The following is an 88,528-nucleotide window of genomic DNA, read 5'->3' as shown; positions in this document are numbered from 1 at the left end:
GTGCGTGGGCGGCCGCCGGGCAGGTCACCGCCGGTGCGGGGCCGTCCGGGGGCGTCGACGTGCGCGCCCGGGGTGCCGGGGGTACCGGTCCAGCCACCGCCGGTGCGCGGGGAGCCGCCGAGGCCGCCACCACCGGCTCCGCCCCCGGGCGGCATGCCGCTGCCACCCATCATCGGAGCACCCCCCTGCGGCGGCAGGCCGGGTGCGGAGGCGCCATCCCCGCCTCTCGGCGACGGGACGGTGCCGGGCTCACCCGTGCGCGGAGCGGTGGGCGCAGTGCCGCTGGCGGAGGTCGAGCCATCGGCACGCGCAGGTGCGGCGCTGCTCGGGGTATCGCCACCCGAGTGCGAGCCGGGACCATCGGACCGCGCGGGACTTCCACCATCGGCGCGACTCGGCGACCCGCTGTGCGACGACGGCGCCGGACCACCATCACCGGCGCGGGTGGGTGAAGGGCTGGAGTCGCCTGCGTGCGAAGGGGTGTTGTCTCCGGCGCGGGTCGGCGAAGGGCTGGAGTCGCCTGCGTGTGAGGGGGTGTTGTCGCCTGCGCGGGTGGACGAAGGGCTGGAGTCTCCGGCGCGGGTGGGTGCGGGACCGTTGTCCCCCGCGTGCGAGGGGGTGTTGTCCCCGGCGCGGGTGGGTGCGGGGCTGGAGTCGCCTGCGTGGGAAGGGCTGTTGTCCCCGGCGCGAGTCGCCGAGGGACTGTTGCCGCCCGCGTGGGAAGGGCTGTTGTCGCCAGCGCGGGTCGGCGAGGGGCTGGCGTCTCCGGCACGGGTGGGTGAGGGACTGTGGTCGCCCGCGTGTGAGGGGGTGTTGTCCCCAGCGCGGGTCGGCGACGGGCCGGATTCGCCAGAGCGCGTCGGCCGGGGGCTGTTGTCGCCCGCGTGCGAAGGCGTGTCGTCCCCCGCGCGAGTCCCCGAAGGGCTGGATTCGCCGGTGTGCGCAGGAGAACCGTCCCCGGCTCGGGAAGGTGAGTCTTCTCCGGTGCGGGTGTTCGGCGTGCCGTCACCCGAGCGCGCCGCCGACGGGCTGCTGTCCGGCGACCCGTCCCCATCCCGGCCCGATCCGGAACTCGGCGCGTCCCCGTCAGCGCCGTCGGAGCCATGCGGACTGTCCCCGTCGGAGCCGTGCGAACCCTCGCCGTCTCCGCCGTGGGCGCGGGTGTGGACTCCGCCGCCCTCGCCCTTGGGGATCTTCCGGACGAAGCCGCCTTCCTTGACCTTCAGCCCGTCGAGCCCGCTGACCTTGCCCAGCACCTTCCCGAAGACCTTGGCGATCTTCTCGAAGATGTCCACCAGCTTCGACAGCAGCGGCGACACGCGGCGGATCGAGTCGGTCAGCTTCTTGAGCAGCCCGGCGATCTTCTTGCCCCACTCGGCGATCGCGGCCGACGCCTGCGCGACGACGACCGGCGTGCCGAAGCCGAGGGAGAAGACCTCCTCCATCACCCACGAGATCAGCTTGCCGACCAGGTCGGCGATCAGCTGCCGCACGGTTTCCCGCACGAACGAGACGATCTGGCCCATGATCATCGTGACCGTGCTGATCGCGCCGGCCACCGTCGCCGCGCCCGACAGCGCGTCCGAATGCTCGGCGGCGAAGGCGCGGTACGCGTCCGCGCCCGCCCCTGTCCAGCCCGTTGTGCCGTTCTTGACCGCGTTGTCGAAGTCCGTCTTGCGCTCGCCGAGCGCCTTCGAGACGTTGCCCCAAGTGTCCGCATAGGACTGGATCACCGGCGGGTTGCCCGCGACCGAATCCAGCATGTCCTTCAACGGCTGCACGTGCTCCATCAGGAACGACGCCACCGACGACATCAGGTACCCGAACGGGTCGATCGCCGCCCCGGCGATCTCGCCGGCCAGCGACAGCATGCCGAGGCCGCCGGAAACCCAGTCGCCGTCCTTGATCCCGTTGAACGCGTCCATCGACGACTCGGCGATGCCGATGCCGCCGGCCCAGCCGTAGTCGCCGTTGCCCGCGGTGAACGCGCCCGGACCGTCCGGGTCCTTCTTGGCGTCGGCGACGAGCGGGTTGCCCTCCGGCATCACGCACCGCCCGCGGACTTGTTCAGGTCGTCGGCGACCCCGGTTTCGTAGCTGCGGTAGGCCGCCGCGGCCTCGCGCACCTTGCCCGACACCGCGGTCATCGCCTGCACGGCGTCCTTCAGCGCGTCGATCCCGTACTGCTCCACCGGGTCGAGCAGCATCCGGAACGGCTGGCAGAGGATGCCGTACGCGTCGGTCGGCATGCTCACCTGGTTCGCCGCGTCGACGGCCTGCTGCAGCCCGTCACCGATGGCGTCGAGCTGCTTCGCGTGCGCCGTGAGGTCGGTGCTGAGTTCCACGTCCGTCATCGGTTTCCCCCTCAGGAAAGAATCGGCCCGCCGAAGTCGTCGTCGTCATCGTCGGCCGGACGGCGGCGCCGCGGTGGCTGCGGCTGCTGCGGTGGCGCAGGTGGTGCAGGCGGCGGGGTGCGCGGTGGCTCCTCGGTGTCCTCCGGCAGGAACCGGCGGACGCGGTCGGGCTCCGGGAACGCCGGCTCGGGCTCCGGCGGCGGCTCCGGGAACGTGCTCTGCGCCTCGCGGACGATCTCCGCCGCGGCCTGGTCGCCGGTGCCGGTCGTCTCGGTCATCGCCTGCTGCAGCAACTCGGGAATCCGCGCCTGCGCGCGCTGGACCAGCTGCATCACCTGCGCCGACACCTCCGCCATCCGCTTACCCGCCGCGGTTTCGGCGATGACGAGGTTCTTCAGCAGCCCGCGCGAATCGACGGTCACCTGGACGGTGCCGTCCTTCGACCGCTCGGTGACCGTCTGGCCCTGCATGCGATCGGCCAGCGCCTGGTACCGGGCGGCGTTCTCCTCGAGCCGCTTGGTCCAGTTGTCGATCATCGCGTCGCTGGCGTCGATGCTGTCCGGCATCCGGCCCCCTTCCCTCCACTCACACAGACGGAGCCGGGACGCCGTCGGTTCCCGGTTCACGGCAAAGGCCACGATAGGGGACCCCGGGGTCCCCTATCGTGGCCTCCGCCGAAATGTGTCAGAGGTTGCCTCGGCGCTCCTGTTCGCGCTCGATCGCTTCGAACAGGGCCTTGAAGTTGCCCTTGCCGAAGCCGAGCGAGCCGTGGCGCTCGATCAGCTCGTAGAACACCGTCGGGCGGTCGCCGATCGGCTTCGTGAAGATCTGCAGCAGGTAGCCGTCCTCGTCGCGGTCGACCAGGATGCTGTGCTCCTTGAGCGTCTCGATCGGCACGCGGACGTTGCCGATCCGGGCGCGCAGCTCGGGGTCGTCGTAGTAGGAGTCCGGGGTGTCGAGGAACTCGACGCCCGCGGCGCGCATCGCGGTGACCGTGGCGATGATGTCGTTGGTGGCCAGCGCGATGTGCTGGCAGCCGGCACCGTCGTAGAACTCGAGGTACTCGTCGATCTGCGACTTCTTCTTCGCCACGGCCGGCTCGTTCAGCGGGAACTTGACCCGGTGGTTGCCGTTCGAGACGACCTTGCTCATCAGCGCCGAGTACTCGGTCGCGATGTCGTCGCCGACGAACTCCGCCATGTTCACGAAGCCCATGACGCGGTGGTACCAGTCGACCCAGTAGTCCATCTTGCCGAGCTCGACGTTGCCGACGCAGTGGTCGACGGCCTGGAACAGCCGCTTCGGCGCGCCCTCGGGCCGCTTGATCGTGCTCTCGCGCGGCTCGTAGCCGGGCAGGTAGACACCGTTGTAGCGCGACCGGTCGACCAGGGAGTGGCGGGTTTCGCCGTAGGTCGCGATCGCGGCGACGCGGACCGTGCCGTGCTCGTCGGAGACGTCGTGCGGCTCCTCGAGGATGGTCGCGCCCTGGGCGCGCGCGTGCTCGATGCACTTGTCGACGTCGGTGGTCTCCAGCGCCAGGTCGATGACGCCGTCGCCGTGCTTGCGGTGGTGGTCCAGCAGCGGCGAGTCAGGCTTCACGCCGCCGGTGATGACGAACCGGGCCGAGCCGGACTTGAGGACGTAGCTCTTGCGGTCGTAGACGCCGGTCTCGGGACCGGAGTAGGCGACGAGCTGCATCCCGAACGCGATCTGGTAGTACCAGGCGGTCTGGGTGGCGTTGCCGGCGATGAACACCACCGCGTCCATGGCCTTGACCGGGAACGGGTCGGTCGAGGCGTCGTGGTCGACGAGCCCGACCAGCTGACGCAGCTGGTCGTAGCTGACGTCGTCGAGGGCACCCTGGGGTTCGGCAGTCTGGGTCATACCTCGAAGGATCATCCTTGCGAGGCAAGATGCGCAATGGTCTCTGATTTCGCTGGACAATCTGACCGGTGCGTGCCGGAGATCGGCGGTCATGATGGACAATCTGCGCATGGCGGAGAACCTCGATGCGCTGGATGCGCGACTGCTGTTGCTGCTCACGGACTCCCCGCGCCTGGGGGTGCTGGAGTGCGCGCGCCGCCTCGGGGTGGCGCGCGGAACGGTCCAGGCGCGCCTCGACCGCCTGACCGAGCGCGGCATCCTCGGCGGCTTCCCGCCGGAGCTCGACCTCGCGGCGATGGGCTACGGCCTCACGGCGTTCGCGGTGCTCGAGATCGCGCAGGGCCGCCGCGCCGAGGTGGCGGAGGCTCTCGCCGCGATCGACGAGGTGTGCGAGGTCCACGCGACCACCGGCCAGGGCGACCTGTTCGTCCGCATGGTGGCCCGGGGCAACGACGACCTGCAGCGGGTGATCGACAAGGTGGTCGGCGTTCCGGACGTGCTGCGGACGTCGACGTCGATCGCGTTGTCGACGCCGGTGCCGCCGCGGGTCCGCCCCCTGCTGGAGCGGACCGCCCGAACGCAGTGAATGACTCATTCCTGGCATCGGACGCCAGGAATGAGTCATTCACCGCATCGCAGGTGCGCCCTCAGCTCAGGCCTGGTCGAGCGCGTGGGCCAGGTAGCGCTTGGCCGAGCGCTGGACGACCTCGAAGCCGTCGGTGCGCACGATCGCGTCCCACCAGGCGCCGTAGATCGCCTCGAACCGGTACCCCGCCAGCAGCTCCGCCGCGCGGCGGACGACGCTCGGCCGCTCCGGGATCAGGTTCGGGTAGCTGTACATGAAGCCCACGTGCGTGCGGTCCGGGATCACCTGCACGATGTCGCCGGACAGCAGGGCGCCCTGCCCGTTTTCGCCGTCCGGCCAGTGCAGCACCGTGCCGCCGTCGAAGTGCACCCCGAGGTTGATCAGCCGCAGGTCGTCCGCGACGTCGAGGGTGGTGCCGGACCACAGCTTCACCGCCGGGTCGGGCCTGCCGATCCACTGCTGGTCGGCTTCGTGCAGGTAGACCGGCACGTCGAAGGCGTGCGCCCACTCCACCATCGTCGTGTAGTAGTGCGGGTGGCTGATCGCGATGCCGGTGATCCCGCCCAGCTCCTCGACCTGCGCCACCAGCGCGTCGTCGAGGTAGGCCGCGCAGTCCCAGAGGAAGTTGCCCGAGCGGGCCCGCACCAGCAGGGCCCGCTGGCCGATCGCGAACCCCGGGTTCGAGCCGACCCCGGTCAGTCCGGGGCCCTGCTCTTCGACGCGCGGGGTGTACGTGCCACTCGAGCGGAGCGCGGAAAGGTTCGTCCACTGCTGCCCGGACTGCGGGACGTACTGGCGTTCGTCCTCGCAGATCGGGCAGTCCTCGCGGGCCGCGGCGTACTGCATGCCGCAGGCCTGGCACATCGGTTCGGTGCTCACGGTCCGTCCTCCCAGAATGTGGATCCTGGGAGGACACGCTAGCCGCGTTGTCAGGCTTCGGTGTACGGAACCGCCTTGACGAGCGTCACCTTCTGGACCTTGCCGTTGGGCAGCTCGTATTCGCGGGACTCGCCCTCCTTGGCGCCGAGCAGGGCCTTGCCCAGCGGCGACTCCGGGGAGTAGACGTCGAGTTCGCCCTCGGCGCCCTCTTCGCGGGTGGCGAGCAGGAACTTCTCGTCCTCGTCGTCGCCCTCGTACCGGACGGTGAGCACCTTGCCGGGGCCGGCGGTGCCGTCGTTGGCGGGCGCCTCGCCGACCTTGGCCGAGCGCAGCAGCTCCTGCAGGTGCCGGATGCGCGCTTCGGCCTGGCCCTGCTCTTCGCGAGCCGCGTGGTAACCGCCGTTTTCCTTGAGGTCACCCTCTTCGCGGCTGTCGTTGATGCGCGCGGCGATGACCGGCCGATTCTCGATCATTTCGTCGAGCTCGTGCTTGAGCCGGTCGTAGGCATCCTGGGTGAGCCAGGTCACCTTGGTGTCGCTCACGGTCACCATCTCCTCGTCGGGCCTGCCAGGCTTGCGTGTTCAAGCCGGCCCACGCGGGCGTAGGTGCCCGCGTGGCTGAGATAAAGGAAAAACACGGCCCGTCGCGGACCGTGCTGAGGGGTCAGAGTATCACGGCGCGAGAGGTCGACGCCCGTTATTTCCCCGCACCCTGGGCGTTGGGCGCGCGGTTCACCCCGTTGGCCGCTATGGGGTTGACAGATAGCGTGGTATGTCGTACGAGCAGCCGAAGACGTCTGCAGTAACCGGTTCCCCGATGCTCTTGATCGTCGTGCTCATCCTGCTGTACTTCGCGCCGGCGGGGATCAGGAGCTCTTTGCGGCCGCTCTCGGCGCCGGTCTTGTCGCGGACCCGGACGACGCACACGCCGGGCCGGTTGTCGTCGTCCCGGGTGACGTTGATGGTGATTTCCATCGCGTTGCCCGGTTTCGCGCTGAACGCGATGCGCTCGGCGTCGATCGGCGCCGACCCGAGGTTGACGTACGCGATCCAGGCGATCAGGCCGCTGACCAGCAGGGCGACGGCCAGGAACAGCCAGCGCCGCCAGCGCCGGGACGTCGTGGCGCGCCCGGTGCCGTACCGGCCTTCGGGCAGCGCGGGGGCGCTGGCCGTTTCCGCCGGTCCGCCTGCCAACCCGGGCCTCCTGCTCGTTCTTGTCGTACCCCTGGGGACAATGGGGGTGCGGGTACGCGTCGAGTATCCGCCCGCTGGGTGGGCGGCCCGCACGTGGGTCGCGGAATAAGGGCAGAAGGGGAGTCGTTCCGAGCATGGTGGACGCCGACGAGTTGAGGAACACCGCCAAACCGCGCCTGCGCCTGATGGCCGTGCACGCGCACCCGGACGACGAGTCGAGCAAGGGCGCCGCCACGATGGCGCGCTACGCCGCCGAGGGGCACGAGGTGCTGGTCGTCACGTGCACCGGGGGTGAGGCCGGCAGTATCCTGAACCCGGCCATGGACCGGCCCGAGGTGCTGGCGAACATGGCTGAGATCCGCCGCGAGGAGATGGCCCGTGCGGCCAAGATCCTCGGCGTGAACCAGCGCTGGCTCGGCTTCGTCGACTCCGGCCTGCCGGAGGGCGACCCGCTGCCGCCGGTGCCGGAGGGCTCGTTCGCCGTCGTGCCGCTGGAGGAGTCCGCCGAGGCGCTGGTGCGCGTGATCCGGGAGTTCCGCCCGCACGTGATCACCACCTACGACGAGAACGGTGGCTACCCGCACCCCGACCACATCCGCACCCACGAGGTGTCGATGGCGGCGTGGGACGCGGCCCCGGACCCGGATCGCTTCCCCGACGCCGGCGAGCCGTGGCAGCCGCTGAAGCTGTACTACATGCACGGCTTCTCGAAGGCCCGGATGGTGGCCTTCGACGCCGCGCTGAAGGAGGCCGGGCTCGAGTCGCCGTACACCGAGTGGCTGGCGAAGTGGGACCCCGACCGCGCCGATGTGATGGAGCGGGTGACGACCCGCGTCGAGTGCGGTGAATACTTCGAGGTGCGGGACGAAGCGCTGAAGGCGCACGCGACCCAGATCGACCCGAACAGCCGCTGGTTCTTCGTCCCGTTGGAGATCCAGCGCGAGGTCTGGCCGACCGAAGAGTACGAGCTGGTGAAGTCGCTGGTCGACAGCACGTTGCCGGAGGACGACCTGTTCGCAGGCATCGAGGAGAAGGTGAACACATGAGTCTGACGCTGCCGGCCGGCGTGGCCCTTCCGGTGACCGCGTCGGCCCTGGTCTTGACGCAGCAGCCGGGCAACGGCGACAACGGCGGGCAGGGGGAGGACTTCGGCAAGTCCTCCCCGGTCGGCTTCCTGGTGCTGATCCTCTTCCTCATCGCGGTGGCCTTCCTGGTCCGCTCGATGACGAAGCACCTCAAGCGCGTCCCGGCCAGCTTCGACGACCCGCCGGCCGAAGAGGCCGCGGTGGAGCAACCCGCCGAGAAGACCGAGCCGGAGGTGACCGAGAAGCCCGCGAAGGACCTCCCGGTCACCAAGGCCGATTAGGGCGTGTTCCGAAAGCGGTGAACCCACCGTCCGCGCCCGTCACCGTTCCGAGTCATTCGGGCGTGCCGGGCATCGCCGACGCGTCGTACGAGAGCAGTTCCCAGCTGTGGCCGTCCGGGTCGTCCACGGCACGGTTGTACAGCCAGCCCATGTCCTGGGCCGGGCGCGGCTCGGACCCGCCCGCCTTCACCGCGGCCTCGACCAGCCGGTCGACGTCCTCCTTCGACTCGGCGGACAGCGCCAGGATCGACTCGATCGCCCCGGAGGCGACCGGCCGCGAGGTGAACAGGCCGAACTGCTCGTGCGTCATCACCTGCACGGTCACCGCCTCGCCGAGGACGACCTGCGCGGACGTCTCGCCGGTGAACTGCGGGTTGAGCACCCCACCCAGCGCCGTGTAGAACGCCGTGCTCGCGTCCAGGTCGGCGACCGGCAGGTTGACGTAGATCTGGGTGAAAGCCACTGGTGCTCCTCGGTTCTTGTGGCCGGCTCTTCCGGCTGACTTCGAACCTACGGCCGTACCTGGACCTCGGTCTTGTACAGCAGCGACACCACCTCGCCGGTGGTGGGCCGCCGCAGCTGGGTCGCCGTCCGGCCGACGAACCGGGTCAGCGACCGCGCCAGATGTGGCTGGTCGTGATACCCGACCAGATGCACGACCTCGGCCGCGGCCACGCCCTGCCGCAGCAGCATCGTGGCCTGCCGCGCCCGCTCGATCTGGCGGATCATGCCCTGCGTCAGGCCCGTGGCCGCTGCGACCCGGCGCTGCACCGAGCGCGGTGTGACCAGCACCGGCCGGTCCCCGGCGACGACGTCGGTCACCAACGGGTCCCGCACCAGCAACCCCGCCCGGACCAAGCGCTCCACGAACGTCTCCGCGTTCTCGTAGGTGGGGATCTCCCACTCGCTGCCCTGCAGCACGAAGGAGCGCGGCGTCGTGTACGGGCTCGACACGCTGCTGTCCACAAGCCCGCCCACGGGCAGCATCCGCAGGAAGGCACCGTGCCGGAAGATCACGCCGAAGGTGCTGCCCAGCCCGCCGCCCAACGGGACCACGGTGGGCCGGGTCTCGGGACCGCGGACCGACACGGTGGTGACGCCGTCCGACGCCCACACCAGCAGCTCCCAGTTCGAGTTCACGACCGACACCATGCGCTCCGGCGCGAAACTGCCGTGCCCGCCATTCGGCGCCACCCGGTATACGCCCTCGACGTAGGGCGAGTCCGACAATCGGTACTCAAGTCCTGAAAAGTTCTCGAACCGGTCGAGCGCCACGTCCGGCATGGTAGCGGGAGCGACAGGCTCACAGCCGCGGGTCCACCGGGTCGGACTCCAGCGCGAGCACCGCGAACACGCACTCGTGCACCCGCCACAGCGGCTCACCCCGCGCCACGCGCTCCAGGGCCTCCAGGCCCAGCGCGTACTCGCGCAGCGCCAGCACCCGCTTGCGGTTCAGCCCGCGCTTGCGCAGCCGCTCCAGGTTCTCCGGCAGCGTGTAGTCCGGGCCGTAGATGATCCGCAGGTACTCGCGCCCGCGCACCTTCACCCCGGGCTGGACCAGCCCGCGCGGCCCGCGGGCCAGGTTCGCCGCCGGCTTGACGACCATGCCCTCGCCGCCGGCCGCCGTCAGCTCCTCCCACCACGAGACGCCCCGGGCGACCGACGCCTCGTCCAGCAGGTCCACCTCCAGCGTCCGGGTGCGCTGGAAGCGCGAGCCGGGCAACTGATCCAGCAAAGCGAGGTGCCAGGCGTGCGGCCGGTCGTGGTAGGCCTTCCCTTCGGACGCCAGCAGCTGGAACGGCGCCAGCCGCACGCCGTCGAGGCCGGACGTCGGCCAGCAGTAACGCCGGTACGCCGTCCGGTAGGAGTCCACTGTGGAGGAACGGGACGCCGTCCGCGCCAGGAGGTCGCCGACGTCGATGCCGCGCGCGGCGGCCGTGGCCATCGCCGAGACCGCCGCGGGCAGCACGGCCTGGGCCGCCGCCCCCACCGACGCGTACTGGGAGGCGATCAGCGAACCGGCCTTCGCGTTCCACGGCAGCAGTTCCGCGTCGAGCAGCAGCCAGCCCGAGCCGAGCTCCTCGAACAGCCCGGCCGCCGCCGTGCGCACGTCGGCCAGGAGGGCAGCGTTCTGCGCAGTGGAGAAGAATGGGCGTCCGGTCCGCGTGTACACCGCGCCGCCACCGCGGATGCCGAAGCGTCGGTACGCCACTTCGTCGTCCTGGCAGACGAGCACGACGGCCCGCGAGCCCATGTGCTTCTCTTCGCACAGCACCGCCTCGACCCCGGCCGCCCGGTACTCGGCGAACGCCTCCTCCGGGTGCTCGAGGTAACCCTCCCGGGCCGAGGTCGAACACGGCGCCATCGTCGGCGGCAGGTACGCGAGCCACCGCGGGTCGACCGCGAACCGGCTCATCACCTCCAGCGCCGCCGCCGACTGCTCCGCCGAGACGCCGACCCGGCCGTGGTGGGCGGTCTGCACGATCCGCTTCCCGGTGACGTCGGTCAGCTCCAGCACCGCCGGCTCGCGCCCGCCCAGCGGCCGGGAAGCATCGAGCGGGCGGGCCGGCTCGTACCAGACCCGGCGCGCCTTGACCGAGACGACTTCGCGCTCCGGGTACCGCAGCGCGGTCAGCTTCCCGCCGAAGACGGCGCCGGTGTCGAGGCACATGGTGTTGTTGACCCATTCCGCCTCGAGCGTCGGCGTGTGCCCGTAGAGGACCATCGCGGTGCCGCGGTAGTCGCGCGCCCACGGCAGCCGCACCGGCAGGCCGTACTCGTCGGTCTCGCCGGTCGTGTCGCCGTAGAGCGCCATGCTGCGCACCCGCCCGGACGCGCGCCCGTGGTACCGCTCCGGCAGCCCGGCGTGCGCGACGACGAGCTTCCCGCCGTCGAGGACGTAGTGCGCGATGAGCCCGTCGCAGAACTCGTGGACCTGACGGCGGAACTCCTCGCTCTCCGCGCCCAGCTGCTCCAGCGACTCGGCGAGCCCGTGCGCGACGTTGACCTTCCGCCCGTGCAGGGCGCGCACCAGCTTCTGCTCGTGGTTGCCGCACACGACCAGTGCGTTCCCGGACGACGCCATCGCCATCACGCGCCGCAGCACGCCCGGGGTGTCGGGGCCGCGGTCGACGAGGTCGCCGACGAACACCGCGGTCCGCCCGTCCGGGTGCACGCCGTCGACGTACCCCAGCTCGGCGAGCAGCTCCTCGAGCTCGGCCGCGCACCCGTGGACGTCGCCGATCACGTCGAACGGCCCGGTCAGCTCCCGCTTGTCGTTGCGCAGCGGCTCGACGACGATTTCGGCCTCGGCCACCTCGGCCTCGGACCGCAGCACGTGCACGCGCCGGAACCCCTCGCGCTCCAGCGACTTCAGCGATCGTTGCAGCTCACCGCGCTGCCGCCGGATCACGTGGTCGCCGAAGTCGCGGTCGGGCCGCCCGGCGTTGCGCGCGGCGCAGACGCCGAGCGGCAGGTCGAGCACGATCGCCGTCGGGAGCACGTCGTGCTCCTTCGCGAGCTTCACCAGGCTCGCCCGGGAAGCGCGCTGGACATTAGTCGCGTCGATGACGGTCGTCCGGCCGGCCGCGAGCCGCTTCGCCGCGACGTAGTGCAGCGCGTCGAAGGCGTCGGCCGAGGCCGACTGGTCGTTCTCGTCGTCGGCGACGAGCCCGCGGAAGAAGTCGCTGGAGAGCACCTGCGTCGGCGCGAAGTGCGTGCGCGCGAACGTCGACTTGCCGGAGCCGGAAGCGCCGACGAGCACGACGAGCGCCATGTCGGGAACGGTCAGCTTCACGCGGCCACCTCCTTTTGGGTGGTGAAGACCGCCATCTGGGTCGGCGGTCCCGATTCCTGGTCCTCCGGTCCGATCGGCAGGTATCGGACGTCGTAGCCGCGCCGGGTCGCGACGCCGTCCGCCCAGGCGCGGAACTCGGCTCGGGTCCATTCGAACCGGTGGTCGGCGTGCCGGAAATGCCCCATCGGCAGGAACTCGAACAGCCGGTTGTACTCCGCGTTGGGGGTCGTGACGAGCACCGTGCGCGGCGCCGCGACCTCGAACACCGCGTGTTCCAGCGCGGGGAGCCGGTCGGCGTCGACGTGTTCGACGACCTCCATGAGCACGGCGGCGTCGAACCCGGCCAGCGCCGGGTCGGCGTAGGTCAGCGCGGACTGCCGCAGCGTGACGCGGGTGCTGCCCTTCAGCCGCTTCTCGGCGATGTCCAGCGCACTGCTCGACACGTCGACACCGACGATTTCGGTGAACGACCGCTCCTTTTCGAGGACGCGCAGCAGCGCGCCGGAGCCGCAGCCGAGGTCCAGCACGCGCCGGGCGCCCGCGGCCCGCAGCGCGGCGAGCACGCTGCCGTGACGCTGCGACGCGAGGCTCTCCGGCTTGTCCGGCACCTCCGTGACCAGCGCTTCGGCCTCCGCCGGGACGTCGTCCGCCTCGGCCAGCCGCGAAAGCGCGTACGTGACGACCGGGCGGCGCCGCTCCAGGTAGCGGTTCGTGATGAGCGTCCGTTCGGGGTGCCCGGCGAGCCAGCCGTCGCCGGCGCGCAGCAGCTTGTCGGCCTCGTCCTGGCCGACCCAGTAGTGCTTGTCGCCGTCGAGCGCCGGCAGCAGGACGTACAGGTGCCGCAGCGCGTCGGCAACGCGCTGCGTGCCGGCGAGCCGCAAATCGACATAGCGGCTGTCCCCCCACTGCGGGAACTGCGGGTCGAGCGGGATCGGCGTCGCCGAAACGCGCCAGCCGAGCGGCTCGAACAGCTTGTGCACGACCTCCGGACCACCGCGAGCCGACAGCGACGGCAGGTGGATCTCCAGGTCGAAGGCCTCCTCGACCAGGTCGGGCCGCGCGGCGCACCGGCCCGCGAGCGCCGTCGTGAACGCGGCCCGCAGCGCGACCGCGAGGTACGAGCCCCCGGCGTACGGGCGGTCGTTGACGTACTGCGTCAGCGACGTCCCGCCCCCGCGGACGAGCCCGACGGGATCGATTTCGACGAACAACGCGGCGGTGCAGCGGTCCGGGGTCGCCACCGGGTAGAAGACGTGCGCGGTGCCGGCGGACAGCGCGACCGACTGCGCCCTCTCCGGATGCTTGTGCAGGAGAAAGCCCAGGTCGGTGGCGGGGTTCCGGGTCGTCGTGATGGTCAGCAGCACCGGATCAGTGTGGCCGAGGAGCCGGTGACCGCGCGCCCGGTTTTCCCGGGTGCGACCCTGGAACCATGAACCGCCTCGCCAGCGCGACCAGCCCCTACCTGCTCCAGCACGCGGACAACCCGGTCGACTGGTGGCCGTGGGGACCCGAGGCGCTCGCCGAAGCGAAACGGCGGAACGTGCCGATCCTGCTTTCCGTTGGGTACGCCGCCTGCCACTGGTGCCACGTCATGGCGCACGAGTCGTTCGAGGACGCCGGGACCGCGGCCCTGATGAACGGGAACTTCGTCAACATCAAGGTCGACCGCGAGGAGCGGCCGGACATCGACGCGGTGTACATGGCCGCCACCCAGGCGATGACCGGCCAGGGCGGCTGGCCGATGACCTGTTTCCTGACCCCGGACGGCGAGCCGTTCCACTGCGGCACCTACTACCCGCCGTCGCCGCGGCCGGGGATGCCGTCGTTCCGGCAGTTGCTCGCCGCCGTCGTCCAGGCGTGGCAGGAGCGGCCGGACGAACTGTTGGACGGCGCGAAGCAGATCGTCGCGCACCTCGCCGAGCAGACCGGGCCGCTGCAGGAGTCCGTTGTGGACGAAGCGGTGCTCGCCGGCGCGGTCGGGAAGCTCCAGCAGGAGGCGGATCCGGTCAACGGCGGGTTCGGCCGCGCGCCGAAGTTCCCGCCGTCGATGGTCCTGGAGTTCCTGCTGCGCCACCACGAACGCACGGGTTCTTCGGTTGCGCTGTCCCTGGTGGACAAAACGGCCGAAGCGATGGCCCGCGGCGGCCTGTACGACCAGCTGGCCGGCGGCTTCGCGCGCTACTCCGTCGACGCCGAGTGGATCGTGCCCCACTTCGAGAAGATGTTGTACGACAACGCGCTGCTCCTGCGCTTCTACGCGCACCTCTGGCGGCGCACCGGCTCGGCGACGGCGTTGCGGGTCGCGACCGGAACGGCGGAGTTCCTCTTCGAAAGCCTGCGGACGCCCGAAGGCGGCTTCGCCTCTTCGCTGGACGCCGACACCGAAGGCGTCGAAGGGCTGACGTACGTCTGGACGCCGGAGCAGCTGCGTGAGGTGGTCGGTGACGACTCGGCCGCTGAGCTGTTCGGCGTCACTCCCGAAGGCACCTTCGAGGAGGGTGCGTCGACGTTGCGCCTGTTCGGCGACCTGCCCGAGCCGCTGCGCGTCAAGCTCCTGGAGGCGCGCGCGAAGCGACCCCAGCCGGGCCGGGACGACAAGGTGATCGCGTCCTGGAACGGCCTGGCGATCACGGCGCTGGCCGAGGCAGGGGTGGCCCTGGATCGTCCACAGTGGATCGAGTGGGCGGTCGAGGCGGCCGGGTTGCTGCTGCGGGTGCACGTCGTCGGCGGACGGCTGCGGCGCAGCTCGCGCGACGGCGTCGTCGGCGAGTCCGCCGGGGTGCTGGAGGACTACGCCTGCGTCGCCGACGGGTTCCTCGCCCTGCACCAGGCGACCGGTGAGGCGAAGTGGCTCACCGAAGCGACCCGGCTGCTCGACCTGGCGCTGGCGCACTTCGCGTCCCCGGACGTCCCCGGCGCGTACTTCGACACGGCCGACGACGCCGAGACGCTGGTGCAGCGCCCGGCGGACCCGGGGGACAACGCGAGCCCGTCGGGAGCGTCCGCGCTGGCCGGGGCGCTGCTGACGGCGTCCGCGCTCGCGGGGCACGACAGCGCGGCGCGCTACCGGGAGGCGGCCGAGCAGGCGCTGCGCCGGGCCGGGGTGCTGGCCGGGCGGGTGCCGCGGTTCGCCGGGCACTGGCTGTCGGTCGCCGAAGCGCTGCAGGCCGGCCCGGTGCAGGTCGCGGTGGTGGGTGCGGACCCGGCGTTGCGGCTGGCCGCGGCGCGGGGCGTGCACGGCGGCGGCATCGTGCTGGCCGGCGAGCCGGACGCGCCGGGCGTCCCGTTGCTGGCCGACCGCCCGCTGGTCGGCGGCGCCCCGGCGGCGTACGTGTGCCGGGGGTACGTCTGCGACCGTCCGGTCACCTCCGCCGAGGAGCTCACCGCCCAGCTCTGATCGCCCTGGGAGAACACGGTGCCGGTCCCGGTGTCTTCGGCGTAAGTTCGGTAGCGATGTAATCATGTAATCCCGGAGGTGCGACATGGGACGCGGATGGCGCGGAAGCCGAGGCTGGCAGCAGACCGAGGTACCACCGGCGGACGACGCGGCGGCCTGGTTCGGCGGCCGCCTGCCCGACGGCTGGTTCACGGGCGCACCGGAGGTCACGGTCGACCGCGAAGAGATCATCGTGGTCGGCGAGCTCCCGGCCTTGACGGAGGAGTACCCGGACGACGCCGCCCGCGCGGCGGCCGAGGAGGGCCGGATCAGCCGGTACCGCGAGGAGACGCGCGACGAGCGCATCGAGATCGCGAGGCAGGCCGAGCACCGCTACCAGCGCAAGGTGGCCTGGGGCGCGCGGCTGGGCGGCACGACGGCGCTGTTCACGACGCACTCGGCCCCGGTGATGACGCGCTTGCGCCAGCCGGAGCGCCTGGTGCTGGACACGCTGGTGGACGCGGGCGTGGCCCGGTCGCGCTCGGACGCGCTGGCGTGGGCGGTGCGGCTGGTCGGCCAGCACGCGGACAGCTGGCTGGGAGAGCTGCGGGAGGCGATGACCAAGGTCGACGACCTGCGCGCGAAGGGCCCGGACCTGGGCTGAACTTAGCACCAGGAATGACTCGTTCCTGACATCGGCGGGGCGCCACTCCTGCGAGTGGCGCCCCGCTTCCCCGCCGGAGACCGCGCGGTGCTGCCCCCTCGGCAACACCCCGCGGCCCGGTTCCCTCCCGCGTCAGTCCGCGATCAGCACCGGTTTCCGGAACCCGGCCCCCAGCTCCCGCTGCCGCCGCACGAACCACGCGCCGGGGGCGATCCCGGTCGCCCCGTGCTCCGGGTGGATCAGCCACGCCGGCGCCGTGTTCCGGAACGCCGCGATGGCCAGCCGTTCGGGGTCGTTCAGCCACGTCAAGATGCGGCACGTCCCGCGGTCCGCGACGAGCGTGTGCGGGTTGTTGCCCGCTTCCCCGCGCACCAGTTCGCGCCCTTCCTCCGGCAGGTCCCACCAATAGCCTCGCGTGGGCGCCGAGCCCAGCAACGCCAGCGGCAGCACGATCAGGTCACCCTGGGCCTGGAGCCCGTCGATCACCGGCACGGTGACCTGGCGGTCCAGGTGGTCGAGGACGTCGAGTCCGGTCCGGTCCAGCAATTCCGCAAGAAACATGTGATCACCTCAAGAATCAGGTCCGGCGCTGCAGGCGCGCGTACTGGGCTCCGGTGAGCCCGTACGACCAGCCGGCCGCGTCGAGGGGATGGTCGAATTCGGCGGGCACGCGCAGCCCGTAGCGACGGCGGGTGCCGTCGCGCTCCACCGAGCCGTTCACCGCCAGCAGCAGCCGCGAAGGCGCGTGCCACTTCTGCGGCGGCAGGTCGTAGAGCTGCAGTTCACAACCCGGGTTGCCGGGATCGGGCGCCCGGCTCAGGATCCGCAGCCCGGCCTGCTCGATGTACGCCGTCCAGCCGAGGTGCTCGACCGCGCAGCGGCGCACCTCGACGTTGAACTCGCGGTTGATCCGGTCCGCGGTGGGGTCTTCGATCACCCACGACGGCACCCGCGTGCCGTGCCAGGCGTACACGCCCCAGCCGTCGGGGTAGACCACCGCGGGCCCGGACTCGCTGTGCAGCCGCGAGCCGTCCGTGCGGATCGCCAGTGGCCGTTCGGCGACGACGCAGACGCCGTCCCGCGGCCACCACCAGCCGCAGGAGCGGACGAGGGTCGCCCACAGCTCCAGCTCCGGGTCACCCGAGTCCGGCGTCACCCAGTAGGCGTCCTGCTGGCCGTACCAGTACAGGCCGAGCGACTCCCGGATGCCGGTGCGGATCAGGCCGGCGATGGCGTCCTTGATGGTCTGCCCCGCATCGGGAGACAGCGCGCGACGGCGTTTCCGCAGCGCGGCCACCCAGGTCGCCATGCGGGCTTCCACCGGTTCCGTGCACGGCTCCGGCAACGATCGCAGCTGCGGCACGGCCGCGTTCGGGGAAGCGACCCAGACGAACCGGGGCGGTGGCTCGCCCAGCAGGGCGTAGAGCCGGCTGATGGCGTCTTCGGCCGCGGGACGATCCGCGGGATCCGTGCAGAAGGCGTGGTTCAGCCACTCGGAAAATTCAGGGAATCGGCGGTCCGGCCGCCGCGGGGCGCTCAAAGCGCGAGGGCGCGCACGCCCTTTCGAATCGACATGCCCCGATCATGACAGCCGGTTCGCCGATCGCGCAAGCCTGGACCCGGCGCCTCTTTCCCGCCTAGAGTTCGTCGTGCCCGCGGTCCGTGCCGCGGATCCGCCGTCGCAAAAGTCTTCTCGTGAAGGAAGTGTTCATGGACGGCAGGTTCACCCGGCGGCAGCTGATCAAGGGCGGACTCGCGGTGGCGGCGGTGCCGCTGGTCCCGGCGGTCGCTTCGGCGGCGCCCCGCATCGACGTACCGGCGCTCCCGTGGCCGGCGGCGAACGACATCGTCGCGAACACGACGATTCCCGTGTTCGGAGACCGCAGTTTCCCGATCACCGGTTACGGCGCGAAGAACGACGGCAAGACCGACAACACCGAGGCGATCAGGAAGGCGATCGACGCCTGCGCCGCGGCCGGCGGCGGCCACGTGATCGTGCCCGGCGGCGGCAGTTTCCTGACCGGCGCCGTCCATCTCAAGAGCAACGTCGATCTGCACCTGGAAAAGGGCGCGGTCCTCAAGTTCAGCGGCGACGCCGCGAAGTTCCCGAACGTCCTGACGCGTTACGAAGGCATCGAGTGCGTCAACCGTTCTCCGATGATCTACGCCCACGGGCAGAATAACATCGGCCTCACCGGCAGCGGCACGCTCGACGCGGCGGCCACGTCGTCGTGGAACAAGGGCAGCGACCGCGCGTACCTGGAATCCCTGGTGGCCAAGGGAATCCCGCCGGAGAAGCGGGTGGTGCCGGGTTCGGGCCACACCATGCGCTCGGCGTTCGTCGAGCCGTACGCCTGCGAGAACGTGCTGATCCAGGGCATCACGCTGAGGAACTCGATGTTCTGGCAGCTGCACCCGACACTGTGCCGCAACGTCACGGTCGACGGCGTCAGGACCGACCCGAGCACCGCGCACAGCAACACCGACGGCTGCGACCCGGAGTCGTGCGACCACGTCGTCATCGCCAACTGCACTCTGGGCGCGCACGACGACAACATCGCGATCAAGTCCGGCCGCGACGCGGACGGGCGCCGGGTGAACGTCCCGTGCCAGAACCTCGTGGTCGTGAACTGCGCGATGAACGGCAACTGGGGCGCGATCACCTGCGGCAGCGAGCAGACCGGCGGGATCCGCAACGTCTACGCCTACCGGCTCACCGTGAAGGGTGACACGAAGTTCGCGCTGTACGTGAAGTCCAACACGCTGCGTGGCGGGTTCTCCGAAAACATCAACCTCGACAGCGTGTCCGGCACCTTCGCGCGGAACTTCGTGTTCGTGACGTCCACCTACAACAGCCAGACCGGCAGCTCCGTCCCGTCGTTCGGGCCGTTCACGATCAGCAACTGCTCGAGCACGAAGATCGCCGGAAAGACGTTCGACGTCAGCGGGCTTTCGAACGCCCACGTGCACGGGTTCGCCGTGGCGAACTCCACGTTTGAGGGCGTGGCGGACACTTCGAACACGCTGAAGTACGTGGACAACGCGCGCTTCACGAATGTGACGATCAACGGCGCGCCGATCTGAACCTGCGGGATCGCCCGCGCTGCGGCAGGCTTACTACCAACGAGTAGGAAGCCTGCCGTTCGTCCTTTCCGGAGGTAGCCGTGGACGTCCCCGAAGTGCCCTCGAAGGTGGATCCGGACGCACTGACCGCCGTCCTCGACGGTCGCTGGGCCGAGCTGCGCCGCGGTGTGCGGGCGCAGATGGCCGAGGCGAAGTTCCGGGACCCGGTGGACCTCGGCATCGAGGCGCACCGCGCCCAGGTGCTCGACCAGCTGCGCGCGCTCGCCGCGACCGACCGCCCCGGCCTGGGCTTCGACCCGGCCTACGGCGGCGGTGGCGACGTCGGCGGCTCGGTGACGTCGTTCGAGCTGCTCGGTTACGGCGACCTGTCGCTGATGGTGAAGGCCGGCGTCCAGTGGGGCCTGTTCGGCGGCGCCGTCCAGCTGCTCGGCACCGAGCGCCACCACGAGCGGTACCTGCGCGCGATCATGGACCTCGACGTGCTGGGCTGCTTCGCGATGACCGAGCACGGCCACGGCTCCGACGTCCAGCACCTGCGCACCACGGCGACCTATGTGGACGGCGGGTTCGTCATCAACACGCCGGATGCGATGGCCCGCAAGGAATACATCGGCAACGCCGCCCGCGACGGCCGGTTGGCAGTGGTCTTCGCGCAGCTGATCACCGGCTCCGAGGAGCGCGGCGTGCACGCGTTCCTCGTCCCGATCCGCGACGACGACGGCAAACCGATGCCGGGAGTGTCCATCGAGGACTGCGGGCCGAAGGCCGGGCTCAACGGTGTCGACAATGGACGGCTGGCCTTCGACAACGTCCGCGTGCCGCGCGAAGCCCTGCTGAACCGCTTCGGTGACGTCGCCGAAGACGGGACGTACTCGAGCCCGATCGAGAGCGACAGCCGCCGGTTCTTCACGATGCTGGGCACGCTGATCCGCGGCCGGGTCAGCGTCGGCGGCAGCGCGGGGAGCGCGACCAAGCGTGCGCTGGCCCTGGCCATCCGCTACGCCGAGCACCGGCGCCAGTTCATGAAGCCGGACGGCGACGAGGTCGTCATCCTCGACTACCTCGGGCACCAGCGGAAGCTGCTGCCGGCGCTGGCCAAGACGTACGCGCTGAACTTCGCCCAGGAAGAGCTCGTGTCGAAGCTGCACGACATCGACACGTCGGCGCCGGAGGAGGAGCAGCGCGAGCTGGAGTCGCGCGCGGCCGGGCTGAAGGCCCTCAACACGTGGCACGCGACGGCGACGATCCAGGCCGCGCGCGAGGCCTGCGGCGGCGCGGGCTACCTGGCGGAGAACATCCTGCCGGGCCTGAAGGCCGACACCGACGTCTTCACGACGTTCGAAGGCGACAACACGGTGCTGCTGCAGCTGGTCGCGAAGGGGCTGCTGACCAGCTACAAGCAGGACTTCGAGGACCTCTCGCCGCTGGCGACGGCCCGGTTCTTCACCGATCAGGTGGTCAACACGCTCCTGGAGCGGACGTCGGTGCGCAAGGCGCTCGAGTCGCTCACGGAAGGGTCCGACTCGGACGTCTTCTTCCGCCGCGAGTGGCAGCTGCGGCTGTTCGAGGACCGCGAAGAGCACGTCGTCGAAGGGGTGGCGAAGCGCCTGCGCAAGGCGGCGTCGGACCCGTTCGGGGTGTTCAACGCGGCTCAGGACCACGTGCTGCGCGCGGGCCGCGTCCACGTCGAGCGGCTGGTCCTGGAGGCGTTCGTGGCCGGCATCGAGCGCTGCGAAGACCCCGACGCGCGTTCACTGCTGGAGCGGGTCTGCGACCTGTACGCGTTGTCGGCGATCGAAGAGGACCTGGCCTGGTTCCTCGGCCACGGCCGCCTGACGGCGTCGCGCGCGAAGGCGGTCACGTCGGCGGTGAACCGGCTGTGCTCGGAGCTGCGCCCGCACGCGCGCACGCTGGTGGACGCGTTCGCGATCCCGGAGCAGTTCCTCGCGGCGCCGATGCTGACGTCCTGATCGGCCGGTTTGGGCGTTTTCCTTGGTGGGGTGCGGGAAAGCGGCTCGCGCACGTCGTCTAGCGTGGCGCGTCCGCTTCCCCCTCTCCCCGAAGGAACCCCCATGGGCGCCCGCCGTGAAAGACGCTTGCTCGAAACCGCCGCACCGATGATGCAACCGGGCGAAACGCCCGAAGTGATCGCCATGGCCAAGGTCGGCTCGCTGCGCAAGGTGCTGGGCCGGCACGTCGCGCTCGCCGCCGCGACCGCGGTGCTGAGCGGCGGCACGATGTTCTCGATCACCACCCAGCGCGAGCTCTACCTGCTGCTGACCGACCGGCAGCTGCTGTTCTTCGAAGCCGACGCGTACACCGGCGGCCCGGGCAAGGCGCTGTTCGGCGTGCCGCGGACGCACGTCGCGATCACCGAGCCCAAGCGGGGCTTCCTGGTGAAGTTCGAGCTCTACATCCACGGCTCGGAGCAGGCGATGACGTTGTCGATGCCGCCGTTCCCGCCGTCGCTGCGCAAAAAGGGACTGCAGCTGGTGGGCCTCCTGGCGCGGGTGCAGCCGGCGACCTGGTGACCCAGGCGGGTGGCCGGTATCGGGGACCGGCCACCCGCCCGGGAGCCTTCACGACCGGCGGTGCTTGCGGTCGTCGTCGGTGACTTCGAACTGCTCCTTGCGGACCTTGCCGGACACGGTCTGCTCGTCGCTGACCGTCTCCTTCCGCAGGCGCGCCCGCTCGACGGGCACGGTTTCCTTGCGCACCAAGGGCTTCTCGGCGTGCAGGACGACGTCCTGCTCGGCCTCGCCGATCTCCGCCGGCCCGTCGCCGCGGGTGATCGGCTCCCGTTCGATGCGCACCTCTTCGTGCCGCACCGGCACGGTGACCTGCTGCTCTTCGGTGACGACGTACTTGCGGAGCCGCACGTGCCCGGTCTCGACCTGCTCGGTCCCGACGTTCAGCCGTTCCTCGGAGCGCGTCATGGTGCGGTCGTCGCGCTTCCCGCGCTCGCCCATGGCGGCCTTGTCCCGGCCCATCCGCCCGTCCGGCGACATGCGCGGCACGGGCAGGCCGTAGTGCTGGTAGAGCTGCGTGCTCTCTTCGGGCGAGAGGTGCCCGTCGGCGTCGATGCGGGGCGCGTCCGACACGCTGTCCTTGTCGACCTGGACGTGGACGCCGTCCTTGTCCGTGTGCGCGCCGGAGAGCGGGACGAAGCTCTCCTTGGTGCCGAACAGGCCGGTCTTGACGGTGATCCACTCGGGCTGGTGCGTCGCGTCGGCGAGGTAGACGTTGCCGACCTTCCCGAGCTTGTTGCCTGCCGGGTCGACCACGGCGCTGTCGATGAGTTCCTGGGGCTGCAGGGTCCTGGCCATCGCGGTCGTGCTCCTTCCACACGTCGATTCCTTGGTGAGGTCACCGTCGGCCGCGCCGGCGGCCCCGGCAACCGTCGTGGTGTCCCCGTGGGTGACCCCTGAACGTGATCGTTTGAAGCGCCGCCCGCGGGCCAAGCCGGGCGGTGTCCGCAGGTCGGAGGCGGTGCCGCCGGCGTGATCGGCGGCCGGGGCGGGGACGCAAAGGTGTGGACCTGAATTTCGGCGTGACCGGCGTCACGCGAGGTGCTGTCACAACGCCTTCGCCCGGGTCGTCAAGGGGGTGAAGCAGACGATGGAAGGGGAACGACCATGGAAGCCCGGATCAACATGTTCGAGAACGAGATCACCGGCAAGTTCGTCAAGCGCCTGATCGCGGCGTCCCGCCCGGTCGAGGAGTCCTCGCTGCCGCACGCGACCCAGGAGCTGGTGAAGATCCGCGCCAGCCAGATCAACGGCTGCGGGATGTGCCTCGACATGCACACGAAGGACGCGGCGGCCGCCGGCGAGACGGCGGTCCGCCTGGCGATGGTGGCGGCGTGGCGCGAAGCGGTGGTGTTCACCGAGGCGGAGCGCGCGGCTCTGGCGCTGACGGAGGAGGGCACCCGCCTGGCGGACGCGCACACCGGCGTCAGCGACGAGACGTGGGCCGCGGTGCGCAAGCACTACGACGACGAGCAGATCGGGGCGCTGATCGCGCTGGTGGCGACGATCAACGCGTGGAACCGGCTGAACGTGATCGTCCGCAACCCGGCGGGCGAGTACCAGCCGGGGATGTTCGGCTGAGGACACTCGGGGGCACAGTCCAGCCGCAGCCATCGGTGGTGCCATGCTCGCCGTCGCCGCGCCGGCTTCCGCCGGTGAGGGTCACCACCCGGGTGGCGGTGGTATCAACCAACCACGGCTCATCGGAGCCAGGAGAAAAAGCGCGGCCCCACTCGACTTCGAGCGGGGGCCGCGCTTTTCCGGATCAGGCGTACATGGCCAGCCAGATCGCGATGTAGTGCGAAACCGCGGCCAATACCGTGCAGGCGTGGAAGAACTCGTGGTACCCGAAAGTCTCCGGCCAGTGGTTCGGCCACTTCACGGCGTAGAAAACCGCACCCAGCGTGTAGAACAGCCCGCCCACGCACAACAAGACCAGCGCGGCGATCCCGGCATGCGAAGCGAGCTCAGGGAAGACGAACACCGCAACCCAGCCCAACGCGATGTAGATCGGCACCCCGAGCCACCGCGGCGCGTTCGGCCACAGCATCTTCAGCGCCACCCCGGCGATCGCGCCGCCCCAGACGATCGACAGGATCACGTAGCCCGTCGGCTTCGACATCGCCAGCAGAGTGAAGGGCGTGTACGTCCCCGCGATGAACAAGAAGATCATCGAGTGGTCGGCGCGCTTCATCCACTTGTACGCGCGCGGGCTCCAGAACTTGCGGTGGTACAGCGCGCTCACGCCGAACAGGCCGAGCACCGTCAGCCCGTACACCGACGTCGCCAGCGCGGCGACCGGGGACACTGTGGACGCCGCCAGGCTGATCAGCGTCGCCGCCGCGACCAGGGCACCGAAGAACGTCCAGAAGTGGATGTGCCCGCGCAGCCGGGGGCGGAGGTCCACGACAGGCTCAGGTGGTTCCGTCATCAGGCTCACCCCTCCAGGTTACGGCAGCGTAGGTTCTCCGGCAGTGCTCAAGTCACACGCCTCACACCGGGGTGCGTAGGCTGACTCGACGTGAGTGTTCGCTCCTTCTTGTCCGACGTCGTGTACAGCGCCTACGGCAGGCGCCTCATCCAGCAGGCCGCCGGCCGGCATCCCCGGCACATCGCCATCATGCTCGACGGCAACCGCCGGTGGGCCCGGGAAGCGGGCTTCGCGGACGTTTCGGACGGTCACCGCGCCGGGGCGAAGAAGATCGCGGACTTCCTGAGCTGGTGTCAGGAGGCCGAGGTCGAGGTCGTCACCATGTGGCTGCTGTCCACCGACAACCTCAACCGCGACCCGGACGAGCTCACGCCGCTGCTGAAGATCATCACCGACGTCACCGACGAGCTCGCGGCCCCCGGCACGCCGTGGCGGCTGCGGATCGTCGGCGCGCTCGACCTGCTCCCCGCCGATGTCGCAAAGCGACTGAGCGAGGCCGCCGCCCGGACCGAGGGGCGCAGCGGGATGGAGGTCAACATCGCGGTCGGCTACGGCGGACGCCAGGAAATCGCCGACGCCGTGCGCAAGCTGCTGCGCCAGCACGCCGACGAGGGAACGTCCATTCACGAGCTGGCGAAGATCCTCGACGTCGACCACATCTCCGAGCACCTCTACACCTCGGGCCAGCCGGACCCGGACCTGATCATCCGGACCTCGGGCGAGCAACGGCTTTCCGGGTTCCTGCTGTGGCAGTCCGCGCACTCGGAGTTCTGGTTCACCGAGGCGTACTGGCCCGCGTTCCGCCGGGTCGACTTCCTGCGTGCCATCCGCGACTACGCCTGGCGGCACCGCCGGTTCGGGTCGTGAAACACTCGAAAAGCCGCTGGTCACCGGCCCTGGAGCGCACCGAGAGTTGATTTCGGACGACCGACGGTGAGGTGACGATCTGGCGAATCACCGTGTTGGCTCCCTGCGCGATCCCGCATTCGTGGGTACCTTCCGAGGTGAGGGCGCGCGTTCCGTGCGAGTCCTCGCGGGAGGCCCTGGTCGTGGCGGTGATCGAGGGGGCGGCTCAGCCGCCCACGAGACGCTCGAGGGGGCCGGCACCCGGCCCTCGTGGCCGCGCCACCTGACCCCGGTCAGGAGGAGTGGTCCAGCCAGGGAGGTGCCCGGCCCAGCGAGTGCGGGCGTGAGGTGCACACGCCCTCGAGGGAGATGCCGTCGTGACTGCGCAGCGTTTGCCCCGTAAGGCCTCTGGCCACTCTTCGACCGGTGCCGTTTCCGGCCCGGAGAAAGTCCCGACCTCGCCCGAATCCCAGCAGCACATGTACGTGCTCGACACGTCGGTCCTCCTTTCGGACCCGTGGGCCGTGACTCGGTTCGCCGAGCACGCCGTCGTGCTGCCGCTGGTCGTCATCAGTGAACTGGAGGCGAAGCGCCACCACCCGGAGCTCGGCTGGTTCGCCAGGGAATCCCTGCGCATGCTCGACGACCTGCGCCGGCAGTACGGCAGGCTCGACGCGCCGCTCCCGATCGGGGACCACGGCGGCACGCTGCAGGTGGAGCTGAACCACTCGGACCCGTCGGTGCTCCCGTCCGGGTTCCGGACCGACTCCAACGACCACCGCATCCTCGCCTGCGCGCTCAACCTCGCGGCCGAGAACCAGGCGGTCACGCTGGTGACGAAGGACATCCCGCTGCGGGTCAAGGCCGGGGCCGTGGGTCTCGAGGCGGACGAGTACCGCGCGCAGGAAGTGACGCCGTCCGGCTGGACGGGCATGGCGGACGTCGACGTCCAGCAGGAGGTCATCGACGCGCTCTTCGGCGGCAGCACCGTCGACCCGGTCGAATGGGGCATGGACGAGCTCGCCGGGCTGCCCTGCCACACCGGGCTGCGGCTGCTCGCGGGCAGCTCCAGCGCGCTCGGGCGGATCACGGCGGACAAGCGCATCCGGCTGGTGCGCGGCGACCGCGAGGCGTTCGGCCTGCACGGCCGCAGCGCCGAGCAGCGCGTCGCGCTCGACCTGCTGCTCGACTCCGACGTCGGCATCGTGTCGCTGGGTGGCCGGGCCGGCACCGGCAAGTCGGCGCTCGCGTTGTGCGCGGGTCTCGAGGCGGTGATGGAACGCCGCCAGCACCGCAAGGTGGTGGTGTTCCGGCCGGTCTACGCGGTCGGCGGCCAGGACCTCGGCTACCTGCCCGGGTCCGAGAGCGAGAAGATGCAGCCGTGGGCACAGGCGGTGTTCGACACCCTCGGCGCGCTGGTCAGCCAGGACGTCCTCGACGAGGTCTTCGACCGCGGCATGCTCGAGGTGCTCCCGCTGACCCACATCCGCGGCCGCTCGCTGCACGACACGTTCGTGATCGTCGACGAGGCCCAGTCGCTGGAGCGCAACGTGCTGCTCACGGTGCTTTCGCGGCTCGGCACGGCGTCACGGGTGGTGCTCACGCACGACGTCGCCCAGCGTGACAACCTGCGCGTCGGACGGCACGACGGCGTCTCGGCGGTGATCGAGAAGCTGAAGGGCCACCCGCTGTTCGCGCACGTCACGCTGACGCGCTCGGAGCGGTCGCCGATCGCCGCCCTGGTCACCGAAATGCTGGAGGACCACGGCTGACCGAGGCCGGGGCCCGGCAAGCGTTTCCGCGTTTGCCGGGCTTCCGGTGAAAAACCCGCTCGGCCGCTATGCGGTCGATCCGGCGCTGGGCATAGTGGGCCGGATGGGGCCGGAAAATCTTTCTCGTCGTGAGCTTCTCGTCCGCAGTGGTGCCGCCGCTGCCGCGCTGACCGTGGCCGGGGCGGGGGTGGCCGAGGCCGAACCGGACGCCGGACCGGGCGGGGTGGTGCTGCGGGAGGGCACCAACATGGCCGCCGCGCTGTCACCGGACGGCCGGTGGATCGCGGTCGACCTGGTCACCGGGATCTGGGTCCTGCCCGCGGGCGGCGGCCGCGCCCGGCGGCTCACCGACGACCTGCAGGACGCCACCCTCCCCAGCTGGTCGCCGGACGGCCGCCGGATCGCGTTCCAGTCGTACCGCGACGGCAACTTCCACCTGTACGTCGTCGACGCCGCCGGCGGGACGCCGCGCAAGCTCACCAGCGGGCGGTTCGACCACCGCGAGCCCGCGTTCTCGCCGGACGGCACCAAGCTCGCCTTCAGCAGCGACCGGGACGGCAGCTACGGCATCCACCTGCTCGACGTCGCCTCCGGAGCGATCAGCACGGTGGTCTCCACCGCCGACGAAGAGGCGTCGCCGCGGTGGTCGGCCGACGGCACGAAGCTCGTCTTCACCGTGAACGACACCGCCATCGACGTCGTCACCCCGGCCACGGGCGCCCGCACGCGCCTGGTCACCGCGACCGGCACCGACAAGCTCTACGGCCCCGCCTTCGGCCCCGGCGACCAGCCTAGCTACCTGCGGTTGCGCGGCGCCGAAGCGGACCTCATGCTCGGCGACCGGCAGCTCACGACGGGCGAGGACGTCTTCGGCTTCCCCGCGAACTGGACCGGGTCGGCCGTGCTCTACACCGCCGACGGGCACCTCCGGCGGCGCGAACTTTCCGGCGCGGTCAGAGACATCCCGTTCGAAGCGGGCGTATCCACGGCACCGCGTGACTACGGGCGGCGGATCCGCGACCTGGATTCGGCCGCACCGAAGCCCGTCCGGGGCATCGCCGGTCCGGTGGTGTCCCAGGACGGCAAGCGGATCGCGTTCCGGGCCCTCAACGCGATCTACGTCGTCGCGGCGGCCGGGGGCAGGCCACAGCGGCTGATCGGCGACGGCTACTTCAACTCCGACCCGGACTTCCACCCGGACGGCACGAAGCTGCTCTACACGAGCGACCGGCTCGGCACCGCCGACCTGTGGGTGCGTGACCTCGGCACCGGCCAGGACACCGTCCTCACCCAGCAGGCGGGCGCGCAGGTCGCGCCGCGGTGGTCGCCCGACGGCGGCCGCGTGGCCTACGCCGACCAGGACGGCGCCACGTGGGTTTACGACGTCGCCGCGGCCACGGCCCAGCAGGTGACGCCCCCGCTGTTCATGCCGGGCCGGCCCACCTGGTCGCCCGACGGGTCGGTGCTCGCGCTGGCCGCGGTGAAGCCGTATTCGCGGCGGTACCGCGAAGGCACGAGCCAGATCCTCACGGTCGACCTGAAGACGCACGAACTCCGCTACGCCGAGCCGATGCCGTTCCGGTCGCTCGCCACCCGCGGCGACGACGGTCCACTGTGGTCACCCGACGGGCGGTACCTCGCGTTCACGGTCGAAAGCGTCGCCTGGATCGCCCCGGTCGACGGCACCGGACGGCTGATCGGGGCGCCGCGGCAGGTCACCCACGACGTCACCGACTCACTGGCCTGGCAGGGGAACGACACGCTCGTGTACCTGTCGAAGGGGCAGCTCAAGGCGCAGAAGATCACCGGTGGCGAGCCGCGCACGATCCGGCTCGACTTCACCTGGGCCCGCCCGCGCCCGCCGCGCCGGACCGTCATCCACGTCGGCGCGGCGTGGGACGGCGTCGCCCGGACGCTGCGGCGGGACGTCGACATCGTCGTCGACGGCGGCCGGATCGCCGACGTCCGGCCGCACCGGGACGCGCCCGGTACCGTCGACGCGCGTGACCTGACCGCCATGCCCGGGCTCGTCGACCTCCACAACCACTGGCACCTGCGCGGCCGGCAGTGGGGCGACCGGCAGGGCAGGCTGTGGCTGTCCTACGGCATCACCACGACCCGCTCGCCCGGCGACCCGGTGTACCAGATGCTGGAGACGCGGGAGGCGCTGGAATCCGGAAGCCGGGTCGGGCCGAGGTATTTCGGCACCGGCGAAGCCATCGACGGCTCCCGGATCTACTACAACTTCATGCGGCCGACGCTGTCGCCCGACCAGCTGGATCTGGAGCTGTCCCGCGCGGTCGAGCTGGAGTACGACATGATCAAGACGTACGTCCGGCTTCCCGTGGCGTACCAGCAGGCGGTGGTCCGGGCCGCGCACCGGGCGGGCATCCCGTTGTCGTCGCACTACCTGTACCCGGCGGCGAACATCGGCATGGACGCGATGGAGCACACCGGGGCGACCAACCGGCTCGGCTACTCGCACACGGTCAGCCGGATCGGCCGGTCGTACCAGGACGCGATCGCGCTGTTCGTCCGCTCGGGGATGTCGATCACACCGACGCTGTTCACCTCGAGGGCGTTGTACGCGGACGACAAGTCGCTGGTGACCGACGAGCGCACCGAGGTCCTCTTCCCGCCGTGGGAGTACCAGCAGCTCAAGACCACGGCGGACACCGCGGGCAACCCGGAGAACGCCTACCTCCGCCAGGTCCTCGCCGGGAACGTCGACATGGTGCTGCGGATCCACCGGGCGGGCGGGTTCGTGGTCACCGGCACCGACTCCCCGCTGGACAACGTGGCCGTCTCCACCCACCAGAACCTGCGGGCGATGGTCGCGTTCGGGTTCACGCCGTACGAGGCGCTGACCACCGCCACCCGCAACCCGGCGCGGTGGCTGGGCCTGGAGGACCGGATCGGGGTGCTCAAGCGAGGGGCGTACGCCGATCTGTCGCTGGTCAGCGGCAACCCGTTGCAGGACATCAAGGCGGCCGCGAACGTCCGCAGCGTGCTGGTCGGCGGGGTGCTGCGCACGGTCGGCGAGTTGCTGGCGCCCTACCGGAACCGACCGGAGGCGCGGGCGGCCACCGAGGTGGCGCCCGCGGCCCGATCAGCGGAGAAGCAGCACTGGTGGCACGTGCCGGAGTGGTCCGAGCACGTGTGCTGCGCGGGCTGAGTCACCAGCCGGAGGGGAGGGGGCGGCCTTCGGCGAAGCCGGCGGCCGACTGGACCCCCAGGACAGCGCGCTCGTGGAACTCCTCCAGGGTTCGCGCGCCCGCGTAGGTGCAGGAAGAGCGCACGCCGGAGCCGATCGAGTCCAGCAGGTCCTCGACCCCCGGGCGCTGCGGGTCCAGCGACATCCGTGACGACGAGATGCCCTCTTCGAACAGCGCCTTGCGTGCGCGGTCGAACGAGTTGTCCGTGCGGGTCCGCGCGCCCACCGCGCGCTTCGACGCCATGCCGAACGACTCCTTGTAGGGCCGTCCCTGCTCGTCGAACCGCAGGTCACCGGGGGATTCGTAGGTGCCGGCGAACCACGAGCCGACCATCGCCGCGGACGCGCCGGCGGCCAGCGCCAGCGCGACGTCACGCGGGTGGCGGACCCCGCCGTCGGCCCAGACGTGCTTGCCCAGCTCGCGCGCGGCGGCGGCGCAGTCGGCGACCGCGGAGAACTGCGGGCGGCCCACGCCGGTCATCATCCGGGTGGTGCACATCGCGCCCGGCCCGACGCCGACCTTGACGACGTCGGCGCCCGCCTGGATCAGGTCCCGCGTGCCCTCGGCGGTGACCACGTTCCCGGCGACCACCGGGACCTGCGGCGACACCGACCGGACGGCCTTCAGCGCGGCGATCATCTTCTCCTGGTGCCCGTGCGCGGTGTCCACGACCAGCACGTCGACGCCGGCCGTCAGGACCGCTTCGGCCTTGGCCGCGACGTCGCCGTTGACCCCGACCGCGGCGGCAACCCGCAGCTTGCCCGCGTCGTCGACGGCCGGGGTGTAGATCTCGGCGCGCAGGGCGCCGACGGCGGTGAGGACGCCCGCGAGCCGGCCGTCGGTGTCGAGGCCGAGCGCCAGGGGGGCGCCGTGGCTGTTCAGCAGCTCGAACACCTCGCGCGCCGGCGTGGTGAGCGGAACCGCGACGGTCGGCGGCTGCGCGACGTCGGCGAGCCGCGCGAAGCGGTCGACGCCCGCGCAGGCCGCTTCGTCGACGATGCCGACCGGGCGGCCTTCGCCGTCCACGACGACGACAGCGCCGTGGGCCCGCTTGTGGACCAGGTTGAGGGCGTCGGCGACCGCGTCACCGCCGGTGAGCACCAGTGGCGTGTCCCACACCGTGTGGCGGCTCTTCACCCAGCCGACGATCTCGGCGACGGCGGCGCTGTCGACGTCCTGCGGCAGCACGACCAGCCCGCCGCGGCGGGCGACGGTCTCGGCCATCCGGCGGCCGGCGACCGCGGTCATGTTGGCGACCACGATCGGGATCGTCGCGCCGGTGCCGTCCGCGGTGGCGAGGTCGACGTCGAAGCGGGACTCCACGTCCGAACGGTTCGGCAGCAGGAACACGTCGTCGTAGGTCAGGTCGTGGGCAGGCCGGTGGCCGTCGAGGAAACGCACGAGTCACCAGACTACCTGCCGGGCCCGTGGCAGGATCGGGGGCATGAGCCGCCGCGACCGGGACCCCGAGGGACGGGCACGCAACGCACGGCCGCGCGACGGCCTCGGCCGACCGCTGCCGTACGGCGCGGACGGCGTCGAACGCCAGCCCGAAGGCATCGAGCGCACCCCCGCGCAAACGCTCGCGGAGGCCCAGCGGCTGCTCGACGACGGCAAGCCGTTCCACGCGCACGAGGTCTTCGAAGACGCCTGGAAGACCACCGACGGCCCCGACCGCGAGCTCTGGCGCGGCCTCGCCCAGCTCGCGGTGGGCCTGACGCACGCGGCGCGCGGCAACAACGTCGGCGCGGTGTCCCTGCTGGAGCGCGGGGCGGCGAACATCGAGCCGTTCCGGGACGGCCCACCGCACGGCATCGACGTCGCCGGGCTGCAGGAGTGGGCGCTCGCGCTCGCGGCCGAAGCGAAGTCGCGAGTCCGGGTGTCGCCGAGCGCGCCGCGGCTGACGTGCTGACGGCCCTCGGTGCCGCGGTCATCGCGGCGGTGGCCTCGCTGGTCGGCGTGACGCTGGGCGCGCTGCTCGAGCCGCTGAAGCTGAACGCGGCGCGGCGGGCGAAGCTGCGGCAGGACCGCGCCGACCGCTGTGCCGGGCTGATCGAGGCCGCGACGCGGGCTCGCAAGCACATCGTCGACATCAACGTGATCCACCGTCGCCGGCAGCTGCACGAAGAGGCCGAGACCGATGCGCAGCGCGAGATCGAGTTCGATGACGCGTACTACACGGCTCGCACCGAGATGCGCGCGTTCTACGGGCTGCTCGTGATGAGCGGGCCGGACGAGCTGGTCGAGCAGGCGAACGTGCTCCGCCGGAAGGAGATGGAACTCCACCACACCCGGTGGGAGCTCGACGACGACGGGAAGTTCGACCGGAGATTCCTGCCCACGCCGGTCCGGGAGGCCAGCGCCGCCTTCGACCGGGCGATCGAGGAGTTCGCCCTCGTCGCCCGGAAGCACACTTCCTAGGGCTGCTCCCAGCCGTCCGACGCGGCCTTCTCGGCGCCGATCGTCGTGCCTTCGCCGTGTCCGGTGTGGACCTTCGTCGCCTCCGGGAGCGCGAAGAGCTTTTCCCGGATGGACCGCACGATCGTCGGGTAGTCCGAATAGGACCGGCCGGTGGCGCCCGGACCGCCGTGGAACAGCGTGTCGCCGGTGAACAGGACACCCAGCTCCGCCGCGTACAGGCACACCGCGCCCGGCGCGTGCCCCGGGGTGTGGATGACGCGGAGCTCGGTGCCCGCGATGGTGATCTTCTGGCCGTCGGCCAGTTCGCCGTCCGGGGCGCGGTCCGGGTGCGTGAGGTCCCAGACGACCCGGTCGTCCGGGTGCAGCAGGATCGGCGCGCCGGTCGCGGCCGCCAGTTCCGGGGCGGCGTTGACGTGGTCGTTGTGCGCGTGGGTGCAGACGATCGCGGCCAGCTTCCGCTCGCCCACGACGTTGGCGATGGCCTTCGCGTCGTGCGCCGCGTCGATCACGATCACCTCCGTGTCGTCGCCGAGGAGCCAGACGTTGTTGTCGACGTCCCAGCTGCCCCCGTCGAGCCGGAAGACGCCAGAGGTCACCAGGTTCTGCACGATCGCCGTCATGCGCCCGACCCTAGTGGTCGTTCGCCGGGCAGAGGACATACCGGCGGTATGCTACCGTCGAGTCACCTTACCGAGAGTAAGTTGGAGAGGTGTCGCGATGACGCTCACGGCGGAACCGCTGAAGCTGCGGTGCGGAGCGGTCCTGCCGAACCGCCTGGTGAAGTCGGCGTTGAGCGAGCAGCTCGGCGACCGCCGCAACGCCCCCACCCGCGAACTGTTCGAGCTGTACCGGACCTGGGCCCGCGGCGGGGCGGGCGCGTTGCTCACCGGGAACGTCATGGTCGACCCGGCTGCGCTCGGCGAGCCGCGCAACGTCGCCGCGACCGCGGATCCGCGCGGCTTCCGGCACTGGGCGCGGGCGGTCGAGGGCACGGACGCCCACCTGTGGGTGCAGCTGAACCACCCCGGGCGGCAGAGCCCGCGGTACCTCTCGCGCGAGCCGGTGGCGCCGTCCGCCGTACCGTTCGGCAACCGGGGCATCCGGACCGCCTTCGCGCCGCCGCGCGCGTTGACCGGCGAGGAGATCGAAGCGATCATCGAGCGCTTCGCCGTGGCGGCGCGGACTTTCGCCGACGCGGGGTTTCACGGCGTCCAGATCCACGGCGCGCACGGCTACCTGGTGTCACAGTTCCTTTCGCCGCTGACGAACCTCCGCACGGACGCCTGGGGCGGTGACGCCGTCCGCCGCCGCCGGTTCCTGCTCGAGGTGGTCCGGCGGGTGCGCGCGGCCGTCGGGGACGCCGTACCGGTGTCGGTGAAGCTGAACAGCGCGGACTTCCAGCGCGGCGGCTTCACCGAGGAGGAGTCACTGGAGGTCGTGCGGGAACTCGGCGAAGCCGGCATCGACCTGCTGGAAGTCTCGGGCGGCACCTACGAGAAGGCCGCGATGATGGGCTCCGGACGCGCGAGCAGCCAGGCGCGCGAGGCGTACTTCCTGGACTACGCGGCGAAAGCGCGGGCGATCTCCGACGTCGCTCTGATGGTCACCGGCGGGTTCACCACCGCGGGCGGGATGGAAGCCGCGTTGCGCTCGGGCGAAGTGGACGTGATCGGGCTGGGCCGGCCGCTCGTCGTCGACCCCGGGCTGCCGGCCCGGCTGCTCGACGGTGAGGACGTCCGCGCGGAGCGGCTCTGCCCGAAGACCGGCATCCGGCTGGCCGACAGCTTGCTGGAGATCCAGTGGCACACGCGGCAGATGCACCGGATCGCCGCCGGCAAGCCGGCCGACCGGCGCGGCGCGCTGCCGACGCTGGTGCGGGCCGGGCTGACCGACGGGCTCAACGCGTTCCGCCGCGTCCGCGGTTAGGCAGGTTCGGCCCGCGCGAACCGGCGGTCGTACAGGAAAGCGCCCGCGGCGAGCGCGGTGAAGAAGAGCCCGATGAACACGCAGTTGAGCGTCACCTGGCCGTAGCCGAGTGCGCCCGCGTCGACGAACGGGTACGGGTAGAAGCCGGTGATCGCCCCGCGCGGGAGGGTGAACGCGAGCCAGGCGAGCGGGTACAGCAGTGACCACCAGACCGTGCGCCACGTCAGGGCCCCGCGTGGGCCGGCCAGGAGCCAGCCGAGCACGAACAGGATCGGCGTCACCTTGTGCAGCATCGTGTCCGACACGAGAGAAAGGCCGTGCAGCTCGTACAGGCCGGCCAAGGCGACCTGGTAGACGATGCCGGTCACGATGATGCCGACCAGCGCGTCGAGCCAGAGGACGGTGAACAGCCGGCCGCGGGCCCGGCCCAGCGCGACCAGGGCCGCGGTGATCGTGACCAGCAGGTTCGAATCGATCGTGAAGAAGCAGAGCAGGTTCGCGACCTGCCCGTCGGCGTCGGTGGCCGTCGCGACCACCTGGGTGACCAGTCCGGCCAGTGCGACGACCGCGGTGACCGCGAACCAGGCCCGGGTGAGCTTCTCGCTGCGCATCCGCGGAGCTTAACTCCACTGTGGACCGTCGGGGTGGGTGCGCCCCGGGTGCGCACGCCCGAATGGCCGAAAACCCTCCGGGGTCCGGCTGACGTCCACTTTGGCCGGCGAGCGGGCACCAGCGACTTGCGTCAGCCCCCTTCCGTCCGGTCGCCGTGGAGCAGGCCGCGGACCGTGTCGATCGTGTCCGCCTCGGCGGGGTCCTTGTCCGGGCGGTAGCGCACCACCCGGGCGAACCGCAGCGCCAGGCCACCGGGATAGCGCGTGGAAACCTGCGCGCTGTCCAGCTCGATCTCCACCACGATCTCCGGCCGGACGTACACCGTCCAGTCGTCGCGGTGGGTCTCGATCTCCTGGAACGTCCTCGTCTGCCACGCCAGCAGCTCGTCGGTCATGCCCTTGAACGTCTTGCCCACCATGATCGGCGGGCCGCCGTCCGGATCGCGGGCGCCCAGGTGCAGGTTCGACAGCGTGCCGGTGCGCCGGCCGTGGCCCCACTCCGCCGCCAGCACCACCAGGTCGATCGTGTGCACCGGCTTGACCTTCAGCCACGCCCGCCCGCGCCGCCCGGCCGCGTACGGGGCCGCCAGGTCCTTGACCATCACCCCTTCGTGGCCCGCTTCCATCGCCGCCTCCAGCACGGCGGCGGCCCCCGCGGTGCCGACCTCGCCGGGGATCACGTGCGCCCCGGCGACCTTGCGCAGCGCCGCGTTGCGCTCCGAGAGCGGCGCGTCCAGCAGGTCGACGCCGTCGAGGTGCAGGCAGTCGAAGAAGTACGGCCGCAGCAGCAGCGCCTTGACCTGTTCCTCGCGGGTGCTGCCGAACCGGCTCATCGTGTCCTGGAACGGCCGCGGCCGCCCGGCGTCGGTCAGGGCCAGGGTTTCGCCGTCGAGCACCACCGACTCGCACGGCAGCGCCCGCACGAGCTCCACCAGCTCCTGCACGCTCCCGGTGATCTCGCGCAGCGTCCGCGTCCAGACGTGCACCTCGTCGCCCTGGCGGTGCACCTGGATCCGCGCACCGTCCATTTTGTACTCGACAATCGCCTCGGCGTGCTCGGCGACGGCTTCGTCGAGCGACTCCGCCGGCGAGGCCAGCATCGGCTTGATCGGCGTGCCGAGGGTGAGCCGGAACTCCGCCAGCGCCGCCTGCCCGCCGGTCAGCGCCGCGACCGCGGTGACGCCGAGCTTGCCGGACAGCATGAACGCCCGCCGCACGTCCTCGGCCGGCACCTCGGCCGCGGCCGCGATGGCGTCGACCATCACGCCCTCCAGCGCGCCCTGCCGCAGCTCGCCGGTGACCAGCCGGAACAGGAACTGCTGCTCGTCCTTCGTCAGCCGGGTGAACAGCGCGCGCAGCACCTCCTGCCGCCGCGTGTTCGACCCGGTGCCCGCCGCCACGCCCGCGGCCGCCGTCAGGGCCGCGTCCACTTCGAGCACCGGGATCACCGGCTCCGGTGCGGGATCGGCGCCCAGCGCGGCCAGGGTGCGCCAGCCCGCACCCAGCCTGTCCTGCGCCGTCTGCCCCGTGAGGTAGGCGACCACCGCGGGCAGCTCGGCGATCTCCGCCGCGCGCAGCACGGCGGCCAGGACGGCGATCTTCGCCTTCCTGGACCTGGTCGCCGCCAGTTCGGCGGACGCGCGGACCAACTCGCTCAGCAGCACCCGGACATCATGACCCGGACCACCGACAATTTCAGATCGGCCGGGTGTTTTCCCTGGTCAACGGCGTCTCGGCGACCCAGCTGGCCAGCAGCCGCAACCCGCGTTCGCTCTCCGACCCCGGTTCGGCGTGGTAGATCACCAGGCCCTGGTCCGGGTCGTCGGGCAGCCGCAGCGTCTCGTACCGCAGGCGCAGCTCGCCGACCACGGGGTTCGCCAGCACCTTCCAGCCCTGGGCCTTCTCCACGACCGCGTGCTCGGCCCAGAGCGCGCGGAATTCGGCGCTGCCCCGGGAAAGCTCGTCGACCAGCCGGGCGAACTCCGGGTCGCCGGGGTGCCTGCCGCCTTCGGCCCGCAGGTTGGCGACGACCTCGCGGGACACCGCGTCCCACTCCGGGTACAGCTCCTTCCCGCGGTCGCCGAGGAACGACAGCTTGGCGATGTTGCGCTCGCCGAGGTTCCCGAAATCGAAGGCGACCGCGCCGCCGAGGGCGTTCCAGGCCAGCACGTCCAGGTACCGGCCGAAGACGAACGCGGGCGCCTGGATGGCGTCCAGCAGCTGCTGCAGCTCGGGCCGGACTCCGCGCGGCGCGGGCTTTTCCCGGCGCTGCGGCGCCGCGAGGTTGCGCAGGTAGGCGTGCTCGCCGTCGGTGAGGCGCAGGGCACGGGCCAGCGCGTCGAGGATCGCGTCCGAGACGTTCTTCGCCCGGCCCTGCTCCAGCCGCGTGTAGTAGTCGACGCTGATGCCGGCCAGCTGGGCCAGCTCCTCCCGGCGCAGGCCCTTGACCCGCCGGTGCATGACCCCGGCGGGCAGGCCCAGGTCGGTGGGATCGAGGGCGGCCCGGCGCGCCTTCAGGAAGGCGCCGAGCTCGGCGGCGTCGCTCATCACTTGCCGCCGCGGGCCATGCGCAGCACGTCGAGCGCCTCGTCGAGCTGCTCTTCCGTGAGCTTCCCTTCGCGGACGTACCCGCGCTCGATGACGACCTCGCGAATCGTCTTGAGCTCCTTCAACGCCTGCTTCGCCACCGCGGCCGCTTCTTCGTAGCCGATGTACTTGTTCAACGGAGTCACGATCGACGGCGAGCCCTCGGCGTAGGTCCGCGTCCGTTCGGTGTTCACCGTGATGCCCGCGAACACCTTGTCCGCCAGCAGCCGCGAAACCGCCGCGATCAACCGCGCGGATTCGAGGACGTTCCGGGCGATCACCGGCAGGTTGACGTTCAGCTGGAAGTTGCCCGCCGCGCCCGCGAAAGCGACCGCCGCGTCGTTGCCGATCACCTGCGCGACCACCTGCAGCGTCGCCTCCGGGATCACCGGGTTCACCTTGCCCGGCATGATCGACGAGCCCGGCTGCAGGTCCGGCAGCGCCAGCTCGGCCAGGCCGGTGCGCGGGCCGGAACCCAGCCACCGCAGGTCGTTGGCGATCTTGTTCAGCGACACCGCGACCGTGCGCAGGTGCCCGGACGTCTCGACGACGCTGTCCTGCGTCGCCTGCGCTTCGAAGTGGTCGCGGGCCTCGGTCAGCGGCAGCCCGGTCACCGTGGCGAGTTCCGCGGCCACCGACGAGCCGAAGCCGTCCGGCGCGTTGAGCCCCGACCCGACGGCCGTGCCGCCGATCGGCAGCTCGCCCAGGCGCGGCAGGCCGGACTTCAGCCGTTCGACGCCGAAGCGGACCTGCGACGCCCACGCGCCGGCCTCCTGGCCGAGCGTGATCGGCACCGCGTCCATCAGGTGCGTGCGGCCGGACTTCACCACGTCGGCCCACTCGGCGGCGCGGACCTCGATCGCGCCGGCCAGGTACTCCAGCGCCGGGATGACGTCCTTGAGCACGGCTTCGGTCGCGGCGACGTGGATGGTCGTCGGGAAGGTGTCGTTCGACGACTGCGACGCGTTGACGTGGTCGTTCGGGTGGACGTCCCGGCCGAGGGCCCGCGAAGCCAGCGTCGCGATGACTTCGTTGGCGTTCATGTTCGACGACGTCCCGGACCCGGTCTGGAAGACGTCGATCGGGAAGTGCGCGTCGTGCTTGCCGTCGGCGACCTCGTCGGCGGCGGCCGCGATGGCCTCCGCGACGTCGGCGTCGAGCACGCCCAGCTTGTGGTTCACGCGCGCGGCGGCGGCCTTGAGCAGGCCCAGCGCGCGGATCTGGGCGCGCTCCAGGCCCCGGCCGGAGATGGGGAAGTTCTCCACGGCCCGCTGGGTCTGCGCGCGGTAGAGCGCGTCGGCAGGCACGCGGACCTCGCCCATGGTGTCGTGTTCGATCCGGTATTCCTGATCAGCCATGCTCCCGATTCTGGCCCTCTTCGCCCCGGCCCGCGTGGTGGCGTCGCCCACCCTGGACCGCCCGCGACGCTAGGATCGGGTGTGTTCTCGATCACCGCCATCCACCACTGGCTGGAGCGAGCATGACTGACGTTGCCGGGGATCCGTACGACCTCGTGATCATCGGGGCGGGCCCGACGGGCCTGTTCGCCGCCTACTACGCCGGGTTCCGCGGCCTCTCGATGGCGGTGGTCGATTCGCTGCCCGAGCCCGGCGGCCAGGTGACCGCGATGTACCCGGAGAAGATGATCTACGACGTCGGCGGGTTCGCCGAGGTCCGCGGCCGCGACCTGGTCGAGGGCCTGGTGAAGCAGGCCGCCCCGTTCAAGCCGAAGTACCTGCTGGGGCGCAAGGCCGAGAAGCTGGCGCCGGTCGCGGAGGGCCTCGAGCTGACCCTCGACGGCGGCGAGACGCTGCGCGCCCGCGCCGTGCTGATCACCGCGGGCATCGGCGAGTTCACCCCGCGCCCGCTGCCGGCCGGCGACGGCTGGCTCGGCCGCGGCATGGTCCACTTCGTGCCGTCCCTGCAGGCGCACGCGGGGCAGCACGTCGTGGTCGTCGGCGGCGGCGACTCGGCGTTCGACTGGATCCTCGCACTGCACCCGGTGGCGGCGAGCGTGACGCTGGTGCACCGGCGCGCGAAGTTCCGCGCCGCCGAGTCGATCGTCCGGCAGGCGCGCGAGCTCGGCACCCGGATCATCACCGACGCCGAGGTCACGCGGTTCGTCGAAGCGCCGGACGGCACGCTCGAAGCCGTCGACGTCTCGATCAAGGGCGCGGGCGAGGAACGGCTGCCGGCCAACGCCGTCGTCGCGGCGCTCGGGTTCACCGCCGACCTCGGCCCGATCGAGAGCTGGGGCCTGGAGATCAGCCACCGCGCCATCACCGTCGACTCGACGATGGCGACCGCGCGCGAACGCGTCTACGCCGCGGGCGACGTCGCCGCGTATCCGGGGAAGGTGAAGCTGATCGCGACCGGTTTCGGCGAAGCCGCGACGGCCGTCAACAACATCGCCGTCGCGCTCGACCCGGAGGCCCACCTGTTCCCGGGCCACTCGAGCAACGCCGAATAGGTCAGGCCTTCGTCTTCTCCGCGATCCACGGCGCGTACGCGACCACGGAGGTGTAGATCGACGGCGCCGTCGCGCATTCCGGCTCGTTGTTGCCCGGACGGCTGGTGACGCCGACGAGCAGCCAGCGCTCGCCGTCGCGCACGATTTGCGGACCCCCGGAGTCGCCGAAGCAGGCGCCGGCTTTGCCGCCGGGGTTGTCGGTGCACAGCTCGGCGGTGCCGTCGAACCCCGAGCTGCACTTCGAGCCTTCGACGATCTTCGTGTCGAGCTGCTGCAACGCCGTCGGGAGCCCGCCGCAGTTCAGCTTCGGGCAGGTCTGGCCCCAGCCGACGATCCGGGTCGCGGTGCCCGGCGACGCGGCCGTCCCCAGCCCGATCGGGGGCGTCGTGACCGGCGCCGCCAGCCGCAGCAGCGCGATGTCGCCCGCCGGGCTCTGGGTGTTGAACGCCGGGTTCACGACGATCCCGGCGATCTGGGCGACCTCGCCGCCCTGACCCACGTCGTTCGTGCCCGTCCGCGGCGAGATGTCGGCGGGGGCCTTGCCGTACGCGCAGTGCGCGGCGGTGACCACCCAGGTCGGCGCGATCAGCGCGCCCGCGCAGAAGAGCTTGCCCGACGCGGTGTGCAGCGACACCGTGAACGGGTACGGCTGGTCCGCGACGACGCCCCCGACGATCGCGGGGGCGGCCGCGGCGGTGCCCGGGACCAGTACCGACAGCAGGGCCAGCAGAACCAGCACTCGCCTGGTCACGGAACTCCTTACGGCAGCGGGGGCACGACGTCGTCGTCGGGCGCGTCCAGGTGGCCGTCGAAGTTGACCGAGGAGTACGCCCGCAGCTTGTTCAGCCGGTGGTAGCCGTCGATCATTCTGACGGTCCCGGACTTGGACCGCATCACGATGGACTGCGTCGTCGCCCCGCCCTCGCGGTAGTGGACGCCGCGCAGCAGGTCACCGTCGGTGACCCCGGTGGCGCAGAAGAAGACGTTGTCGCCGCGCACGAGGTCGTCGTTGAGCAGGATCCGGTCGAGGTCGTGGCCGGCGGCGAGGGCCTTCTCGCGCTCGGCGTCGTCCTTCGGCCACAGCCGGCCCTGCAGCTCGCCGCCGAGGCACTTCATCGCGCAGGCGGCGATGATGCCTTCGGGGGTGCCGCCGATGCCGATCAGCATGTCGACGCCGGTGGTCGGGCGGGCCGCGGCGATCGCGCCCGCGACGTCGCCGTCGGAGATGAACCGGATCCGCGCGCCGGCGTCGCGGATCTCCTTGATGATCTGCTCGTGCCGCGGGCGGTCCAGGACGCACACGGTGACGTCGCTGACGCTGCTGTGCTTGGCCTTGGCGACACGGCGGATGTTCTCCGCGATCGGCGCGCCGAGCTCGACCTTGCCCGCCGCGTCCGGCCCGACGGCCAGCTTTTCCATGTAGAACACCGCGGACGGGTCGAACATCGCGCCGCGTTCGGCGACCGCCAGCACGGCGAGGGCGTTCGGCATGCCCTTGGCCATCAGCGTGGTGCCGTCGACCGGGTCGACCGCGACGTCGCAGTCCGGCCCGTCGCCGTTGCCGACCTCTTCGCCGTTGAACAGCATGGGCGCTTCGTCCTTCTCGCCCTCGCCGATCACCACGACCCCGCGCATCGACACCGTCGAGACGAGCTGGCGCATCGCGTCGACGGCCGCGCCGTCCCCGCCGATCTTGTCGCCGCGGCCGACCCAGCGGCCGGCCGCCATCGCGGCGGCTTCGGTGACCCGCACCAGCTCCATCGCGAGGTTGCGGTCGGGCGCTTCACGACGACTGTCTGCGGCGGGCATCTGTGCCTCCCGGATCGTGGAACTGGCGGGTCAACAGTCTGTCAGAAACCCGCGTTGTTTCCAGATACCGACGGCATGGCCTACCTCACTGCTCGGAGTCGTCCTCCACGGACGCCAAAGCAGCCTCGATCCGCTCGCGGGCGCCTTCGAGATGGCGCTCACAGACCTTCGCGAGCTTCTCGCCCTTCTCCCACAACGCGAGCGACTGCTCGAGGGACAGCCCACCCGCCTCGAGCTCGCGAACGACCTCGACGAGCCGGTCGCGAGCCTGCTCGTAGCCGAGTTCCTCGCCGGTTGTTTCACTCACGCTAGGTGTTCTCCGACCTTCCGGGCTTGCACGCTGTTCGCGCACACTACCGCGCTGGCCATGGCGTGGTCGTACCCGACGAACGCCAGCGCGAACTCCTGCCCGTCACCGTCCGCGATCGCCTCTTCGAGGTTCTCCTGCGCGCCCGCCACCCGTTTCCGGTGCCCCGCGCCCTCGGCGAACCACCAGCGCGAGCCGACCTGCATCGACGTCGCCTCGGACAGCCGCCGCAGCTGCGGCCCGAGGTCGCGGCGGGCGGCGGTGCCGCAGCCGGCCAGCAGGGCCGTCCAGCACTCGGCGGCCGCCCGGTCGGTGCGGACCGCCTGGTCCAGCAGCGGACGCGCGCCCAGCCTGCGGGCGGCGTCCACGGTGAGCGGGAGGAACGTCACCTTCACTCCTGCTCTCCTTCCGCCACCGCCTTGATCGCGCCGTCACCCACGCGCACGCGCAGCTGGGCACCGGCCTCGACTTCGGAGACGGAGCGGAGTACCTGGAGGTTGCCTTCGGCGTCGACGAACTGCACGACCGCGTACCCGCGAGCCAGCGTCGCCGCCGGGCCGAGCGCGGTGAGCCGGGCCCGCGCGCTCGCGATCTCGGCCTGGTCCTTGGCCAGCAGCGTCAGCATGGCGCGGCGGGCGCGTTCGCGGTGGACGTCGACGTCGTCCTGCCGGCGCTGGACCGGCCCCAGCGGGTCGGCCAGCGACGGGCGGCTGCGGATCTGGTTGAGCAGCCGCGCCTGCGTGTCGACCCAGCCGTGCAGGGCCCGGCGCCCGCGGTCGCGCATCTGGCGGACCCGCTCGGTCTCCTCGCGGAGGTCCGGCACGATCCGCTTGCCGGCGTCGGTCGGCGTCGAACAGCGCAGGTCGGCGACGTAGTCGAGCAGCGGGGTGTCGGGCTCGTGCCCGATGGCGCTGACCACCGGCGTGCCCGCGGCCGACACCGCGCGGCAGAGCGCTTCGTCGGAGAACGGCAGCAGGTCCTCGACGCTGCCGCCGCCGCGGGCGATGACGATGACGTCGATCTCGGGGTCGGCGTCGAAGATCCGCAGCGCGCGCATGACCTGCGGGACGGCCTGCGAGCCCTGCACGGCCGTGTTGAGCACCTTGATCCGGACGTGCGGCCACCGCCCCTGCGCGTTGGCCAGGACGTCCCGCTCGGCCGCCGACGCGCGGCCGGTGATCAGCCCGACGCCTTTCGGCAGGAACGGGATCGGCCGTTTGCGCTGCGCCGAGAAGAGCCCTTCGGCGGTCAGGAGCTTCTTGAGCCGTTCGATCCGGGCCAGCAGCTCACCGATGCCGACGGCGCGGATCTGGTCGGCGCGCAGGCTGATCGTGCCGCGGCCGAAGAAGTACGACGGCTTCGCGTGCACGACGACGCTCGCGCCCTCCCGCAGCGGCGGCTCCATCTCGCGGATCAGCCAGTTCGGGCAGGTGACGGACATCGAGACGTCCGCCGAAGGGTCGCGCAGGGTCAGGAACGCGGTCTGGGTGTTGGGCCGGGAGTTCACCTGGGTGACCTGACCCTCGACCCAGACCGCGCCGAGCCGGTGGATCCAGTCGCCGATCTTGCGCGCGACGGTCCGGACCGGCCACGGCGCTTCCGCGGTGCTCGCGGGAGCCTGAGCGGACTCGGTGCTCACCGGTCTTCCGCGCCGTCTTCCTTGTCCTGCTCCGTCTTGCGGGCGTTGGCGATCCGGCGGGACAGCATGCCGGTGAACGACGAGCGGTCGGCGTGCGCGCGCTCGTACTCGAGGATCGTCTCGAGCTGCTCGATCGAGAGCTGGCGCAGGCGGGCCCGCAGCTGCGGGAGGGTGAGCTGGTCGTAGCCGGTCAGCCCGGCCGGACCCTCGTACCCCGCGGCGCTGGTCCGCGGCGTCTCGCTCTTGGTCTTCTTGTCGACCTTGGGCGTGCCCGGCTTCGGCTTCTTCGGCGGCTCGTCCTCGCTGTCGTTCTCACCGTCGGCGTGGTCCTCGGCGAGCGCGCGTTCTTCGTCGGCCCACGGATCGCCGAGCTCGGCCTCGAGCTCGGCCGCCGACGGCACGCGGCCGTTGATCTCCGAACGCGGCTCGGGCACGTCGGCGAACTTCGGCCGGGCCGGCGGGACGTCACCCAGTTCGGCGTCCTCGTCGAACGTCGCCCAGCTGGGCGTGTCCTCGATCGGGCGCAGGCTGGACAGGGCGCTGTCGCCCTTGATCGCCAGCTCGGTGACGTGCTGCTGGACCCGCATGGAGGCCTGCAGCACCTGGCTGACCACGGTCACCGGGAGCCCGGCGAGCTGCCGGGGAAGCTCACGAACCCGCTCGGCGGTGGAGACGGCGAGGCCCGCGGCAACCCGGAGGGGGAGCGGGAATGGCTTCATGGGGTCCAGCCTGCCGCATGACCGCCGCTCCTGCCCAACCGAATGGGCGCTGTGCGTGACCGGCGGCACAGCACGGGAGAGGGACGAAGCTCACCCGAAAGGGACTTCGAGGCCGTGTCGGGGCTGCCCGTACCCTGGGGGCATGAGTTCAGCGAGTCCCGGAATCGAGCCAGCGGGTACCCCGACGATCACCGGAACCGCTTCCGGCAAGCGGGTGCTGCTCGCCAAACCCCGTGGTTACTGCGCGGGTGTCGACCGCGCGGTGATCGCCGTCGAGAAGGCCCTCGAGGTCTACGGCGCGCCGGTGTACGTCCGCAAGGAGATCGTGCACAACAAGCACGTGGTCGAGACGCTGCGTGAGCGCGGCGCGATCTTCGTCGACGAGACGTCCGAGGTACCCGAGGGTGCGCTGGTGGTGTTCTCCGCCCACGGCGTCTCGCCGATGGTGCACCAGGAGGCGGCCGAGCGGAACCTGCGCACGATCGACGCGACCTGCCCCCTGGTGACGAAGGTGCACAAGGAGGTCAACCGGTTCGCGAAGGACGACTACGACATCCTGCTGATCGGCCACGAAGGCCATGAAGAGGTCGAGGGCACCGCCGGCGAGGCGCCGGACAAGGTGCAGCTGGTCGACAAGGCCGAGGACGTCGACAAGGTCGAGGTGCGCGACCCGTCGAAGGTGATCTGGCTCTCCCAGACGACGCTGTCGGTCGACGAGACGATGGAGCGTGTGGACCAGCTCCGCGAGCGCTTCCCGAACCTGCTGGACCCGCCGAGCGACGACATCTGCTACGCGACGACGAACCGCCAGGTCGCCGTCAAGGCGATGGCCGCCGAGTGCGACCTGGTGCTGGTGGTCGGCTCGACGAACTCGTCCAACTCGAAGCGCCTGGTCGAGGTGGCCTTGAAGGCGGGCGCCCGGGCTTCGTACCTGGTCGACTTCGCCAGCGAGGTCGACGAGGCGTGGCTCGACGGCGTGACGACGGTGGGCGTCACGTCGGGTGCGTCGGTGCCGGACGAGCTGGTGATGGACCTCCTGGCCTGGCTCGCCGAGCGCGGCTACGGAGACGTCAACGAAGTCACCACGGCCAACGAGAAGATCACCTTCGCCCCGCCCAAGGAACTGCGCAAGGTCTGAGTACGCCGGCGGTGGGTCGCTTCCCCCCGGCTCGCCGCCGTGATGCCCCTCCAATCACGCGTGATGCCCCTCTGATCACGCGTGATGCCTCTCGGCGCACGCGAAACGGCGGCCACCTCGCGAGAGGTGACCGCCGTTCGTCAGCGTTCTTCTTCGTCCCAGGGACGGTTCCGCCGCGGCGGAGCGTTCCGCCCCCCGGACGGGCGACGGGGCGGCGGGGTGTCCCGGCCGTCCTCGGGCGGACGCGGACGCCGCCGCGGGGCGTCACCACGCGGCTCGCGCCGGCGCGGGTCGCCGTCGTCCGGACGCGGTGTCCGGCGGTTCGGCGGGGGCGGCTTGCGCGTGCCACGGGTTCCCGGATCGCGCTCGCGGTCACGCTCGCGCTCGGCGGGCGCGCCGGCGCGGGGAGCCCGGCGTTCGCCCTCCGCCGGCGGACGAGGCCGCCGCGGCGGTTCGCCTTCCCGGCCCCGGCGGGCGCCCGGGGGCAGCGGCGTCTGGCCGGTGCGGTTCGACCCGGCCGGACGGGGGCGGCCACCGGCCGCGGCGCGCGGCTTCTCGTCGTCCTCGTCGGGCAGGCGGTCGGACTTCTTGATCTTCTTCGGGGCGTCCGGGTCGCGCTCGCGGAAGATCCGGACGAAGCCGATCAGCAGCGTGATGCCGGTGGTGATGGCCATCATGGGGAAGCTGTTGATCAGCGGGGTGCCGATGTTCAGGGCCTTCGACAGCATGTCGTCGCCCTGCGCGCCCGAGCCCGAGGTCAGCAGGATCACCCCGGGCACGGTGACGGCCAGCACGAGCGGCGGCATCACCATGGGCCCGAACAGGCCCCGCCGCCGCACCACGCAGACCGCGATCACGGCCCCGGCGATGTAGCAGACGACGAAGACCACCGGGATGTTCGCCTGGTTCGGCTTGCCCAGGAGGGCGCCCACGATGGCCAGGCCGAAGCCGACCAGGACCGCCGCCCACCAGGGCAGTCCGCGCCTCGAACCGACGACGGGACGCTCATCCCACGGAACGGGGACGTCGTCGGCATCTGGATCGCTCTGGCGATCGCGAATCGCGGTCACAGGGCAACACCGTATCTCGTGGTTGTGAAGATCTTGCCAGCACCGCCGCCGACGTGGGCCGACAGCCACCCGACGGGTTGATCCGGTGGCGCCGGGTAGCGGCGGTGGAGCGAGCCGGCGGCCCGCTGAGCCCAGAGTGCCTGGACCGGGGCACCAAGGCCAACCAGTCATCGGCCGGACGCTCACGCCGACCTGCGGCAAGCGCGCCAGCCGGGCCCAATCACCGCAGGTCAGACCCCTCCGCCCGCGCTCCGCTCACGTACCTGGACGGTCGGCCTGCGTACCCGCACAGTCGTCCTGCGTACCTGGACGGTCGGTTCGCCGACCGATCTGCTGAGCACGAAGCCGACTCCCCACGTACGCAAGCCGACCCTCTGGGTACGCAAGCCGACTGCCCAGGTACGCAAGCCGACCCGCTGGGTACGCAGCTTGGCGAACCGCTCAGCTGGCCGCCAGCTCGTCCCCCTTCCGCACCGTCGGCAACGCGGCCGGACTTCCCGACGCCTCCGTCAGCGGGGCCACCGTCGCCCGGAACGTCTCCAGCGCCTCCAGCTCCCGCCGTCGCGCCGACAGGAACCGCTGCAGGTGGGTGCTCGACAGGTTCAGCGCCTCGACCGCGCCACCCGCCGCCCGGTGGGCCGCCGCCGCTCCGGTGCGGACCTGCTCGACGTCCGCCTCCAGCGTCCGGTCGCTCGCCGCGAACAACGCCGCCGAGGCCAGCACCCCGAAGCCCGTCGGGCCGCACAGGAACACCCTCCGGTCGATCAGCCAGCGCAGCAGCTCCGGGTCGGTGTCCATGGCCGCGACCACCGCCGCGTCGGACGGGACGAACATGATCGTGCCGTAGATCGCGTCCGCCCAGCGTTGGTAGCCCTTGCCCGCCAGCTCCGCCGCGCGGGACCGGATCTGCCGCACGTGCGCGCGCAACGCGTCCAGCCGCTCGTCCGGGTCGTCGGTCTCCACCGCCTCGGACCACGTCGCCATGCTCGCCTTCGCGTCCACCGGGACCGTGCGGTCGCCGCCGACCCGCAGCACCATGTCCGGCTTCGCCGAGCCGCCGCCGCCCAGGTCCGTCTGCAGGGTGAAGTGCAGGTCCTCGCGCAGCCCCAGCGCACGGGCCGTCTCGACCAGCACCTGCTCGCCCAGCTCGCCCCGGCCGCTGATCGACGCGAACGCGACCTCGTAGCGCCGCAGCGCCAGCTGCTGCTGGTCCGCCTTGGCCCGCTCGGCCGCCACCAGCCGGGCCGCCGCGTCCGCCCGGCGCATGCCGTCCTGGTACAGCCGCCACAGCACCGCGACGGCGAACAGCAGCAGAACCGCCAGCACGATCGCCGCGGTCGTCAGCACCGTCGCCACTTCGTCGCCTCCCTCCGAGGTCCGGGCTCGCAGACATCATGGCGGACCGCACCGACAAAAATCGCACCCGATCCGTCGCTCTGGGTAGCTGACCTGCGAACACATCGATTCCGCGCAGGGCGTGTCCGATCCTGCACGCTCGTGTTAGTACACACGTTCGAGTGAGACGGCGGCGTGCCTGCGCGATTTCGTCGGAGGCGGGTCGTACCTTGGCCACCGTGAGATTGCTGCACACCTCCGACTGGCACGTCGGCCGCACGTTCCACGGCGCCGACCTGCTCGCGGAACAGGAAGCGGTGCTCGGGCACCTCGCCGACCTCGTGGCCGGCGAGGCGATCGACGCCGTCCTGGTGGCAGGCGACATCTACGACCGCGCGGTCCCCTCGGCGGAGGCCGTGCGGGTGGCGACGAAAGCCGTCGCCCGGATCCGCGCGGCCGGCGCGCAACTCGTGGTCACACCGGGAAACCACGACTCGGCGCCCCGCCTCGGCGCCTTCGCGGAGTTCGCCGCGGCCGGCGGCCTCCACCTGCGCACCACCGTCGCCGGGCTGGCCGAACCCGTGCTCCTCCAAGACACCCACGGCCCGGTCGCCGTCTACGGCATCCCTTACCTGGAACCGGAACCGGCGCGCCACGCACTCGGCGTGCCGGAGGCGCGCGGCCACACCGGCGTGCTCACCGAGGCCATGCGCCGCATCCGCGCGGACCTCGAAACCCGGCCCGGCGTCCGGTCGGCCGTGCTCGCGCACGCCTTCGTCACCGGCGGCGAACCCACCGACAGCGAACGGACCATCGCGGTCGGCGGCGTCGAGCAGGTGCCCGGCTCGGTCTTCGACGGCGTCGACTACGTCGCTCTCGGCCACCTCCACGGCCCGCAGACGCTCGCCGAGCACCTGCGCTACTCCGGCAGCCCGCTGGCGTACTCGTTTTCCGAGGCGCGCCAACGCAAATCCGTCTGGCTGGTCGACCTGGACGAACACGGCCTGCACGAGGTCCGGCGGCACGAACTGCCGGTCCCGCGGAAGCTCGCCACCCTGACCGGCGAGCTCGAAGACCTCATGACAGCCCCGGAGCACGACGCCTACCTCGACCACTTCCTGTCGGTCACGGTCACCGACCGGGTGCGCCCGGTCGACGCGATGCGGCGGCTGCGCAAGCGGTTCCCGTACGCGGTGCACCTGGAGTGGGAGCCCGCGGGCGGGCACGCCGGCGCCCCGCTGCGCTACTCCGAAGCCGTCCGCGGCCGGTCCGACATCGAGGTCTCGCGCAGCTTCCTCGACGACTGCCGGGGCGCCCCGCCGACCGAGCGTGAAGAGCGGCTCCTGTTCCAGGCCCTGGAAGCGGCCGACCGGGGGGCCCTCGCGAAATGAGGCTGCACAGGCTGGAGGTGGAAGCCTTCGGGCCGTACTGCGCACGCGAAGTGGTCGACTTCGACGTGCTCGGCGCCGACGGTCTCTTCCTCCTGCACGGCGAAACCGGCGCGGGCAAGACGACGTTGCTCGACGCGATCGCGTTCGCGCTCTTCGGTGTGGTCCCCGGCGCCCGCAACGAGGCCAAGCGGCTGCGCTGCGACCTCGCCGAGCCCGACCAGGTCACCGAGGTCGCGCTGGAGCTCACCGTGCAGGGGCACCGCCTGAAGATCGTGCGCAACCCGGAGTACCAGCGGCCCAAGCGGCGCGGCGAGGGCACCACCACCCAGCAGGCGCGGGTGTCGCTGAGCTGGATCGGCACCGCGCCCGCCGGGCTGGCGCCGGAGGGCCTGATCCGGATCGAGGAGGTGGCGCGCACCGTCGAGCGGCTGCTCGGGATGACCGCGGCCCAGTTCTTCCAGGTCGTGCTGCTGCCGCAAGGCGAATTCGCCCGCTTCCTGCGTTCGGACACCGCCGAGCGCGAGAAGCTCCTGGAGCGGCTGTTCGGCACCGAGCGCTTCGCCGACGTCGAACGCTGGTTCGCCGACCTGCGTGCCGAGCGCGGCCGCGAACTGGAAGCGCGGCAGCGGGACGTCCGGGAGCTGCTGGCCCGCTACGCGCAGGAGGCCCAGCAGGACCCGCCCGAGACGGACGTGGCCGAGTGGGTCGGCGCCGTGCTCGCCGAGTCGGAAACCCGCGTCGGGCTGGTGACGGCCGAGGAGGAACGGGCCCGGTCGGCCGCGCAGCGGGCGGACGTCCACCTGCAGGAGGAGCGTGCGGGCGCGGAAAAGATCCGCCGCGTCCGCACGGCACACCTGCGGCTGCTCGAGATCACCGAACAGGCGCCGCAGCGGGCCGAATGGGCGCAGGAGGTCGCGGCCGCGCGGCGGGCGGCGGGGGTCGCCGTGGAGGCCGACCTGCTCGACCGGCGGGCCGCCGAACTCGCCGAGGCCGAGCAGGCGGAGAAGGAGCGCGGTGCCCGGCTGCGGGAGTTCGGCACCCGGGCGACCGGCGACCTGAAGGCGCGGGCGGCCACCGCGCGCGAAGAGGCGGGCGCGGTCGCGGAGCTGGTCGCCGAGGCCGAGCAGCAGGAGCTCGACATCATGCGACGGGACGACCGGAAGCTGGCCGCCGTCACGGCCCGGCAGCAGGTCGAGGAGCTGACCGCCGAGCTCGCCGCGATCCCCGGCCAGCTGGCCAAGCTGCGGGCAGACGCCCTCGAAGCCGCCGAAGCCGAGGCGAAGCTCGAGGGCGCGAAGGCGAAGGTGGAGGAGCTGCGCGGCTTCGCTCGCGACGCGGCGGAGCTGCCCGAGGCGCAGGCGAAGGTCCTCCGGGGGGAGGCGAAGCTGCGCGAAGTCGTCGACGCGCACCAAGCGGCCCGGCAGCGCCGCCTCGACCTGCGGGAGCGGCGGCTGGACGGGATGGCAGCCGAACTGGCCGCCGCGCTGGCCGACGGCGAGGCCTGCCCGGTGTGCGGGTCGGCGGAGCACCCGGCGAAGGCGACCCGGGACGTCGAGCTGGTCGATCCGGCCGAGGAACGCGCGGCCGAGGAGGCCGAGCAGGCGGCGGACGTCCTGCGGCAGCGGGTCGTCGTCGCGCTGGAAGAGGCGAAGGCGCGGCTGGCCGGGCTGGGGGAGCGGCTGGCCGGGCGCACCGCCGAGTCGATCACCGCCGAGCTGGGCGAAGCCCGGGCCACCGTCGCTGCGCTTGCCGGGCAGGCCGCCGCCAAGGCGAAGCTGGGGCAACAGGTCGTCCTGCTGGAGCGCGACCTGGAAGCGCGGAGCGAACGGCTGCGCCGGGCCGAACAGGCGGCCACCGAAGCCACGACCGACGTCCGCGCCCTGGAGGAACGGCTGGCCGAGCGCGAACGCCGGCTGGTCGCCGGGCGGGGCGAGTTCGCCGACGTCGGCGCGCGGCGGCAGCACCTGCTCGGCTTGGCGGAGGCCCTGGAGGCGGTCGCGGAGGCGCGCACGGCGGTGGCCGGCGCCCGCGAACGCGTGGCCCAGCAGAAGACGCTGGTCGAGGCGGCGGTGCAGGCGAAGGGGTTCACGTCGCTGAAGAAGGCGCGCGCCGCGATGCTGCCGGACGAGCAGATCGAGAAGCTGGAGCAGGGCATCGCCGAAGCCGAGGCGGCCGCCGCGGGCGCGCGGGCGCTGCTGGCCGAGCCGGACCTGTTCGGGATCTCGCCGGACGACGTCGCCGACGTCGGGCGCGCGGCCGACGCGGCCCAGCTGGCCCGGGCGCGCGCCGATTCCGCGTACGCGGCGCTGCGGGCGGCCACCGCGCAGCACGAGGAGCTGACCCGGCTGGCCGGTCTGCTGCGCACGGCGCTGGCCGGGCTCGCGCCGGCCGAAGCGGAGTACGCCGAGCTGCGGGCGCTCGCGGAGGTCGTCAACGGGCGCGGGCAGAACAGCCGCAAGATGTCGCTGCGGTCGTACGTGCTGGCGGCGCGGCTCGAAGAAGTCGCCGTCGCCGCCACGCACCGGCTGCGCACGATGAGCCAGGGCCGGTATTCGTTCGTGCACTCGGACGCGGCCGGGGCGCGCGGCACCCGCGGCGGGCTCGGCATCGACGTGCTGGACGACTACTCGGGCACCATCCGCCCGGCGAAGACCCTGTCCGGCGGTGAATCGTTCCTCGCGTCGCTGGCCCTCGCGCTGGGGCTGGCCGACGTCGTCGCGGGCGAGGCCGGTGGCGCGCTCTTGGACACGCTGTTCGTCGACGAAGGGTTCGGCACGCTGGACGCCGAAACCCTCGACGTCGTGATGAACATCCTCGACGAGCTGCGGGCTGGCGGCCGGGTGGTCGGGCTCGTGTCGCACGTCGAGGAGCTGCGGCAGCGCATCCCCACCCGGCTGCGCGTCCGCAAGTCCCGCACCGGCTCGACATTGGAGGTGCGCGCGGGCTGATCGTCCGGCCAAGATGAAGCCATGACCGACCAGCCGCCGAACGGCCTGCCCCGCTACCGCATGCTCACCGGCCCGGACGACGCGAAGTTCTGCCACCGGGTCAGCGAGGCGCTGGAAATGGGCTACCGCCTGTACGGCTCGCCGGCGGTGACCTACGACGGTGAACAGGTCATCGCCGCCCAGGCCGTGCTGTGGCGGGGCGAACAGGGCTAAACGGCCGCGCGTCGGAGGTACATCCCGGCGTAGGAGCACCACGGCGTCCACGCGCGGGCCCGCTCGCCCAGTGCATCCGGGGAGAGGCCCAGCGCCTCGGCGCCACGGCGGACTTCCGCGTCGTCGGCGAGCAGCACGTCCGGTGCGCCGAGGACCCGCATCACGACGTAGTCCGCGGTCGACGGGTCGACATACGTCAGCAGCTCCGCCCGCAGCTCCGCGGCGTCCCGGCCGACGTGCACGTCCAGCCGTCCTTCGGCCAGCGCGAGGGCGACGGAGTGTCCGGTGGCCGCGACCTGGGCCGCGGTCGGGAACAGCCGCGTCACGCCCCACTCTCCCGGCACCTTCTCGCCGGGCGGCAGCTCGCTCAGGAGGGCGCGGAGCAGCAGTTCCTCGCCGTCCACCGCACCCGGTACCCGAATCCCCGGCGCGGCCGCGACCACCGGGGCCAACGCCGGGTCGGCGGCGAGCACGCGGGTGACCGCGGCGGGGTCGGCGTCGAGGTCGAGCAGCCGGCGCACCCGGCTGACGGCGCTGCCGAGGTCGCGCAGGTCGGTGAGCATCAGCTCGCAGCGCACGTGGTCCGGCGAAGGCGTCAGCCGCACGACGCCGGTGCCGTGGGCCAGCCGCAGGGTGCGCGCGTAGGCCTCCGAGGTGACGTCCTCGACGCCCGGGATCGCGTGGTCCGCGAAGAAGCGAAGCAATCCCGCAGCGTCGAAGGGCGGCCGGAACGGCAACCGCAGGCTGAGCCGGGTCCCGGTGACGTCGCTCTGCCGGCCGCGTCGGGAAGCCGCGGAGACGCGAAGCTGCGAAGGCGTCGTCGCGAACACCTCGCGGATCGTCTCGTTGAACTGCCGCACGCTGGAGAACCCCGCCGCGAAGGCGACGTCGGTCAGCGGCAGCTCCGACATCTCGATGAGCAGCCGCGCCGAGTGCGCGCGGTGCGCGCGGGCCAGCGCGAGCGGGCCCGCGCCCAGCTCGGCGGTGAGCACCCGGCCGAGCTGGCGTTCGGAGTACCCGAGCCGCCGGGCGAGCCCGGGGACGCCTTCACGCTCGACGGTCCCGTCGGAGATCAGGCGCATCGCCCGCGCGGCCAGGTCGGCGCGCACGTTCCAGTCCGGCGAGCCGGGCACGGCGTCCGGCAGGCAGCGGCGGCAGGCGCGGAAGCCGTTGGCCTGCGCGGCCGCCGACGTCGGGAAGAAGCGGACGTTCTGCACCTTCGGCGTCGACGCGGGGCAGGACGGGCGGCAGTAGATCCCGGTGGTGCGGACCGCCATGATGAACTGGCCGTCGAAGCGCGAGTCGCGGGCGGTGACCACGCGGTAGCAGCGCTCGGCGTCGCGCCAGAGTGAGAGCGTCTCGGTGACCATGGATTCGAGCATGCCAGCAGGTCAGCGCGGTCGCTGGCGGAAATCCGCCACGGCGTTGGGTGCGTGGGGCCCGGCCGGGGCAGCCACGTAGACTGCGGGGTCGTGAGCCTCACCCTCGGTATCGTCGGCCTGCCCAACGTCGGCAAGTCCACCCTGTTCAACGCGCTGACCCGCAACGACGTGCTCGCCGCGAACTACCCGTTCGCGACGATCGAGCCGAACGTCGGTGTCGTGCCGCTGCCGGACCCCCGGCTGGACAAGCTGGCCGAGCTCTACAAGTCGGAGAAGACGGTCCCGGCTGTGGTGTCCTTTGTGGACATCGCGGGCATCGTCAAGGGCGCGTCCGAGGGTGCCGGGCTGGGCAACAAGTTCCTGGCGAACATCCGTGAGGCCAACGCGATCTGCCAGGTCATCCGCGTGTTCGACGACCCGGACGTGGTGCACGTCGACGGCCGGATCGACCCCTCGAGCGACATCGAGACGATCAACACCGAGCTGATCCTCGCCGACCTGCAGACGCTCGACAAGGCGCTGCCGCGGCTGGAGAAGGAAGCGCGGACGAAGAAGGAGAACAAGCCGGCGCTGGACAACGCCCAGAAGGCGAAGGAAATCCTCGACGCCGGCCGCACGCTCTTCCAGGCGCAGAAGGAAGTCGACTTCGAGGCCCTGCGCGAGCTGAGCCTGCTGACGACGAAGCCGTTCCTGTACGTCTTCAACGCCGACGAGTCGGTGCTCACCGACGAAGCCCGCCGTGCGGAGCTGACCAAGCTGGTCGCGCCGGCGGACGCGGTGTTCCTCGACGCGAAGGTCGAGGCGGAGCTGCTCGAGCTGGACGACGAGGAGTCGGTGCGCGAGCTGCTCGAGTCGGTCGGCCAGCCGGAGCCGGGCCTCTACTCGCTGGCCCGCGCGGGCTTCCACACGCTCGGCCTCCAGACGTACCTGACGGCGGGCCCGAAGGAGTCCCGCGCGTGGACGATCCCCCAGGGCGCAACGGCCCCCCAGGCGGCGGGCGTCATCCACACGGACTTCGAGCGCGGCTTCATCAAGGCGGAGATCGTCTCCTACGACGACCTGATGGAGGCAGGCTCGATGGCGGCCGCGAGGGCGGCGGGCAAGGTCCGCATGGAGGGCAAGGACTACGTCATGGCCGACGGCGACGTGGTCGAGTTCCGCTTCAACGTCTGAGTGACCGGCGAACCATGATCGAGCGAGGCCGGTGACCGACTGTGAGCGGCTCGCGCTGATCCGCCGCCGACGATGTGTTCTGTCAGAGGGTTTTGAAGCCTTTCTGTACTGAATCTGACCTGTCGGATCGCTGAAGCACATCGCGACGTCCGGCACTCGGCGACAACGTTGTCAGCGCGCTCACGCTGCCCGCTGGCCTGCCAGGTCACTACAGTCCTTCATGTGGAGCCGTTCGACTCTGACGACGTGCCGCTGGCCTCCATTGCCAAGCAGGTGTGGGCCGGTCGCAGCCACCCTGCTGAGTTCTTCGAGGCCTTCAACCGTGAACGCATCTATGCGCAGCGGCCTGAGCGCCCCGGAATTCTGGTCACCGGGCACCTCTGATCGCGGTCACTGGACACCGGTGTTCTCCAGTCTCGACCGACTTGCCGCGCATGCTGGTGAATGTGACTATCTGTCTACCACGGGTGCGGACTTCATGCAGATGGTGCCGACCGGGGTGGGAGTGATGGTCGATCCGGACGATGACCACCACATCCCGGTATTGATTCGTGTTGCCTCTGTCGCCGAATTGGAGGTGGTCTGGGATCGGTTCGCCCGCGAGCGGGGCGAGCGTTGATCGGCCGTCGTCGATCCCGGTGCAGAGGGGAGTTGCCATGTCGCTGGATGGGCCGGGCTTCCACGTAGAAATCGAACTCTTGGAGGCCGCCTCCAAGAACATGGCTCAGATCGTTCGGGACCAGGACGGTTTTGAACTTCGTGGTCTTTGCGGTGAAGCCGAAATTTACGGTCATCAGGGTGTTCATTCCGGACTCGCTGAGTTCTGTGGAAGGTGGAGTGTCGGGCTGGACGCGCTCGCCGACCGCGCTGAGCGAATGGGCGACACACTGGGCGAGGCCGCCAAGGTCTACCGAGGCGTGGACGAGGCCAACGCCGAGTCGTTGAAGGAGGATCCGGCGGTGGACGCTGTCGATCCGCCGGCCTTCCCCGGGGGAGCGGTATGACCGCTGAGCAGGGCCAGACCGCGGATCCCCGTGCGCTCGTGCCAGGCAATCCGGAGGCGATCTTCGAGAACGTCCGGGTACTGAACGGCCGAGCTGGATCCGCCATTGCGGCGGGCGAGGCGCTCAGGCGGATCGACACCGGTGGATGGTGGGGTAAGGCCTCGGACCGTTTCCACGACATGAACCAGACCGAGGTGCCCCGGTGGCTGAACGGTGGTGACACCCTGCAGAAGGCTGCCGAATCTTTGAACGGTTATGCGGAGTGCATGGTGTGGGCGCAGGGGCAGGCCCGGGAGGCGATTGCCCTGTGGCAGCAGGGCGAAGAGGAGACGAAGCAGGCAAAGGATAAATACAACCGGGCCATCGAACAGGCGAATGCGGAGAACCAAGCCCGAGCCAGCCGGGGTGAAAACAACTTTGTCACTGTTGCGCCGTTTTCCGACCCTGGGGAGGTCAAGCGGCAGGCGGCCCGGGACCAGCTGAACCGGGCTCGAGAACAGCTGGCTCAGGTCGGCGACGGCACGTCTCAGCTGCTGCACGACTCGGCTCAGACGGCTCCGCAGGATTCACAGAAGCAGGCGGACGCCAACTTCTATGGCGGGATCTGGGACAGCGTCAAAGGGTTCGGCGAGAGTCTGTGGACGCTGGTCAGCGACCCCAGCGCGACCGTCTCGGCGATGGCGTACAACGTCACTCACCCGGTGCAGACGCTGAAGGACTTGGTGGCCTGGGACGATTGGGCATCCGGACATGGTGACCGCGCCCTGGAAAAGTCACTGGTGACGTACTGATCGGCGCTGCCACCTTCGGTGCCGGCAAGCTTCTGAAGTCGGCCCTCAGAGGCGCGAAAGGCGCACGGTACCTCCGTGATGGACCGTTGCCGGAGGCCGGTCGTCTGATCGACAACGGCCAGGAGTGGACCGGGGCCGGTCGAGGCGGCGGAAAAATGCCCACGGAGGGCGGTCCGCCGAACGGTGTTTACTACCGCAAGGACCCGCAAACCGGAAACGTCACCAACTATTCCGTTTACGATGAGAACGGAAAGATTATCAAGCGAGTCGACCTCGAGGGGCGTTCGCACGGTGGTGTTGATACGCCTCACGTTGTAGACTACAAGCTGAATCGGAATCCGCGGACCGGACAAGAGTTTCCTGGTGAGGTCTCCAAGTTGCCGCGGCCCGCGAATCCCGATGAAATACCCTGATGAAGGAGCGACCGACTGTGAGCCGGCCACGTGAGTTTCCCCGCTTTCTCGACGAGTGGCGTGAAGCCAACGGTGAGAGCTTCACGCCGTTGAACTATCTCAACCAGCCGGAAGCTGTTCCGTTCGTCATCGCCGCACAATGGTTGTTCGTCCCCGACTTCGCGGAATACCGGGGTGGCATCTTTCGCACCGAACTGCCGCAGGGGCTGACCGAGGACACCACGGCCATCCTCGACCAGTGGTTCGGCAAATTCGGCGGCGACGTCGCGAAGGTGGAGCGGATCGCCAATCAGCTCACCTTGTGGGACCTCTTCGCCGCTGCCGATGTCGAGCCCCACGATGAGGAGCTTCGGCAATTGGCCAGGTCCATCGGTCGGTCTTGGGATGCTCTCCTGAAGGCCGAGTTTCCGGACCGCGGTTTCCTCGTCGACGTGTACGACGAAGATGGTTCTTATGGTCCGCAGGTGACCTTCTCCACTGTTTCGCGTGCTTGACCGATGGACCCCCGCCCCACGATCGACCTCATCGTGTTCGTCGACGGCGGCCGGTTGTCGTGCCTGGAGTACTGGACCGTCGAAGACCGGCCCGCGGCCGAGTTCCCGCCGCCGGGGCAAATCGCCCGGTAGCCTGCCGGACCCGCGGATCCGGCAGGCCGGAGCGAACTCAGCCGAGCAGGCCCAGCAGTGCGATCGCGATCAGCACCACCGCGGGGGCGAGGGCGTTGATCCAAGCGCGCTGGGCGGCGGTGAGAGTGCTGTTCATGGCGATCCCCGAAAGTCGAACCGATGCTTCCGCAGGATCAGCGCGCCGATCATGGCCCCCGTTAACAGCTGTGAGCGAACTCTCAGCCGTCCAGGTGACGGCGGTTGCGGGCGGTGAACCAGAGCACCCCGCCGGCCGCCGCCACCATCGTTGCGAACGCCGCCGTGCCGACCACGATTGCCTGAGTCATCTCTCGTCTCCCTCCCAAAGGTTCCGGTAACCGAGAGACGTCGGAAGCAGGCAAAAGTGCACCCAGAGTAACCAGGATCACACCGAACCCAGGACCTCGTCGATCCGGGCGGCCAGGTCGAAGTCCTTCGCCGTCAAGCCGCCCGCCGAATGCGTGGAGAGCCGGAAGGTCAGCGTGCGCCAGCGGATGTCGATGTCCGGGTGGTGGTCGGCGGCCTCCGCCAGCTCCGCCACCCGGTCGACGACCTCGATCGCCTGGGGGAAGCTCGCCAGCTCCACCTCGCGGGAGATCACCGACCCGGACCGGGTCCAGCCGGTGCGCAGGCGGAGATCGGCCTCGGAGTCGCTCAAGATTTCCGTCATGTCTCCATGGTCGTCCGTCCTGGACTACGCTGCACGGTTGCCACGGGAGTCCGGTGAGCCGGGCTGAGAGGCGGGTCACCCGCGACCGTTCGCACCTGACCGGATCATGCCGGCGACGGGAGGGCTTCCCCTCCGCGTCCGGCGAAGTGCAGGAGGGTAGATGAAGAGCAGGGCTGCGACGGCCATCGCCGTCGTCGGCGTGGTCGCCGCGGGGTGCTCGCTGTCGAGCGGTGACGGTGGCACGCAGCAGACGCCCACCGTCACCCTCGTGACGCACGATTCGTTCCTCGCGCCGCAGGAGGTGCTCGACGCCTTCCAGAAGCAGTCGGGCATCAAGGTCTCCGTGCTCAAGCAGGGCGACGCCGGATCGCTGACCAACAAGCTCGTGCTGACGAAGGCCAACCCGATCGGCGACGTCGCCTTCGGCGTCGACTCCACCTTCGCCTCGCGCGCGCTCAGCGAGGGCGTCTTCGAGCCGTACACCAGCCCGGAAGCCGACCGCGGGCCGCAGCGCTACGCCGTCGACCCCGAGCACCGGCTGTCCGCGGTCGACGTCGGCGACGTCTGCGTCAACGTCGACACGAACTACTTCGCCACCAAGGGCATCCCCGCGCCGGAGACCTACGACGACCTGGCCGACCCGAAGTACAAGGACCTGCTGGTCGCCGAGGACCCGGCGACGGCGTCGCCCGGGCTGGCGTTCCTCCTCGGCACCATCGCCAAGTACGGCGACACCGGCTGGAAGGACTACTGGACGAAGCTGAAGGCCAACGGCGTCCAGGTGGTCAGCGGCTGGGAAGAGGCCTACACCAAGCAGTTCTCGGGCTCCTCCGGCAAGGGGCCGCGGCCGATCGTCGTCTCGTACGCGTCGTCGCCGGCCGCCGAAGTCGGCGACGACGGGAAGCCGCGCACCAAGGCGCTGCTCGACACCTGCTACCGGCAGGTCGAGTACGCCGGTGTGCTGGCCGGCGGCAAGCAGGTGGAGAACGCGCGCAAGGTGGTCGACTTCCTGCTGTCGCAGCAGTTCCAGGCGACGGTCGCGGCCAACATGTACGTCTACCCGGCACGCCAGGGCGTCGACCTGCCGCCGGGCTGGGCGCAGGTCGCGCCGCTGCCGCAGAAGCCGCAGACGCTGCCCGCGGACCAGGTGCAGGCCGGACGCGAGAAGTGGATCGGCGAATGGCGCACGCTCGTGCAGTGACGGCGCCCCCGCGGAGCCCCCGAAAAGCGACAGCCCCACCCCGGACCGCCCGCGGCCTCGGCCTGGCCCTGCTCGGGCTGGCCCCGATCGGCTTCCTGGTGGTGTTCTTCGCCTGGCCGGTGCTGGCGATCATCGGCCGAGGGTTCGCCGCGGGCGGCCTCGACGTCGTCCTCGGCGACCCGCGGACCTGGCAGCTCGCCGGGTTCACCGTCGCCAGCGCGGCCGCCTCGACGGTGGTCGCGATGGTCGCCGGGCTGCCGGTCGCCTTCCTGCTGGCGCGGGTGCGACTGCCTGGTGTCGGCCTCGCGCGGACGCTGGTGCTCGTGCCGTTCGTGCTGCCGACCGTCGTCGTCGGGCTCGCGTTCCGGGCGTTGTGGCCGGACGGCGGCGTGCTGCCGATCGTGCTGGCCAACGCCTTCTTCAACGTCGCCGTCGTCGCGCGGACCGTCGCCGGGCTGTGGGCCCGGCTGGACGCGCGGACGACCGACGCGGCCCGGGCGCTCGGCGCGTCGCCGTGGCGGGCCTTCCGCTCGGTGACGCTGCCCGCGCTCGCGCCGGCGATCGCGTCCGCGGCGGCCGTGGTGTTCCTGTTCTGCGCCACCAGCTTCGGCGTCGTCCTGATCCTCGGCGGTGCCCGCTACCGGACCCTGGAAACCGAGATCTACCTGCGGACCGTCGACCTCCTGGACCTCTCGGGCGCGGCGGCGCTTTCCCTGATCCAGTTCACGGCCGTGGTCGCCGCGCTGGTCGTCGGCGGCCTGGCCCGGCGGCGCCGGGACGGTGCCCGGATCGGCTCGGTCCGGCCCCGGCGGCCGAGGGGCGGCGAATGGTGGGTCGTCGGCGCCGCGGGTGTGGTGCTCGCGCTGCTGGTGACGCCGATCGTCGCGCTCCTCGCCGAATCCGTGTCCATAGAGGACGGCTGGAGCTTCGCCGGGTACCGAGCTTTGACGAGCACCGGCGAAAAGGGCGCGCTCCAGGTGTCCGGCTGGGACGCCGCGGTCAACTCGCTGAAGGTGGCCATCGACGCGACGCTGCTCGCGCTGGTCGTCGGCGTGCTCGCGTCCGTCGTGCTGGTGGCGCTGCGGCGCTCGCCCGCCAGAGCCGCGCGCGGGCTCGGCGAGACGATGGACGCGGTGCTGATGCTGCCCCTCGGGGTGTCCGCGGTGACGGTCGGGTTCGGCTACCTGGTGACGCTCGACGCGCTGCCCGGCGACCTCCGGACGTCGCCCTATCTGGTGCCGCTGGCCCAGGCGCTGGTGATCATCCCGCTGATCGTGCGGATGGTGCTGCCGGTGCTGCGCTCGGTCGACGTCCGGCTCCGGCAGGCCGCGTCGACGCTCGGGGCGAGCCCGCTGCGGGTGTGGCGGGAGATCGACCTGCCGCTGACGCTGCGGCCGCTGGTCGCGGCGGCGGGGTTCGGCTTCGTCGTGGCCCTCGGCGAGTTCGGCGCGACGAGCTTCCTCGCCCGGCCGACGGCGCCGACGCTGCCGGTTGCGGTCGGGACGCTGATGGCGCGCCCGGGCGAGCTGAACAACCAGATGGCGTACGCGGCGTGCGCGCTGCTGATGCTCGTGACGGTGCTGGCGGTCGCGCTGATCGACCGGCTCGGGCGCGGCGGGGTGGGAGAGTTCTGATGGCGTTGTCGGTACGGGACTTGACCGTCCACTACGGAACGTTCGCGGCGGTCCGGGACGCCCGGCTGGACATCGCCGACGGCGAGGTGCTGGCCCTGCTCGGCCCGTCGGGTTCGGGCAAGTCGACGCTGCTGCGCGCGATCACCGGCCTCGAGCCGTCCGCGCGCGGCTCGGTGAGCTGGGACGGCGAGGACCTCGGCGCGGTCCCGGTCCACCGGCGTAGCTTCGGCCTGGTGTTCCAGGACGGCCAGCTGTTCACCCACCGCGACGTCGCCGCGAACATCGCGTTCGGCCTGCGCATGCACGGCGTCCCTCGCACGCAGTGGGCGCCGCGGGTCGCCGAGCTGCTGGAGCTGGTCGGGCTGTCCGGCTTCGAGAAGCGCCGGGTGACGGAGTTGTCGGGCGGGCAGGCGCAGCGGGTCGCGCTGGCCAGGGCCCTGGCGCCGAAGCCGCGATTGCTCCTGCTGGACGAGCCACTGTCCGGTTTGGACGCCGGCCTGCGGGAGCAGCTGGCGATCGACCTGGCGGACCTGTTGCGGCGCAGCAAGATCACGGCCCTGCTGGTGACGCACGACCAGGAAGAGGCGTTCACCCTGGCCGACCGGGTCGCGGTGCTGGACGCGGGCGAGGTCCGCCAGGAGGGCGCGGTCCGGAGGGTCTGGCGGAACCCCGCGGACGACACCGTCGCCCGGTTTCTCGGCGTGACGACGTTCGTGGACGGCACCGCCGCGGACGGGCGCGTGCGCACATCCCTCGGCGAAGTGACCCTCCCGGACGTCGGCGACGGCCCGGTGCGGCTGGGCCTGCGGCCGCACGCGCTGCGCGTCGCGACCGAAGGAGTGCCGGGCGAAGTCGTCGCGGCGGTGCACCGTCGGGAACACGTGCGGCTGGTGGTGAAACTCGCGGAATCCACTGTGGACGCGGTCGCCCCGGCGGCGTCGGACCTGCGCGCCGGGGACGCGGTGAAGCTGCAGTTCGACCCGGACGGCATCGCGCTGATCGGCTAGCCGTCCGGGGAAGAACCTCAGCCGTCCCGAGTGGACAACCTCGCGTAGGCCAGCGACAGCCCGATCACGATGTAGCAAGCCGCGCGCAACGCGCCCTCGCCCAGCATCTGCGTGCCCATCGGGTCCTGCAGCACCTCGGCCGGCGCCATCGACCAGTTCTGCGTCAACAGGAACGGGTGCAGCCAGTCCAGCGACGTCAGGAACCCGAGGATGGTGAACACGATGTCGCCCGCCAGCACCGACGCCACCACCAGCATCGGGTGTTCCGTCCAGCTGGAGATGGCCAGCGCCACCGCGCCGACCGCCCACAGCTGCAGCACCACCCAGCCCGCCACCAGCAGGATCCGCACCAGCGCGCCGCCGAGGGACAACGTCGTGCCCGACAGCGTGAACAGCGAATCCGTGCCGTTGATGATCAGGCCGGTCACCACGCCCGTCACGCACATCGCCAGCACCGAAACCACCGACACCGTCGCGACGCCGAACGCCTTGACCGCCAGCAGGCGCCCCCGGCCGACCGGCGCGATCAGCCAGCCGCGCAACGTTCCGTGGGACGTCTCGCCCGCGATCGCGTCCGCGCCCGCCATCGCCGAGGCCAGCGGCAGCAGCAGCGCCAGCGACATCACGATCGCCGCGATCGGCAGCACGAACGCGTTGTTCACCGCCGACGCCAGCAGCGCTCCGCCGCCGTCGTCCGGGCCGCCACCCTGCGGACCCGTGTCGTCCACCAGCGTCAGCCCGATGCCGATCACCACCGGGATCAGCGCCAGGAGCCCCAGCACGGCCAGCGTGCGCGGGCGCCGGAAGATCCAGCGCAGCTCCGCCGCGAGCAACCGCGGCAACGGCACCGTGTCGTGGCCCGTGCGGACCGCCGGTGCTTCCAAGACGGCAGTCATTCCGCCCCCTCCGTGAGCCGCGCGAACAGGTCTTCCAGGCCGGTGCGGGCCCGCGTCGCCTCGTGGACCGCGACCCCCGCGCCCACCAGGACCTGCAGCACCCGCGGCGCCTCGGCCGCGGTGAGGTCGGCCCGGATGCCGTCCGGCGTCAGCCGGGCGCCGATCCGGTTCTCCCGCAGCACTTCCACCGCCTGTTCCGCGTCCGGCGTGCGGACCAGCAGGGCCGCGTTCCCGGACTCCAGCAGCTCCGCCAGCTCGCCCTGCGCGACGACGTTCCCGGACTGCAGCACGGCGACGTGCGTGCAGGTCGCTTCGACCTCGGCCAGCAGGTGCGACGACACGAGCACGGTGACGCCCTCGGCGTGCAGCTCGGCGACGATCCTGCGGATCTCCCTGGTACCCGCAGGATCGAGGCCGTTGGTCGGCTCGTCGAGCACGACCATCTTCCGTGGCACCAGCAACGCCGAAGCGAGCCCGAGCCGCTGCTTCATGCCGAGCGAATACCCCTTGTACCGCCGCCGCGCCGCCCCGGTCAGCCCGACGCGCTCCAGCGCCGAGTCCACTGCGGACGGAATCCCGGCCGACGACAGCCGCGGTTCCGCCGCGGCGAAGCGCAGCAGGTTGTCGCGCCCGGACAGGAACGGGTGGAAGCCCGGCCCCTCGACCAGCGCGCCGACGTCCGGCAGCGCGTGCGCGGCGGCGTCCGGCATCGGACGGCCGAGCAGCTCGACCTCGCCCTCGGTCGGCCGGACCAGGCCGAGCAGCATCCGGATCGTGGTCGTCTTGCCCGAGCCGTTCGGCCCCAGCATCCCCACGACCGCACCGGCCGGGATGTCGAGGTCGACGTGGTCCACCGCGACGGTGCTGCCGTACACCTTGCGCAGTCCCCGGGTCCGCGCGGCGAGCGGAACCGCCGGGGCGGAGACCTCCGCGGAGATCTCCGCCCCGGACTCGACCGAGGTCGTGCTGGTCACTTCTGACCCAGCGCTTCGTACAGGACCTGCTCCGGCACCGCGCCGGCGGCGAACCGGCCGTCGTCGGTCAGCACCGCGCTGCCCACCTTCGTGGTGAACAGGTAGCCGCTGCCCCAGGCGCCGTTGACCTTCTTGCCGAACCGCTCGAGCAGCGCCTTCGGGTCGGCGTTGGCGCCCCGGCCCTCCCGGCCGGACTGCTGCTTCGGCGCCGCGTTCAGCGCGTCCGCCGGGACCTTGCCGGTGACGACGGTGTCCCAGCCGTCGCCGACGACCTCGACGTCCTGCTTGGCCTGCTCGGCCAGGTCCTTGGCGTGCTGGTCGACCTGCGGCGTCTTCTCCTGCACCTTGGCGCCCTTCGGCGGGGTGAAGGTGAAGAGGTCGGCGGGCTGCTGCTTGAACTCGATCTCGGTGAACGCGACCTCGAGCGCCGGCGTCGCCGTGCCGTTGCTCAGCACCGACACCCGCAGCGGCATCCGCGTCTGCGAGTCGACCGCGACGCGGATCTCGCGCAGCAGCGTCCGCTCGGTCGGCTTCGGCGTCAGGACCAGCTCGTAGGCCGGGCGGCCGGCCACGCTCGCGGTGCCGTCGACCGAGACCGTGCTGCTCTCGCGGACCTTCGCGAGCAGTTCCGTCGACGCCGCCAGCGGGTCGGCGGTCTTGTCGCTGCCCGCGCCCTTCCGCTGGGCGACGTCGGCCGGGATGGTGACCTTGGTCGCGGTGTTGGTCTTGGAGCTGTAGTCCCACACGGTGGTGCCGTCGTGGACCACGGTCTCCTGGCTCGCGCCCTGCGTGACGGCCAGCCGGCTCTTGCCCGCGCCGTCGGTGAAGATGTGCGCCGAGTCCATGTTCAGCGCCTGGGCGCCCGGCACCGCGTTCCCCACCGCGGGCAGGCCCAGGTCGTTGCTCACCTTCAGCGTGCCGTCGAACGCGCCCGGCTTCGCCTTCACCACCGACTGGACCAGGTCCTCGGCGCTCACCTGCGGCAGCGCCGGCTTGTCGTCGGCGCTGGCCGGCATCGCGACGAACGCGAGCCCGCCGGCACCGAGCGCGGTGCCGAGGACCGCGGCGGTGATGCCCTTCGTCTTCGGTTTCATGCGTCTCTCCCTGTGGTGTTCCCGGGCTCGAGTGTGCCCGGCTCCCTGGCACCGACGCTTCCCTCTCGAGGCTGAGATACCCCTGAAGGTTCTCCCTCCCCGGCTGAGATCGCGCTGAGAACCGACGCACGACCTGCGCAAACCGGCCATGATGAGTCTCGTGAAACCTCGGGTGCTGGTGGTCGACGACGAACCGGGCGTGCGCAAGGCCCTGCAACGCGGGCTGCGCGCGGAGGGCATGGACGTGGTCACCGCCGCGGACGGGCCCACCGGCCTGCAGCTGGCGGGCACGGGCTCGTTCGACGTCGTCCTGCTCGACATCATGCTGCCGGGCCTGTCCGGCTACCGCGTGCTGGAGCGGCTGCGCAAGGACGGCGTCACCACGCCGGTGCTGCTCGTCTCGGCCAAGGACGGCGAGATCGACCAGGCTGACGGCCTCGACCTCGGCGCCGACGGGTACCTCGTCAAGCCGTTCTCGTTCGTGGTGCTGGTCGCGCAGGTCCGCGCGGTGCTGCGCCGGGCCGGGCCGGAAGCCGGCCGCGGCACGCTGCGGCTCGGCGCGCTGGCCGTCGACCGCGGGCTGCGGCAGGTGCACTGGCACGACGAAGAGGTGGCGCTGAGCCCACGGGAGTTCGCGCTGCTGGAGGTCCTCGTCGGCCGGGCGGGCACGGTCGTGACGAAGGACGAGCTGCTGCGCGCGGTCTGGGGCGAGGAGCAGGCGGTGACCCGCAACCTCGTCGAGGTCTACGTCGGGTACGTGCGCCGCAAGCTGGACGCGGTCGGGGCCGGCGCGTTGCTGCGGACCGTGCGCGGGCACGGCTACCTGGCCTCCGACGCGCAGCTCGACGAGGTCATCACGCCGTGATCTCCTGGTGGCGGGGCCGGTCCCTGCAGGCCCGGATCACCGTGCTGGCCGCGACGATCACCCTGGCCTGCCTGCTCGGGCTGGCCACACTGGCCGCGTCGAACCTCTCGCCGCTGCTCATCGGCTCGGTCGACCGCGAGCTCTCCTCCGCGCTCGGCCCGGCCGGTGCCGAGGTGAGCGCCGGGCGGCCGCTTTCCGGCGCGGCGCCGGTGACGCTGCGGGTGCTGGACATCGCGGGCACGCCGGTGGACGGCGGCACGCCGACGGGCCTGGCTCCCTCCGACGTCTCGACGCTGAAGGCGGGACAGCCGGTGCAGCGGGACGGCGCCCGGTACCTCGGCACGGTCGTCAGCGCGCCCGACGGGGCACAACGGCTGGTCGTCGCGGGGGCCGGTCTGGTCGGGTTCGCGGCCGCGGTGCACTACGGCGGCGTGTGGCTGGTGGTCGTCGCGGCGATCGGGGCGCTGGTGGCGGGGTTCGCGACCTGGCTGGTGGTGCGCCTGTCGCTGCGGCCGGTCGCACGCATGCGGGGATCGGTGCGGTCGCTGCCGCCGGGAGCGCGGCTGGCGCTGCCGGACTCGCACGACGAGCTACGGGCGCTGGCGGAGGAGTTCAACGCGCTGCTGGAGCGGCAGGAGCAGGCCAGCGACCGGCTCCGGCGCTTCACCGGCGACGCCGCGCACGAGCTGCGGTCGCCGGTCGCGTCGATCCGGGTGCAGGCCGAGGTGGCGGTGACCAACCCGGATCCGGAGCTGGCGCAGGAGACGCTGTCGGACATCTTGACCGAGGCGGAACGGCTGTCGTCGCTGCTGGACGGCCTGCTGTCGCTGGCCCGCTCGGACGCGGGGGAGGTGCCGCCGGCTTCCCCGGTCGAGCTGGTGAGCGAAGTGCGTTCGGCGGTGGCGCGGCTGCCGGCGGGGGCACCGGAGACGCGGGTGAGCACGGCGGTCGCGCAGGCGTGGGCGTCTTCGGCGCACGCGGAGGTGGAGCTGGTGCTGGACAACCTGCTGCGCAACGCGTGCCGCTACGCGCGCGGGCAGATCGTGGTGTCGGTGCTGGCGTCGCGGTCCTCGGTGCGGGTTGTGGTCGACGACGACGGCCCGGGGATCGCGCCGGAGCACCGCGAGAAGGTGTTCGACCGGTTCTACCGGATAGCCGACGACCGGGCCCGGTCGTCGGGTGGGACGGGGCTGGGGCTGGCGATGGTGGCGGAGACGGTGCGCCGCCGGGGAGGGCGGGTCCAGGTGAGCGAATCGCCGGACGGCGGTGCCCGGTTCGTGGTCGTCTGGCGCGCGGCCGCGGGCGGGGAGGCGTGACGGAACGGTCGGCTCGCGTACCCGGAGGGGTCGGTCTGCGTGCCTGGAGGGTCGGTTTGCGTGCCTGGAGGGTCGGATCGCGTGATTGAAGGGGCATCTCGCGTGATTGGAGAGGCATCTCGCGTGATTGGGAGGGCATCTCGCGTGATTGGCGGGGCGACACGGCGTGCGGCCGCGGGTGGGGCTTCCGGGTAAGTTCCGGGACTGTGAACGCTGTGATCGTGGGAGCCGCCCTGGTGCGGGACGGCAAGCTGCTGGCCCAGCAGCGGGCCTGGCCGCCGAAGCACGCGGGGCAGTGGGAACTGCCCGGTGGCCGGGTCGAAGACGGGGAGTCCGAGGCCTTCGCGCTGGCCCGCGAGTGCAGCGAGGAGCTCGACGTCGTCGTCGAGGTCGGCGGCCGGGTCGGGGAGGACATCGCGCTGCCCGGCGGGAAGGTGCTCCGCATCTACGCCGCGACGCTCGTTTCGCCGGGGGAAGAGCCGCGGGCCGTCGAGCACCGAGCCGTGCGCTGGCTCGGGCCCGACGACCTCGACGACGTCGACTGGCTGCCCGCGGACCGGATCCTGCTGCCGGCCTTCCGCGCGCTGCTCAGTTAGCCCCGATCATCCGCAGCGCCGCGTCGAGCCGGTGGGAGCCGCGCTCGCGGGCGCGCTCGGCACCCGCCTTCCGCACGCGGTCCAGCTCGGCGACGTCGTCGAGCAGCGCCGACGCCCGCGCGCGCAACGGCCGCAGCTCCTCGATCACCGCGTCGGCGACGGCGTCCTTCACCGCTCCGTACGAGGTGAACTCCGAGGCCAGGTCCGCGGGCGAGCCACCCCGGCAGGCGGCCAGGATTTCCAGCAGGTTCGCCATGCCCGGCCGGGTCTCCGGGGCGTGGACCGGCACCGAGCCGCCGTCGGTGACCGCGCGGCGGATCTTGCGGCGGATCTGGTCGGGCTCGTCGAGCACGAACACGACGCCCACCTCGTCCCGTGCCGACTTCGACATCTTGCGCGTCGGGTCGGCCAGGTCCTTCACCCGCGCGCCGGCCGGCGGCAGCACCGCGCGCGGGATGGTGAAAACGTCTCCGTACGTGCTGTTGAAGCGCTTGGCCAGCGTCCGCGTCAGCTCGACGTGCTGCCGCTGGTCCTCGCCGACCGGCACCTCGTCGGCGCCCTGCAGCAGGATGTCCGCGGCCATCAGCGCCGGGTACGTCAGCAGCGACAGCCGCACCCCGGCCTGGCCTTTCGATTTCTCCTTGAACTGGATCATCCGCGCCGCTTCGCCGTAGTTGCAGGTGCACTCCAGGACCCAGGTCAGCGCACCCAGCTCGCGGGCCAGGTCGGACTGGACGAACACGTGCTCGGGATCGATGCCGGCGGCGATCAGCACCGCCAGCTGCTCACGGGCCAGAGATCGGAGCTTCGCCGGGTTGTGCGGTGTCGTCATGCCGTGCAGGTCGGCGACGAAGTACAGGTCGTCCGCACCGCCCTCGAGGGCCCAGCGGCGGACCGCCCCGAGGTAGTTGCCGAGGTGGACGTGGCCGGAGGGGGTGATACCGGACAGCTTGCTCATCGTGTCTTCCCTTCGTGGTGGGACCACCCCGGAGAAGGCACGAAAAAGGCCGCCCGTCCGGGGCGGCCGCTGGTGATCAGCGCAGGACTGGAACGGCCGCCGAGGGCGGCCACCAGCTGGAGGTCTGCGCGTGCATGGCGCCGACTATAGCCGGATCCGTCACCACTTCGCATCGCTGCGACGCGGAAGCCCGCGAGCGGCGCTACCGTCATAACCATGTATGTCGTCCTGCTGAACTACACGGCCCCGATCGAGGAAGTCGACTACGCGCTGCCGGACCACGTGGAGTGGCTGCAGAAGCAGTACGAACACGGCCACTTCCTCGCGTCCGGGGCGCGGAAGCCGCGCACCGGCGGCGTGATCATCACGCGGCCGATGGCCCGGGGGAAGCTCGACGCCATCCTGGCGTCCGACCCGTTCTGCGTGAAGCACCTCGCGAAGTACGAGGTCGTCGAGTTCTCGCCGACGAAGACCGCACCCGAACTGCGGCAGATGAACGAGGCCGTCGAGCACTGAGCCACTAGGCGGCCAGGTCCAGCTTCGCCTTCTTCAGAGCCAATACCGGGCACTTCTTGCAGCGCGGCTTCGACCGGCAGCACTTCTTCTTGACCTTGCCGGCCTTCATCAGCTTGCGCACGACCTTCCGCGGGTCCTTCGGCTTCTTGCCCACGCGCACGCACCTTCCGGATCGGCGACGTTCACCGGGTTTCCACGTTAGGTCAGCCTAATCGCCAGGGGGGCGTGGGGCCGCTCACAACGGGGTGCCAGGTATCCTGGGTGAGGTCCGCGTGTGACCAGAGCCGGTCACGGGATGCCTGAACGGTGTGCGCGGCCATCCAACCCTTGAAGTTCAGGAGTTCTCGCGTGCCCGCAGCCAGCGCTACCGTCGAAACCGGCCGGCCGACCGGTAAGACCCGGCCCGACCTGCGCAACGTCGCGATCGTCGCCCACGTCGACCACGGCAAGACCACCCTGGTGGACGCGATGCTCCGCCAGTCCGGCGCCTTCGCCGAGCGCGCCGAGGTCGTCGACCGCGTGATGGACTCGGGGGAGCTGGAGCGCGAAAAGGGCATCACGATCCTCGCGAAGAACACCTCGATCCACCGCCAGACGCCCGAGGGCCAGGTGACGATCAACGTCATCGACACCCCCGGCCACGCCGACTTCGGCGGCGAGGTCGAGCGCGGCCTGGCCATGGTCGACGGCGTCGTCCTGCTGGTCGACGCGTCCGAGGGCCCGCTCCCGCAGACCCGGTTCGTGCTGCGCAAGACCCTCGAGGCCGGCCTGCCGGTGATCCTGCTGGTCAACAAGACCGACCGGCCGGACGCCCGGATCGCCGAGGTCGTCGAGGAGACCCACGACCTGCTGCTCGAGCTGGCCAGCGACATCGAGGACGCCGACCACGACGCCATCCTCGACCTCCCGGTCGTCTACGCCTCCGCGCGCGCCGGCAAGGCCAGCCTGGAGCAGCCCCCCGACGGCGAGATCCCCGAGAGCGAGAACCTCGACCCGCTGTTCGACACGCTGCTCCGGCACGTGCCGCCGCCCGCGGCCGACCTCGACGCGCCGCTGCAGGCGCTGGTCACCAACCTCGACGCGTCCAACTTCCTCGGCCGCATCGCGCTGATCCGCATCCACGCCGGCAAGCTGCGCAAGGGCCAGACCGTGGCCTGGATGCGCGCGGACGGCACGACGCAGAACGTCCGCATCTCCGAGCTGCTGGTCACCGAGGCGCTCACCCGCGTCCCGGCGACCGAGGCCAGCGCGGGCGAGCTCGTCGCCATCGCCGGCATCCCGGACATCACCATCGGCGACACGCTCGCCGACCCGGACAACCCGGTGGCGCTGCCGCGGATCACCGTCGACGAGCCCGCCATCTCGATGACCATCGGCGTCAACACCTCGCCGCTGGCCGGGCGCAACGGCGGCGACAAGGTCACCGCGCGGCTGGTCAAGGCCCGCCTCGACCAGGAGCTCATCGGTAACGTCTCGATCCGCGTCCTGCCGACCGAGCGCCCCGACACCTGGGAGGTCCAGGGCCGCGGCGAGCTGGCGCTGGCCATCCTCGTCGAGCAGATGCGCCGCGAGGGCTTCGAGCTGACCGTCGGCAAGCCGCAGGTGGTGCTGCGCACGATCGACGGCAAGCTCCACGAGCCGTTCGAGCGCCTCTACATCGACTCGCCGGAGGAACACCTCGGCGCGATCACCCAGCTCCTGGCCGCCCGCAAGGGCCGCATGGAGGACATGAGCGGCAACGGCACCGGCCGGATCAAGCTCGAGTACGTGCTCCCGTCGCGCGGCCTGATCAGCTTCCGCACCGACTTCCTCACCGAGACCCGCGGCACCGGCATCGCGAACCACGTGTTCGAGGGCTACTTCCCGTGGGCGGGGGAGATCCGCACCCGGCACAGCGGCTCCCTGGTCGCCGACCGCTCGGGCCCGGTCACCGCGTACGCGATGATCCAGCTGGCCGACCGCGGCACGTTCTTTGTGGAGCCGGGCGCCGACGTCTACGAGGGCATGGTCGTGGGCGAGAACCCGCGCTTCGAGGACCTCGACATCAACATCACCAAGGAGAAGAAGCTGACCAACATGCGTCAGTCCTCCGCCGACGTGATGGAGACGCTGGCCCGCCCGCGCAAGATGGGCCTGGAAGAGGCGCTGGAGTTCTGCTCGGTCGACGAGTGCGTCGAGGTCGCGCCCGAGGTCGTCCGGGTCCGCAAGGTCACCCTGGACGTCAATACCCGCGCGAAGGAGCGTTCGCGCGCCAAGAGCCGCGACAACGGCTGATCCTCCGCTTCGCGAAAACCTCCCGGCGCGGGTCGCCGGGAGGTTTTTTCGTGCCCGGTCCCCTTACGCTGAGTCGGCCGGTGGCGAACCCAGCGTCAGGAATTGCGCCGTTCTTCTCCTTATATCTTTATAGGGGCCGCGACGGCTTCATCGCCTGGCGCCCGCCACCGGTGTGAACCTTTCTCGTGTCCGGCCCGTGTTCGTTCCGCCGTTCCGGAACGGTCCGGGAACCCGGACGGTGTTCCGCGCGTCCTTCCCCGTAGGGCCCACCTTGGGGCGGCGCAGCCGCCCGATCCGGGTGTGGGAATCTCGGTTCCGGCGGCGAAGGCGGTCGTGGGAGCATGACTGACCGATCGGGGAGAAACTGGGAGGAACGGGGCGTGCGGGTGAATCGCAAGGCGGTGCCGGTACTGGCACTCGCGGCCGTGCTGCTCACCGCCTGCTCCAACACCCCGCCACCCCCGGTCGTGTCGTCGTCGGTCGCGCCCGTGTCCACCACCGGCAAGACGCCGTCGCAGATCGTCGTGGGCGTCGACGACGTGCTCGGCGGGTACAACCCGCACAACCTCGCGGACTCGTCCCAGGTCACCTCCGCGCTCTCGCAGCTGCTGCTGCCCTCGGTGTTCCGCCAGAAGGACGACGGCACCACCCAGCTCGACAAGAACCTGATGAAGTCCGCCGAGGTGATCTCGCAGCAGCCGTTCGTGGTGGCCTACGACATCCGGCCGGACGCGTCCTGGTCCGACGGCGCGCCCATCGCCGCCGAGGACTTCGACTACCTGCGCACCCAGATGCGCGACCAGCCCGGCGTGCTCGAGCCCGCCGGCTACCGGCAGATCACCGACCTGCAGTCCCGTGAGGGCGGCAAGCGCGTCGAGGTCACCTTCGCCAAGCCGTACCCGGGCTGGCAGACGCTGTTCTCCGACCTGCTGCCCGCCCACCTGCTCAAGGACGCGCCCGACGGCTGGCGGGGAGCGCTCGCGTCGAACTTCCCGGCCGTCGCCGGCCCGTTCTCGATCAAGAGCCTGGACACCGCCCGCGGCGAGGTGATCCTCGAGCGCAACGAGCGCTACTGGGAGAAGCCCGCGGCGATCGACCGGATCGTGCTCCGCCGCTCGGACCAGAACACGCTGCTGGCCGCGCTGCGCAGCGGCAACGACCAGTTCGCGCTGGCGCGCACGAGCGGCGACGAGCTCAAGCTGCTCGGCGAGCTCGGCCCGGCCGTCAAGCTGCACACGGTGGCCCGCCCGGTGGTGGCCGACGTGCTGCTGCGCCCGGTCAGCGCGACGCTGCAGGACGCCCAGGTCCGTGCGGGGATCGCCGCCTTGATCGACCGCACCAAGCTGATCACCGAAGGCGTCAACGGCGGCCCGTCGTCGACGCTGCACGCCGACGCGCAGGTGACCGCGCCGTCGGTGAAGGGGTACACGGCGACCATCCCGCCCGGTCCGCCCACCGCACCCGACATCGCCAAGGCCGAGCAGTCGCTGCAGGCGGCCGGCTACACGAAGACCGCGGGCACCTGGCGCAAGAACGGCCGGGCGCTCTCGCTGGTCATCGCCTCCCCGGCCGCCCAGGAGCCGTACGCGACGATCGCCAAGGAGCTCACCAGCCAGCTCGCGGCGCAGGGCATCGAGGTGAGCCCGATCACGCCGCAGCCGCGCGACCTGTTCGGCGGCCTGCTGGCGATGCCGGTCGTGAACGGGGTCCAGCAGCCGACCGGCGACTCGGCGGGCAACGTCGGGGTCGACATCGCCGTCGTCCCGCAGGCGGTCGGCGGCGACACCGCGTCGGTCCTCGCGTCGACGTTCGGCTGCCGCCCGGAGCAGACGGCCGCGGGCGCGGACAAGACCAAGCCCGTCGTCCCGGGCAACGCGGCCGGCTTCTGCGACCCGGCGCTGCAGCCGTCGATCGACGCGGCCCTGTCCGGATCGACCCCGCTCACCGAGGCGCTCACCACTCTTGAGCCTGAACTTTGGCGCCAGAACGTGGTGATTCCGTTGTTCCAAATGGCTGACACCCTGGCGATCGGATCGGGCATCTCGGGCGTCACCCCCGGTCCCCCCATGGTGGGCCCGTTCGGGTCGGCGGTGAACTGGACTCGCGGCCCGAAGTAATCGGTTGGCTACGCATTCAGTACTACCGGGTGATCTTTACCAACGCCTTCGAGTGGGACGTTGTGAATCCATGAGGTAACCGCCGTATTTCTGGATGTCGACTGGAAGTCACCCTTTGGTCACGATCGACCCTGAACTGGTGACTGTCGGTGCTTTTCCTTTCTAGCGTGCTCCCGCAGTGCGCCAGTTGAGTGTCGCTTGGCGTGTCGTAGGCTCCGGCCCAACCAAACCGGAGCGGTGTGGGCCCTTGTCCCGATATTCAAGGGCTCAGTGCTAGGAGGGCACACTTCATGAGGAGATCCAAAGCAGTCTCCGCTTTGTCGCTCGTCGCCGGCGCCTCGCTGTTGCTGAGCGCTTGCAGCGGTGGTGATTCGGGTTCGGGCAACACCGATCAGAACGGATCGTCGACCGACGTCAAGGCGATGGCTGTCGGCAAGGCCGAGACCGGCGACCTGTTCAAGCTCGCGGACACCCCGGGGTACGACGGCACGGTCACGATCGGTATCGACGACGGGTACTCGGGGTACAACAACCAGACCCCGGACACCAACAGCTCGTACAACAACTACGTGTTGACCGCGGTGCTCTCCGGCACGTTGAAGCTCGACGGCAACAACAAGGTGCTGCTGAACAGCGACGTCTTCGAGTCGTGGGACATCACGCAGAAGGACCCGCAGCAGGTCACCTACAAGATCAAGCCGAACATCAAGTGGTCGGACGGTCAGCCCTACGACTGCAAGGACATGTACCTGGCGTGGCTGTCGCAGAGCGGCCTGGCCAAGGGCCCGGACGGCAAGAACCCGTTCAACTCGGCGTCGAACACCGGTTACGACCTGATCAAGCAGGCCACCTGCAAGGACCCGCTGACCTTCGTCACCGACTACAGCGAGCCCTACCTCGACTACAAGGGCCTGTTCAACTCGCCGGCGATCATGCCGGCGCACATCCTCGAGGCCAAGACCGGCATCTCGGACATCACCAAGCTGGCCCCGACCGGCGACCCGGCCCAGATCAAGGCCGCCGGTGACTTCTGGACGAACGAGTGGAAGGGCTTCAAGGCGGACATCATGCCCGCTTCCGGCCCGTACAAGATCACCGCGTTCGACGCCAACCAGAAGGCCGTCACCCTCGAGAAGAACCCGCTGTGGGCGGGCGGCAAGGGTGGCCCGTCGAAGATCGTCGTCAAGGCGATGGAAGACACCAAGGCCATGGCGACCGCGCTGCAGAACGGTGAGATCGACGTTGCCGCGTCGACCCAGCCGGACGCCACCGCGGCCCAGACGATGAAGGGCCTCGCGGCCCAGGGCGTCGTCTACGGTTCGGCCCCGCAGCTGACCTACGAGCACCTCGACCTGAACTTCAAGCGCATGTTCGCCGACAAGGACCTCCGCAAGGCGTTCCTCGAGTCGATCAACCGCAAGGAGATCACGGACAAGCTGCTCAAGGAGGTCCAGGCGGACGCGGAGCCGCTGAACAGCGTCGTGTTCTTCCAGGGTGAAGAGGGCTACACCGACCTGTACAGCAGCAAGGCGGGCCTGGGCGCCGAGGCGGCGGCCAAGACGCTGACCGACGCCGGCTGGAAGAAGGGCGCCGACGGCATCTTCGCCAAGGGCACCCAGCGGGCCGAGTTCAAGATCACGCACAACCAGAACGCGCGCCGCAGCCAGACCGTCGAGATCATCATCTCGCAGGCCAAGGCGGCCGGCATCGAGGTCAAGGACGAGACCGACGCCAACTTCCTCAAGGGTGGCCGCGTCTCGACCGGTGACTACGACGTCGCGCTGTTCGGCTGGTCGGCCCAGCCGTTCAAGGCGGAGTCCCGCTCGATCTACATCTGCCCGGACAAGGGCGGCGAGCAGAACTACCAGAACCTCTGCGACCCGAAGATCGACGACGCCTACAACGCTGCGGTGAAGGCGACCGACGAGCAGGTCAAGCTGCAGAAGTACCAGGAGGCCGACAAGGCCATCGCCGACGACTACGCGACCCTGCCGCTGTTCCAGACGCCGAGCATGTGGGCGTTCAAGGGCATCGACCGCGTCTACATGCAGTCGTACGACGGTGTTCTGTGGAACGTCGGCGAGTGGGAGCAGAAGAAGTAGGGCTCGTCCCGCCTCTTCTTTCCCCTCGCTCCAGATGACCTGGGAGGTACCGGGGTCCGGCCACAAGCCGGGCCCCGGTACCCACCGGAAGTAGCTGTTGACCGTAGGGTTACCGCCACTACGGTAGACAACCGGGTAGCGGTCCAGCGCACTTCTGACGACCAGGCCCGGATGAGGAGCAGTTCGTTGAACCTGGTGATCTACATCCTTCGCCGTCTGGCGATATCGATCCCCGTCCTCCTGGTCGGGACTTTCTTGTGTTTCGTGATGGTCGCCGGCACCGGTGACCCGCTCGGCGAGCTGCGGCAGAACCCGACCATCAGCAAGGAAGCGCTGGCCGCCACGGCCGCCAAGCTCGGTCTCGACCAGGGCATCGTGCCCCGCTACTTCACGTGGCTGGGTGACTTCCTGAGCGGGAACTGGGGCATCTCCATCGCGCAGGGCAACGCCCTCGCGCCGGTCGCCCCCAAGGTGATGGCCGCCTTCGGCGTCACCCTCAAGCTGGTCGTTGGCGCCGAGATCCTCGCGCTGATCATCGGCATCATCGTCGGCGTGCTCGCCGCGGTGAAGCAGTACTCGATCATCGACTACCTCGCGACCACCCTCGCCTTCCTGCTCTTTTCGATGCCGATCTTCTGCGTCGCGATCGTGCTGAAGCGCTACGCGATCGAGATCAACGGCTGGGTCCGCGACCTCGGCCTCTCCGACGTCCTCGGCAACCCGTGGCTGCGCACGACCAGCCCGGAGCAGCTGAAGACCGACGGCGTCGGCGACTTCATCACCAGCACCATCGGCGCGTACCTGCTGCCGACCCTGTCGATCATGGCGATCAGCTTCGCCGCGTACAGCCGGTTCCAGCGCGCCTCGATGCTCGAGGTGATGGGCTCGGACTACGTGCGCACCGCGCGCGCCAAGGGCCTGGCCAACGGCCGGGTCATCTTCCGGCACGCGTTCCGCAACGCGCTGATCCCCGTGTCGACGCTGTTCTCGGTCAACTTCGGCTCGGTCCTCGCCGGCGCCATCATCACCGAGACGGTGTTCAACTGGCACGGTATGGGCACATTGCTGGTGGAAGCCGTCACGAAGAACGACACTCAGGTGATGATGGGTTGGCTCGTGGTGATCGCCAGCAGTGTCATCGTCGCCAACCTGATCGCCGACCTGATGTACGGCATCCTGGACCCGAGGATTCGCGTTGGCTGACTTGAACTCTCTTCTCGCGACCGAGACCGCCGCGGCCGAAGGCACGCTGCCGCCGGACGCGCTGCCGGAACCGCGGAGCCAGGGCAAGCTGGTCCTGCGGAAGTTCCTGCACCACAAGCTGGCGATGGCGTCGTCGGCCGTGCTGATCCTGATCGTGCTGATCAGCATCCTGCTGCCGATCTTCTGGAAGCACAGCTACCAGGACAGCTCGTTCCCGTCGTTCGCCAAGCCCAGCGCGGAGTTCCCGCTCGGGACGACGCAGGTCGGCAAGGACATGGTGTCGCAGGTGCTGCGCGGCACGCAGTACTCGCTGCTCATCGCGCTCACGGTGTCGATCCTGGCCACCGTGATCGGCGTCGTGTTCGGCGCGGTCGCCGGCTACCTGCGCGGGTTCTCCGACTCGGCCATCTCCCGGGTGACGGACCTGTTCCTGATCATCCCGCAGATCGCCGCGGCGGCCATCCTCGCCAAGGTGTTCGGCGGCGGTTCCTGGTACATCGTCGCGCTGGTGCTGGCGGCGTTCGGCTGGATGCAGATCGCCCGGATCACCCGCGCCGAGGCGATGTCGCTGTCCCAGCGCGAGTTCGTCGACGCGGCTCGCGCGTCGGGCGCCGGAACGTTCCGGATCATCTTCAAGCACCTGGTGCCGAACATGGTCGGCAGCATCACGGTCAACGCGACCCTCGCGGTCGCGCAGGCCGTGCTGGCGGAAGCCGCGCTGTCGTTCATCGGCCTCGGTGTCCAGCTGCCGGACACCTCGCTCGGCCGCGTCATCCTGGAGAACTACGCCCAGCTGCAGACCCGGCCGGCGCTGTTCTTCGGGCCGTTCATCGTGCTCGTGCTGATTTCACTGACGATCAACTTCATCGGTGACGGTCTTCGCGACGCCTTCGACCCGCGCCAGCGGAGAATGAAGGCCTGAACGCACGACGCGGGGGTGACCGGTTCCGGTCGCCCCCGCGTCCGTTTCCGCGCAGGGTGATCGCCGGACCTGGGGGTTTCGGATGAATCTCGTGCTGTACGTGCTGCGCCGGCTGGCCATCTCCGTCCCGGTCCTGCTGGTGGGCACGTTCCTGTGTTTCGTCATGGTGGCCAACACCGGCGACCCGCTCGGCGAAATCCGCAGCAAGCCGGGGATCAGCGCGGCGGCGATCGCCGAGACCGAGCAGAAGCTCGGCCTGGACCAGAGCGTCGTCGCCCGCTACTTCACCTGGCTGGGGCACTTCCTGACCGGCGACTGGGGCATCTCGATCGCCCAGGGCAACGCGTTCGCCCCGGTGCAGCCGAAGGTGATGGCCGCGTTCAAGGTGACGCTGGAACTGGTGCTGACGGCGTCGGTGCTGGCCCTGGTCTTCGGCGTCCTGGTGGGTGTCCTCGCCGCCGTCAAGCAGTACTCGATCTGGGACTACCTGGCCACGACGCTGGCGTTCCTGATGTTCTCGATGCCCATCTTCTGCGTGGCGATCGTCCTCAAGGGCTACGCGATCCGCGCCAACATCTGGGTCCGGGACCTGGGCCTGTCCGACGTCCTCGGCGACCCGTGGCTGCGGACGACGAGCCCGGAGAGCCTCTCGGCCACCGGAGTCGGCGACGCGCTCGCGAAGTACGTCGGCGCGTTCCTGCTGCCCACGCTGTCGATCATGGCGATCACGTTCGCCGCGTACAGCCGGTTCCAGCGGGCGTCGATGCTGGAGGTCCTCGGGGCCGACTACGTGCGCACAGCGCGCGCCAAGGGCGTCTCGAACAGCCGCGTGATCTGGCGCCACGCGTTCCGCAACGCGCTGATCCCGGTGATGACGCTGTTCTCGGTCAACTTCGGCGCCACGGTGACGGGCGCGATCATCACCGAGACGGTCTTCAACTGGCACGGCATGGGCACGCTGCTGGTGGAGGCGGTCAACAAGAACGACCCCCAGGTCCTGATGGGCTGGCTGGTCGTGATCGCGGCCAGCGTGGTCATCGCCAACCTGGTCGCAGACCTCCTGTACGGCATCCTCGACCCCCGCATCCGCGTCGGCTGAGATGCCCCTCCGATCACGCGTGATGCCCCTCCAGACACGCGTGATGCCCACCTGAGCACACGTAAGACCCCTCCAGACACGTCGAAGGGCCCGCACCCCACCCGGGTGCGGGCCCTTCGCCGGTCAGTCCGTCAGTCGGCAACCGGGGCCAGCCGGCCGGCCTCCCAGGCCGCGCGGCGCTCGGCCTGCAGCACCGGGTCCGCGACCGGGGCCGCCGACAGCAGGCGCTTCGTGTACTCCTGCTGGGGCGAGTGCAGCACCTGGTCACGGGTGCCGACCTCGACCAGCTTGCCGTGCTGCATCACCGCGACGCGGTCGGCCAGCAGGTCGACCACCGCCAGGTCGTGGCTGATGAACAGGCAGGCGAACTGCAGCGACTGCTGCAGGTCGAGGAACAGGTCCAGCACGCGGGCCTGCACCGACACGTCCAGCGCCGACGTCGGCTCGTCCGCGATCAGCAGCGCCGGGTCGAGCGACAGCGCGCGGGCGATCGCCACGCGCTGGCGCTGGCCGCCGGACAGCTCGTGCGGGTAGCGGTTCATGTAGTGCCCGCCCAGCTCGACCTTGTCGAGCAGCGACCGGACCCGCGCCGACAGCTCCTTGCCGGCCAGCACCTTGTGCAGCACCATCGGCTCGGCGATCGACTCGCCGATCGTCATCTTCGGGTCCAGCGTCGACGCCGGGTCCTGGAACACGATCGAGAAGAACCGGCGAAGCGGCCGGATCTCCTTCGCCGACATCGTCGTGATGTCCTTGCCCGCGATCGCGATCGTGCCCTGGGTCGCGCGCAGCAGGCCGACGGCGCAGCGGCCGACCGTCGACTTGCCCGAGCCGGACTCGCCGACCAGGCCGACGATCTCGCCCTTGGCGATGGTCAGCGAGACGTCGTCGACCGCGCGGTTCTTGGCCTGGCCGCGGCGGCCCGGGTACTCGAGCACGAGGTTCTTGATCTCGAGGGCCGGTGCGGCCTCCTCGATGACGGCCTCGAGCTCCTTGTCGGCCAGCCGGATCTCCTCGGCGATCCTGGCCGCCTCGGTGCTGTCGCCGGCGATCCCGGAGTCCTCCAGGAGACGACGGCCCTCGGGGCGCTGGCCGAGCACCGGCACCGCGGCGAGCAGCCGCCGGGTGTAGTCCTCCTTCGGCGACGCGAACAGCTCGCGCACCGGCGCCTCTTCGACGATCTCGCCCTGGTACATCACGATGACGCGGTCGGCCATGTCGGCGACGACGCCCATGTCGTGGGTGATCAGCACGATCGCCGTGTCCAGCGTGTCGCGCAGCTTGCGCAGCAGGCCGAGGATCTCCGCCTGGACCGTGACGTCGAGCGCCGTGGTCGGCTCGTCGGCGATGATGACCTTCGGGTCGCACGCGATCGCCATGGCGATGACGACGCGCTGGCGCAGGCCGCCCGAAAGCTGGTGCGGGTACTGCTTGAACCGCAGCTCGGGGTTCGGGATGCCGACCATGTCGAGCAGCTCGACCGCCCGCTTGTCGGCGGCGTCCTTGGCGATGTCGAGGTGGGACCGCAGGGCCTCGCGCAGCTGCCAGCCGACCGTGTAGACCGGGTTCAGCGCCGTCATCGGCTCCTGGAAGATCATCGCGACCTGGTTGCCGCGGATCTTCTGCATGTCCTTCTCTTTGAGATCCGCCAGGTTGCGCTCGCCGAGGCGCAGTTCACCGGCGATCCGGCTGGTCTTGGGCAGCAGGCCCAGCACCGACATCGACGTGACGGACTTGCCGGACCCGGACTCCCCGACCACGGCCACGATCTCGCCGGGCTGCACGTCGAACCCGATGCCCTTGACGGCGTTCACGACGCCGTCCTCGGTCTGGAACGACACGCTGAGGTCGGAAATGGACAGGACCGATCCTGACACGCCGGCGACGTCCGCCGAAGTTGCTTCAGTGCTCACCAGATGCCCTTCGTGGGGGTACAGACCGTCACGACGCGGCGGTCGCGACTCGCGCGAGGATAACCGAGGGTGTCCCCGACGAAGGTCGGAGCACGGGAATTACGCTCAACCCGTGATCTCCCCGGTATCGCGAAGGCTGCTGTTCGTCCACGCCCATCCCGACGACGAAAGCATCACCACCGGCGCCTCGATCGCACGATACGCCGCGGAAGGCGCCGAGGTGACCGTGGTGACCTGCACGCTGGGTGAGGAAGGCGAGATCATGGCCGGCCTGCCCGAGCTCGCCGGGCTGGGCGCCTGGGCCGCCGACCAGCTGGGCGGCTACCGCGTCGCCGAGCTGAAGGCCGCGTGCGCCGCACTGGGGGTGTCGCGGCACCGTTTCCTGGGCGGCATCGGCCGGTGGCGCGATTCGGGCATGGCGGGTACGCCGTCGGCGTCGCACCCGCGGGCGTTCACCGGGGGCAGCGCCGAGGAGCAGACCGCGCAGCTGGCGGAGCTCCTCGACGAGGTCCGGCCCCAGGTCGTCGTGACTTATGACGCCTTCGGCGGCTACGGCCACCCCGACCACATCCGCGCCCACGAAATCACGATGGCGGCGGCGGCCGGGGCCGGTTCGGTGGCGCGGATGTTCCACACGGTGACGTCGAAGAGCGCGGTGCGTGCCGGGCTGGCCGCGCTGCGTGCGGGCGAGACCCGCTACCGCGTGCCGGAGGACGACGAGCTGCCCGCGACGCCCGACGAGGAGATCACCACGGTGCTCGACGTCGCCGCGTACGTCCCGGCGAAGCTGGCGGCCCTGCGTGCGCACGCGACGCAGCTGGACGTGGTCGAGGGCGACGTCCCGTACTTCGCGCTCACGAACGAGATCGCCCAGCCGATCCCCGCGAAGGACTGCTTCGTGCTGGCCCACGGCCCGGCCGAGGGCGCGGCGGACGACCTGTTCGGCGGGCTGTGACCGTGGACGAGCGGCTGACGCTCGAACAGGGGCTGCTGCTCGCGCTGCTCGCCGTCGACACGGTGCTGCTGGCCCTGCTGGAGCTGTTCTTCCTGCCGCTGCGCATCGGCGTGGTCCCGCTGCCGGTGACGGTGCTCGTGGGCGCCGTCACCACGCCGTGGCTGGTGTGGACCACGGCGAAGCTGGTGCGGCCCGGGCTTTCCTGGGTACCCCTCGCGGTGTGGGTGCTCGTCGTGTTCGGGGTCGGCATGCTGGGCCCGGGCGGTGACCTGGTGCTGATCCAGGACTGGCGGGCGTTGCTGCTGCTCGGCGCGAGCGCGCTGCCGGGCGCGATGGTGCTGGGCGGCGCGCCGCGCCGGTCGGCGGGAAGGGGACCGGGACGTGGGTGAGACGATCTCCGACCGGCAGGTCGTGGCCGTGCTGCGGCCGTTCGTGCGTGCGTGCGGGCCGATGCTGGACGCGCTGCGCGAGTCCGATCCGTTCGGCCTGCAGGCGCGGGCGGCCGAGGACCTGGCCGAGGTCGAGTCCGGGCTGAAGGCGAAGCTGATCCACGGCGTCACGTCGGTGAAGGTGCCGGGCACGGCGGCGTGGGCGCGGATGACGGGCTACGACCGGTCGAGCTGGTGGATGAACCGCGTCGGCCGCTTCACCGCGCTGCTGACGTCGATCCCCGGGCTGGGCGGCGCGCTGGCCGACCGGCTCCCGGTGCAGGACGCCCTCGGCGCGGCGTCCCAGGGCCTGTTGCTGTGCGCGATCGCGGGCGAGTACGGGGTGACCGACGTCGGAACGCGGGTGCGGCTCATCGCGTGGGTGCTCTTCGAGCGCACCATCGATCCCGACCTGGCGGCGGGCAAACACGCGGAGCACGACGAAGCCGCGGAGGCGGACGAAGCGGCGAAGCTGACCGAAGAACTGAGGGCGTCGGAGAAGAAGCACGGCAAGGCCACGGTGAAGGCGGCCGGCCGGACGCTGTGGCGGCTGGGCCGCGGCTTGCTGGGCATCACCGGGGAACTGGAGAAGCGCCCCCGCGGCAACCTGTTCCACCGCGCGCTCGGCATGCTCCCGGTCGTCGGTGCGGCGGGCGACTACCTCGGGGAGCGGTCGGGCCTGCGCGTGGTGTGGAAGCGCGCGCACGGCTGGCTCACCGAGCACGCGCCACCCGCCACGGCACCGCGCTGATCATTCCCGCGCGGCGCCGATCCCCAGCCTCAGCGCCAGAACTGGAAGACCGAGTTGCCGAAGACGGCGAGCCGCCGGGAACCGCCGAACGTGTCGTAGATCCAGTCCGCGCCGGCCCAGAGGGCGTCCCGCGCCGGGTCGAAGAACCACAGGATCGCGAACAGGATGATCGGCGCCCACGGGCGGACCTGCGCGCCCAGTTCGCGGGCCCGCGGCGGCAGGTACGGCTCGAGCGCGCCCCAGCCGTCGAGGCCGGGAATGGGGAGGATGTTCAAGAGGAAGGTCAGGACCTGCAGGAGGGTCAGGTAGGAGATCGCGATGGCGAGGCCGCCCGCCATCGGGACCACCGCGACCACCAGCGCCAGCGCCGCCCCGACCGCGAGGTTGCTCAGCGGCCCGGCCAGCGAAACCCACGAAGACGTCCCGCGCGAGCGCAGCGCGCCCCGGTTGATCCACACCGCGCCGCCCGGCAGCGGGATGCCGCCGATGATGAGGAAGATCAACGGCAGGATGATCGACAGGACGGGATCGGTGTACTTCCGCACGTCCAGCGTCAGGTAACCCTTGTGGGCGACGCTGTAGTCGCCGCCGCGGTAGGCGACCAACGCGTGCCCGAACTCGTGCAGCGACAGCGACGCCACCCAGCCGGCGGCGACGAAGATCACCACGCCGGCGATGAGCAGCGGATCGCGGTCGCGGACGAAAACGGTGTTGACGTCACCGAACGCGGCCATGGCGCCACCGGCGACGGTGAGCGCGAGGATGCCGAGGAAGACCGGGCTGGGGCGCACTGCTGACTTCTGCACGTGCTCCAGTCTTCCGTATGCCCGGTGTGAAGTTACCGGCGTGTCCCCTTGCGCGATCGGGCCGGAACGTCCCCCGAACTCGCTACTCCGCTTGACCTGACCGCACTACACGGGTGTAATCACAGTGATGTCATTCGCCGCCGAGAGGGGACGGCGAGTGTCGTTTCACCACCGCCAGCCTGGGGAGTGCTAGGGAGCGAGGAGGCGGACGTGCGGTTGGAAGCCGATGGGAAGGAATGGGGGCACGTCATGAGTTGGGGCGAGATCCCGGAGCAGGCTCTGGGAGATCTCACCGAGCTCATCGATGCCACCGAAGAAGAGCAGGATTGGCAGGAACGCGCCCTGTGCGCGCAGACGGACCCGGAGGCGTTCTTCCCCGAGAAGGGCGGCTCCACCCGCGAAGCCAAGCGGATCTGCCTGGGCTGCGAGGTCAAGGACGAGTGCCTTGAGTACGCATTGGCCCACGACGAGCGCTTCGGCATCTGGGGCGGTCTGTCCGAGCGGGAGCGCCGCAAGCTGAAGAAACGCGCGATTTAGGGAGAGGTGTGTCCGCGGAACGCGCGGACCATGATCGCTCGTTTCAGTGTCTTCTGGGGGTGCAACCCCCAGACCCCGCCCGGGGGCAAGCCCCCGGACCCCCGCGTTGCCCGGCCCGAGCGTGGATGGGCTCGGCTCCGCGGCGAGATTCATGGCGAATCGCCGGTGATGTTCGCGTCACCGGCGATTTCCCTTGGGTGAAGTCTCGGCGTGGGCTCACCATCGGGTGACGGGCCGGGGCCGTAGGGTGGCCGCACCGACTGCCCGCCTCATCTGGAGCGTTCGTTGCCCCCCGTCTCGCGCACCGCGCCCGTTCTGGCCATTGTGGTCTGTCACAACGGCGAAAACTGGCTGCCGCTGGCGCTTTCCGCGTTGCGCCGCAGCAGCGTCCGGCCCCGGCACGTGCTCGCCGTGGACACCGGCTCCACCGACGCGACCCCGCGGCTGCTCGCCGAGGCTGCCGCGGATCCCGGGCCGGATTCTTCTCCCGTGCTCTCCGGGGTCGTCACGCTCTCGAGTGAGACCGGCTTCGCGGCCGCGGTCGCCGAAGCCGTCGGGCACGCCACCGAACGCTGGGGCGACCCCGGTTCCTGGCTGTGGCTGCTGCACGACGACTGCGCGCCCGAACCCGACTGCCTCGAGCAGCTGCTCCACACCGCCACGAAGGAACCGTCGGCCACCGTGCTCGGCGCGCTCGGCCTCGACTGGACCGATCCGCGGCTGATCGTCGAAGCCGGCCTGTCCACCGACGCCGCCGGGCACCGCCAGCAGGTCGCCACCACCGGCGAGGACCCCCTGGAAGTGCTCGCCGTGCCCAGCGCCGGCTCGCTCGTGCGCCGCGACGCCTGGGACTCCCTCGGCGGCTTCGACCCGGATTTCCCGTTGCTGCGCGAAGATCTCGACTTCGGCTGGCGCGCGAACGCGGCCGGCGGCGTGGTCCTGTCCGTGCCGCTCGCCCGCGTGCGGCACGCCCGGGCCGTCACCACCGGACGGCGGACGGCGGACGCGCTCCCCGGCCCCGTGGCCGCCGCGAACCGCGCCCACGGGCTGCGCGTGTTCCTGGTGAACTGCTCGCCGTTTTCCTTCTGGCTCGGCATGATCCGGCTTCCGCTGCTCGCGGTGCTGCGCGCGCTGGCCTTCGTCCTGCTGCGCCGCACCGGGGAAGCACGGTCCGAGCTGGCCGCCGCCGCGTACCTCCTCAGTGGACGCGGCGGATTGCGCGCCGCGCGTGCCCACCGGCGGCGGAATCCGCGGCCGGGCACGGTCCGCGGGCTCTTCACCGGCCGCTGGACCCGGCTGCGCAACGCCGTCCGCGCCGGAGTCGTCGGCTTGGTGCGCCGCGGCGTCGAGAACGACGTCGCCCTCGGCCGGGTGCCCGAGACCGTCGAGACAGAGTCGGCGTGGGTGACGCCGGAAGCGCTCGACGCCCGCGACCACCGTCCGGTCGGCCCCGACGCGCTGCCCGCGGGCGCGCTGCGCGGAGTCAGCTCGCGCGGGTCCGGGCTGCGTCGTCCGGGCACGCTCGTCGCCGTCGCGTTGCCGGAAACCCCGGCGCCCCGCGCCGAAGACACCGAAGACGCCGAAGACACCGCCGCAGACGCCTCCGAAGCCGAAGAGCCGGAATCCGAACTCGTCTTCGTGGAGGTGAACCGCCGCCGGGTGCTGGCGGCGACGATCTTCGCGCCGCCCGTGGTCCTGCTCGTCGTGCTCACCGCGCTCGGCCTGGTCGTCAACCGCGCCCGGCTCGGCCTCGACCTCTTCGGCGGCAAGCTGCTCCCGGTCGGCGGGCTGGGGGAGCTCTGGACGACGTACCTGACGCCGTGGCACGCGATCGCGGGCGGCACCGGCGCGCCCGCGTCGGCCACCCTGCCGGTGCTCGGCACGCTCGGCGCGGTGTTCGCGCCGATCGGCGGCCCGGCCGCGCTGGTGGCGATCCTCCTCATCGGCGACATCCCGCTCGCGGCACTGAGCGCGTACGCGGCGACGAGGCGGCTTCGCGTGCGCCGCTGGGTCCGCGCGGTCGTCGCGGCGACCTACGCGCTCCTGCCTGCCGCGACCGCCGGCGTGGCGCAGGGCCGGCTCGACGTCGTCGTGGTGCACCTCGTGCTGCCGCTGGTGGCCGCGGGCATCGCCGGGCTGCTCGTGCACGCGGACACGCGCTGGCTGCACGTGTCGGCGCTCTCGGCGTTCGGGGTGGCGCTGCTCGGCGCGTTTTCGCCGCTGGCGCACGGGCTCGCGCTCGCCGGGCTGCTGATCGGGTTCGTCGTGCTGCCCGCGCCGACCGGGCTGGCCCGCCGGATCGCGTCGGTCGGGATCGTGGTGCTGCTGCCGCTGGCGCTGCTGCTGCCGTGGCCGACCGTGCTGCTGAAGCACCCGGAACTGCTCGTGCAGGGGCTCGGCGGGGCCGCTGCGCCCGTTTCCGGCACGGATCTCGCCGGGCTCGACCCGGGCGGGCCGGGCGCCTGGCCGCTCGGCGTCGCGGTGATCGCCGCGGCGCTGGTGGCCGTGGTCGTCCGGCCGACGAAGCTCGCGGCCGGCGGGGTCGCGCTCGCGGCGCTGGGCGCGGCCGGCCTGGTGCTGGTGCGGCTGGTGACGGCGCCCCCGCTGCAGGGCGGCACGCCGTCGCACGGTTACGCGGGCGTGCCGCTGCTGATCGTCGGCGCCGGGCTGCTGTGGGTGGTGCTCGGGTCGTGGCAGCGCGGCGGCACGGCCGGGGTGCCGGCCGCGTGGCTGCCGAAGGTCATGGCGGTGGCCGGGGTGGCGGTGTTCCTGGCCCTGGCGGCGGGCGCGGTGGTCGTCGGGTCGCAGGGCCCGCTGCGGGCCGGTTCGCGGCCTTCGCTGGCTCCGGAGGTGACGGCCGAGCTGGCGGCGTCCGGCCGGTCGGTGCTCGACCTGGCCCCGGACGCGACCCGCCAGCTCGGCGGCCGCCTCCCGCACTACGGCGACGACGAGCTGGCCCCGACACCCGGCACCCCGGCCCGCCTGACGTCGTGGCGCGTCAGCCTCGGCCGCGGCGACGCGGCGGCGGTCCAGGGCGCGCTCGCGGCGGCCGCGGCGGCGGGCGTCCAGTTCGTGGTGCTCCCCCCGGGAGTCGACCCGAAGGCGTACCTCCCGCTGGCGAAGGACCTGCTGTCGGTGGCGGCGCCGACATCCGACGGCCGCGGCGTCCTCCGGCTGGTGCCCCCGGCCGGCCAGGTGATCTTGATCTCGCCGGAGCTGGCCAAAGCGGCGGTCACGGGCGGCGGCGCGCCCGGGAATTCGCCGGGCGTGGCACCGGTCCGGGCGGATCTGCCGGACGTGCGCGTGAGGGTGTCCGACGGCCCGACCGGCCGGCTCCTGGTGCTGGCGGCAGAGCAGGAGCCGGGCTGGAAGGCGACGGTGGCCGGCAAGCCGGTCCCGATCGTCCCGGCGTGGGGCCACCAGGTAGCGGTATCGGTGCCCCCGACATCGGCAGAGGTGACGGTGGAGTACCCGGGAACGGAGCGGAACTTGCTCCTCCTGGCCCAGCTGGCGGCAGTGCTGTTCACGCTCCTCACGGCGGTCCCCGCCCCGCGGGGGCTTGCCCCAAGGAAGGAGCAGGGTGGTCATCCCGTCGCCTGAGGCCGTCAAATCACTTTGAGCCGGGCCCGCAACCGACAGCGCAACGTGAGGTGGCAGCGCAAGCTTGCGGGCCCGGCTCAAAGTGATAGGCCTCGTTCAGGCGACGGGATGACCACCCAGCGGCCCACCTC

83 protein-coding genes and 1 pseudogene are annotated in these 88,528 nt (G+C 71.1%); 46 read left to right on the top strand and 38 right to left on the bottom strand.

Annotation, left to right across the window (positions count from 1 at the left end):
- From IE317_RS31055 to hppD, 4 genes and pseudogenes are all read right to left on the bottom strand, one after another.
- Positions 1 to 2,045: pseudogene (locus IE317_RS31055) on the bottom strand (hypothetical protein); the annotation flags it as partial.
- Complete coding sequence (locus IE317_RS31050) at positions 2,045 to 2,353, bottom strand: type VII secretion target (protein WP_191314907.1); 309 nt, start codon at positions 2,351 to 2,353, stop codon at positions 2,045 to 2,047. The pseudogene IE317_RS31055 and the gene IE317_RS31050, both read right to left, overlap by 1 nt.
- An 11-nt stretch (positions 2,354 to 2,364) precedes the next feature.
- Positions 2,365 to 2,919: a YbaB/EbfC family nucleoid-associated protein gene (locus IE317_RS31045; protein ID WP_191314906.1), complete on the bottom strand. Its 555-nt coding sequence runs from the start codon at positions 2,917 to 2,919 to the stop codon at positions 2,365 to 2,367.
- Between the two features lie 118 nt (positions 2,920 to 3,037).
- Positions 3,038 to 4,237: a 4-hydroxyphenylpyruvate dioxygenase gene (hppD, locus tag IE317_RS31040; RefSeq protein WP_191314905.1), complete on the bottom strand. Its 1,200-nt coding sequence runs from the start codon at positions 4,235 to 4,237 to the stop codon at positions 3,038 to 3,040.
- Positions 4,238 to 4,346: 109 nt separating this feature from the next.
- Between hppD and IE317_RS31035 the strand changes: the two genes are divergently transcribed.
- Positions 4,347 to 4,823: an Lrp/AsnC family transcriptional regulator gene (locus IE317_RS31035; RefSeq protein WP_191314904.1), complete on the top strand. Its 477-nt coding sequence runs from the start codon at positions 4,347 to 4,349 to the stop codon at positions 4,821 to 4,823.
- A gap of 66 nt (positions 4,824 to 4,889) precedes the next feature.
- Here the strand turns inward: IE317_RS31035 and IE317_RS31030 are convergent, their stop codons facing one another.
- The 3 genes from IE317_RS31030 to IE317_RS31020 form a co-directional block, all read right to left on the bottom strand.
- A complete protein-coding gene (locus IE317_RS31030) occupies positions 4,890 to 5,702 on the bottom strand; it encodes an MBL fold metallo-hydrolase (protein WP_191314903.1) in 813 nt (270 codons plus the stop codon).
- Positions 5,703 to 5,752: 50 nt separating this feature from the next.
- Positions 5,753 to 6,253, bottom strand: a complete 501-nt coding sequence (gene greA, locus IE317_RS31025; protein ID WP_191314902.1) for a transcription elongation factor GreA — start codon at positions 6,251 to 6,253, stop codon at positions 5,753 to 5,755.
- 195 nt (positions 6,254 to 6,448) lie between these two features.
- Positions 6,449 to 6,895: a DUF4307 domain-containing protein gene (locus IE317_RS31020; RefSeq protein ID WP_191314901.1), complete on the bottom strand. Its 447-nt coding sequence runs from the start codon at positions 6,893 to 6,895 to the stop codon at positions 6,449 to 6,451.
- Between the two features lie 134 nt (positions 6,896 to 7,029).
- Here IE317_RS31020 and mca point away from each other — a divergent pair, with 134 nt between their 5' ends.
- Positions 7,030 to 7,941 (top strand): mycothiol conjugate amidase Mca, encoded by a 912-nt coding sequence (mca, locus tag IE317_RS31015; protein ID WP_191314900.1) that lies wholly within the window; start codon positions 7,030 to 7,032, stop codon positions 7,939 to 7,941.
- Complete coding sequence (locus tag IE317_RS31010) at positions 7,938 to 8,261, top strand: hypothetical protein (RefSeq protein WP_191314899.1); 324 nt, start codon at positions 7,938 to 7,940, stop codon at positions 8,259 to 8,261. The genes mca and IE317_RS31010 overlap by 4 nt, the downstream gene beginning before the upstream one ends.
- A 52-nt stretch (positions 8,262 to 8,313) precedes the next feature.
- On the opposite strand, the gene IE317_RS31005 is transcribed toward IE317_RS31010, so the two are convergent.
- The 4 genes from IE317_RS31005 to IE317_RS30990 all read right to left on the bottom strand — a co-directional run bounded on the left by IE317_RS31005 (position 8,314) and on the right by IE317_RS30990 (position 13,421).
- Positions 8,314 to 8,724 carry a VOC family protein gene (locus tag IE317_RS31005; protein WP_191314898.1) on the bottom strand — a complete coding sequence of 137 codons (411 nt, stop codon included), beginning with the start codon at positions 8,722 to 8,724 and terminating at the stop codon, positions 8,314 to 8,316.
- 47 nt (positions 8,725 to 8,771) lie between these two features.
- A complete protein-coding gene (locus IE317_RS31000; RefSeq protein ID WP_229903014.1) occupies positions 8,772 to 9,401 on the bottom strand; it encodes a helix-turn-helix domain-containing protein in 630 nt (209 codons plus the stop codon).
- 163 nt (positions 9,402 to 9,564) lie between these two features.
- A complete protein-coding gene (locus IE317_RS30995; RefSeq protein ID WP_191314896.1) occupies positions 9,565 to 12,057 on the bottom strand; it encodes a polynucleotide kinase-phosphatase in 2,493 nt (830 codons plus the stop codon).
- The gene (locus IE317_RS30990; protein ID WP_191314895.1) at positions 12,054 to 13,421 is read right to left on the bottom strand and encodes a 3' terminal RNA ribose 2'-O-methyltransferase Hen1; all 1,368 of its coding nucleotides are present in this window, start codon (positions 13,419 to 13,421) and stop codon (positions 12,054 to 12,056) included. Before IE317_RS30990 ends, IE317_RS30995 begins: the two co-directional genes overlap by 4 nt.
- A 65-nt stretch (positions 13,422 to 13,486) precedes the next feature.
- On the opposite strand from IE317_RS30990, the gene IE317_RS30985 reads away from it, so the two are divergent.
- Together IE317_RS30985 and IE317_RS30980 are read left to right on the top strand one after the other, a co-directional pair.
- A complete protein-coding gene (locus tag IE317_RS30985; protein ID WP_191314894.1) occupies positions 13,487 to 15,454 on the top strand; it encodes a thioredoxin domain-containing protein in 1,968 nt (655 codons plus the stop codon).
- 85 nt (positions 15,455 to 15,539) lie between these two features.
- A complete protein-coding gene (locus IE317_RS30980; RefSeq protein WP_191314893.1) occupies positions 15,540 to 16,097 on the top strand; it encodes a hypothetical protein in 558 nt (185 codons plus the stop codon).
- Positions 16,098 to 16,229: 132 nt separating this feature from the next.
- On the opposite strand, the gene IE317_RS30975 is transcribed toward IE317_RS30980, so the two are convergent.
- Entirely contained in the window at positions 16,230 to 16,658 is a 429-nt protein-coding gene (locus IE317_RS30975) for a hypothetical protein (RefSeq protein ID WP_191314892.1), read from the bottom strand.
- A gap of 16 nt (positions 16,659 to 16,674) precedes the next feature.
- Positions 16,675 to 17,406 (bottom strand): DUF6745 domain-containing protein, encoded by a 732-nt coding sequence (locus IE317_RS30970; protein WP_229903013.1) that lies wholly within the window; start codon positions 17,404 to 17,406, stop codon positions 16,675 to 16,677.
- Positions 17,407 to 17,807: 401 nt separating this feature from the next.
- On the opposite strand from IE317_RS30970, the gene IE317_RS30965 reads away from it, so the two are divergent.
- The 3 genes from IE317_RS30965 (at position 17,808) to IE317_RS30955 (ending at position 21,712) form a co-directional block, all read left to right on the top strand.
- Positions 17,808 to 19,181, top strand: coding sequence for a glycoside hydrolase family 28 protein (locus IE317_RS30965; protein WP_191314890.1), 1,374 nt, complete (start codon positions 17,808 to 17,810; stop codon positions 19,179 to 19,181).
- A gap of 80 nt (positions 19,182 to 19,261) precedes the next feature.
- Positions 19,262 to 21,151 carry an acyl-CoA dehydrogenase family protein gene (locus IE317_RS30960; RefSeq protein WP_191314889.1) on the top strand — a complete coding sequence of 630 codons (1,890 nt, stop codon included), beginning with the start codon at positions 19,262 to 19,264 and terminating at the stop codon, positions 21,149 to 21,151.
- A gap of 102 nt (positions 21,152 to 21,253) precedes the next feature.
- Positions 21,254 to 21,712: a hypothetical protein gene (locus IE317_RS30955; RefSeq protein ID WP_191314888.1), complete on the top strand. Its 459-nt coding sequence runs from the start codon at positions 21,254 to 21,256 to the stop codon at positions 21,710 to 21,712.
- 48 nt (positions 21,713 to 21,760) lie between these two features.
- On the opposite strand, the gene IE317_RS30950 is transcribed toward IE317_RS30955, so the two are convergent.
- The gene (locus tag IE317_RS30950) at positions 21,761 to 22,507 is read right to left on the bottom strand and encodes a DUF2382 domain-containing protein (protein WP_191314887.1); all 747 of its coding nucleotides are present in this window, start codon (positions 22,505 to 22,507) and stop codon (positions 21,761 to 21,763) included.
- Positions 22,508 to 22,816: 309 nt separating this feature from the next.
- Between IE317_RS30950 and IE317_RS30945 the strand changes: the two genes are divergently transcribed.
- Positions 22,817 to 23,290 (top strand): carboxymuconolactone decarboxylase family protein, encoded by a 474-nt coding sequence (locus tag IE317_RS30945; protein WP_191314886.1) that lies wholly within the window; start codon positions 22,817 to 22,819, stop codon positions 23,288 to 23,290.
- Positions 23,291 to 23,474: 184 nt separating this feature from the next.
- Here IE317_RS30945 and trhA read toward each other — a convergent pair whose 3' ends face one another.
- Complete coding sequence (gene trhA / locus IE317_RS30940) at positions 23,475 to 24,140, bottom strand: PAQR family membrane homeostasis protein TrhA (protein ID WP_191314885.1); 666 nt, start codon at positions 24,138 to 24,140, stop codon at positions 23,475 to 23,477.
- Positions 24,141 to 24,230: 90 nt separating this feature from the next.
- Between trhA and IE317_RS30935 the strand changes: the two genes are divergently transcribed.
- The 3 genes from IE317_RS30935 to IE317_RS30925 all read left to right on the top strand — a co-directional run bounded on the left by IE317_RS30935 (position 24,231) and on the right by IE317_RS30925 (position 29,933).
- Positions 24,231 to 25,007: an isoprenyl transferase gene (locus IE317_RS30935; protein ID WP_191314884.1), complete on the top strand. Its 777-nt coding sequence runs from the start codon at positions 24,231 to 24,233 to the stop codon at positions 25,005 to 25,007.
- 458 nt (positions 25,008 to 25,465) lie between these two features.
- Positions 25,466 to 26,758, top strand: a complete 1,293-nt coding sequence (locus IE317_RS30930; protein ID WP_191314883.1) for a PhoH family protein — start codon at positions 25,466 to 25,468, stop codon at positions 26,756 to 26,758.
- Positions 26,759 to 26,861: 103 nt separating this feature from the next.
- Complete coding sequence (locus IE317_RS30925) at positions 26,862 to 29,933, top strand: amidohydrolase family protein (protein WP_229903012.1); 3,072 nt, start codon at positions 26,862 to 26,864, stop codon at positions 29,931 to 29,933.
- 1 nt (position 29,934) lies between these two features.
- On the opposite strand, the gene IE317_RS30920 is transcribed toward IE317_RS30925, so the two are convergent.
- On the bottom strand, positions 29,935 to 31,374 hold the full coding sequence (locus IE317_RS30920) for a GuaB1 family IMP dehydrogenase-related protein (RefSeq protein WP_191314882.1): 1,440 nt from the start codon (positions 31,372 to 31,374) through the stop codon (positions 29,935 to 29,937).
- Positions 31,375 to 31,417: 43 nt separating this feature from the next.
- Between IE317_RS30920 and IE317_RS30915 the strand changes: the two genes are divergently transcribed.
- Together IE317_RS30915 and IE317_RS30910 are read left to right on the top strand one after the other, a co-directional pair.
- Entirely contained in the window at positions 31,418 to 31,885 is a 468-nt protein-coding gene (locus IE317_RS30915; protein WP_191314881.1) for a DUF309 domain-containing protein, read from the top strand.
- The gene (locus IE317_RS30910; RefSeq protein WP_191314880.1) at positions 31,879 to 32,394 is read left to right on the top strand and encodes a hypothetical protein; all 516 of its coding nucleotides are present in this window, start codon (positions 31,879 to 31,881) and stop codon (positions 32,392 to 32,394) included. The genes IE317_RS30915 and IE317_RS30910 overlap by 7 nt, the downstream gene beginning before the upstream one ends.
- Here IE317_RS30910 and IE317_RS30905 read toward each other — a convergent pair.
- Entirely contained in the window at positions 32,391 to 33,014 is a 624-nt protein-coding gene (locus tag IE317_RS30905) for an MBL fold metallo-hydrolase (RefSeq protein ID WP_191314879.1), read from the bottom strand. The genes IE317_RS30910 and IE317_RS30905 overlap by 4 nt on opposite strands.
- Positions 33,015 to 33,111: 97 nt before the next feature.
- Between IE317_RS30905 and IE317_RS30900 the strand changes: the two genes are divergently transcribed.
- Entirely contained in the window at positions 33,112 to 34,320 is a 1,209-nt protein-coding gene (locus IE317_RS30900; RefSeq protein WP_191314878.1) for an NADH:flavin oxidoreductase/NADH oxidase family protein, read from the top strand.
- Here IE317_RS30900 and IE317_RS30895 read toward each other — a convergent pair.
- The 4 genes from IE317_RS30895 to IE317_RS30880 all read right to left on the bottom strand — a co-directional run bounded on the left by IE317_RS30895 (position 34,317) and on the right by IE317_RS30880 (position 38,875).
- Positions 34,317 to 34,931, bottom strand: a complete 615-nt coding sequence (locus IE317_RS30895; RefSeq protein ID WP_191314877.1) for a Pr6Pr family membrane protein — start codon at positions 34,929 to 34,931, stop codon at positions 34,317 to 34,319. The two genes, IE317_RS30900 and IE317_RS30895, sit on opposite strands and share 4 nt — an antisense overlap.
- 131 nt (positions 34,932 to 35,062) lie before the next feature.
- Positions 35,063 to 36,595: an ATP-dependent DNA ligase gene (locus tag IE317_RS30890; protein ID WP_191314876.1), complete on the bottom strand. Its 1,533-nt coding sequence runs from the start codon at positions 36,593 to 36,595 to the stop codon at positions 35,063 to 35,065.
- A 31-nt stretch (positions 36,596 to 36,626) separates the two neighbouring features.
- Entirely contained in the window at positions 36,627 to 37,478 is an 852-nt protein-coding gene (locus IE317_RS30885) for a helix-turn-helix transcriptional regulator (protein ID WP_191314875.1), read from the bottom strand.
- Entirely contained in the window at positions 37,478 to 38,875 is a 1,398-nt protein-coding gene (locus IE317_RS30880; protein ID WP_191314874.1) for a class II fumarate hydratase, read from the bottom strand. Before IE317_RS30880 ends, IE317_RS30885 begins: the two co-directional genes overlap by 1 nt.
- Positions 38,876 to 38,997: 122 nt before the next feature.
- Between IE317_RS30880 and IE317_RS30875 the strand changes: the two genes are divergently transcribed.
- Complete coding sequence (locus IE317_RS30875; RefSeq protein WP_191314873.1) at positions 38,998 to 39,987, top strand: NAD(P)/FAD-dependent oxidoreductase; 990 nt, start codon at positions 38,998 to 39,000, stop codon at positions 39,985 to 39,987.
- 1 nt (position 39,988) lies between these two features.
- Here the strand turns inward: IE317_RS30875 and IE317_RS30870 are convergent, their stop codons facing one another.
- The 6 genes from IE317_RS30870 to IE317_RS30845 all read right to left on the bottom strand — a co-directional run bounded on the left by IE317_RS30870 (position 39,989) and on the right by IE317_RS30845 (position 44,461).
- On the bottom strand, positions 39,989 to 40,738 hold the full coding sequence (locus IE317_RS30870) for a S1 family peptidase (protein ID WP_191314872.1): 750 nt from the start codon (positions 40,736 to 40,738) through the stop codon (positions 39,989 to 39,991).
- Positions 40,739 to 40,746: 8 nt separating this feature from the next.
- A complete protein-coding gene (gene glpX / locus IE317_RS30865) occupies positions 40,747 to 41,796 on the bottom strand; it encodes a class II fructose-bisphosphatase (RefSeq protein ID WP_191314871.1) in 1,050 nt (349 codons plus the stop codon).
- An 85-nt stretch (positions 41,797 to 41,881) separates the two neighbouring features.
- Positions 41,882 to 42,103, bottom strand: coding sequence for an exodeoxyribonuclease VII small subunit (locus tag IE317_RS30860; RefSeq protein WP_043786198.1), 222 nt, complete (start codon positions 42,101 to 42,103; stop codon positions 41,882 to 41,884).
- Positions 42,100 to 42,498 (bottom strand): hypothetical protein, encoded by a 399-nt coding sequence (locus IE317_RS30855; protein WP_191314870.1) that lies wholly within the window; start codon positions 42,496 to 42,498, stop codon positions 42,100 to 42,102. The genes IE317_RS30860 and IE317_RS30855 overlap by 4 nt, the downstream gene beginning before the upstream one ends.
- Positions 42,495 to 43,742: an exodeoxyribonuclease VII large subunit gene (xseA, locus tag IE317_RS30850; protein WP_191314869.1), complete on the bottom strand. Its 1,248-nt coding sequence runs from the start codon at positions 43,740 to 43,742 to the stop codon at positions 42,495 to 42,497. Before xseA ends, IE317_RS30855 begins: the two co-directional genes overlap by 4 nt.
- Entirely contained in the window at positions 43,739 to 44,461 is a 723-nt protein-coding gene (locus IE317_RS30845) for a lipid droplet-associated protein (RefSeq protein ID WP_191314868.1), read from the bottom strand. Before IE317_RS30845 ends, xseA begins: the two co-directional genes overlap by 4 nt.
- 142 nt (positions 44,462 to 44,603) lie before the next feature.
- On the opposite strand from IE317_RS30845, the gene IE317_RS30840 reads away from it, so the two are divergent.
- Positions 44,604 to 45,599 (top strand): 4-hydroxy-3-methylbut-2-enyl diphosphate reductase, encoded by a 996-nt coding sequence (locus tag IE317_RS30840; RefSeq protein ID WP_191314867.1) that lies wholly within the window; start codon positions 44,604 to 44,606, stop codon positions 45,597 to 45,599.
- A 140-nt stretch (positions 45,600 to 45,739) separates the two neighbouring features.
- On the opposite strand, the gene IE317_RS30835 is transcribed toward IE317_RS30840, so the two are convergent.
- Together IE317_RS30835 and rmuC are read right to left on the bottom strand one after the other, a co-directional pair.
- Positions 45,740 to 46,669 carry a DUF6542 domain-containing protein gene (locus IE317_RS30835; protein ID WP_191314866.1) on the bottom strand — a complete coding sequence of 310 codons (930 nt, stop codon included), beginning with the start codon at positions 46,667 to 46,669 and terminating at the stop codon, positions 45,740 to 45,742.
- 441 nt (positions 46,670 to 47,110) lie between these two features.
- Positions 47,111 to 48,025: a DNA recombination protein RmuC gene (rmuC, locus tag IE317_RS30830; RefSeq protein WP_191314865.1), complete on the bottom strand. Its 915-nt coding sequence runs from the start codon at positions 48,023 to 48,025 to the stop codon at positions 47,111 to 47,113.
- A 218-nt stretch (positions 48,026 to 48,243) separates the two neighbouring features.
- On the opposite strand from rmuC, the gene IE317_RS30825 reads away from it, so the two are divergent.
- The 3 genes from IE317_RS30825 to IE317_RS30815 are packed head-to-tail and all read left to right on the top strand — an operon-like array spanning position 48,244 to position 52,556.
- Positions 48,244 to 49,395, top strand: a complete 1,152-nt coding sequence (locus IE317_RS30825; RefSeq protein WP_191314864.1) for an exonuclease SbcCD subunit D — start codon at positions 48,244 to 48,246, stop codon at positions 49,393 to 49,395.
- Complete coding sequence (locus IE317_RS30820) at positions 49,392 to 52,343, top strand: AAA family ATPase (protein ID WP_191314863.1); 2,952 nt, start codon at positions 49,392 to 49,394, stop codon at positions 52,341 to 52,343. The genes IE317_RS30825 and IE317_RS30820 overlap by 4 nt, the downstream gene beginning before the upstream one ends.
- Before the next feature lie 21 nt (positions 52,344 to 52,364).
- Complete coding sequence (locus tag IE317_RS30815) at positions 52,365 to 52,556, top strand: DUF1737 domain-containing protein (protein ID WP_191314862.1); 192 nt, start codon at positions 52,365 to 52,367, stop codon at positions 52,554 to 52,556.
- Here IE317_RS30815 and IE317_RS30810 read toward each other — a convergent pair.
- Positions 52,553 to 53,938 (bottom strand): DNA-3-methyladenine glycosylase 2 family protein, encoded by a 1,386-nt coding sequence (locus IE317_RS30810; protein WP_373309155.1) that lies wholly within the window; start codon positions 53,936 to 53,938, stop codon positions 52,553 to 52,555. The genes IE317_RS30815 and IE317_RS30810 overlap by 4 nt on opposite strands.
- A gap of 90 nt (positions 53,939 to 54,028) precedes the next feature.
- On the opposite strand from IE317_RS30810, the gene ychF reads away from it, so the two are divergent.
- The 8 genes from ychF to IE317_RS45200 all read left to right on the top strand — a co-directional run bounded on the left by ychF (position 54,029) and on the right by IE317_RS45200 (position 57,945).
- A complete protein-coding gene (ychF, locus tag IE317_RS30805; RefSeq protein WP_191314861.1) occupies positions 54,029 to 55,111 on the top strand; it encodes a redox-regulated ATPase YchF in 1,083 nt (360 codons plus the stop codon).
- 222 nt (positions 55,112 to 55,333) lie between these two features.
- Entirely contained in the window at positions 55,334 to 55,495 is a 162-nt protein-coding gene (locus IE317_RS30800; RefSeq protein ID WP_191314860.1) for a hypothetical protein, read from the top strand.
- Between the two features lie 19 nt (positions 55,496 to 55,514).
- The gene (locus IE317_RS30795) at positions 55,515 to 55,730 is read left to right on the top strand and encodes a hypothetical protein (RefSeq protein ID WP_191314859.1); all 216 of its coding nucleotides are present in this window, start codon (positions 55,515 to 55,517) and stop codon (positions 55,728 to 55,730) included.
- A 37-nt stretch (positions 55,731 to 55,767) separates the two neighbouring features.
- Positions 55,768 to 56,115, top strand: coding sequence for a hypothetical protein (locus IE317_RS30790; protein WP_229903011.1), 348 nt, complete (start codon positions 55,768 to 55,770; stop codon positions 56,113 to 56,115).
- The gene (locus tag IE317_RS30785) at positions 56,112 to 56,906 is read left to right on the top strand and encodes a putative T7SS-secreted protein (protein ID WP_191314858.1); all 795 of its coding nucleotides are present in this window, start codon (positions 56,112 to 56,114) and stop codon (positions 56,904 to 56,906) included. The genes IE317_RS30790 and IE317_RS30785 overlap by 4 nt, the downstream gene beginning before the upstream one ends.
- 155 nt (positions 56,907 to 57,061) lie before the next feature.
- Positions 57,062 to 57,319: a polymorphic toxin type 24 domain-containing protein gene (locus IE317_RS45515; protein ID WP_373309157.1), complete on the top strand. Its 258-nt coding sequence runs from the start codon at positions 57,062 to 57,064 to the stop codon at positions 57,317 to 57,319.
- Positions 57,319 to 57,813 carry a hypothetical protein gene (locus IE317_RS30775; RefSeq protein WP_191314856.1) on the top strand — a complete coding sequence of 165 codons (495 nt, stop codon included), beginning with the start codon at positions 57,319 to 57,321 and terminating at the stop codon, positions 57,811 to 57,813. The genes IE317_RS45515 and IE317_RS30775 overlap by 1 nt, the downstream gene beginning before the upstream one ends.
- A 3-nt stretch (positions 57,814 to 57,816) precedes the next feature.
- A complete protein-coding gene (locus IE317_RS45200) occupies positions 57,817 to 57,945 on the top strand; it encodes a hypothetical protein (RefSeq protein ID WP_268246919.1) in 129 nt (42 codons plus the stop codon).
- Between the two features lie 403 nt (positions 57,946 to 58,348).
- On the opposite strand, the gene IE317_RS30770 is transcribed toward IE317_RS45200, so the two are convergent.
- Positions 58,349 to 58,633: a 4a-hydroxytetrahydrobiopterin dehydratase gene (locus tag IE317_RS30770; RefSeq protein WP_191314855.1), complete on the bottom strand. Its 285-nt coding sequence runs from the start codon at positions 58,631 to 58,633 to the stop codon at positions 58,349 to 58,351.
- 160 nt (positions 58,634 to 58,793) lie between these two features.
- Between IE317_RS30770 and IE317_RS30765 the strand changes: the two genes are divergently transcribed.
- The 3 genes from IE317_RS30765 (at position 58,794) to IE317_RS30755 (ending at position 62,475) form a co-directional block, all read left to right on the top strand.
- A complete protein-coding gene (locus tag IE317_RS30765; RefSeq protein WP_191314854.1) occupies positions 58,794 to 59,834 on the top strand; it encodes a thiamine ABC transporter substrate-binding protein in 1,041 nt (346 codons plus the stop codon).
- 77 nt (positions 59,835 to 59,911) lie between these two features.
- Positions 59,912 to 61,468, top strand: a complete 1,557-nt coding sequence (locus IE317_RS30760) for an ABC transporter permease (protein ID WP_191314910.1) — start codon at positions 59,912 to 59,914, stop codon at positions 61,466 to 61,468.
- Complete coding sequence (locus IE317_RS30755; protein ID WP_191314853.1) at positions 61,468 to 62,475, top strand: ABC transporter ATP-binding protein; 1,008 nt, start codon at positions 61,468 to 61,470, stop codon at positions 62,473 to 62,475. Before IE317_RS30760 ends, IE317_RS30755 begins: the two co-directional genes overlap by 1 nt.
- A 17-nt stretch (positions 62,476 to 62,492) precedes the next feature.
- On the opposite strand, the gene IE317_RS30750 is transcribed toward IE317_RS30755, so the two are convergent.
- Genes IE317_RS30750 through IE317_RS30740 form a run of 3 tightly spaced genes read right to left on the bottom strand, consistent with a single transcriptional unit; the run spans position 62,493 to position 65,439 of the window.
- Positions 62,493 to 63,371: an ABC transporter permease gene (locus IE317_RS30750; RefSeq protein ID WP_191314852.1), complete on the bottom strand. Its 879-nt coding sequence runs from the start codon at positions 63,369 to 63,371 to the stop codon at positions 62,493 to 62,495.
- The gene (locus IE317_RS30745; protein WP_191314851.1) at positions 63,368 to 64,345 is read right to left on the bottom strand and encodes an ABC transporter ATP-binding protein; all 978 of its coding nucleotides are present in this window, start codon (positions 64,343 to 64,345) and stop codon (positions 63,368 to 63,370) included. The genes IE317_RS30750 and IE317_RS30745 overlap by 4 nt, the downstream gene beginning before the upstream one ends.
- Entirely contained in the window at positions 64,342 to 65,439 is a 1,098-nt protein-coding gene (locus IE317_RS30740; RefSeq protein ID WP_191314850.1) for a LolA family protein, read from the bottom strand. Before IE317_RS30740 ends, IE317_RS30745 begins: the two co-directional genes overlap by 4 nt.
- A 148-nt stretch (positions 65,440 to 65,587) precedes the next feature.
- Between IE317_RS30740 and IE317_RS30735 the strand changes: the two genes are divergently transcribed.
- The 3 genes from IE317_RS30735 (at position 65,588) to IE317_RS30725 (ending at position 68,216) form a co-directional block, all read left to right on the top strand.
- Positions 65,588 to 66,304 carry a response regulator transcription factor gene (locus IE317_RS30735; RefSeq protein ID WP_191314849.1) on the top strand — a complete coding sequence of 239 codons (717 nt, stop codon included), beginning with the start codon at positions 65,588 to 65,590 and terminating at the stop codon, positions 66,302 to 66,304.
- Entirely contained in the window at positions 66,301 to 67,620 is a 1,320-nt protein-coding gene (locus tag IE317_RS30730; RefSeq protein WP_191314848.1) for a sensor histidine kinase, read from the top strand. Before IE317_RS30735 ends, IE317_RS30730 begins: the two co-directional genes overlap by 4 nt.
- A gap of 206 nt (positions 67,621 to 67,826) precedes the next feature.
- A complete protein-coding gene (locus tag IE317_RS30725) occupies positions 67,827 to 68,216 on the top strand; it encodes an NUDIX domain-containing protein (RefSeq protein WP_191314847.1) in 390 nt (129 codons plus the stop codon).
- On the opposite strand, the gene trpS is transcribed toward IE317_RS30725, so the two are convergent.
- The gene (gene trpS / locus IE317_RS30720; RefSeq protein ID WP_191314846.1) at positions 68,209 to 69,174 is read right to left on the bottom strand and encodes a tryptophan--tRNA ligase; all 966 of its coding nucleotides are present in this window, start codon (positions 69,172 to 69,174) and stop codon (positions 68,209 to 68,211) included. The genes IE317_RS30725 and trpS overlap by 8 nt on opposite strands.
- A 216-nt stretch (positions 69,175 to 69,390) precedes the next feature.
- Here trpS and IE317_RS30715 point away from each other — a divergent pair, with 216 nt between their 5' ends.
- Positions 69,391 to 69,690 carry a YciI family protein gene (locus IE317_RS30715; RefSeq protein ID WP_191314845.1) on the top strand — a complete coding sequence of 100 codons (300 nt, stop codon included), beginning with the start codon at positions 69,391 to 69,393 and terminating at the stop codon, positions 69,688 to 69,690.
- A gap of 4 nt (positions 69,691 to 69,694) precedes the next feature.
- Here IE317_RS30715 and IE317_RS30710 read toward each other — a convergent pair whose 3' ends face one another.
- Positions 69,695 to 69,844 (bottom strand): hypothetical protein, encoded by a 150-nt coding sequence (locus IE317_RS30710; protein ID WP_167455137.1) that lies wholly within the window; start codon positions 69,842 to 69,844, stop codon positions 69,695 to 69,697.
- Positions 69,845 to 70,038: 194 nt separating this feature from the next.
- Here IE317_RS30710 and typA point away from each other — a divergent pair, with 194 nt between their 5' ends.
- From typA to IE317_RS30680, 6 genes are all read left to right on the top strand, one after another.
- Positions 70,039 to 71,964 (top strand): translational GTPase TypA, encoded by a 1,926-nt coding sequence (gene typA, locus IE317_RS30705; protein ID WP_191314844.1) that lies wholly within the window; start codon positions 70,039 to 70,041, stop codon positions 71,962 to 71,964.
- A gap of 380 nt (positions 71,965 to 72,344) precedes the next feature.
- Positions 72,345 to 74,081, top strand: a complete 1,737-nt coding sequence (locus tag IE317_RS30700) for an ABC transporter family substrate-binding protein (protein ID WP_191314843.1) — start codon at positions 72,345 to 72,347, stop codon at positions 74,079 to 74,081.
- Positions 74,082 to 74,371: 290 nt separating this feature from the next.
- Positions 74,372 to 76,183 (top strand): ABC transporter family substrate-binding protein, encoded by a 1,812-nt coding sequence (locus tag IE317_RS30695; RefSeq protein WP_191314842.1) that lies wholly within the window; start codon positions 74,372 to 74,374, stop codon positions 76,181 to 76,183.
- Positions 76,184 to 76,369: 186 nt separating this feature from the next.
- Positions 76,370 to 77,386 carry an ABC transporter permease gene (locus IE317_RS30690; protein ID WP_191314841.1) on the top strand — a complete coding sequence of 339 codons (1,017 nt, stop codon included), beginning with the start codon at positions 76,370 to 76,372 and terminating at the stop codon, positions 77,384 to 77,386.
- Complete coding sequence (locus IE317_RS30685; protein WP_191314840.1) at positions 77,379 to 78,308, top strand: ABC transporter permease; 930 nt, start codon at positions 77,379 to 77,381, stop codon at positions 78,306 to 78,308. Before IE317_RS30690 ends, IE317_RS30685 begins: the two co-directional genes overlap by 8 nt.
- A gap of 82 nt (positions 78,309 to 78,390) precedes the next feature.
- Positions 78,391 to 79,407: an ABC transporter permease gene (locus tag IE317_RS30680; RefSeq protein WP_191314839.1), complete on the top strand. Its 1,017-nt coding sequence runs from the start codon at positions 78,391 to 78,393 to the stop codon at positions 79,405 to 79,407.
- 131 nt (positions 79,408 to 79,538) lie between these two features.
- On the opposite strand, the gene IE317_RS30675 is transcribed toward IE317_RS30680, so the two are convergent.
- Positions 79,539 to 81,320: an ABC transporter ATP-binding protein gene (locus IE317_RS30675; protein ID WP_191314838.1), complete on the bottom strand. Its 1,782-nt coding sequence runs from the start codon at positions 81,318 to 81,320 to the stop codon at positions 79,539 to 79,541.
- Positions 81,321 to 81,432: 112 nt separating this feature from the next.
- Here IE317_RS30675 and mshB point away from each other — a divergent pair, with 112 nt between their 5' ends.
- From mshB to IE317_RS30660, 3 genes are read left to right on the top strand one after another with little or no spacing between them, the layout of a single operon-like run.
- Positions 81,433 to 82,275 carry an N-acetyl-1-D-myo-inositol-2-amino-2-deoxy-alpha-D-glucopyranoside deacetylase gene (gene mshB / locus IE317_RS30670; protein ID WP_191314837.1) on the top strand — a complete coding sequence of 281 codons (843 nt, stop codon included), beginning with the start codon at positions 81,433 to 81,435 and terminating at the stop codon, positions 82,273 to 82,275.
- The gene (locus IE317_RS30665; RefSeq protein ID WP_191314836.1) at positions 82,272 to 82,664 is read left to right on the top strand and encodes a hypothetical protein; all 393 of its coding nucleotides are present in this window, start codon (positions 82,272 to 82,274) and stop codon (positions 82,662 to 82,664) included. The genes mshB and IE317_RS30665 overlap by 4 nt, the downstream gene beginning before the upstream one ends.
- The gene (locus IE317_RS30660; RefSeq protein ID WP_191314835.1) at positions 82,657 to 83,454 is read left to right on the top strand and encodes a hypothetical protein; all 798 of its coding nucleotides are present in this window, start codon (positions 82,657 to 82,659) and stop codon (positions 83,452 to 83,454) included. Before IE317_RS30665 ends, IE317_RS30660 begins: the two co-directional genes overlap by 8 nt.
- Before the next feature lie 29 nt (positions 83,455 to 83,483).
- On the opposite strand, the gene IE317_RS30655 is transcribed toward IE317_RS30660, so the two are convergent.
- The gene (locus IE317_RS30655; protein WP_191314909.1) at positions 83,484 to 84,245 is read right to left on the bottom strand and encodes a site-2 protease family protein; all 762 of its coding nucleotides are present in this window, start codon (positions 84,243 to 84,245) and stop codon (positions 83,484 to 83,486) included.
- Between the two features lie 264 nt (positions 84,246 to 84,509).
- Here IE317_RS30655 and IE317_RS30650 point away from each other — a divergent pair, with 264 nt between their 5' ends.
- Both IE317_RS30650 and IE317_RS30645 read left to right on the top strand, forming a co-directional pair.
- Entirely contained in the window at positions 84,510 to 84,797 is a 288-nt protein-coding gene (locus IE317_RS30650; protein WP_167379630.1) for a WhiB family transcriptional regulator, read from the top strand.
- A 285-nt stretch (positions 84,798 to 85,082) separates the two neighbouring features.
- Positions 85,083 to 88,397 (top strand): glycosyltransferase family 2 protein, encoded by a 3,315-nt coding sequence (locus tag IE317_RS30645; RefSeq protein ID WP_373309154.1) that lies wholly within the window; start codon positions 85,083 to 85,085, stop codon positions 88,395 to 88,397.
- The last annotated feature ends 131 nt before the right edge of the window (positions 88,398 to 88,528 follow it).

Origin of the sequence: Amycolatopsis bullii (genome assembly GCF_014654205.1) — a bacterium.
GTDB classification, from domain to species: domain Bacteria; phylum Actinomycetota; class Actinomycetes; order Mycobacteriales; family Pseudonocardiaceae; genus Amycolatopsis; species Amycolatopsis plumensis.
This window is presented reverse-complemented; position numbering and strand designations above follow the sequence as displayed.

Excerpts from the sequence above, each read along its gene's own strand:
- IE317_RS31050 (WP_191314907.1), bottom strand. The coding sequence starts at position 2,353 with ATGACGGACGTGGAACTCAGCACCGACCTCACGGCGCACGCGAAGCAG.
- IE317_RS31045 (WP_191314906.1), bottom strand. The coding sequence starts at position 2,919 with ATGCCGGACAGCATCGACGCCAGCGACGCGATGATCGACAACTGGACC.
- hppD (WP_191314905.1), bottom strand. The coding sequence starts at position 4,237 with ATGACCCAGACTGCCGAACCCCAGGGTGCCCTCGACGACGTCAGCTAC.
- IE317_RS31035 (WP_191314904.1), top strand. The coding sequence starts at position 4,347 with ATGGCGGAGAACCTCGATGCGCTGGATGCGCGACTGCTGTTGCTGCTC.
- greA (WP_191314902.1), bottom strand. The coding sequence starts at position 6,253 with ATGGTGACCGTGAGCGACACCAAGGTGACCTGGCTCACCCAGGATGCC.
- mca (WP_191314900.1), top strand. The coding sequence starts at position 7,030 with ATGGTGGACGCCGACGAGTTGAGGAACACCGCCAAACCGCGCCTGCGC.
- IE317_RS31010 (WP_191314899.1), top strand. The coding sequence starts at position 7,938 with ATGAGTCTGACGCTGCCGGCCGGCGTGGCCCTTCCGGTGACCGCGTCG.
- IE317_RS30985 (WP_191314894.1), top strand. The coding sequence starts at position 13,487 with ATGAACCGCCTCGCCAGCGCGACCAGCCCCTACCTGCTCCAGCACGCG.
- IE317_RS30980 (WP_191314893.1), top strand. The coding sequence starts at position 15,540 with ATGGGACGCGGATGGCGCGGAAGCCGAGGCTGGCAGCAGACCGAGGTA.
- IE317_RS30975 (WP_191314892.1), bottom strand. The coding sequence starts at position 16,658 with ATGTTTCTTGCGGAATTGCTGGACCGGACCGGACTCGACGTCCTCGAC.
- IE317_RS30970 (WP_229903013.1), bottom strand. The coding sequence starts at position 17,406 with ATGGCGACCTGGGTGGCCGCGCTGCGGAAACGCCGTCGCGCGCTGTCT.
- IE317_RS30965 (WP_191314890.1), top strand. The coding sequence starts at position 17,808 with ATGGACGGCAGGTTCACCCGGCGGCAGCTGATCAAGGGCGGACTCGCG.
- IE317_RS30955 (WP_191314888.1), top strand. The coding sequence starts at position 21,254 with ATGGGCGCCCGCCGTGAAAGACGCTTGCTCGAAACCGCCGCACCGATG.
- IE317_RS30950 (WP_191314887.1), bottom strand. The coding sequence starts at position 22,507 with ATGGCCAGGACCCTGCAGCCCCAGGAACTCATCGACAGCGCCGTGGTC.
- IE317_RS30945 (WP_191314886.1), top strand. The coding sequence starts at position 22,817 with ATGGAAGCCCGGATCAACATGTTCGAGAACGAGATCACCGGCAAGTTC.
- trhA (WP_191314885.1), bottom strand. The coding sequence starts at position 24,140 with ATGACGGAACCACCTGAGCCTGTCGTGGACCTCCGCCCCCGGCTGCGC.
- IE317_RS30930 (WP_191314883.1), top strand. The coding sequence starts at position 25,466 with ATGTACGTGCTCGACACGTCGGTCCTCCTTTCGGACCCGTGGGCCGTG.
- IE317_RS30925 (WP_229903012.1), top strand. The coding sequence starts at position 26,862 with ATGGGGCCGGAAAATCTTTCTCGTCGTGAGCTTCTCGTCCGCAGTGGT.
- IE317_RS30915 (WP_191314881.1), top strand. The coding sequence starts at position 31,418 with ATGAGCCGCCGCGACCGGGACCCCGAGGGACGGGCACGCAACGCACGG.
- IE317_RS30905 (WP_191314879.1), bottom strand. The coding sequence starts at position 33,014 with ATGACGGCGATCGTGCAGAACCTGGTGACCTCTGGCGTCTTCCGGCTC.
- IE317_RS30900 (WP_191314878.1), top strand. The coding sequence starts at position 33,112 with ATGACGCTCACGGCGGAACCGCTGAAGCTGCGGTGCGGAGCGGTCCTG.
- IE317_RS30895 (WP_191314877.1), bottom strand. The coding sequence starts at position 34,931 with ATGCGCAGCGAGAAGCTCACCCGGGCCTGGTTCGCGGTCACCGCGGTC.
- IE317_RS30885 (WP_191314875.1), bottom strand. The coding sequence starts at position 37,478 with ATGAGCGACGCCGCCGAGCTCGGCGCCTTCCTGAAGGCGCGCCGGGCC.
- IE317_RS30880 (WP_191314874.1), bottom strand. The coding sequence starts at position 38,875 with ATGGCTGATCAGGAATACCGGATCGAACACGACACCATGGGCGAGGTC.
- IE317_RS30875 (WP_191314873.1), top strand. The coding sequence starts at position 38,998 with ATGACTGACGTTGCCGGGGATCCGTACGACCTCGTGATCATCGGGGCG.
- glpX (WP_191314871.1), bottom strand. The coding sequence starts at position 41,796 with ATGCCCGCCGCAGACAGTCGTCGTGAAGCGCCCGACCGCAACCTCGCG.
- IE317_RS30845 (WP_191314868.1), bottom strand. The coding sequence starts at position 44,461 with ATGAAGCCATTCCCGCTCCCCCTCCGGGTTGCCGCGGGCCTCGCCGTC.
- IE317_RS30840 (WP_191314867.1), top strand. The coding sequence starts at position 44,604 with ATGAGTTCAGCGAGTCCCGGAATCGAGCCAGCGGGTACCCCGACGATC.
- IE317_RS30820 (WP_191314863.1), top strand. The coding sequence starts at position 49,392 with ATGAGGCTGCACAGGCTGGAGGTGGAAGCCTTCGGGCCGTACTGCGCA.
- IE317_RS30815 (WP_191314862.1), top strand. The coding sequence starts at position 52,365 with ATGACCGACCAGCCGCCGAACGGCCTGCCCCGCTACCGCATGCTCACC.
- IE317_RS30810 (WP_373309155.1), bottom strand. The coding sequence starts at position 53,938 with ATGCTCGAATCCATGGTCACCGAGACGCTCTCACTCTGGCGCGACGCC.
- IE317_RS30790 (WP_229903011.1), top strand. The coding sequence starts at position 55,768 with ATGTCGCTGGATGGGCCGGGCTTCCACGTAGAAATCGAACTCTTGGAG.
- IE317_RS30785 (WP_191314858.1), top strand. The coding sequence starts at position 56,112 with ATGACCGCTGAGCAGGGCCAGACCGCGGATCCCCGTGCGCTCGTGCCA.
- IE317_RS45515 (WP_373309157.1), top strand. The coding sequence starts at position 57,062 with ATGCCCACGGAGGGCGGTCCGCCGAACGGTGTTTACTACCGCAAGGAC.
- IE317_RS30775 (WP_191314856.1), top strand. The coding sequence starts at position 57,319 with ATGAAGGAGCGACCGACTGTGAGCCGGCCACGTGAGTTTCCCCGCTTT.
- IE317_RS45200 (WP_268246919.1), top strand. The coding sequence starts at position 57,817 with ATGGACCCCCGCCCCACGATCGACCTCATCGTGTTCGTCGACGGCGGC.
- IE317_RS30770 (WP_191314855.1), bottom strand. The coding sequence starts at position 58,633 with ATGACGGAAATCTTGAGCGACTCCGAGGCCGATCTCCGCCTGCGCACC.
- IE317_RS30765 (WP_191314854.1), top strand. The coding sequence starts at position 58,794 with ATGAAGAGCAGGGCTGCGACGGCCATCGCCGTCGTCGGCGTGGTCGCC.
- IE317_RS30755 (WP_191314853.1), top strand. The coding sequence starts at position 61,468 with ATGGCGTTGTCGGTACGGGACTTGACCGTCCACTACGGAACGTTCGCG.
- IE317_RS30750 (WP_191314852.1), bottom strand. The coding sequence starts at position 63,371 with ATGACTGCCGTCTTGGAAGCACCGGCGGTCCGCACGGGCCACGACACG.
- IE317_RS30740 (WP_191314850.1), bottom strand. The coding sequence starts at position 65,439 with ATGAAACCGAAGACGAAGGGCATCACCGCCGCGGTCCTCGGCACCGCG.
- IE317_RS30735 (WP_191314849.1), top strand. The coding sequence starts at position 65,588 with ATGATGAGTCTCGTGAAACCTCGGGTGCTGGTGGTCGACGACGAACCG.
- trpS (WP_191314846.1), bottom strand. The coding sequence starts at position 69,174 with ATGAGCAAGCTGTCCGGTATCACCCCCTCCGGCCACGTCCACCTCGGC.
- IE317_RS30715 (WP_191314845.1), top strand. The coding sequence starts at position 69,391 with ATGTATGTCGTCCTGCTGAACTACACGGCCCCGATCGAGGAAGTCGAC.
- IE317_RS30695 (WP_191314842.1), top strand. The coding sequence starts at position 74,372 with ATGAGGAGATCCAAAGCAGTCTCCGCTTTGTCGCTCGTCGCCGGCGCC.
- IE317_RS30680 (WP_191314839.1), top strand. The coding sequence starts at position 78,391 with ATGAATCTCGTGCTGTACGTGCTGCGCCGGCTGGCCATCTCCGTCCCG.
- IE317_RS30650 (WP_167379630.1), top strand. The coding sequence starts at position 84,510 with ATGAGTTGGGGCGAGATCCCGGAGCAGGCTCTGGGAGATCTCACCGAG.